Source organism: Methanosarcina acetivorans C2A, assembly GCF_000007345.1.
Lineage (GTDB): Archaea > Halobacteriota > Methanosarcinia > Methanosarcinales > Methanosarcinaceae > Methanosarcina > Methanosarcina acetivorans.
Genome location: NC_003552.1, coordinates 2825904 through 2941246, shown reverse-complemented (window position 1 = coordinate 2941246; position 115343 = coordinate 2825904). Strand labels below are relative to the sequence as shown.

Sequence of the window (115343 nt, the reverse complement as noted above, 5' to 3'; positions counted from 1 at the left end):
CGGTAGACTGCTTCTTTTTCATGCCCTCTCATTTCGGGGTAGAAATGGGTTAGGCAGATACTTCCGATCTCGCCGTTATAGTCCCCAAACATTTCAGCAAGGGTGTCTGGGGTTGTGTGGTTTGTTACTTTTATGCCGGCAGGAAAGGAGCATTCGTGGATCAGGAGATCTGCTTCAACTGCGAGGTCCATGATATCCCTGCAGGGTTCGGTATCCCCGGAGTAAACAATCTCTCCCGCTTCTGCGCTTATACGGTACCCCAGAGTCGGGACGCTGTGGAGAGCAGATGCACAGGTTATTTCGCAGTCAAAACCTTCGGGGGTAAATTCTTTTCCTGGAGAGAGCTCTATAATATCCACGTCCACGGCGTCCTGAAAATACTCATAAGCCCCGATCACCTGTGAGAACCAGTCATCGGTTCCTTTAGGCCCATATACTCGCATATCGGTTTTTCCTCGAAGCCAGTTTGCTTTGATTAGGGGGACAAGGTCAGCTACGTGGTCAAGGTGAAGGTGTGAGAGAAGTACGGTATCGACTTCCGTATGTGAGACTCCGGCATCGGGAAAACGACTCAGTACGCCGCTTCCGCAATCAATAAGAAGAGGTTTTTCCTCAAGTCTTACAAGTACTCCGGACTGTACCCGACCCTTCTGAGGGATCGCAACTCCAGTGCCAAGAAATTTAATCTCCATAAGGTAAAGAATAAGCTTTAAATAATTTAACTTTATTTAAAGCATGTCCGCGTAGCAAATTTTTTGCGGCTCAAAACCATCCAGTTTTTCTCCAAGCGCGAGGGTTGCCCAGCCAGGCCAAAGGCGCCAGACTTAAGATCTGGTATCGAAGGATTTCGTGGGTTCGAATCCCACCCCTCGCATTTTTTGAAAATACTGTTTCTCTACAGATAATATTAAGTCAACGTTTTTTAATGAAAATTCCAATTAGATTTTTCTATACCTACTTTGTAAACTTTGTGCCTTGGATCATATTTATTAGCCGTGAACTATAAAATATGTCAATATTTAGAACCAAATTTTTTTAGTATCTAATAGGAATAATTTTACTAACCTTAACTCCGCCATTTTTAGGGGATAAGTATCTCTTATTCATAAATTATCAGCATCATCTGCCTCTAACGTGAAGATTTTCGTTTGTTTTTCACATTCCCTAATAGGGAACACATCCTATTGGAGAGGGAGGATTGCAGAATGCCTCTTGATTTGGAATATGAGCTTCATTTTCAATCCTTATTCCCTAATTCGTCCGAGTTAAGGTTACTAATATGTTATTTCCTCTATATTCAGAAAAATCAGTATCATTAGACCTTTGTATCAAAAAGAGTTACAAATTCCATGTTAAAAAATATAGTATTTATAAACGCCAAATCACCAGAAAAGGTTAAATTTATCGAAACTTGAACTTTTATATGCTTCAGCATTCAACTGTCAATTTATTGAGACATTTTGGCCCAGAAAATTAAAAAAGATAATACAGTACTGGCTGAAAATAATAACCGATTTATAGATAGTGCTGTATTCTAAATTTATGAAACTTGAAGAGCATCTGGAACTCTTTAAAGAAAAAATAAAAACAAAGGATTTTCTGGTATGTAAAGGCTTGGGAAATGAGATCCCATACTGGATATTTGATTATGAGCCCGAAAAAGAGCTTCTAGTCAGAGACACAATTGAAAAGATGGTCACAAGCTTTGAGACCAAATATTCTCTTAAAATAATTGAAATTAACCTGTACGATCTGTGTCTCAAAATACTGAGTCAGAAGCTGAGCGATGAAAAAATAATCCAGTTTGAAAAGAAAAAGGGTTCAGATGCCTTACTTGAAAAAATTAGATTAATTCTTAACCAGGAAGCCACAAAAAAAGAAATCTCCGAGATACTTCAGGGAGACTATGACATTATTTTCCTGACAGGAGTAGGAAATGCCTGGCCAATAGTCAGAGCTCATTCTGTCCTTAATAACCTTCATTCCGTTACAGGCAAAAAGCCTCTTGTGATGTTTTACCCTGGAAAATTCAGCGGGCTTGACCTGAGCTTATTCGGAGAGTTCAAAAGCAAGAACTACTACAGAGCTTTCCGATTAATGCCAGAGGCAATGTAAATTTAGAAATTTGTTTGGGATTACTCTGCAGGAGATTTTTAGGTTTTCAGATAACAACCAGAATCTTGGATTCAATTTACACGGATTTACAGAGAAACTCAATTCAAACTAATATTTATTCAGAGTGCTACACATGACAGCCACAGAAATAAAAATAGAAGATTTATTCGAAAAAGATATCCGAAGGGATATCAATGGGGTAATAAAGGTTGATCAGGAAGACGAAAGGAGCGTCTATACCGAACTTGATGAGTATGTGGTAACAGGGGAGTCCCGAAAGCATTTTGATACATTTTTCAGAAATTATGCTGCAGCACTTGATGAACCCACAGACAAAATAGGGGTCTGGATCTCAGGGTTCTTCGGTTCAGGAAAATCACATTTCCTCAAAATCCTTTCATATTTACTGGCGAATAGGGAAGTTCAGGAAAAGAAAGCACTCGAATTTTTCAGGGACAAAATAACAGACCCTGCTATTTTTGCCAATATCGAGAAAGCCGTTACTACAGGCACTAAAGATGTTATTCTCTTTAATATTGATTCCAAAGCAAACACTGCAAACAAGGGCGATGAACAGATTGTAAATATCTTCATGAGGGCTTTTAACGATATGCGAGGGTATCTGGGGGATGTTTTCTGGATCGCAGACCTTGAAGAAGACCTTGAAGAAAAAGGGCTTTATGAGGCTTTTAAAACAGAATTTGAGAGCATAAACGGGGAGCCATGGGAAGAAAGAAGAGTCACCTATGGTTTTGAGCAGGACGATATTATAGAAGCCCTTGAAAACTGTGGCCACATGAGCAGGGAAGCTGCTACCAGGTTGTTTGAAAACGATGGAGCAGGCTATACTTTTAGCGTTGAGAAATTTGCAAAAAAGCTCGATAAGTACTGCAAATCGAAGGGAAAAGACCATCAGGTAATTTTCCTGGTGGACGAAGTGGGGCAGTATATAGGAGAAAATAGCGAGCTGATGCTCAACCTCCAGACCATTGTGGAGGAACTCGGGACCAAACTCCGGGGGAAAGCCTGGGTTGCAGTCACTTCACAGGCTGATATTGATACTGTTACTAAAGAACACGTAAAAGGCTACGACTTTTCCAAGATCCAGGGACGTTTTAACACCAGGCTTGGACTTACCAGCGCTAACGTGGACGAGGTTATCAAGAAAAGGATCCTGAGTAAGAAGGAGGAATACCGGGAAGTTCTGGCCTCATACTACGCAGAAAAGCAGACTATACTCAGGAATTTGCTTGCGTTTTCAAACCGGGCTGAAATAAAGGTCTACAAAAACGAAGATGACTTTGTAAACGTATATCCTTTTGTCCCCTACCAGTTCAACCTTGTGCAGAAGGTCTTTGACAGGATCAGAGAAACAGGGTTTACGGGCAAGCACCTGGCAAAAGGGGAAAGGTCGATGCTCAGCGCTTTTAAGGAGTCGACCGAGAACTACTGCGAGAATAATGTAGGGATGCTGATTCCTTTCCACGCATTCTATGAGACTATTGAAGGCTTCCTTGACCCGATTATCGCAAGAACAATTTCCCATGCCCGAAAAAATGATTTTCTTAATGACAACGACTGCGAACTTCTGGAAATCCTGTTTATGATCAGGAGCATTCCGGAAATTGAGCCGAACCTCGACAACCTGATAGTGCTCTCCATTTCTTCGGTTGACGAAGATAAGATCAAACTGAAACAGAGAATCGTTGAGTCCCTGCGAAAACTCGAAGACCAGACCCTGATAAACAAGTCCGAAGACAAGTACTATTTCCTGACAAATGAGGAACAGGAGATCAATAAGGACATCAAAAGGGTAGAAATCGAAGAGCACCAGATGCTAGAAGAAATCCACGGGATGCTTTATGAGCAGAAACAGGGGATCTGCCCGGCTTCCCATAAGGAATACAGGTTTAACAAAGCGATTGATGACAGGGTGAAGACCTTCACAGGCGCAGACCTTACAATCAAGTTCCTGACTCCTCTTTCAGACCAGTATTATAGTAAAAAAGGAAACCAGCAGTCCCTGAGTGGCGATACTTTAAGCAATATCGATTCAACGGACACCCTGCTTTTCATTCTTCCGGAAGACGAATTAATCGACCAGATCAGGTCTTACCTGAAAATAGAGAAGTATCTCAAGCAAAACTCCTCAAACCGGAACAATGTGGAAATCCAGAATATTCTTTCCACAAAACAGCAGAATGCCAACAGCGCAAGAGCAAAAGCCCTGGAACTGGTCCAGAAAGGAGTTTCGGATTCAAGGGTTTTTGTTGATAACAAGGAAGTAATCCCTGAGAAATCCAGCCCGAAAGAGCGCATAAAGGAAGGGCTCGACCTCCTTATACAGAACGTCTACAACAAAGCCGGATATGTTACAAAGGACTATGAAAACGACAGCGAAGTGCTCAGAGTCCTGCGCTCGGATGACCTTGAGAGGTTCGGAGTTGAAGGCAGTGATATAAACAGGCTGGCTTTAAAGGAGATGCTTGACTACATCCGGTTGAAATACGGGAGAAGCGGCAGGGTCCTGTTAAGTGACTTAAAGGAACGCTTCACGAAAAAGCCCTACGGCTGGAAAGAAATGACGATTTCGGGGCTTGTGGCAACTCTTTACCTCAGGGAAGAAATTAAACTCCGCTACCAGTCCGAATATCTGTTCAAAGACCCGGAAGCTACGGCAAAACACCTGACAAGAAGGGATGAAACTGACAAAGTGGTCATAGAAATCAGGGAGAAGACCGGAGAAGAGGACCTGAAAGCTGTCAGGCTGATCCTGAACAACCTTTTTGACAAATTAAATCTGAAAGAAAAAGAGGGAGAGCTTTACGAAGAGATAAAGTGCATATTCCGGGAAGAGCTTTTGAGCCTGCAAGAAATCGAAGGCAGGTATGAGGAAGAGAAAAGCTTCCCAGGCAGAATTCAGATAGAAGCTTACAGAAAATTCCTGAAGAAACTGACAGAGAACTCTGATCCCTCTGCCTTTTTCAGAGCCATTGCCTCCCAAAAAACCGAGTTTGAAGAGCTTCATGCCAATGCAGATCCTGTAAAGAGCTTTTTTGGAGGTTCCCAGGTTGAAATCTTCAGGAGTCTTGCCCACAAGTACAGGGATTACTCCAGAAATATCCAGTTCCTCAGTGATGAAATAAAAGCAGATATTGAGGAAGTATACAGAATTTTGAATTTGGAAGAACCCTACTCTCAGATCCGCCAGCTTCCCATACTGGAGAAGAAGATCGACGCTTCAATTAAAGAGGCCCTTTTTGCCCAGAAGGAAAAGGTCAGAGAAAGCCTTGATACAGTTACAAAAGAGCTTGAGGATGACCTTTCAGACGAAAAGTACTCCGACGACTTCAAGGAATCGGTGCTTCGGCTTTTCAATGTAATCAAAATGACCACGGAAAATGCTGAAGACTGCATTTTTGTCCAGAGCCAGCTCCCTATAATAGACTCTCTCCGTGTAGACGCCTACAGGCTGAGAGATGCTGAGAACCTCAGAATCCGGGAAGAGCAACAGAAACTAGCTAGTGAGAAAATCATTGATACACCAGAAAAGCCGGATGACCAGCCGGATTCGCCTCAAGTTACATCAAGAAATACCGAAGTTATCAGCGATATAACATTTTTCAAGTCCGGAAAAATACTGGAAAATGAGCTCGATATCGAGGAATACGTTACCCAGCTCAAAGGAAAACTAATGAAAATGGTCAGAGAGGAAAACATTAAAATTTAAAAAAGGGTCGGATAAAAAATGGACAAATCAGCAATAATAGAATTCTCAAACAAGGTTCGCAACAAGTTAAATGAAGAAGTAAAAAGCCAGGCAGCCTATTACGGAATCTTTCCCAAAGAAATCCACTCCGTAGAAGAGCACCCGGACTCAGTTGTCATCAACGGCAGCGTCTTTAATTCAAAAATCAAAAACCAGCGCTCTCAGCTTGTAAAGCAGATCAAGGAAAAGGGCTACGAACAGGTTATGGAAGAAGTTACCTATACATGGTTCAACCGCCTTGTTGCCCTCAAGTTTATGGAGATGAACGGCTGCCTTCAAGACCAGATCAAAGTTTTCACTTCAACCGACCCGAATAAACCCGAACCCGACCTCCTCACAAATGCTCTGAAACTTGACTTCCTGAACCTTAACCGAGATTTAGTTCTTGACCTTAAAGCCGAAAACAAAGACGAAGAGCTCTACAAATATCTGATTCTGAAGCTCTGCAATTACCTGAACAAAATAATGCCTTTCCTTTTCGAGAAAATAGAAGACTATACCGAACTCCTTTTCCCTGACAAGCTTCTGCATACAGGTTCAGTCCTGCATGACCTGAATTCAATTATTCCGGACGAGGACTGGCAAGAAGTTGAAATCATAGGCTGGATCTACCAGGACTATATTGCCCCGAAGAAGGACAAAGTCTTTGCCGACCTGAAGAAGAATATCAAAATCAGCAAGGAAAACATCCCTGCTGTTACCCAGCTTTTCACCCCTCACTGGATTGTCCGATATCTTGTGGAAAATTCCCTGGGCCGCCTGTGGATGCTTAACCGCCCGGAATCCAGCATTGTTGACCTGATGGAGTATTACGTAAAACCGGAACAGCAGGAAACCGATTTTCTGAAAATCAATTCTCCAGAAGAGCTCAAGATTTGCGACCCTGCCTGCGGTTCGGGGCATATGCTTGTTTATGCTTTTGATCTTCTGTATGCGATTTACGAAGAAGAAGGCTACACCCCTTCCGAAATTCCGGAAATTATCCTGACCCACAACCTTTTCGGGATCGAGATTGATAAGCGTGCAGGGGAACTTGCAGGTTTTGCACTGACCATGAAGGCAAGAGGTAAAGACCGTCACTTTTTCAAAAAGCAGGTTCAGCCCAATATCTGTATGCTGGAGAATATCACGTTTGAGCAGAGTGAACTCGATGCTTACATAGATGCTGTCGGAAGTGAGCTTTTCACTAACGCCCATAGAGCCACTCTGCTCCAGTTTGCCGAGGCTGATAATTTTGGATCTCTTATACGTCCGGCTGCGATGGAAGTATCGGGTCTCTTAAGCCTGCTGGAATCTAAGAACCTTTCAGGCAACCTTTCCCACCTTTCTACTCATCAGAAAGTCCTGCAAGCTCTGAAACAAGCTGACTACCTCAGCCCTAAATACCATGTAGTCATCGCAAATCCGCCATATATGGGCAATAAAGGGATGAATAACAGACTGAAGACATTCCTTCAAAATAATTATGCTGATGTGAAATCTGACCTATTCTCAGCATTTATAGTTCGTAATACAGAACTTGCTTTTCCCAAAGGTCAACTTGGATTCATGTCTCCTTTTGTGTGGATGTTTATTTCTTCCTACGAAAAACTGAGAGATTTTTTGATCAATGAAAAAACTATAACTTCACTGATTCAGCTTGAATACTCAGGTTTCGATGGAGCGACAGTTCCAATCTGCACTTTTACAAGTGAGAATGCATATCATCCTGAATTCAAGGGTGGATATGTACGGCTATCTGATTTTCGAGGAGCAGAAAACCAAAGCCCAAAAACGCTTGAAGCTATCAAAAATCCGAAATGTGGCTGGTTCTACCGTGCCTCCGCTACAGATTTTAAGAAAATTCCTGGGAATCCAATTGCGTATTGGGTGAGTAACAAGGTTCGCGATCTATTTGGAAATATAACTCTAGGGGACTTTTTTGACACAGAGGGACAGAACAAGACTACTGATAACGATAAATATCTTAAATATCATTGGGAATTAAGGGAGAAAACAATAGGTGTAGATAAAAAGTGGGTTCTCTGTGCAAAAGGAGGATCTTTCCGTAAGTGGCAAGGCAATATTGAATATGTAATTGATTGGTCTCCAGAAGCAAGAGCCTTCTATCGTAAGGATCATAGTGCTCGTATAGTTGAAGAGGAGTTCTGGTATCGAGAAGGAATTACATGGACTGGAATTACATCTTCATTGTCTGGATTTAGATATTTGGAGTATGGATGCACATATGAAACAGCAGGCCCAACTATTTTTGTGAAAAATGCAAATAAATATGTTATTCTGGGTTATTTGAATACACCGATTGTTGCTAAATTTATCAATATAATGAATCCGACATTGAATACAAAGATAAAAGACGTACAAGCTTTGCCGATTATTCAATCGATCCTATTTGATAATCAAGTAGAGAGTGTCTCTTTGAGACTAGTAAATCTCTCCAAATCCGACTGGGACTCCTACGAAACCTCTTGGGATTTCACCACCCTCCCCTTCCTACAATCCGAATTCCGCCAGCCAACCCTCTCAGAAACTTACACTAAACTACGTACCCACTGGAAAGAAATGACTCTTGAAATGCAGCGGCTGGAGGAAGAAAATAACCGTATTTTTATTGAAGCCTACGGCTTGCAGGACGAGATAACTCCAGAAGTTCCTCTTTCTGAAATCACACTGACCTGCAACCCATATTACCGCTACGGCAACAACAAAACCGAAGAAGAACTCGAAACACTGCTGATGACCGATACCGTAAAAGAGCTGGTTTCATACGCTGTAGGCTGTATGTTCGGAAGATATTCGCCCGAAAAAGAAGGACTGATCCTTGCAAATCAGGGAGAAAAGCTTGGTGATTTTAAAGAAAAAGTTCCCAGAGCTACTTTCCTGCCAGATGAAGATAATATCATCCCGATCCTTGATGATGAATATTATACGGATGATATCGTAGGCAGGTTCAAAGAGTTCTTGAAACATACTTTTGGAGCGGAAACGCTCTCTGAAAACCTTAACTTTATTGCAGGGGCAATTTCGAAGAAAAATGAATCTCCTGGAAAAGTCATAAGGGATTATTTCCTGAAGGATTTCTACAAAGATCACGTGAAAATGTATAAGAAAAGGCCAATTTACTGGCTATTTACTTCCTCAGAAAAAGGAAAAGCGTTCAATGCGCTCGTTTACATGCACAGGTACGATAAGACTACCTTAGCAAAGATGAGAATCGATTATTTGCTTGACTTTGAGTCGAAGCTGGATGCTCAGAGGTCGCTTCTGAAAAAGGAAATTACTGAGAATTCCAAGAATAGTGGAAAAGCCGAATCAGAACTTGCTAAACTTAATAAAAAGATCAATGAGCTCGTTAAGTATGATGAACTGCTAAAAAATAAAGCGGATCAGATGATTGAGATTGATCTGGATGATGGGGTTAAGGTGAATTATGAGAAATTTAAAGGGTTGGTGGGGAAAATATAAATTTGACCTCACTTCCCTTTTTTAATTGTTGATAATTTCTTCCATATGTAGAAAGAAGGCGCAAATATGGAAATTGAAGTATATGCTGATGAGATAATTACACCTAAAGATTTTAACAATTGTACCAGGAATTTTATTGGAATTGGATGTTTATTTGTCCCTGTTTCGAAAAAACAGAACATATTATCCAACTTAATTAATTCAAGATGTTTATTTGAATCAAATAGATCTTGGTTTTGGGAACCTGATCAGTGTCCGTCTTCTATTACCAATGGAGGAAAATGCAAAACTCAATGGCATCAACAAAATATGTGTGAAATTCATCATACTGAATTAAGGAATTCCCGTTCAAGTAACTCACAAAGAGAAATATCCAAAAAATGGCTGAATTATCTCATAGAAAATAATATAAGAGACAGGAAAGAAATTTATTTTAACATCTTATTTGTTGACTTGGACACTTTACAAATCGAAAATTTTGGGACACAAAAAGTGCATGAGAATATATACAATAAATTCTTTAGAACAGTTATTCATTATGGAGTAAAATCTTTTTTTGGAAATAAAAATGTAACCATAAAAAAGGTTTTTCATGATAAAGGAAGTATGGAAAACCATGGTTATTTTCCTTATTTAAATTTAATGAAATTAGATTTGGATCTCGGAAAATATGGATTGATAGAGGATAAAGAGATTGCTTTTATTGATTCCGATCATAGAAATTATTTAAGGGAAAGTAATGATTTGTTAGAAGAAAGCCATCTTATACAACTAATCGATTTGTTGATAGGCTCAATAACTCAAAATATTTATTATCTTTCAGATGACAGATTGAAAAAAGAATTGGCGATGATAGTAAGACCATTAGTAAACAGGTTGCTAGAATCTCCAAGTAATCCCAATAGCTCTTATAATTATTATCAGAGGCAGCACATAGGTTTTTTTCCAAAATACTCACTTGAAAATGCAACCTATTTTTTAGATAGTTTAAGTCATGAGCAATTTGAAAACTATAAAAAAGGAAACATATACACAAATCGAAATATGGAAATGCCTTTTTATGATCCAAAGCAAACAAATTTGTCATTGTGGTAAAAGACGCCATAAACGTTGGTAAAAGACGCCATAATCACGCCAAAGACTTCATTATCAAAGACGTCAAACAGCCATAATAACGCCAACTGCATCATAAATAAAGAGGTCATCAAAATTCTATAAAAGCGCCACAAACACGCCAATACCGCAAAAACCGCACTAAATAACAGAATAATAAGGAATCGGGTGCAATGAACCTTCAATCCCTTATCAAATCCGGCGAATCCGAGACCCTCGAATTCAAAGAAAAATTCGACGACAGAACCGTAGAATCAGCTGTAGCTTTTGCTAATGCTAAAGGCGGAATGATCCTTATAGGGGTTTCTGATAAAGGAAATATCACCGGCTTAGATATAGGAAAAGAGACTCTGGCAAAATGGGCAAACCAGGTCTCAGACAAAACCGAGCCACAGCTAATCCCTGAAATAGAGGTGTTAGAATTTGAGGGAAAGAAGGTTGTAACGGTAAAAATCCCAGAATATCCTATAAAACCTGTATCTGTCAGGGGCAGGTGTTTCAAACGGGTAAATAACAGCAACCGGAGTATGAATTCGCAGGAAATTGCTGAGATGCACCTGCAGTCTACCGGAATGAGCTGGGATAGATTTCCAGCGGCTGGAAAATCTCTTGAAGATCTTGACCTTGGAAAAGTCAGCAGATATATCCGAAAGGCAAGGGTTTCCGGAAGAAAAGGGTTTGGAGAAGAGGAAGACCCTGTCCAGGTGCTCGAAAAAATGGAGCTTGTAAAAGATGGGAAACCTACCAGGGCTGCAGGACTCCTGTTTTGCAAGGATGGAAGACGTTTTCTCTCCCAGGCTGTAATCCATTGTGGACGGTTTAAGGACCAGACGCTTGTGATTGATGACCGGCTTATTGAGGGTACGCTCTTTGAACAGGTCGAAGAGGCGATGGATTTTGTCAGGAAGAACACTAACGTGAAGTTTGTTATGACCGGAAAGCCTGAAAGGGAAGAGGTCTGGGACTATCCGCTTGAAGCGGTCAGAGAGGCGGTTATTAATGCGGTCTGTCACAGGGACTACACAATTATGTCTCATATCGAAATCCGGATTTATGACGATGAGCTGATAGTCTGGAGTCCGGGTGGGCTTCCCTTGGGACTCACAATGGAAGACCTTTTCAAGCCTCATGCTTCGAAATTGAGGAACAAGGGGATAGCAGAAGTTTTCTTCGATACGAAAATAATTGAACAGTGGGGTAGCGGGATAGAGAAAATTCAAAATTACTGCAGAGAGGCAGGGCTTCCTGAGCCGGTTTTTGAAGAGTATCAGGGCTTCAGGGTCATCTTCAGGAAAGGAACTTTCAATGAAGAATATCTCAGAGAACTTGGGCTAAATGAGAGGCAGATAAAGGCCGTGTTCTATGTAAAAGAAAATGGAAAGATTACCAACAAAGAATATCAGGAAATATCCAACACAATTAAGAGAACGGCCTCTAGGGACTTGGCAGAATTAGTTTCTTTAAAAATATTTGAACAAATCGGCACTACAGGGAAAGGAACAGAATATATTCTATCTGGAGCCGGAGGTGAAAAAGAAGATGTCATCTAAAGGGGACAAAGGGGACATAAAGGGGACATAAAGGGGACAAACGCGCCAAACTAGCCACAATCAAATATATAAAAAGCCATAATCAAGCCAACTGTACCAGAAACAAAGGTAACATCAAAATTCTGTAAAGGCGCCACAAACACGCCAATACCGCAAAAACCGCATTAATACCACATAAGCCGCACTAAAGCCACAATAATACCGCATTAATACCGCATTAATACCGCAAAAACCGCACTAAAGACGCACCAAAGACGCGCAAGCCGCACTAAATTACAGAAAAATAAGGAATAGGGTGCAATGAACCTTCAATCCCCTATCAATTCCGGCGAATCCGAAACCCTTGAATTCAAAGAAAAATTCGATGACAGAACCGCAAAATCAGCTGTAGCTTTTGCCAACGCAAAAGGAGGTATGATCCTATAAGAGTTAGTAGAGCTGACCGGATGGAGAAGAAATGACTCACTCAATTGCTCAACTGCTCTCCAGGCCCGAAGGCAAAACGCTGGAGTTCAAGCAGGACCTGTCCTCGCCCAGAAATATACTTAAAACGCTGGTAGCTTTTGCCAATACCGCAGGAGGACGCTTGTTTATAGGGGTGGAGGATGGTTCAAGAGAAGTTTTGGGCGTTGAGAACCCGCTGGACGAAGAAGAGCGTGTGTGCAGCCTGATTGCTGACAATATCGAGCCGCGCCTGGTTCCAAATGTGGAGCTGATCTCTTTTGAAGATAAAACATTGCTTGGGGTGGAGGTATATCCAAGCGGCTCCAGGCCCCACTGGCTGAAAAAGGAAGGGCCGGATAATGGAGTTTATGCCCGGCTGGGTTCCACTAACAGAAAGGCGGACAGGGAACTCATTGCAGAGCTTAAGCGCACTGCTGAGGGTAAGTCTTTTGACGAACAGGTCCTTCCTGACAGGACTGTAGATGACCTTGATTTTGATGCTGCAGCGGCTTGCTTTAAAGGGCACAGGAAAATTGTGGAAAAAGACCTGGAGTCCCTGCGCCTAGTAACCAAATACCAGGGGCACCTGGTTCCTACAGTGGGCGGGATGCTGTTGTTCGGCAAGGACCGGGAGCTGATCTTTCCCGATGCATGGATCCAATGCGGGCGGTTTATAGGAAAGGACAAGGCCGACATTTTCGATCATATTGAAATCCATGAATACCTGCCAGTAGCAGTTGAGCGGGTAATGGAGTTTCTCAAAAAGCATGCCATGCGCGGAGCGGACTTTTCCGAACTCAGGCGCAGGGATGTCTGGAGCATTCCCCTGACGGTCCTGCGGGAAGCCGTGGTCAATGCCGTTGTTCACGCGGACTATTCACAAAGGGGAGCTCCTATCAGGATTGCTTTTTTTGATGACCGCATCGAAATAGAGAACCCTGGAATCCTGCTTCCGGGAATGACTGTCGAGGACATGTTGCAGGGTGTATCCAAGATACGCAACCATGTGATAGCCCGTGTTTTCAGGGAATTGAACCTGATTGAGCAGTGGGGCAGCGGGGTCAGCCGTATGTTCAAAGAAGCAGAGGCTCTCGGTCTTCCTGAACCGGAGATAATTGAAGTGGGAATGCGGGTAAGGTTCATTGTCCATCTGAAAGAATCCATTGCGGTTGAAACCCCTGGCTTAGTTACAGGTGAAGGAAAGTCACGGCCCGAGTTACGGCCCGAGTTACGGCCCGAGTTACGGCCCGAGTTACAGCCTGAGTCACGGCCCGAGTTGCGGCCCGAGTTGCGGCTAGAGTCACTGCTTGCGGCTAAAGTGCTGGTTCTTCTTATGAAAAATGATGCCGGAAAAGCCGAACTTGCGTCTGGATTAGGCCATAAGACCATATCAGGAGAGCTTAAAAAGCAAATCAAAAGGCTTCTTGAGTTTGGTTTCATTGAAATGACAGTCCCCGACAAACCCCGCAGCAGCAAACAGAAATACCGCCTGACGGCTAAAGGGAAGGCATTTTTAGATAAAGAGGCTGAGGGAGGCGAAGAATGAAACCAGATAAAAATAATGGAAAAAGGTGCATCGGATGGAAACCAGCGAATTCATCACAAGCCATGTGATGAATTTGAAAGCCACATGCCTCGAAACTGAGGAACAAAGGTATAGCAGAAGTATTCTTTGACATCAGAATAATAGAGCATTGGGGAAGCGGCATTGAAAAAATGAGGCATTACTGTAGAGAAGCAGGGCTTCCTGAGCCGGTTTTTGAAGAGTATCAGGGTTTCAGGGTAATTTTCAGAAAAGGAATTTTCAAAGAAGAATATCTCAGGGGACTCGGGCTAAACTAGAGACAAATCAAGGCTGTGCTCTACGAAAAAGAGAAAGGAAAGATTACAAATAAAGAATATCAGGAAATATCAAACACAACTAAGAGACCAGCTTCTCGAGACATGGCAGAATTAGTTTCTTTAAAAATATTTGAACAAATCGGCACTACAGGGAAAGGAACAGAATATGTTCTATCAGGAGCCAAAGTGAAAAAGGAGATGTAATCTTAAGGGGACAAAGGAGACATAAAGGGGACACAAAGGGGACAAAGACGGCATAATCACGCAAAAGACTTCACAATAAATCCGATGAAGAGGTAATTGAATTCTTAACACAAAAGTTCTAACCCTTCATTTTTTGATTACAGAAGCTTGATGAACTCTTCATCGGTCATCCCGGCTTGCCGGATTATAGATTTCAATGTCCCTGCCGCAATTTCTGGATGGTTCGGGACAATAACAACGAACGTTTTATCTGGAGCCTTCTTTTTCATTTTTATGTGGCTGCCCTTCTGAGATATGACCTGAAAACCCTGGTTGTTGAGAACCTTGATGACCTCAAGAGCTGACGGGGTGGGAAGTTTTGGCATGGGAAGAGACCTCTACCGTTGTGGTAAAAACCTGTCTGGCTGCAGGAATTTTGACATCCTCGTCTTCGAGGTAGAGTTCAATTGCTTCCTTCAGGTTCTCGATGGCTTCTTCAATTGTTTCACCCTGACTTGCGATGTCAAGCTCCGGACACCAGGAGACATACCATTTTCCTTCATTATGGACAACAGCTGAAAACCTGTACGTTTCTTCCATGATTAAGAGATTTCCTCTGTGCTATAAAAAATCTCTCTTTGGAAGATGTCCCAGTTTAAGGTTTCTGGTCGAGTGGTGCTTTTCACCACACGGATCAGTATCTGATATGAAATATAATTAATTAGTAATGTAATTGAATCGTATATTTCAGAAACGGACAAGGAAACCTGCAAGTACAGTCAGGTTGTAAGCGTGCCGCATAAACGTTTTTTGTGCTTTAAACGAACCCAAAGTTCCCGCAAGAATGATTATAAATATAATGATTACAAAAATAATCATTATGCAATTCTACAACCGGCAGAAAGAGCTTGAACTTATGGAACTGCTCGATCAGGGGAAACCATCTTTTCTCGTTATAACCGGGAAGAGAAGGGTAGGGAAAACCGAATTGATCAAGCAGTTCACAGGGAACAGGAAAGCACTTTATCTTTTTGTTGACAGCAACAAGAGCATTGACATCCTGATGGACGAGTTCGACCGACTTTTAAAGGAGAAACTGGACCTGCCGGATTACATAAAAGTCGATGAACCGGAGAATTTCCTCAAGTTCGTCACCTCTTATGACAGGGACCTGATAATAGCGATTGATGAATTCCAGAGGTTCCGGAAAGTGTACCCTTCTTTCATTACTCAGCTGCAGCGGTACTGGGACATGAAGCCGGATAATTGCAGGGTCTTTCTTATCGTATCCGGGTCTTCGATTGGCATGATAAGAAAAATATTCATTGAGGAACAGGCTCCACTCTTCAAACGTGCCGATAATATACTGACTATAAAGCCCTTTACGGTCCCTGAGACATTTGAGATGCTCGATGACATGGGCATAAAAGACCCGGAAGAAAAACTGAATCTGTACTTCCTTTTCGGAGGGACGATCTATTACTATCGCCTGTTTGAAAAGTATCAGTGCACAGGATTTGACGATGCCCTTGAAAAACTGATATTCAGCGAGTTTGCACCGCTTAAAAATGAAGTGAGGGACATTCTGATTGAAGAATTTGGAAAGGAGCACTCCACATATTACGAGATAATTTCAGCAATATCACAAGGAAGATGCTCGATGAGCGAGATCTCGGATCTGACACATGTCTCTTCTAGCTCATTGTCATCATATTTTTACGACCTCATAGACCTGCTGGGAGTAGTGGAACACCGGATACCTGTCATGGACAGGCCTGAAAAAAGCAAGAGAGGACGGTATTTCCTAAAGGATAATTTCTTCAGGTTCTATGGCCGCTTCGTATATCCTGTGTACAGCCAGTATATGGCAGGCAATTATTCTCCCATGCTGGGAAAGGTCCGGAAGGAATGGCAGAGTTATACGGGCAAGATATTCGAAGATATTGTTCGTGAACTGCTGGTTGAAAAGATGATCAGCGATTATCCGGATATTGGGAGCTGGTGGAACCGGAAGGGGGACGAGATTGATATTCTTGGAGTAGACCATCAGGGGAAAAAAGTCCTGGCAATTGAAGTCAAGAATAAAGAACTGGATGAGAGCGAGGCCAGAGAGATTCTGGAGTTAACACTCGATAAAACAAAATTAGTAAGAGGAATATCTGGTCAAAAATTGAAAGTAGGGATAGTAGCCAGAAAGGTCAAAGGCAGAAAACATCTGGAAGGTGATGGATTTCCTGTATGGGAACTGGAAGAGCTTATTCCATAATTAATAGAGTAAGGAGTAGCGGAATAGAGAAGATTCAAAATTACTGCATAATATACCCAACACAATTAAGAGAACGGCTTCCCGGGATTTGGGAAAATTAGTCTCATTAAAAATATTTAAACAAATTGGCACTACCGGAAAAGGAATAGAATATGATCAATCAGGAGTTGTAGATAAAAAAGGAGAGATTTCCTGGGGACAAAAGAGACGTAAAAGGGATATAAAAGGAACATAAAAAGGACAAAGAATAAGCAAAACTGTCCATCTGTTTATAGGCTAATTAAGAAATAAATCATATGGTACTGAATTTCAAACAGTGATATAAAAGACTGATCTCATAATTTTATTCCTTAAAACTAACAGATTATGAGAAAAGGATATATCTGAAAAGGATATTAAGCGTCCTTTCATCCATAAAATTAGCAAAATTTTTTAAAAATCAAAGAGTATTTCAGGGATAAAGTATCTAAATCTGTAGTTCTCAATTGAGCCCTTCCAGACTAACAGCAGGATATGGATTTTCATGGTCAACGTAGAAAAAACCAGCAGTAGTATACTCAAAAAATTTTCTCCTTCAGAACTGAAAGACTATGAGAAAAGAAAAATAGTCTTCTGGTACGACAGAGACAAAACCGCCTGGGACCAGGAGAAGCAGGCTCCCGGAGAGGAGCTTGAAGAAATAATCCATGTCCTGAAAGAAAACAACATCAAATTCCATATCCTTGACAATAACTATTTTGAAACCAAAAAACTCCTTGAAATCAAAGACCCGGAGTCAAACTACCTTATCTACTGCCCGGACAAAGAAAGAGCGCATGAAACCAACTGGCTTTTTGATATTCAGCTTTACTCATCCAGATTCGAAAACAGCCGGATTTCAGACATCAAGAGCGAGTTTGAGATTGACGGGCATGAACTGGACGACTTCTTCACTAAATATGAGAAATTCTTTGGAAACCAGAAAGAAAGAGTCCAGCCTTTAAAGAAGCTCTATCAGAAAGACTGGCGTGAAAAAGAGTTTATTCTGGGCATGCTGGCTGTTTTTTCAAAAACGCAGGCTCCTGAATTCAAACAGATTGTAAGGGACATCATGCTCAAATCTCTGGATGACGCTGAAAATCCTATCTGGGAGAACATTTCAAAGTTTGGACTGGAGGAGAACTTCTGGGAACTTACAGAAGAGGACTTTGGATTTTCGGCAAAAAATCCTACCCTGAAGAAACTTTTCCTTAGCTTCCTGATTACGCACATGAAGAGGTATTCCGGAATTTCCCTTTCAGGTTACGACCAGTATGTGAACCGAAAAGAAAATGAGTGTCAGATCTTCCTCAAGCACTGGATGGACAGCTCACGGGATTCCAAAACATTTGAAAAATATACAAAGGATATACTTGAAGAAAACAACCAGGATCTGGAAAAAAACCTGCAGGGAGCACTTGATAAACGAGATGTACAGAAATATCTTGAAGCAGAAGCTGTTGATACTTTTGACAAAGCTCTAATTGTTCATATACTCAAATTCCTGAACAGTCCTGTAGACTCAACAGGAGAGGACTTTAAAAACTATCTTTCCTGGATCGATACCCGTCGAACAAAGCACTGGTTTTCAGAGTATGAGAATATCTACAACGCACTTGAGTATGCGGTTAAACTCTTCCAGTTTTCCCTAGAATATTACGATAATCCAAAAGCAGCTGATGCACTTGAAAATACACGCAGTTTGTACGATTTATTCAAAGCATATGCTGAGACCTACTACCAGATTGACTATCTCTACAGGAAATTCTACTATTACTATGATAAAGAGCAGGAAAAAGATATCCTTAAGAAGAATCTCAGGCCACAGGTCGAAGACCTTTACACCAACAAGCTGCTCGGAAAATTGTTATTGAAATGGAGCAGCCTTATTGAATCCGATCTTAAAAGGCAGTGGAAAATTGAGCTTGCAGAAAGCCAGAAGGATTTCTACAAACAGCATGTAAATAAGATCTTGCAAAAAGATGACAGAAGCAAAGTTGCAGTCATCGTCTCTGATGCACTGCGCTACGAAGCAGCTGCAGAACTTTTTGAAACCCTCAACAAAGATACCTGGGGAATTCCCGAACTCAGCTACATGGCAGGAGTTTTACCTTCATACACGAAGCTCGGAATGGCAAGTTTACTTCCCCACAATGCTCTGGAATATAGAGGAAGAGAAATTTTTGTGGACGGTATAAGTTCTGAAGGGCTTGAAAAAAGGAACAAAATCCTGCAGAGTAAATATGAAGATTCGCTTGCATTTAATTATGAAGACTTCATGCGGTACAGCCGGGAAGAGGCAAGAGAGTTCATCAAGGGAAAAAGAGTCCTTTACATATATCACAATAAGATAGATTCAACTGGGGATAAACAGTCTTCGGAAAATAACGTTTTCAGTGCTGTAGAAGAAACAATTGTTGAAATTAAGAAACTTGTCAAGTATTTGAGTGATCGCCTGAACACAACAAATATCATTGTTACAGCAGATCACGGTTTTCTGTACCGAAGAGATGATATGGAAAATGCGGATAAAGTGGATACCTCATTATTTGACAAATCTCGTATAATTGACACAACAAAGAGATTTATCCTGAGTGACCAAGAGCTTTCACCTGAGAATTCGCTGGATAACATACACAGCTTTGGTATGCATTATATTCTCGGGCAGGACCACACCCCCCTCTTTGCCTATGTCCCTAAAGCAGACCTCAGGTTCAAACTTCAGGGAGGTGGGCTCAATTTCGTGCACGGAGGAGCCTCTCCTCAGGAGATTGTTATTCCAGTTCTGACATATAACCACAGGCGGAATGAAAAGGCTATTGATAAGAAGGGTATCAAGCACGGTAAGGTCAATGTCTCGGTAATAAACGACCGGAAAAAGATTACAAGCAGCAAATTTAAAGTAAAGATTTTCCAGACCGAAAAAGTAACCGATAAAATGAAACCCCGCACCATCAAAGTTTCTCTATGGGATATTGATGGTGGGCAGGAAAAAATGGTCAGCGATGAAAAAATCATTATTGCCAATAACGAATCCGATGAGCCCGAAGAAAGACAGTATAATATCATGCTCACCCTCGGAAACAATCTTGAAAACAAAACATATTACCTCAGGCTGATTGACGAAGACCCGGCTGAAATAAAAGACATTGCACGGATTCCATTCGAACTTGACCTTCTGATTGGCGATTTTGATGATTTCTAAGTTGAAAAGTAAATTATGCACAAAAATTAGGGATAAAAAAGAGTATAGGGTTATTGTAATAGGGACAGGATAAAAATGACCGAAGAAGCTCTTGAGATAGCAAGCCTCGAAACCGACAGAAAATTAATCCAGTATTTTCCTGGAAGAGTTGTACGAAAAGACCTAACAAAACTGCTGAAAGTCGGGCATAATGTCCCTGTCTACGTACTGGAATACCTGCTCGGCTCTTACTGTGCTGATGAGGACGAAGAAGTAATCCAGGAAGGCATCCAGATAGTCAAAAATATCCTGTCCCAGAACTATGTCCGGCCTGATGAAGCCGAAAAGATCAAGTCGAGGATTCGTGAGACGGGCTACTATACGGTTATTGACAAAATCACGGTTATGCTCAATGAAAGGAGAGACATATATGAAGCTACATTCTCCAATCTCGGGCTCAAAAGCATTGAGGTCGACTCTGATTATGTCATAAAATACGACAAGCTTCTCGGCGGTGGGATCTGGTGCATGATCAAGATGGAGTATTCAACAGAATCAGCTTCTTCGCCATTCATAATATCCAGTTTGAAACCCATCCAGATCCCGAATGTGAACATCCAGGAGATCCTGGTTGAAAGGAAGAACTTCACCAAAGATGAGTGGATTGATGTCCTTATGAGGAGCATCGGGATGGAGCCTACCCAGCTCGAAGCTTCCACAAAATGGCATATGCTCGAAAGGCTCGTCCCTCTTGTAGAAAATAACTATAACCTCTGTGAGCTCGGTCCGAAAAGTACAGGAAAATCTCATGTTTACAAGGAAATATCCCCGAATACCATCCTGATGTCCGGAGGACAGACCACAGTTGCAAATCTTTTCTACAACATGGCCACCCGACAGATAGGACTTGTTGGGTACTGGGATGTCGTGGCATTTGATGAAGTCGCAGGAATCCGTTTCAAAGACAAGGACGGAATACAGATCCTCAAAGATTACATGGCCTCCGGCTCTTTTGCGAGAGGAAAAGAGCAAAAGAACGCGAATGCTTCCATTGTTTTTGTTGGAAATGTCAACCAGAGTATAGAATCCTTATTGAAGACCTCACACCTGTTCTCTCCCTTCCCTGAAGCCATGAACAGTGATACCGCCTTTTTTGACAGGATGCACTATTACATCCCTGGTTGGGAAATCCCTAAATTCAGGCCTGAACACTTCACGGACAGATACGGATTCATAGTTGACTATATTGCAGAATTCTTCAGGGAAATGAGGAAGAGGTCATACGCCGACAACATAAACAGGTTCTTTAAGCTAGGGAACAACCTGAACCAGCGGGATGTAATTGCCGTTAAAAAGACCTTCTCAGGTTTAATGAAACTTCTTTATCCGGATGAAAATATCACCAGAGAACAGGCACAGGAGATTCTTGAGTACGCCCTCACAGGAAGAAGGCGTGTAAAAGAACAGCTCAAGAAAATTGGGGGGATCGAGTTCTTTGATGTCAATTTCTCTTACATTGACAATGAAAACCTGAAAGAAGCTTTCGTGTCCGTTCCAGAAAGCGGCGGGAACAAAATAATCCCTTCAGGCATTACAAAACCCGGAGAAGCCTATGCTGTTGCAGCTACCGACTTCGGCAAGATCGGGATTTACAAGTTTGAAGTTCAGGTAATTGCTGGTTCGGGAAAATACGAAAAATCAGGCACAGGGTCAAATTCTCAGACCAAGGAATCCATAAAAACAGCTTTCAATTACTTCAAAGCCAACGCAAAATCCATAAGCCAGAGCATCTCTGTAAAAGAAAAAGATTACTTTTTGCACGTCCAGGACCTCTACGGAGTTGGCATGTCCGAAGAACTTGCCCTTCCAGCCTTCATAAGCCTTTGCTCAGGAGCATTGGAAAGGTCTCTTCAGGAACAGACCGCAATTCTAGGGAGTATGACAATCGGAGGCTCTGTAGGTGTACTTGAAAACCTTGCTGGTCTTTTGCAGGTCTGCCTTGATGCAGGAGCAAAAAGAGTAATGATCCCGATTTCTTCTGCAGGCAAGATTGCTACAGTGCCGCCGGATCTTTTCAGTAAGTTCCAGATTTCGTTTTATGAGGACCCTATTGATGCTGTTTACAAATCTATGGCTTTGATTTAATTTCTTATCAAATCTTGACAAATTTGGGGTCATAATAAGCTCATCTAGTTGAAGGTTTAAAGTTTTATAAAATAGTTGTAAAATTGATTATTAATTTTAAATATCTGCTTTCAAAACCTTCAAACCAAAATATTTAATTTGTTTTAAAATATACAGCTGGAGGTATAAATTTTGTATGTATGTTAGGGGTACCTCCAATGAAAAAAAGAGAACTGTCGGCTGATACTGATAGGAATGGGACTTTGAGTTTTGTCCATGCGGCTGATTTGCACCTTGACAGTCCATTTGTAGGAATTTCCGGGATTGATCAAGAGCTGGGAGAAAGGCTTGCAAAAGCTACTTTTCAGGCTTATGAAGCTATTATTGAGCTATGTATGGAAGAAGAAGTTGATTTCCTGCTCATTGCTGGGGACGTGTATGATAGTGCCGACAAGAACCTCTATGCCCAGGTCAGGTTTATAGAGGGACTCCGAAAGCTTGAAACCGCCGGAATTCAGATTTTTATCTGCCATGGGAACCATGATCCTCTTGACGGATGGTCGGCAAGCCTGAAGTGGCCCGCAAACGTGCACACCATGAGGGGAGATAAAGCCGAAGTTGTGGAATTCAAAAAAGAAGGAGAAACGGCTGCCTTTGTTGTTGGAATGAGCTACCCGACCCGGCACATCATGAAAAACCTTGTGCAAGACTTCCCGAAAAAAGAAGATCACTGGCCGTTTACCATAGGGCTTCTCCACTGCAGCGTGGGAAGTTATCCTGAGCATGACCCTTACGCACCCTGTACCCTGCAGGATCTCAGGGAGCCTGGCTACGATTACTGGGCTCTTGGACACATCCATACTCCTTCCGTGGTTTGCAAGGAAGCTCCTGTTGTGATATATCCCGGAAACCCGCAGGGAAGGCATCCCGGTGAAACCGGAGCCAGGGGGTGCTGTCTTGTGAACGTTTCTTCCGGAGGGGCTATTTCTACAAAATTCGTCGAGACCGACTCTGTCCGCTGGCATATCAGGGAAATTTCCATAGAAGGCCTGGAAAAAGAAGGGGAACTGGTAGAAAACCTTCAAAGCCAGCTTGACGAGATCAGGGAAAATTCAGGGGGAAGGTCTGCGATTTGCAGGCTGGTTCTCAGCGGAAGAGGACCTTTGCACCTCACTCTCAGGGAAGAGGGTTTTCTTGAAGACCTCCTCCATACGCTCAGGGAAGACGAAATCCGGAGCCGGCAGTTCACCTGGGTAGAACGCATTGAAAATGAAACACTCTTTCCAATAGAAAGAGAATTGCTTTTGAAAAGGGAGGACTTTGTGGGAGACCTGGTTAAAATCGTGGAGGGCTTGAAGACCGATGAAGAGGCCCTAGACGAGTTTCATGCAGTCCTTGCCCCTCTCTTTAAACCCGGTAGTGGGGGAAAACAGATCTGCAAAATTGATGATGAAGAGATGAAGTCCCTGCTCCAGTGCGCTGAAAACATCCTGCTTGACGCCCTGCTCACGGAGGAAGACCATGAAAATTGATGCCATTCATATCGACGGATTTGGCAAGTTTTCCAGGCTGTCGGTGGAAAACCTGCCTTCCGGCCTGGTCATATTAACAGGAGCAAATGAGGCAGGAAAATCAACATTATTCACTTTTATCCGGAGGATGTTTTTTGGCATTCCCAACACAAGGTGCAACCTCTATCCCCCACTTGAAGGAGGGCAGCATGGGGGAAGACTTGTTGTAATCGATTCCGAAGGGGAGCGCTGGGTCATAGAGAGGAACACAAGCCGAAAAGACGATGTAAAAGTCGTGCTTCCCGATGGGAATACCGGGAGCAAAACTGAACTTCTTAAACTCCTGGGCCATGCAGACAGGAACATTTTTGAAAACATCTATGCTTTTGGCCTTGAAGAGCTGCAGAGTTTTGAGACCCTGAACGACCAGAGCATCAACAGCAAACTCTACAGTGCAGGCACAGGGGTCGGAGTTTCCATTCCGGAACTTGTGAAGTCCATCAACAACATGGAAAGCGACCTGTATAAACCCAGGGGCAGTAAACCCCTTATTAATGAGCTACTAAGGAAAATCAGGAAGAACAGTGAAGAAATTGCCGAATTTGAAGAGTCCCAGAAAAAATACGATACCCTTCATTTCGAACTGGAACAGAGAAACCTGGAAATTGATCAGTTAAAAGAGAAGTCCCAGAATATAAGGAAAAAATTAAACCACATCCAGAACCTGCTTTCCGTCTGGGAAGACTGGAGAGCCCTGCAGGAGTCAAAAACTGACCTTGGAACTTTGCCCGGGCTTGAGAGTTTCCCTGAAAAAGGGGAAGAAAAGCTTGAAAGGCTCCTGGAAAAAATTGAGGGAATAAAGGAGAACGTTTCGCGGCTGGAGCAGGAACTGGATATAAATGCCGTTAACGAACGGAGCCTTTCTCTGGACGAAAGCCTGCTCGGACAGAAAGATGCGGTGCTGGAACTGGAAAGCGGGCTTGGGAAGTACAGGTTCGAAGTAAAAACGCTCCCTACCCTGGAAGCAAATCTCAAGCAGGAAGAAGCCGGGCTTTCCGATCTCCTCCTGGAACTTGGACCGGACTGGGATGAAGAGGCTCTGGACCGCTTTGATCGTTCCATCCCTGCAAAGGAAACCGTCATCAAGATGAGAAAGGCAGTAGAAGAAATTGAGGCTAAAATAAAGGAGACTCAAAACGAGCTCAATCAGGTCCTCACCGGCATCGAGCGGGTCCTTCAGGAAAAAGACGTCTTTGAAGAAAGCCTGCTGGTGCACAGGGACCAGGTAATCGAACTTGGAAACGGAATCGAGAAATACCGGGCTGATAAGGACTCCCTCCTTTCCGAAACCCGGGAAGTCCAGGCCAGAAAAGCCGAACTGGAGAAAACCCTTTCAGGGCTTGGAGAGGGCTGGGACGAAAACACCCTTTCCCGTTTCAAGCGTTCAACCCCTTCAAAGGAAACCGTGCTCGGAAAGCGAAGGGAAATGGAAGAAGCTGAAAAAACAATCGAAAGGTACCGCGACAGGCTCGAACTTGCCCTTGGGGAACTCGAAGAAGTCCGTGGGGAAATCGAAGCCCTGGAAGAGAAACTCGTGGCATACTCAAGGCTTCCCGACCCTGAAGAGGTAAAGCAGGGGCTTGAAGCTGTAAGCTACCTCAGGGTGAAGCAGCCTCTCCTCAGGGAAAAGGAAAGCGAACTCAAAAACCTGGAAAAAGACCTGGAAAAGGAAGAGATGCTTTTTGCAGCCTTCAGGTCCCGGGAAACCGAACATGAGGAAGGGCTTCCCCTCTGGCCTGCAGGAATGCTCCTGCTTGCAGGCAGTATAGGCCTAGCTTACGAGTACATAAACGACGCCCTGCTCCCCGGACTTGGCATATTTTTCCTCCTTTTTGCTACTTCTGCCATATACTTCCTGAAAGCTAGGAAAAAGCCCTCAAGTCAGCCGTCAAGTCCTCCTGCCGGCGAGAAGCACCTGAAAGGAACCGAAGCCCGGAAACAGAAAGCTCAGGAATCAAAGGAAAATCTGTCCGGAGAGATTGCCGCCCTGAAAGAAGACATGAAAACCCGGGCAAAAAAGTGTGGGTTTGAAGACATCCCCGAGCCCTCGATACGGGAGCAGAAAGCCGATGAACTGCAGAGGGTTCTGCTTGATTTGAAAGCTGCCGGGGAACTGCGCCAGGGAAAGGACAAGCTCCGGAAGAAGCTGGATAAGTTAGATGCAGCTTACAAGGAACTTGAAGGTAAGCTGAAAACCGGAGAAGATGGACAGGAAGAGGTTCGCCAGGAATGGAAAGAATGGCTTCTTTCTTCAGGACTCGACCCGGAACTTTCTCCCGAGCATGTGCTTGACCTCCTTTCCGCGATCAAAGCCTGCCTGGAAAAGCAAAAAAATGTCAAAGAACTGGAAAAACAGGTAAAGTTCAGGGAAGCTACTGTTAAAAAGTACGAAGAAGAAGCCCTTAGCGTTCTGGAAGCCTGCGAAAGATCTGTTTCGGGAATCAAACTCGACGGTGAAATAGAAAAGCTCAGGGAGGACGTAAGTTTTGCATTTAACCAGGCTGAAAGAATGAGGACTCTTGAACTTGAATCCGAAAGCCTTGAGCACAAAAAAGAAGATCTCGAAGCCCGGCTCCTTGAGGAAAGAACGCAAAGGGATGCTCTTTCCGAAAAGTGGACCAGCTGGCTTGGAACTTACGGGCTTGATCCCTCGCTTTCCGTGGAAAGCGTGCTTGAAATATTTTCGATAATCGGAAGATGTTTTGACAGGCAGCGGGCGATCCGGAACCTTGAGGAACTGATAGCTTCCGGCAAAACTTCGATAGAAGCCTATGAAGCAAAGGTGGCCGGAGTCCTGCAGGAATGCGAACGTCCGTTTTCCGGACTTTCTTTCGATACCCAGGTTGAAAAGCTCCGTTCGGACCTTGAAGAAGCATCCGAGGAGGCAAGGAGCCTGCAGCAGCTGAAAACAAGATCAAAAGAACTCGAGATAGAACTTCAGGCAGCCCGGGAAAAGTCTGAAGCAGCTGAAAAAGAGCTTGCAGACCTTCTTGAGTCCGGTTCCGCAGCAACGGAAGATGAGTTCCGTGAAAATGCACGGCACTGGGCTCAGCGAACTGAGCTCGAAAACAGGGTGAGGGAAGCTGAACAGCAGATAAGGAGGGTTTCCGGTGACGGGAAAAAGTATGAGCTTTTCGTAGAAGAACTGCAAGCCTCCGATCCCCTGGGCCTGGAAGAAGAAAACCGCAAGCTGGAGGAATGCCTGGAAACCCTTGAACAGGAGACCTCCGAGAACCTGGACAGACGCGGAGCGATAGGAAACCAGATAGAACAGCTCGAACACGGAAGTGAAGGTTCCCTGGCAAGGGTAATGCAAGAAAGCCTGCTTGAAGACCTTCACGAAAAGTCAAGGAAATGGGCATCCCTGGTCCTGGCCCGGAAAGTCCTTGCCAAAGCCATTGAAGTCTATGAAAAGGAGAGGCAGCCTGCAGTTATTGTGGAAGCTCAGACTTTTTTCACAAAAATTACCGCAGGCAGGTACACGCGGATTTATTCCCCGCTTAACTCTTCCGAAATCTACGTTGAAGACCGGGAAGGCCGCCAGAAGACCGTCCAGGAACTCAGCCGGGGAACAGCCGAACAGCTTTATCTCTCCCTGCGTTTCGGCTTTATCAGGGAATTCGGGAGGCACTCGGAATCCCTTCCCATCGTATTTGATGACGTGCTGGTGAACTTCGACCCCGAACGCTGCAAAAGCACCTGTGAAGCCATAAAGGACCTTGTCCCGGGCAACCAGCTCTTTTATTTCACCTGCCATCCCGAAACCGTAGAGATGCTTGCAGGAAGGTTCCCGGAAGCTCGGGTTGTAGACCTTGATGCGGTGTAATGAGAAAGTTAAAGGTAAGAGAATTACGCGAAAAAGAGTTGGACAAGAATAATTGAAACAAAAATGCTTTGCATAAATTACGGTGGAAATATTTCACAAAGGAACCGGAATCTTCCCAGGCTCCTGAATACTATATTTTTTATTTGACAAAGAACTTCAAGAAGAATACGATTCAGCATTTTCAAAATAATCAGCATTGGGAAGGAAGAAGAAAAAAGCTCCTTCCTCATTTCACGAATTATGCATTACGCCAGAATTTCAGGATCGTCTGTATCCGGATTGTTTTCTGTAGTTTCTAGCAGCTTTTCAATTATTTTACTTTTCAAATCAGCTGTTCCCTGAACCTGTTCAAGCGGATATGCAAATGTTTTTATTGACTTTGAGTTGTTGTACTCTCCTTTTTTGACATCGAAAACTCTGATTTTCGGAATATCTCCACTCAAAGCATTAATTTTCTCAGATTCTTCAACCCAGAACCACCTTTTTGTTAGCCAGCCTTCAAATCTGAATGATTTAGGATTCGCTGGGATTATTATTCCAGCTACGAGAAGTGGGATATTGCCTATCATTTTAACATCATGGCAACCTCCTTCCCCGTATCTGAGATACAAACTTATGAATTGGACACGATTAAAGGATCTTTCCTCTGCCTCTTCTTCAGATACATAAGCCCTACTAAGATATGCCGGAAACCAAGCTTCTGGATTAAGTACCGATCTACTCTGTTCATATACAGCTGTATTCCCATTGAAAGTCGTGTACCCTTCTTCTCCCATGAGGCGGTCACAATCCCTCAAAAGGGATGCAACCTCCTGAAAAAAAGAAGTAATATTTATAAAAGATTGATCCAGCTTTTCAGAAAATTCCGAGCTGTTCATATTTATTCCTCCAGTTGATAATTGGAACAGATTTTAGGAATTACCAGTCCGAAATTGTAGCTCCTTTCTTTTCCAGAAATTTGATATCGGAATGGGATTTTAGGAAACATTGTATCAAAAGTGTAAGACTTTGCATACCTATCAGATTCGAACCGAGCTTTAACTGTAGATGAATAGGAATATGCAATTGAGTTGAAGTTTAAGGGATTCAATCCATAAAACCTGCAGAGCTTCTTTACCCTCAACACTTCCTGGACATGTTTTATAATCCTGTCTTTTGCGGTTTCTTCAGCACTAAAAAAGTTGTTTCTAGATATGAGTTGTTCAATCTTCCACCAGGGCAACCAGTAGAGGGGAAGTTCAGATGCATCTTCATAACTTGCATTCTCGAGACATCTTGTCTTCTCAAAAAATTCAAAAGAAGAAGCTTCAAGCGCCTTTTCAGGGATAACATCATGTGCGGTTACGTAGATGAGAGCTTTTGACGCGATCTCAAACCCCTCCAGGGAAAGACTCTGGCCACATACTCCCTGATTCTCAATAATCATTAGCTCCCTGGCCAGCTGGTCAGTCACATCTTCTGATGTGTAATCAGCCTCAGAGGACTTATCAGAATTGAATTTTGCTTCGATTAAAACAAGTGTACATTGGTTTCCCGGGTGTCTGAGCATTATCAATACGTCAGGTTCCGTTTGAGATCTTCCTGTACGAAACCTGGGCCAGAAGAGATATTCTTCCGAAATCACAGTTTTAGGAATACAGAGATTATCCTTAGAATTGAAATGCACAGATTCCCTTAAAACATGCTCAAGGAGATCATTGTAGTTTAAAAAAGAGCAACACCCGAAAATATCGGATGTAAGCAAGTCCTCTGAATCTACAGTTGTCAGCTTACTGTGTATTTCGGAAAAAGTCATTCTACCGGCTCCAGCTTCCAATATCTTTCATAGATCTACTCCATCACAGTATAGTCTGAACTCGCATTCCTTGCAGACTTCCAGATCCGCGGTCTTTTCAAACTCATGCTCATAATCATAAGCAATCCTTCGTGCAGTCACCAGCATAGAATCTATTGCTTCTCTATCAAGTGGACTTACTCTGCCTTCAGTACCTCTGTACTCTCCGTTCTCCTGCAGCTCAAAACTCCTGGGTTTTTCCATAGCCAGCATGTCAAATGTAAGCTTTTTCGCCGTGTATCCGGGATACATGTGTTCAAAACCTTTTGCGTAGAGCAGGAGCTGCCTTGAACGGTCTTCTGGATTCACATCATACTTCCCGGTCTTGTAATCGATGATCTCAACCTCTTTTTTGGAGGGGTCAAGCAAATCAATTCTATCAATAATACCCTTGAAAACGAAGCCGTCTATAATGACTGAAAACCACTTCTCAACCATGAGATTATTCGAAATCCGGTCTTTGTTTCGGAGCCAGAATACTTCAAAAAGAGGAAGGGTAGATTCAAGATCTGCATACATCCATTCGGGCTTTTTATGAAGAGTTTCAGCTATCTCATATAGTGCCCGCTTTTCTGCAACCCTTTCTTTAACTGCGGTTTCAAGTACCTTATGTACGAAACTCCCCTTTGTCATGGCGCCTGTGGAGTCTGCGTTCTTCCGGCTTGGCATGCGCAGGATTTCTTGCAATTCATACTGTTTCGGACAGGTTTCATATACCTTCAAAGCGGAAAAGCTGAAACTAAAGGTTTCCGGATTAAACCTTAATCCATTACTTTTGGTCTTCATTTTTGATAGGATCTCTCCTGCTTTCATAGCAGGGTCTATCAGGCTCCATTTTTGCTGAATTTCCTTGAGATAATTTCCGCAGTCTCCATCCCTGAGGGCTCTGTATACCATCAGGTAGTGTACGGCTTCCTCAAGGTCCTTATCGAGGGATTCAATAAGCAGTTGTATACACCGATTTTTCTCCCGCTCAAGTTCGTTGTCCTTTACAAGGCCGGCAGTCTTAACCTCAAGATCCCTGCGATAAGACAGGTTCAGCTCATCAAAGATGAACTCTTTTTCCACACTGCCGGCTGTACCCCCTTCTGCAGCAATATCCAGGTCTCTCCAGTGGTCGTATCCGATTTCCATTAAAAACTCGGATGGTTCCCGCTCTTTGCCGCCATATTCCTGAGAACGCGTAAGTATGAGGTCTTCTTTTGCCCTCGTAAAGGCCACGTAACAGAGCCTGCGTTCTTCTTCGAATCTGATTTCTTTTTTCCGCTCCTTTATTGCCTTCTCAAGCTCTGCTTCACTTAACTTCGCTGAGAAAAGGTCACGGTACTGTTCCATCATTTCCAGCGGAATCAGAAAATCTTGCCCACCCCTTAAAAGAGGGAACTTATCCTTTGCCATATTGGTTACAAAAACAACTCTGAATTCGAGTCCTTTTGCTGCGTGGATGCTCATCAGGCTTACCGCATCTTCTTCCGTGATCCTTGCAGGTGCGGGTTGCCGCCCATCTCGTCAAGAACCTCAAGGTAATCGATGAAGCCAAAAAGCTCCCTGTTATGAAACTGCTCAAAATGCTTTGCCATTTCGTGCAGGTTTCGGAGGTTCAAGAAAGCTTCCCTGGTTTTCATGGTATCCAGCCGGGAAAGATGCCTTACAATTCCGCTAAGCTCGTAAATCTCAAGCAGGAGCTCGGATACGTCCAGCACTTTTTTCTCACTGAGGACCATGATTGTTTTCTTTACATTTTTAACGGTAATGCACCCGTTTTCACTTAACCCTATCTTGTCAAGACGGTGGTAGATGGCTTCCTGAAAAGAAATTTTGTTTTTCTTAACGTACTCTCCTATCCGAACGGAATCACTGTCTTCGAGACTGTTATTGTAATGAAAAAGCCGCCACCATGCCTCGGTTCCTCTGGGAGTGGGGTCATTGAGGTTATTCAGTACATAGAGATAGGAAAGTACGGTCTTGATTTCGGGCTGTTTCAGATAATCCGCATCATCTTTCACAAGCACGGGGATTTCGCGCCGCTGTAGAACCTGCCGGATCTGTCTTCCCTGGGTATGGGTCCGGTAAAGGACTGCAATTTCTTTCAGGGGAATGCCCTTTTTGATATAGGATTCGATCTGTTCGGCAATTTTTCTTGCCTCTTCCCCCTCATCCTTTGTTTCCTGGACGACTACATTTTTGCCCTCGTTGGCATCGCAGTTTTTGAGGAGGAGACACTCGCTTTTTCGATCTTCAGGATAGTTATGTGAAATCAGCCTGTGAGCAACCCTTAAGATCTTATTTGTTGACCTGAAACTCGTATCAAGGGATAAAACGTCTTTTTCTGAAATCCCGAACTGCTTTTTGAATTCCTCAATATTGTTTGAGTAGGCTCCCCGAAAGGCATAGATGCTCTGGTTTGCATCCGCAACCACTGTAATATTTTGCTCTCCTGCAGTCAGGTGCTTGATAAGTTCGAACTGCACGTAATTTGTGTCCTGAAACTCGTCAACAATAATGTGGGTATAGGTATCATTCAACTCTGCCGTGCCATAGGTGTTAAGGAAATCAAGGGCAATCCTGTTAAGGTCCCCGTAATCAAGGCAATTTAGGGTTTTCTTTCTCTCTTCATAGGTTTCCCAGGCGTGGATGAAATCAGTATATTTACGGTATTCATCATAAAGTCCAATAAATTCCTGCCATTTTTTCTTTTCATCTTTCAGGGTTTTTTGCTGCGTTTTGTCCTTTAAATGAAACGTGTTCAGGTTGATCTTACACTCGGTATAGAATTGCTCAAATATACTTTCTTCAGCAAAAATAAGTAGCGATTCCTTTTTTGTTTTAAGATAATCGTTGAATTTATCAATAGAAATGTTCAGGTCTTTTGCCTTTGCGATTGTGCTGGAATATAAAGTAGCATTTCTCGAAGTTATTCCCAGTTCCTTATAAATCAGGATAGCTGTATCGATTTCCTCAAAAATAGTAAATTGCTCCGAGACCCCGCACTTTTCAGAATTATCTCTTATCAATTCGGCACAGAAAGAGTGAAAAGTACTCACCTTTACATTGGTCCCCTGCCCCAGAAGTTCAGAAATTTTCTTTTCCATATTTCTGGCAGCTTCCCTTGAGAAAGTAAGGGCAAGAATTTTTTCCGGCTTAATTCCACGTACTTTGATCATGCAAGCAATTTTACCAGTGATTGTTGTGGTCTTACCTGTACCTGCCCCTGCAAGAATCAACAGGGGGCCTGAAACATGTTTAACTGCATCTCTTTGCCTGGAAGTGAGGGTTGTGAGGAGTTCTTCTAACATGGAAATACCCTAAGACAGTTTACTTTATTTTGCGTGCCAGAAAGCGAAACATCCATAAAAAATAGGCTCTTTTCGAAGAAAAATGCCTGCTTATTCAGGATTTTTAACCGCCAAATTCAGTCAGATCACATAGTTTATTAGAGTTTTTCTTTTTATTTATTTTGACCAGTATTTTATATATATTCATGAAAAATATTGAGACTTATGAGAGTTTCAAATTTTCAGTTTCTAAGGTGTATATGAAATTAAATTCTTAGGATAACAAGAAATAGAAATAGGTCCTTTAGAAGCGAGCCTTGCGGCATTGCCAGAATAATATAAAGATTAATGAAGAACAGTCTAACTCATTTGTACAGAATAATATAAAGATTAATGAAGAACAGTCTAACTCATTTGTAATAGGATTCGCCTTTTTTATTGTAGCTACAAAGGTACTAGGATTTAGAGCCTATCCGAAAAGTATTTTGATTCCGATTCAGGGTAATATGTGGTATTGACAAAACGAAAAACGGTACATGACTATGAGATTTCTGAGGACTTCTGGAGTAAACTCAAACCATTATTACCTCTTCCTAAACCGAAAAAGAAGGTAGGAAGACCTCGAAAAGATGAAAAGATAATACTGAGTGACATTTTTAATCTCCTTCGTACTGGTTGCCAGTGGAAATCTTTGCCCCGGTTTTATGGAGTTTGAAAAAATGTGGCGAGCTGGTCTACGGGAGTACGATAGTAAAAACGGATTAGGGTGGGAATGGCTAACAATTGATGGCGCTATGACAAAAACACCATTAGGGGGAACTGGAACAGGAGCTAATCTAACTGATCATGGCAAAAAAGGTACAAAAAGGAGCATTTAAACAGATGGTAAAGGTATACCACTTTCAGTAACGGTTGATGGAGCGAATTGTCACAGTAAAAAGCTTGTAAAAGAAACTTTAGACACCATTATTTTTGAAAGACCGTCTCAAGATGATGTGATTCAGAATATATGTATGGATAAGGGATACGATTTTCCTGATATCAGAGAATTGGTTAAAGAATATGGGTATACTGCCATATCAAAAATCGTGGAGAGGAAAACATAAGAATACAGATACAAGGTTTTAGGGCAAGAGGATGGTTGTGGAAAGGACACATTCATGGATAAACAGATTCAGAAGACCCCTTATAAGATGGGAAAAGAAAATTGAGAATTACCTTACTATGCTTCATTTCGCATGTGCATGGATAACATTCAGAGCAGCAGGACTTTTCGGATAGTTTTCAAGTCCATGTATCAATCCGATACCAATCTAATTTGACCCCCATTCAATGAATCTTAATATTTTGTCAAGGATCTACCCCTTTGTTTCCACTCCAACATAAATTCCAACAAAATGTAGAAATAAGAAAAATATACATATATAATAGCGTTATCTATGCATATACTGATTTTCTACACATACATTTAAATAGATCAGATATCGATTAGATCAGAAAGTGTAAAAAAGAAAATAGAGTGCGAATGTATGGACAACGCAACGAGGTTGGCGAATGCAGAATGAAACTGATAATCCGTGTCACGAAATGGAACAGGACTTCATGAAGTTTTGGGAGGAAAACTAACCGATGGCTTGCAAATATGGAAGTATGCCGTCGAAATATCATGAGAACATTCTTTTTTCCTACTGCGGATAAAATTCGACACGATACCAGAAACCAGAAGAGCACATCGAAACAGAGTACCCAGAGAAAGTGACGCCTTGTTGGGTAAAAATGGAGGCCAGTGAATGAAACCGATACTTGTAAGTGATGATAACATGGATCGACTGGAATCTCTCGGTGATGAATTGAGCGCAAACGAATCGATTAAACTGCTTCTTGATCTACACGACGACGTTCATCACTGTTTGTATGGTGGCACCCCGGCATCATCCGAACTAAAAAAACTTCTTGATAAGTGGAGTATGTTCGAAAAATCAGAATTCGAAGAGTTGACTGAGAATATCTGTCTCCTGGCTACTGCTGGAAACCACGGCAGTTTGAGGGGAGCTGTGAGAAAAGCAATTAACATGTTCATATCGAGGCATTGCGTAACTAATAAAAAAGAGTATTGATTGAATTTATTTACTATCCTTTTTTCTGGATTCAATCAATTTACAACTTCTTATTTTAATGCTTCACCTTATTCAATAGCTCGACAACATTTTTTCTCGGGCTGTCCAGTTCGCCGTAAGTGAAGGAAAAGCATTAAAAAAGAATCCAGGCTACAGGAATTCATACCTGCAACCTAGAAGAGCTTGTGTGGTTGAGAACTGAGGCTTGTTTTCACATTCAGACATATAACTGCACTAAGTCGCTTAATTCATTTTCATAGTAAAGCAGTCAAAGGTCTAACCAATACTTACTATATACGGAATCATATATAGTTTTCGCAAATATTCTAAATAGTAACAGTCCATACTAAAGAGTACTCTTTAAGGTAGACCTGTATAGGAGCCCCTTCATAATCAAGGTGCAGAACACTATTTAATCGAAAACAACCTGTTTTGAGCCTTTTCCTTGTACTTCTCTTCTCTTTTGCGATCTGGCGAATCCCGTGATCTTAAAATACGTCTTCATTCAGTCCCTGTACACTGATCCTTCCTTAACTTCTCCTGTTTCATAATCAATAAATGACTCATAAACTATCTTCTGATAATCTTTAGTAAACGGAGCCAGAGGCTTAACCACCTTATCATTTTTTACAATTACCTGGAACCTAACAAGGAAGAACTTAAGACTTAATCTGTTCTTTCAAGTCTTTCTCCAGATCTTCAGGAAAGTTGTACTGAAAGAGAGTAGTCTGCAGTATAAAAGAAAAGTTTGAAAAATAAATAACTTACTTTGAAGGAAAATAATTAATTGCAAAAAGACTTATTTATTAGCAAATTATATAGATATCTTACAATCTTATTAGGTGACATTATGCAATGTAACTTTTTAAATAAAACTGGCACAGGAAACACTGAAACATATAGATGTGAAGCTAAACCCTGCAATTTTGAACCAACTGATGAAGATAAATCTAAATATTGTATAGGAGAAAATTTTCCATGTTGTCCTAGATTTAAGATGATCAAATCATTTAACTTGAACGAATAAATAAAATAGTTGAGTTTTGCCTGAAGAATTGTTACTATTTTTTGGTTTATTTCTTAATGGTCAGTCATAACAATTAGTAATTAATTCATGCGTCTTCGGTTAAGTGAGGAATCATGATAAATTGCCTCCATTTTCGTAACAGTTCTCAAAAACTGTATCCCATCGGGAGTTGGAACTGGGTATCGATTTCATGTAAAAAGGACAAAATTTAAGGACTTTTGGTGCAAAATCGATATCCTTCAGGCAAGAAAATTCCTTAACCGATGACCAATGGTAATTAATTGAATGAGATGATTAAAAATAGGGGGATTAGAATGTTTCGTGAATGTGGGACAAGCTGGCACGGTCCAAATAAAAGGTATCAGGTCGAAATCGGAAAAGATGTAAATCGTTTTTTCGATGAAAATAGTAGAGATATAGAAATTGAAATTGATGGAAATACCTATTATTCTCATTTGCCCAATTCCTTTTTTTCTAAATGTAGGCATTTACGAACAGCTTATGATAATGATAAAAAGAAAGGAATGAATTATCTTCATGAATGGATTGACAAGAATGAAGTTAAAGTGGCAAAGTTGGAAATTGTTGAGAAGCCTATAAAATATAAACTAACAAAAATTGAATAATTTTAGTCCTGAATAGACCTTATCAATTTTTGTATACATGAAGGAATAACTGTAATTTCAAATCCATTTACCATGTTTTTGTTCTGCTAATTGTATTAGGTTTACATTATGTTATTACATACTGCATGAATCGGATTGGGCTGGATTCACTAAAACATACCCTTCCACGACCAATCTATTTCATTTTCCGGTTCATTTCACAATGCTTCGATTATTTTTCTACCGATTCCATACATCGATACATATGTATCTGAGCACTTTCTTCCCGTGAAACTCTCAGTTTTTCCACTAATCGGTTCATTCCATGTTAGTAGGAACTCGCGGATATGATAGTATAAACCGCCATGAAAATGTTCACAAGGGCAGATCTCCATAAATAGCCCTTAAAAGACCCTCCGCCATCTGGGGCCTGGCTGAGTTGTGAGTGCACAGAAAGATAACCTTTTTCTTTTCTTGCGATCCTGCATTTGATATCATCTTACTATTATTGTACATGATAATTCCTGCAAGCTGTTTTTAAAAGTTTACCTGCGGAGTATATTAAAATCAAAATTCTACTGTAAGACATAAAAATAGATCTTCTAAGCTGCAGGGAAGTGATACCTGCAGCCTGGAAAGATGGTATATTCGAAGATTCATGTTTTCGCGCTTTAGATCTCTAATTTTACCAAGCCAGTTTGTTCTAAAATTTGCTTAGAGGTCACGGATCTGACCTATATTTACTTACAACCATGGAGTTATATATGTCTTTTGAAGGTATTCTATATATCACTACATGTAACTAAAGAGTTATTTGTGGGATAAATTTGGTAGAAAGCTACCTCATAAGAAGTATGTAAAACAGCATTTAATCAAAAATGACTTCATGCGTCTTCGGTTAAGTGAGGAATCATGATAAATTGCCTCCATTTTCGTAACAGTTCTCAAAAACTGTATCCCATTGGTGATTGGAACTGGATATCGATTTCATGTAAAAAGGACAAAATTTAAGGCGACTTTTGGTGCAAAATCGATATCCTTCAGGCAAGAAAATTCCTTAACCGATGACCAATGAAAATGACTTTTCTTTTTCTGACCTGAATGCAGCTTTCGTTATCTGTTTCTGGATTTTTCCCCATCAAGGAAAAGAAGCTTCAAAAATATGTTATCGCCCAGGAATTAAATGAACCCGGCGGACAAAATCAAATTTCAGCATGTCACTTCAGCATGTCACGTGAAATATTGCAACTGCCTTCCTTTGGAATAAGAAACTCTAATGCATAATTTGAATTTATGGATCAACTTGTTTGAATTATTTATGTAAACCCTATAGTTAAAATAAGATATGACTTTAATTCATTGTAACACTATTATAAGTAAGGAAAAATGATATTCAGGGCTCTGCTGTAACGCCTGATATATCAGTTAATAGTGTCAATGCAACTGAAATACAAGCAACAGTTGGGTGAGTTGAAATGACTATTTCTGAGAAAAAACGTGTTCAGGAAGCTGATCTTTTTGAGGCTAATTCTCAGGGAGCTAACCTTCAAGAGGTTAACCTTCAAGGAGCTAATCTATTTGGATTTAATCTTCAAGAGGCAAACCTTGAAAAAGCTACGCTGATGGGAGCTGTCCTTCAAATGGCTAACCTTTATGGAGCTAACCTTCAGGAGGCTGATCTTCAGGGAGCTAATCTCTTTGGAGCCGATCTTCAAGAAGCTAATCTTTGTGGCGCTAACCTTTGTGGAGCTGACCTTATAGGAGCTAACCTCCAAGGAGCTAATCTTATGGGAGCTAATTTTAAAGAGGCTATCCTTCTAAGAGCTGACCTTCAAGAGACTAACCTCCAGAAAGTTGACCTTCAGGGAGCTAACCTTTGCGAAGCAGACCTTGAAAAGGCTAACCTCAAAGGGGCTGACCTCGAAGGAGCTGACCTTCAAGAAGCTAACCTTTGCGAAGCAGACCTTGAAAAGGCTAATCTCAAAGGAGCTAACATTATAAAAGCCACCCTAAAAGAGACTAAACTTGAAGGAGCTAACCTTTGTGAAGCTAATCTTTATGGAGCCAAGTTTAAAGAAGCAAACCTTAAAGCAACTAACCTGAAAAAAGCTAATCTTGAAGAGGCTAAACTTAAAAAAGCTAATCTTGAAGGAGCTAATCTTGAAGAAGCTATATTTATTAATGCAAATCTAAAAGGAGCCAACCTTCAAGGAGTTGACTTGACAAAGGCGAATCTTATAAAAGCTAATCTTATAAAAGCTGACCTTAAAGAGGCTAACCTTAAAAAGACTAACCTTAAAAAGACTAACCTTAAAGACGCTAATCTTAAAGAAGCTAACCTTGAGGAGACTAAACTTATAGCTGCCCATAATTTATCAATTGACCAGCTTTCTAAAACGAAAACACTTCATAACGCAAAACTGGACGAAGAACTTCTGATACCATTGAAAGAGGAGTATCCGGCTCTTTTTGAAATACCATTAGAATAAACAAAGAGGCAAAGGTTCACTTCATCTCCGACCTTAAGAAGGGTATTCGTGATCCTGACATATCGAAGCTATCTGTCACTGCATCCTTCTTGAATGATTGTTTTTGATTGCTTTGTAATTGTTCTAAAATTACTTCAAGATTAATATATTCAGTACACTATTTTTTACTTTTCTATATACTGATATCTTTTATATGTACAACTGAAATAATACTTGTGTTACTATCACCTTATTCAATAATCTAATCCTGCAGAATTTGTAGAAAAAAATAAAAAGGGAATTGTCTGTTAGATTTATTGAATCAAGAGGACATTTGAGAAATATTATAAAAAACACACATGATATTCTTTGAATAGCAGGCACAAATAATGAAAGTACTTTCAATTACTTTCATACCAAATGAAATTGTGAGTGTGGAGAAATCACCATAATTTGCAGGGAAACGGATGGAAAAATCCCACCCATAAATAGAAAATGTAATTTGTTGATTAAGAAGCTATAACATCATCAAAATTCGATATTACCAGAATCTCCACCATGGTTTCTTTGCTCCAGGTGTAGTAATCTGCTTTTGATTAATCAAAGTTTGCATTTGCATCATGTAATTATTATGCATTTCTTCAAAGTATAATTCCCTTCTCTCCGCTTTTTCAAGCTCTTTTTGTAAGTCTTTAGTTTGATTCTGTGACTCTTCCATCCTTATTTCAAGTTCTCTTTGTAATTCCTTATTATTCCTTTGTTCGTCCACAAGTAGCGTTTCTAATTCCAATATCTTACTCTGTGATTCCTTATTATGCCTTTGTTCATCCACAAGTAGCGTTTCTAATTCCAATATCTTACTCTGTGATTCCTTATTATGCCTTTGTTCATCCACAAGTAGCGTTTCTAATTCCAATATCTTACTCTGTGATTCCTTATTATGCCTTTGTTCATCCACAAGTAGCGTTTCTAATTCTTGTGCCTTATTCTGCAATTCTTTATTATGCCTTTGTTCATTTTCAAGTCCATTTTTCAATTCTTGTATCCTAATTTTTTGTTCTTTTCCATAGATATTCAGTTCTGGATCAGATACAAGTTTTTCTAGAGCATTAATAACTGCTTTGTCAGAACTGTCAAAGCCCAGAATCTCTACTTTTCTCCATAGATCCAAAGGTACTTTTGTTTTTATTTTCTGCCATTCCTCAGTATGCATGTAAAAGAAAAAGACTCTTGTGAGTAATATAGCTTCCCAATTAGAGAGCCATTGATGTGTCCTCTTTACTAAAAAATATTGAAGTAAATTGGTAATAAAAAGGGTAAAGTCATTGATTTTTTACATGTCTCTAAAAAATTTGGAGTACGCCAGATTCTTTTATGAGATTTATCTAAAAAAACATATGCTTTGGCAATCACTGAAAAGTAAATTTTACAATGAGGAAACAGATATACTGTTTTGTAAAGTCTTCATCACCTTAAGTTGGCTACAGTAACAAAGTGAAATGAGATCTATATAATTAATCGATAACATAAATTCTGTGACTCTTTTAGCGTATATCTTTTTGTTTTTGAAGGGTAAATAATATTAACTCCTAAATTTAGATCTAACTATAAAAAATTGAGGATACTTACTTCGAAAATCCATACACGTATAGCTACAGATTTTGATAGGCTAGTTATGAATAATATCGTGGAGTTCCGACAGAAAAATCTAGAATACCTGACCTGAGCGATCCCTGTTCGTATACGGATCACGAATACAGCTGGTTCCATTTCAATTACAGAGTGCTCGAAGAAGCCTTCGATGAGTGCAATCCTCTTCTTGAGCGAGTCAAGTTCTTTTCCATTATTGGAAGTAATCTTGATGAATTTTTCATGGTTAGAGTTTCCGGGGTTTAAAAAAGAATCGTGGAAGGAGTTAAGGGCAAACGGATTGATGAGCTGGCTCAACGGCAACTTCATGTCATACGCGAAGAGCTTCTCAGACAGCTTCCTCTCAACGACAAATGCTGGAATAAAATTCCTGAGCCTGCCCTAAGGAAAAAGGGAATTAAAGTCCTGAACTACTTCGAACTTTCCGGAGAGGAGAGAAAAAGGCTCAGAGACTACTTTGAAAGGAATATTTTCCCTTTACTTACTCCTCTGGGTTTTGATTCGGGACATCCTTTTCCCCACATTTCGAACCTTAGTCTTAACCTGGCAGTACTTATTGATAATCCGAAATACGGGGAGCGCTTTGCCAGGGTCAAAATCCCTACCATGTCATACGGAGCCTATCCCATTTTTGTCCCATATCCACAGGAATTTCATAAATACTTTTCTGATCTATAGCTCTATTGATTATTTCAAAATCGAGATAAGGGAAGGAAATTCAGTATTTTGAGATCAGTTAGGGAGTACGATCAAGATTAGATATAGTTTTACTTTTCAATTACTTCTAATTTATTTTATTCTGTTTTATCTACTTCTATCTTTAACCTCTTTATTATCCTTTAATTTCTGGTCTTGTAGGGAGTTGTTGATGAATCTAAGTAAAATTCATCTCCTTTACTTTTGCAGAATTTGCATAGTTATATATAGGGCATGTATTTCTATATATTATATATATTAGACTGGTATATCTTAGATGCTCATCTCATATATAGCCCCATGTATAGTATATGGAGAATTTTTATATATTTTCTCCTTTAATTTGTAATTATTGTTTGATCTCATCCCAAAACCAATTTTATTTCCACATCAATAAGAGGCCCATAACCGGTTTATTACCAGAAGAGTGGTTGATTATTCCAAATTCGAGATTATGGAAGGAAATTTAGCGTTTTGGGGTCAGCTCTTTAATTAAACTGCTTAAATTACAATTTATGGTAGACTTTCCATTTTTTGCAAATCAGGTATGTTCTATGCTGAAGTCCGATTGCTAAGCTGATTTGGGACTATCCGTATTCTTAGAAACATAATGAACAGGATATTTAGATGGTAGTCAATGGAACTCAATAAAACTTCTGAGAGCAGAGTTGTTGCATTTCTTGATATAGGGACTAATTCGATCCGTCTCCTCCTGGTTCGGATTAACCCCAATGGGTCTTACCTGCCCCTGACCAAGCAGAAGGAAGCTGTCCGGCTTGGCGACAAGGGATTCATAGATAAGATTTTGCAGCTTAAGGCTATGGAGCGCGCAGTTATCGTCTGTAAAAAGTTCATGGAACTTGCCCGGGCCTATAAGGCAGAAGAAGTCATAGCAGTTGCTACCTCGGCTACACGAGATGCGAGTAATAAGGTTCAGTTTCTTGAAATGTTGAAAAAAGAAGCACATCTGGAAGTCTGCACGATTTCAGGAAACGAAGAAGCCCGTTTGATCTATCTGGGAGTCTCAAACGAGTTCAGGCTGGGTCATTCCAAAGCCCTCTTTATTGATATCGGAGGAGGGAGTACCGAAGTATCGATAGGGGATCAGAAGCAGTACTTTTTTCTCCACTCCTTCGACCTCGGAACAATACGATTGACAAACATGTTTCTCCCTGATGAGACCGGGCCGGTTTCGTTAGAACGCTACGAAAAGATTAAGGCATATATTCGGTACAAGGCTGCAGAAGTAGTAAAAGAGCTTTCACGGTACAGGATAGGTTGCACGATTGGGAGTTCTGGGACACTTGAGAATCTCGCCAAGATAGCCTTTGTCTATCTTCACCGGACATCCAGCGGAAACTATGACAAACTCGGTTATGAAGACCTGAAAAAGATAGTAAGGGATATGTGCGCACTGTCCCTGGAAGAAAGACGAAAATTCCCGGGAATCAATGCTCAGAGAGCAGACATCATTATTGCCGGGGCTGCCATTATAGAGACTTTTATGGAGAAGCTTGAAATTTCCGAGATAAAGATAAGCAAATCCGGGCTAAGGGAAGGACTTCTTGTAGACTACCTCTCTAAAAGCGAATTTTCCCATCTGATAAACCAGATGTCAGTCCGAAAGCGCAGCATTATGCAGCTGGGTTTAGCCTGTAATTTCGATGAGGAACACGCCCATATAGTTACCAGGCTTGCCCTTGAACTCCTTGACAGTATCCAGGCCCTGGGTATCTATGAGTTTCGGGAAGAAGAGCGAGAGCTTCTGGAATACGGGGCTACACTGCATGATATAGGGATGTTTCTTTCCTATGATACTCACCAGTCTCACGCCTACCATCTGATCCGGGAAAGCAGCCTCCCTGGATTCCAGCCTGAAGAAATCGAAATTATTGCAAATCTTGCCTATTTTCACAGAAAAAACATGCCTAAAAAGAAACATTCCAATCTTACCGGGCTTAACAACGATACAGTGAAAAGCATCAGAGTTCTGAGTGCTCTGCTCCGCATTGCTGAAAGTCTTGACCGCTCTCATAACGGAATTATTTCCCATGTCCGCTTCTACATTGCCTCAACCAGAAGTCTTGTGCTTGAAATCCATGCACAATGGGAGTGCCAGCTCGAGCTCTGGGAAGTCGAGAAGCAGAAAAAATATTTCAAAAAAATATTCGGGTACAATTTCCAGTCCAAAGTTATTGTAGATCAAGGAGTAGAGACCCTGCCGGTTCTTTATACATTCTGAATTTGAGGAAATTACCTGAGACTGAAAATGCTATGAAAAATCTTTCAATCAATTTAAGTTAAATAATTCATACTTTCCTTCATGAAGATGTGGCCGCTTTATACATGTTATTGATTGCGTTTCCAATTCTCTGTCTAAACTCCTCGCTCTGGACTTTTGCCCAGGCTTCCGGGAAGGTGTCGAGTAGAGTCTGGAGTTCTTCTTCTCTGTACACTCTGTAAGCTTCTACCCCTTTCAAGCCTTTGGGTATTCCCTTTTCTCCAAAATTTTTTCTCCCTTCTGAAAGGCCCCATTCTCCGGTCTGCAGATAATTATCAAGCAGGTCGATTGCAAGCACGGCGTCGTGCAGGTCTCCAAGGTGGTTCTGCAGGGCTTTGAATTCCTCTATCATTGGTTCTACTTCTTTCCCCAGCACCTCTCCAAAGAACTCAAGTGTGTAGCGGAGCCCTTTGGCTGCAATCCTGAGCCTGTGTAACCTCTCCACATAGACATGTGGTCCTTCGACCCATTCGGAATAGGCACTGATGTCTGCAAAACGGGCATAAAGAATAGAAGGAAGCACATCCCTTATTCTATGCGGCAAAGCATCATGTTTTTTGGTTGTAGCTGGCAGAGCCCAAAATTCGTAATCGGCAAGATCTTCTGAGAACTCTTTTTTGAAACTGGAGTACTTCTCGCTTTCCAGGTAGATAAGCATGTTTTTCCGGGATTTTTCTCTCTCTTCGGCAAGTACGGCAAATAAGGGATCAAGGTCATGTTCCTTCTCAGGAGGCAGTTTTTTCAGATACCCTTCAGCTTTTTCTCTAAAAACGTCCAGATCCCTTACATCCCCGAGTGCTCCAAGGGTACTTTTAAGTCCTTTCAGGTGAGGTCCAAGCTTTTTGGAATCCAGGTACGCTTCAAAGACCTTTGCAGCAGCCCTCATTCTGCGGATTGAAACTCTCATATCGTGGAGTTCTTCTATATCCTCTCCCTTTCGTGTTCCTTTCTCATGGGCAAGCATTCTTGCAAACTGCTGGGAAAAAACTTTCTGAGCTACCATAGCCATGGAGTTTTCGGGTCTGACTACGAATTTCAGGCCCTTGTTCTCTTTTTTACTTTCCTCCTTCCCTTTGGCCTCTCCGGATTCTTCTACCTTTTTGTTAATAATTTCAGCTTCATTCGTCTCTTTGCCTGGTGTGAAGAGGAGTTTTGTACCAAAAAGGTATTCCCAGAGTTCGCTTCTTTTTTCTGCTCTTTTTACAGCTTTATCCGCATCTTGCCCGAAAATTTCTACTTCAACTGCCCCTTCTATCTGCCTGATCCTGCCTGGCAGGAACTTCAAATCTCCTTTTTTAAGGAGATCCGCAATCCGGATAAACGATGCGAGAATTAAGGCTTTGTTCTTGATTTCTGGAGGCAGCGCAATATGCGATTCTTCAAAGGCTGAAGACAGATTCTTCACGCTGATTCCGGGGGACTGAAGTTCCATAATTAGAGCAAGCATCCTGAGTTCGTGGAGCTTTAAACCTTTCAGAGGGTGGGTCAGGAGAATTTCCTTTCCCATCTTGAATTTTTCTTCTGGAGAAACAGAAGTTCCGATGTCCTGAAGTAGAGCTGCAAAACTCAGCATTTCTCGTTCTTCCTTCCCTAACCTGTGATAAGGGAAAAGTCCATCAAAAAGTATGAGTGTGTTATCCCTGATCTTTTCTGCCCTGGTTTTATTTACTCCATAGAGCTCAAAAAGAGTTTCAAGAGTCCACCCCTTTTCAAAGCTGATATTTTCCCCGTTTTTGTCAGGAGCACAGTGCCCAGCCTGAAAGTGAAACTCTCCGGACGCATTAATTTCAGAGCTAAAAGGGAAAACGGCAAGTCTTTCTTTTTCAAATCCGGAGCGCAGGGTTTCGATCTCTGATTCCGGGACTTTAAGGAAAAGACTCAATTCCGATGTATTCAAACCCTTATCAAGTGAGAGAAGAATTCTAGCCTGCTTTCCATAAACATTTTCCTGGTCTTCAAGCTGCATGCAAAAAGCTCTTTCCCTGAAGTTCAAAAGGGTTTTTTCAGGAAAATTATTTTTGAAGAAAATAGCTCTTTCGAATTTGGAAAAAGGATTTTCTCCAAGGTTGTAATTTTCCAGCAGGTATTCCGTAATAGCTTGTAAATCTTGAAGGGTTCCTTCAGCTTTCAATTCGATTTCAAGTTCACTGTACAACTTTTCCTTTGTTTCACTTTTGAGGCTCACACGGTCAAGAGATAATTCAGCTACCTGCGTTTCTCCCAGTTTTACCTGGCGTACAAGCCTTTTTTGTTTAAGTTTCATTACAGGGATCAGGTCAAAACCGGAACTAAGTTCAAAAATTCTGTTCCTGATCTTGATATCCGGGCATTCAAGGACAGAGCCCTCTTCCGGTAGGAAACTGACATATTCCTCTCTCTTGTGCACCCCGGCTTCGAATCCTCCAAGGCTCTTGATGGTCAACCACTGACCTTTTTTTCCGGTCTCTTTCCGTAGCCGCAGAAAATAACCCTCGGACATTAAAACCATTTTTGTCGTGTCCAGGAAGATATCTTCGATAACCTGTACCGTACCTTCGGAAAGAGAATAGTCTCCCAGTTGCGATAGCGTTTCAAGATTTTGAATGTCTGCTTCATCCAGTACCAGAAACTTTGATTCGATTTCCATGTTTCTCCCACAATATTACAGCACAGATTATAATAAAAAATATGTCATTTCTTATTATATCCGCACTTCTGTTAAAGAGTTAATCCCAAAACTCCCTGTTCTTGCTAACCAGAATTTTCCATGATTGTTTTCCGGTTGGAAAAGAGAATGGATGGAACTCAAAGGAAAGAGCCTGAAGCACTATTATAGTCTGACAAAAAAATATGACTTCCACAAACCTTTTTTTAAATTTATCGTTTGTTTGTGTAGCTGCAACTAATCACAAGGACTGATTCTGGATCTTGTAGCCAAAAATGTTGGAAACCAGACAAAAACAAAAAAGCATCGGCTGCTTCAGTAAACAGATCGGGACATATAATGTATAGTCCTGAAAAACAGACATGATGTTTGCCTGCGGAAAGTATAGAATATAAAATCCAGACTGTGCGGGAGTTGTACCTGTAGCCCAGAAGCGCTGGTATGATTGAAGAGCTGTGGGGACTCTCACATTCAAATACATGACTACTCTCCGCCCAACTGATATCCCAAGCAGAGCAGTCACGGATCTGACCGACACTCATTAGTATATATGGGACATATATATCTTTCGCAGGTATTCTATATAGTACAATTTAGAGCTAAAAAGTAATTTTTCAGGTGAATCTGATAGAATAGGCATTACTATACATCTGTGTCATTCATCGAGGTACCATACAGATCTGCACTAATATAAACCGAATATTAATGGATCACCTAAAGATTATATAAGAAGAAATTTCTTAAACACTATATATACTAATCATGCTATGTATAAAAATCTCTTTGATGTAAACAAAAGTCACATTACAATAAATATGAAAAATCTCTGTCTGACACGAAAAGATAATCATATCGCTGGAAATATTAAATAGGTTCTCTTAAAAGTATAGGAAAAAATACTTTTCAAGAAAAAAATATATTTTTCTTTGAAACCCCATAAAAAATGGAGTCAAAAACATGAACCCCGATAACTCACCTAAAAAGATTTCTGCCTGTTTAAAAGCAGACTCTTTTCCTGTAGCGGTGATAGCTCTTCTGATCGTAGTTGTCGCAGCATTTGCAGCCATCGGGATGGTTGAAGATCCTTTTTCTTTTTTTTATCCAGTTGAAGAAACAGATCTTACGGAATCTACGGAAGCTGAACTTCTTCCTTATTCCGAACTTACTCTTTCAGGCAGTACTACAGTAAAGCCTGTGTCGGACCTCCTGGCAGAAGCTTTTATGGAAACCCATGAAAACTGCATTGTAAGCGTAACCGGAGGAGGGTCAGGGGCAGGGATTTCATCTGCTGGTACAGGAATTGTAAACATAGGTTCGGCTTCAAGAGCTGTAACCGATGAAGAACTCCTGAAATATCCTGACCTCCAGACCCACAAAATAGGGGAGAGTGCTGTCGTGGTGATCCTGAACGGGATAGAGGGCGATTTCACGGACAAAAATGAGCTTATTAAGGCTTTTAGCGATTCCGATGGTCAAGTTGATCTTGTTCTCGACGAAAAAAATGGGGAAATCCACGTAAACAAGACTGGCACCAGTTTTCAGGTATTCCAGAGATCAGATGAAAGCGGTACTGAAGAAACTTTTGCAAGCTACCTCGGACTTGGAAAAAACCTTGACGGATACGGAGCTGAGGGCAGACTGGGAAATGATGGAGTGCTTGCAGCCGTTGAAAATACTTCCAATTCCATCGCTTTTGTTGATTTTGGTTTTGCGGAAAGGAGTAAGAAGGTCTCCATTGCCGGGATAGAGTCTTACAAAAATACAGAGATAACGGATAAAAGCATAAAAGCCGCTCTTGCGGGCACTGCAAAGCCGTTTCCATCCGAAAACTCTACTCTCACAAGGTCTCTGAACTACCTTACCAAAGGAAAACCCGACTCTCTCGAACAGGCGTTTATCGATTTTGCCAGGTCTCAAGATTCGGTCTACATTTTCAAGGAATGTGGGTACTTTTCAATCAGGGAAATTAACTGAAAGGTGAGCTTTACGCGACATTTTATGAAAAAATATCTTTACAAACTGAGATTTTGTCCCGAGAGAAGAATCTGCTCTGAGAAAAGACAGCCTCTCCACCCGAAAAAATTAGCATTGAGTATTAAGCTTTACACTGGGATTTTTGAGCTGTAATTATGAATGTTAGTGATAAAACCTTAATCATAATTTGCCTTATATTTGCATCCTTGATTGCTATTTCCGGAGGCGCTTCCAGAACCATCCTGCTATCAGGTTACCTGGATCTGGAGGAACAGGATATCAGTGAAAAGCTTGAGCTTGTAGAAAGCAACTTTCAGAGTGAAGTTTCAAGGATATCCTCCCTTAACCATGATTGGGCTTCATGGGATAAAACCTTCGAGTTTATGGAAAACGGAAGTCAAACATATATAAATTCTTACCTTACGGATGAGATATTTTCTGAAGCAGGAATCAACCTCGTGCTCTATGTGAACAATTCAGGGGAAATTGTTTATGAGAAAGTTATAGATCCCGAAACAGGAGAAACACTTCAAATACCCTCTGAACTCCGGAGAGTAGTCCACGAGAACGGAAGCCTGCTTGCCCTGCACCCCGGGGATCAGAAAAGCGGGCTAATTCGGACTGGAAACGGTCCCCTTATTATCAGTTCCAGGCCTATACTTACGAGTACGGATTCCGGACCCGTTGGGGGAACCCTTATCATGGGCAGGTATGTCACAGAATCCTTTTTGAATGAAATTGCCGGAATTCAGGGAATCCAAATAACACTTGAGGATGTGGAGATTTTGGGATCTGAACCTGCTTCTTACTTTGAAGATTTACCATCTAGGAACCCGGACACTGAGATAGACGGACAGCACATAGAAGTAATAGACGAAAAATGGATTGCTGGTTATATCCGTCTAAATGACCTCGAAGAAGAGCCAGGAATTCTCATAAAAGTAAATTCTCCAAGAACCCTTTATGCCCAGGGGAAACACAACCTGGTTTTCTTCATAATAATCTTCAGCCTGGCATGCATTATCGTGGCAATCGCAACAAATTACCTGCTTAAACGTCTCATCATTTCTAACCTAACAGAAATCGAAAGATTCGTTACTGACATCGGAGAAGAGAATAACCTCTCAAAGAGGCTGGAAATCAAGGGAGGAGACGAGTTTATCCGGCTCTCTGGAGGGATAAACAGCATGCTTCAGGACCTGGAGCTTTCCCAAAAGGAAGTCATGCACAGGGAAAGTGAAAAGCATGCTCTTCTGAATTCCCTTATAGAAGTTCTAATTTACCTTGATTCCGAGCTCAAGATTGCCTGGACAAATAACAAGGTAAGCGAATATTTCGGAGAGAAAACTGAAGCGATCACAGGCCGGACACACCACGAGCTCTGGGGCGATAAAAATCCTATTCTGGCCCCATTCGTTAGAAAAGCTCTGAATAACGGAAAAACCCAATCTTTTGAAATCAATGTAAGCGATAAAGACAGCTGGACTGGAGAGATCTGGTCTGTAACTATTGGTTCGGTCAGGGACAGAGATGGAAAGCTTATCGGAACCATAGAGTCAATCCTTGACATTACGGAGGTCAAAAAATCCGAAGAAAAAATGCTTCAGGCAAAAATCCTGGCCGAAAATTCAAATAGAAGCAAGAGTGAGTTCCTGTCAAACATGAGTCATGAACTCCGGACTCCTCTCAATGCAGTAATAGGTTTTGCCGACATATTGAATGAGGAGGGTTTTGGTCCCCTCAATAAAAAGCAAAAGAGGTTCGTAGGCAACATTTCCACCAGCGGAAAACATCTTCTCAAGCTGATAAACGAAATCCTCGACCTATCGAAAATCGAAGCCGGAAAAATGGAATTCAAATGCACGGAGTTCTCTGTTAAGGAAAAATTTGACGAAATCAAAGACATTCTTTTCCCGGTTTTTTCAAAGAAAAAAATAAGGATTGAGTTTGAAATCGGAGACGGGATTACAACCATCTATTCAGATGAGGGGAAGTTTGTACAGGTTCTCTATAACCTGGTAAGCAATGCAATCAAGTTCACAGAAGAAGGCGGCTTTGTAAAAGTAAGTGCCAGAAAAAACGGAGACATGCTCCAGCTCTCCGTAAAAGATACAGGAATTGGAATCACTGAAGAAGATCTTATGAAAATTTTTCATCCTTTTGTACAGGTTGATTCTTTTTCTACCAGACAATACGAAGGGACGGGACTCGGGCTTGCCCTGGTGGACCAGATGGTACAACTCATGGGAGGAGAGATCTGTGTCTTCAGCCAACCCGGAATAGGCAGCGAATTTATCTGCATGATTCCCCTGAAAAATTATGACAGGAAGTAAATTTCTACAATAAATCAGTTAGAAGTAAAAGGTATCTTTTCATTTCTTGTCCGAAAGATTTTCTTCCTAACATTTTTATGGAAAGTTTGAAAATAGTTTTTTGTTTATGCAACCTGCAACAAATCGCAAAGACTAATTCAGGATCTTCCATCACAGAGGAAAGCGGTCAGATAAAAGCAAACAACATAGACCGTCTTTTCAACATATTATGAAACAGACATAGCGCTTGCCATTTACAGAAAGCATCAAAAATGGGTTTTAGGCTGCAGGAGTAGTGACTGCAGCCTGGAGAGACTGTAGGTCCAGAGGTTTATGCTTTCGCACTTCAGACTTATACTCATTAAGCCACTTTACACAGGATTTGTTCGGAGAGGTCACGAGTATGACCTTCACTTAATTAATAGACATGGGCTTATATATATCTATTGAACATATTCTAAATAGTACTACCAGAACTAAAGAGCAAACATAAAGGTAGAGGGTTTACGTTGTTGAATTGTTTCTCCGCAAATCATATTGCAACATATTATTTTTCTCCATGAGAACGGCATATTGGAATCATTTAACTTCTGTTAATCGCCTTTAAGCACTCGCATGCTTCTTTTATCAAGTAGTTTCTGTTATCGCCCCTATGAATCCGTGCCGAACGAAGTAACCCTATACTCATGAAAAAAGGCAAAACGCCGGTAATGCTGGTGAAGTCCTTCTCGTCCCTGCTATACTCCCAGAGAAAATTTCCTATATATGGTTCGGCTCTCCAGCTTCCGCCTTTATGCAATTCGAATTCTTTTTTAAGTTCTGCAGTAAGGATCCCGATATCTCTTACAGGATGCGCCTGGAACCAGGAGCTTTCAAAATCAATTGCGTAGGGCTTACCTTTATAAAAAATATAATTGGAAGGAGTAACGTCCCTGTGAACCATACAACCGTACTCCCTATCGAGCAAAGAGCTATACCACCATTTTCCAAGCAATTTATTGAAAGTCTTCCTGGTATCATGATCCAGTTTTAGATGATCCAGTACCTCGTGGTAATTTTTGAATTCTTTTTCCTTATTGTAAGAGGATTTCGTATTTTCATGAAGCTGTCGAAGCATATGCGCCACGGCAGCAAGCCGTTCATAGAGTTTTTCTTCACGTTTTATGTACCAGCCCAAAGATTTTCCAGGTATATATTCGGTTACAAGAACACAGTTGTATTTTTTATGTACCGCAAGGGGCTTTGCAACATTTATTATGGAAGCCGCATGCTTCAGGTTCCTGTATTCATTCATCATACCTTTGTAGGGGTTATAGTCTTTCAATCGGCCGGTAGGTTCGGAAAAAAATTTTGCCATTACGCTGAAGTTTTCACCCTCGAACTGATACTTGCAGACAGTGTGGGAAGAATTATGTTTGAAGACGTTAACCAGACATTCCTTATTCTGAAGTCGACATCCTGTAACTTTCTTAACAAGCCAGTCCCTGAAAGGATCCCCAGGGCTTAAAGTATTAACATGGCGATATTCCACCTCAAATGACCCCCGTTTCAATAAATATTCCAGTAATTATGTTCTTTATCCAGATTATTTGGTATGAAAGTACTTTCAATTGCTTTCATTATTTGTGCCTGCTATTTGAAGAATACCATGTGTGTTTTTCTGAAACTTTCACTATCATGAAAAAGTTAATTTCACTTTTTGTTTCTTATGACCTGTAAACATTGATACTATATATTAACATATAGTGGATATATATTACTGCTGATGTTTAATTTTGAGGATCTTATTTCCTGCTCTCTAATTTTGATTAGATTTTCATTTGCAAAAAATTAGTTTAGAAAATGAAGAAGATCTAAAACTACAGACTTTGGGGATATTTTTATGTAGATAACTTGATATATACTTACCCTCTATATAGATCTTGCTAAACTCATTAGGATCTCTTCAGGAGGATTATTTATTACCAAAGATAGAAGAAAAATACAGTTTACCGGAAATTCTACCTATATAGTGTCCCTTCCCATAAAATGGGTCCGGGATATAGGGCTTAAGCCGGGAGATACGCTGAATCTTACATCCATGCCTAACAAAACCCTGATGGTCTCCTCAAATGTGGTCCCAAATGAACGCTCTGCCCTTAAGGCATCTATAGATTATCTCCACACCGAAAGTGCAGAAAACAACCTCAGAATTATTATTTCTCATTATCTTGCGGGTTACGATTCTCTTAAACTGACTACCAGTAAAGGTTTTAGTGCTGATGACCGAAAGTTTATCAAAGATTCAGTGCGTCAGAAATTGATAGGTCTCGAACTTGTGGAAGAATCCAGGAATGAACTTGTCTTTTTGTGTTTACTTAATTACACTGACCTTCCCCTTGCCAAGGTAATCAAAAACATGTACGGACTTGCGCTGTCCATGCTTCTGGACTCCATGACAGCTCTTCGCAACCACAATATGGAAATTGCAGAGGACGTGATCCAGAGAGACGATGACGTCGATCGCTTTTATCTGCTTGCTGTCCGCCAGCTCAAGGCGTCACTTGATGATGTAGAACTAGCTGAAAAAATAGGGATTAGAAGTCCGCGAGATTGCCTGGGATACAGGCTTATTATAAAAAGTGTCGAGCGCATAGGAGATCATGCAGTCAAGATAGCTTCAAATGTCTTAAAAATGGATGCGGGAATAAGTGATGATGACCCTATCTTTAAAATGGCCGAACTCTCACGAAAGGTTTTCGCAAGTTCTATAGGCTCAATGGCAGAAGATGACCTGCAGGCTATCAACAAAATTGTTGTGGATGCAAAAAAAGTTTCCCAGTTTGGAGTTTCCCTGGAGTCACGGGGTGATGGAAGTTCCCGTAATATCGCGCTTAGCATGATTCTGGAAAGTCTGCGCAGGGTAGCCGAATATAGTGCCGATATCGCAGAAGTTTCAATCAATATGAATGTAAAGAAGATCTGAACCTGAAAATTTTGGGTTTCAAGACTCTTTTTTATTTCTTTTGTGTTTGATATTAAGTGCCTATCCGAAAAGTCGGTAATGCGATCGAAAAGTTACAGCAGGTCTATAATAGCAGGGCTTCCTCTTCGGTTTTGCATATTGCTAATGGTAAGTTACAGTAGGTCACAACACTTTTCGGATAGGCTCTAAGTAGTTTAATTATTTCTCAAGTATTTTGTTTTGAAGTTTACAAGCTATGGAAATACTTCGGTATGCCCGCAATAACTTATGGAGTAGAACATGTGAAAACTTCAAGGTGTCACATTTCCTTTTCACGTCTAAAGTCGAGATATTAAGGACCAATAAAAAACTAACAAACAAAAAAACTCAAATTTCAAAACTTTGTTAGGTGCTTTTTTGTCTGAACCTTTGCCCGGAACCCCTGCTTTTCAACTACTTTTTCCTGCCTTTTATTTTTTATCAATCACATGTTCATACGTTTCAAGAGTCTTTTCAGCTATTCTTTTCCAGTTATATTTCTCTTTGAGAAGATCATGACCTTTTTTCCCCATCCTATTATTCCCAAGCCCTTCAAGAACATAATTAAGGCCCCAGGCGATGGAAGAGGGCTTTTTGTAAGAAATAACGCCTGTTTTGAAATTCTCCACAAGTGCGACCGCATCGCTTGCCACTACAGGCTTTTTTACATCCCAGGCTTCAAGCACGACTATTCCGAAGGGTTCGTTGCGGCTCGGGACGCATACAAGGTCACAGACATTGAACCAGTCTATGACAGTATTGTCCGGAGCATAACCGAGAAAATTGCAGGAATTGCCAATGCCAAGTTTTTGAGCTCGATGTTCACATTGAGCCCGCATATCCCCTTCTCCTATGAGCATGAAATGGGCATCCCTTTTCCTCAGGACTTTTGCTGCAGCTTCAACCAGCAGATCCGGGCCCTTCTGATAAGACATCCTTCCCGTAAAAAGCACAACTGGAAGAGATGGATGAATACCATAGTGCTTTTTCACTTTTCCGGGGTCAATTTTTCTTTTTATTTTTCCCACATTTATGCCATTAGGAATCTCCCAGATTTTATAGTCGGGAATTTGATAAATACGCTGGATTTCATTCTTCAGTACGGTCGAGGTAGTGATCACCTCAGAGGCTTCATATCCGCCAAGCCATTCTCTATGCGATATTTCCTTTGCCTCCCACCAGTGTTCATGTCTGTTTCCATTGCGTCCCCATTCTGTACTGTGGAAGGTCAGGACAAAGGGAAGCCCTAACTGTGCTTTTAGCCTGCAGAGAACGTTTACGGGATGCCAGTCATGCCCATGTAAGATATCAAACTCACCTGCTCGTTCTCTTACCTCCAGGAAACGGAAGTACATACTATTGCACATCCGATTCATCTGTTCCACTATATCCCCATTTTGATCGCAGGCGATTCTATGATAGTTGACACCATTGATTATTTCATCACTATTTTCATATCCTCGTGTAAATAGGTGAACCCTATGCCCTTTTGCAGCAAGGGCTTCAGAGAGTTCAGATACATGGGGCGAAATTCCTCCTATGCGTATAGAATGCAAGCTTTCCCAGGAAAACATTCCTATCTGGATACTTCTCATAGACTTACTCCTTTTTGTCAAACTTTCCTAAAGTCTTTATTTCATTTTGACAACGTCTTTCATCCAAGGGTCAATCGAGCAGTAGCAGTTATAGTATTTGCTTTTAGTACTTTGGTATGAAAGTAATTGAAAGTACTTTCATTATTTGTGCCTGCTATTCGAAGAATATCATGTGTGTTTTTTGACGAATACATGCTTTATGATTGTTTATTTGAAAGATTACAGGCTTAAAAGTCAATCCCTACGGCTGCACAGGTATCAAGGTCCAGATTGATTCTTTTTTATAATCTACGTTAGAATCTACGGAATATTACAGTCAAACATGTTAAAAAATTATCAATTCTAGCTCCAAATATCTTGCCTTACCTGTGCATTATATTACCTAAAATAAGCTAATAAAAAGCTGTTAATAACTGGCCTTTTCTCATTTCTCCCTCCCCAAAAAATAGAATTTGATAACCTGTTCGATTTTGATTTCCAGACTAATAATAATATTCCTAGCTCTTTATATATATCCATTTGTTTCAGTCAAAGATGAAATATCAACCAGCTAGCGGTACGACACGACCTATGGGTCTATAAGTATTTGCGGTATATAATCAGGTTATGGTTGAGTTGATTAAATTGATGCTCAATACAGTTGAGAGTTTAATACTATCGATTTATCGGTTTGACCGCGTATAGTCTTCGGGGAGTTTAAGTTGGTTCTTAGGAAAGTTTAAGTTGTTTTCAAGAACGAAGGGAGGAGGACTTATAGCATACTTTGAATATGTCAGGACGGTTAAGTCAGGTGATACTTTCAGGGACTGGCTTGTCGAAGTGCTCGGGGCTAGAATACAGGATAAAGACTGCGAAGTTCGTGTCTTTAAACTCAGTCATGCGTCACACAAGATATGCAGATACGAATTCAAAGGGGAAGGATTCAGTGTTATAGTTAAATTTTTCGGAATACCCACGGGGATGATAAAAAAATACAATAGTTACGCTTTGATGAAAAAAGAATATGAATACCTTAAAAAAGCTGGAAAAATAATTGATGTCCCGGAACCGATTGCAATAAATAAAAATTTCAGTTGTGTCCTTGTCTGCAAATACGTATCTGGCAGATCTTTATTCTGGTATTTTAATCACAGGAGAAAACTTGAGGAAAAGTTAGAACTCGTAGCAGATATGCTCAGAAAGTTTCATGATAATACGCAGACGTATTACGATAAAGAAAAAGAGTTTTCAAAATTTAATTATGTATTGAAGCACCTCGAAATTAACCGGCGTGAAAAAGAAAACTATAAACATCTGCTTGGGAAATGGTGGCACAGTTCTCTTCTGGATAGGGAAAAAGGCTGTATGATCCACAACGATGCCACTCCTGTTAACTATGTATCCCATAGAGGAAGACCGTTTCTTCTCGATTTAGAGCTGGCATCCAGGCATGGACATTTCGCATGTGACTTAGGGGTACTTTGCGCCGCACTGAAGCACTACTTTGCGCGGAAAGGGTCAGGTCGGAGGGCAGAGCCATATATTAGTCATTTCCTGTGGCATTACAGCAGAAATGAAGAAGAGTTTCGTAAAATAACTAAAGTGATTCCTTTTTATATGGCTTATGGCCTGCTGAGAATTGCCATACTAAAATGGAACGCAAAATACAGGCATTATCTCCTGAGAGAAGCAAAGAACTGTCTGGAAGCAATAGAGAAAACGTAGTTGTTTTACGGACTCCTGATACCCTTATCATATCTAATGAGAGTACCAGGGTAGCTTCGACAATGCCCACGTGATGGAAAAAGAGCTCGAAGAATTACAAAATTGAAAATTAGAGCCAAGGATATCCCTGGGATTTTGTTCCTGACCTTGAAAGTAGAAGGTCTTTTCGGTTCTCAAACCATGCATGGACATCCTTGGGTTGCTGCTTTAGAGGTTTTGCCCATTGTTTTTGTCTATGTTGGAGGTTTAAAAAAGTACTCCACAGCTACAGAGGACTAGATGTCTGCAGCCGACGAGACTGTGTGTGCGGAAGGAACAGGCTTTTCCTGTTTTACAGCTGGTCGCGGTTCTTGACCGACATGTTATATTTGTGGAATAAGAGATATATATAGATTATCTCCTTAAACTATATAGTGACAACAGAAAAAAAATAGTCCTATCGGTATGTGACCAATATCAGGGTTCTGTCCTGGCATGGGTCAAAAGGCCTGTTTTCAGATTGCATAAGAAACCAAAAACGCAATCAGTGAGTGGAGCAGATGCGGACCTGGTAATGGATGATTATTTGATCGAAATAAAAACAGTCAAAGAACTTTCGATCAGGCAAGAGCATATACATCAATTGATTGGGTACTATATTCTTGGAAGAATATGAGGAATAGGCCCTGAAAGGATAGAAGAAGATAAAATCAAATTCGTGCGGCCACCTTACCTAAAGGGAGTATATGCTCCGGGCTGCCTACACGGTTACTGGGAAAGATTCACAGTGATCTTTAACAAGTATCCTACAAGGTATCCTTGATCCAAGTTATTGAAACTCTGCTATCTCCCCTGTCCGATTTCCAATCATTTTACAAAAAAGCAACAACTAAGATATTTAAATCGAAAACAAAGTTTCATAACTTGCATAATATACATACTTGAAAAAATAAAATTGTTTTTACTTAGTCAATGTTTTGCAGGAATGCAAGCACAGTCTTGTTGAACGCCTGTGGGTTTACATTATGCATTAAATGCGGAGAATCAGGAATTATCGCACTTTCTTTATTTGGGAGGCATTGTTCAAGCTTATCTATTATTAGATGAGGTTTTGCCATTTTTCACATAATCCCTTTATTTCCGCTTATATTTAACAACGTAGTTTATTTTGTGAAAAATTTACCTAATAACAACTTAAAATCTATTTAATTCGTTATTTGTATCTATAATTAATATTGGAGTAATAAATAACTCATTAATTTGGAAATAAACTTCTTTTGAACTTTCAAAACATGATAAATATTTATATTTTTATGTGATTTATTGAAATAAGTTGCAATAAATTCTAATTTTTAAAGTAAATGTAATATTATATCAGTTTTTGAGCTTAATTCGTATTTAAAGGCATTTTGAAGTATTATTTTAGAGGCTTTAAAGGGAATTTTTTGTCAAAATACGTGATTTTGACCCATTTTTTTTATTTTAAAGCATTTATATCAATTTTGGCAGAACCTCAGATGAAAAAATTTAGAACTCAATTCACCCTTCACCAAAAGAGTTGGAGCCTTTATAGTTTGTGCGTCCTTACAGGAGAAAAGGGGAAGATAGTCTGATGCCATTGTCTCTGCTTTCAACTCAAGAGCATTGTCCATTACGTTGCTGCGAACTACTTGAGGAAGTTTATCAAAAACGCCTTCTCCTAAGATCCCACTGACAAACGTCGCACACCCTGTTCCAGATCTCCTCGCTGGAATGCCTGCCGTGCAGGCTCCCAGGCATTGGTGATATAAGCTGCTAAGAGCGTATCTCCTCCCGGAATATTCAGAAGCCATGGAAGTAACGGTGGTTCGCAAAGGATCAACGAACGAACTAATTTCGGATGCTCACATACGAATACTAGAGATGTATAAGCTCCATAAGAATGTCCTATAACATGAGCTGACTTGAACCCGATCTTTTTGATTAATTCTGCAAGATCTTTTGCATGAAGAGTGGCAGAGTAATCCATTCCATCACCAACCCAGACATTTGGATGATGATAACGCCGGCTATAAGCAATAACATGATAATATTTCGAAAAAAACTCAATCTGTGAACCCCGTATGCGGTAATCATCTAAAGTTCCATGCACAAAAATAACAGGATCACCTTCTCCCTGTTCCACGTAATTGAGTTCGATACCGTTGACTACTGCCTTTTTTGTTTGAGCTTTCATACTTCCTCCCATACATTTCCCCATTTTCTTTTATGGCCTATTTTAGATGAACATATTGATAAGTGTGCTGCGTTGAATAGAGATTATCAAGTTAGATCGCCTTTTCCTTTTAATTTGATACGTTTTTCCTCAAACGCAATTGGCAAACGAAATTTGTTTATTAACACTACTTCAAATTAGCAATCAATATCAATGGTTTACTACAAAGTCCACTGTTGATGCAATATCAATTCATGCGTCTTCGGTTAAGTGAGGAATCATGATAAATTGCCTCCATTTTCGTAACAGTTCTCAAAAACTGTATCCCATTGAGAGTTGGAACTGGGTATCGATTTCATGTAAAAAGGACAAAATTTAAGGCGACTTTTGGTGCAAAATCGATATCCTTCAGGCAAGAAAATTCCTTAACCGATGATCAATGAATATCAATTGGCATACTATAAAGGCCAGATGGAACTCTACTCCGCTGGCTGGATAAATATGAAAAGCAGCCAGGAGAAGAGTCCCCACTTGGGATCATCCTCTGCGCCGGAAAGAAAGAGGAGCAAATTGAACTTGAGAGCCCATTCATAAATGCCAGATCCACAAGGAATCCAAAAGGCTCCTGAAGGTCATGGTTAAACTGTTATATTGTGTCATGACCGTTCAAAAGCGGAAGCTTCATTAGAAATCAACCTCCTTCTTTTCTTTAGGATTTTTACGCAATAAACAATGGCGAGATGCATGAACTATAGCAAAATGACAAAGGACGATTTTGACAGAATTCTTTACACACGTCTTAATGAGGAAACTCTTCAGTCAATAGTTAAGATTTCGGGTGTTTCTGAAATAGTATCCAAATATTTCAATAACGATACACTTCTTAACGAGGAAACTCTTCAATCAATAGTTAGCATTCCAGACGTTTATGATGTGGTGTCCAGGCATTTCAATAATGATATACTTGAAGTGTGGGAGTATGAGCAGTATATAAAGGTTAAAGAGATTGTAGAAAGAATAGAGTTATGGAATCCGGAATTCCAGCGAACCATAGTACTGTTAAATTTACTGAACGAATTAACCGAAATTATTTACGATACCCTGGATCTAAAACTGGATAAATATGTTAACCTTCGAGCACTTCCGGTTAGGGAGTTCCACAAAGAATCTGTGGAGAAATATTCTTCAACTTACCCTATCTGGACATGTGATTTTGAAGGGTCCTGTCTTGTTGGTGCGGAGAAGTTTGAAATCGAACCTATCGATTCGATTCGCCACCGCTTTGGGGATGAGTAATTGCTTCTGCTTTTTTTATTCTCCAGATTAAATAAAAAAAATTATAAAGATGGATAGAAATTTACTTTCTAATTGTTAATGCGATTTAATGTGGTAAACCGCATCAAATTAATCAATCTTAAATTTTTTAATGATGCCGAAAATAATCCTAGCTTAATTTGAAAAGGGGAGCATATGAAACATTTCATTACAAAAGACACGCCTGTCACGGATGAGACACTTAATGTCATCGCCCATTTGCCTACGAAGAGTCTTCCTGCGATAGTTGAAGATGAATTCTTCGTTAAACTGAGCGACCGCAATTTTATGCGGATAGCCGTTTTACTTGCTCAAAAAAGCTATGATGAAGGCGGCTGCCCCATCGGAGGCGTCATAATCGATAATAACACGCGCCGGATTGTGGGCAAAGGGCATAATACGCTCGTGCAGGATAACGACCCTTACAACCACGGGGAAACTTCAGCCATACGCGATGCGGGGCGGCAGGATTTCAGCAACACCACTATTTTCACCACGCTCAGCCCCTGTGACGTTTGCGCCACGTTGATATATATGCGCCAGTTCGACCGCGTGGTAGTCGGGGATGTTACGAACGCCTCGGGTAATGAACAGATGCTGCACGAGAAGGGTGTCAAAGTCGATATCCTTGAAGACCCTGTGGGGATAGCATTGTATGCGAAATATCGGGCTGAAAAACCGGAGCTCGACATGGAAGACTGGAAAGGTCTGGCTGCCTGTCGTTAGTAAGGCCCGACCGGACTTTGCTTAATAAACGGTTTCTCCGACCTGGCATTTTGCGTTATGGAATCTTGGTATTCCTTTGCTTTAGTGCATAGTGAATAAAACTTAATCCTGTAATTGGCATCACAACTAGCCAGTAAAGTAAATAAATTGCTATGAGACCGTCACTAAAAGACACTTCGTGTGAATGCCTTAACGAGATTTCCCAGACTGCAAAGAAAAGGGAAAATACGGAGATAATACTCGCTACAGATGAAACTGCAAGATATGCTTTCATCGAGTCTGGATGCCTGTGCAGAGATAAAAAGACCAGTAACGAAAATGGGGACAGTAACGCAAGAAGTGTTATCATGATAGGTGTTACAAGGTACCTATAGTCACTGAGAAGTTCTTCACCGCTAACTTCCCAAAAACTTACGATGACCAGTAAAAATAGTGAAATACAAAACGGGACTGCCAGATACCATCTGGGCAGTACTTTCCTTGCATCTGATAAGAAAATTAAAGAGCCGAAAAAAGAGATAGTGCTCATTAATTCCACAAGGACGGATTCATTGCTACCAGGCAGCAAATAGAACATGTTGGATATAATTGCGACCGCAAGCATGAAAATAACAGACATCAATGCAATCGCAATTTTCGTCCTCATCAAATCACTCCTATGAAATATAAAATAAGGTGAAAAGTGAAATATCCTAATGACTGGGTTTTCGATATAAATACTTAGTTGAATATACAGGGTTTAATTGCTTATTATTATTATAATCCCAATTCTACAAAACAATGTTAGGACTAAAGTATTGGTAAAGCTGTTCATATTTGCCCTCAGGCTTAAAATAAAAATTACCTCCAAGTAATGTATAAATAAGGGTATGGAAAAATAAATATGAGGAGAATATAATGGCAAACCATACCGCCGATATATCACTACGCCAGGCTGCAATAGTCGCAGGGTTTGGGTATCTAATTATATTTTTACTGGGGATAATCGCTAATTTTTTTGTTCTCCAGAATCTGATTGTGCCGGAAGATGCTGCAGCAACTGTAAATAATATTATGGCTAATGAGTGGCAATTTCGCCTGGGTATTCTGGGCTTTATTATCATGGTTATTTTTGATGTGGTAGTGGCCTGGGCACTTTATGTTTTACTTAAACCGGTAAACAGGAGTCTCTCGTTGCTTGCTGCCTGGTTCAGGCTGGTGAACGCAACTATTTTTGGAATCGCCCTGTATAATCTCTTCAGCGTTTTGCAACTTTTAGGTGATGCTAACTATCTGGCAGTATTTGAAATAAGTCAGTTGCAAACTCAGGTGATGTTATTTCTCAGTGCGTTTAACTATACCTGGTTAATTGGATTGATATTTTTTGGCTTTCATTTGTTTGTCCTTGGTTATTTGATTCTCAGGTCGGGTTGCATTCCGGGAATTCTTGGCGTCCTGTTGATGATTGCATCTTTAGGCTACCTGATTGATAGTTTTGCAAATTTTCTTTTACCCGACTATGCCGACTACGAAACAATCTTCATGTTGATTGTTGTCGTACCCGGGGTTATCGGGGAATTGTCGCTTACCCTGTGGCTTTTGTTGAAAGGTGCTAAACTACCGGAAAGGATGACAGAACAAGTATAAGCCACAGTTTAAATCCGGTTTTTCCTTTTTGCTTGTAGTTATGGATAAATAAGAAAATTACTGCTTCCAGTTCTCCATGTCTAATTTCAGGAACAATCTGTCACGCCCCTGTCCATACTCATCCTTTCGGTATTCTACAAACTCAAATCCAAACTTATCACAATAAAGATGCTGAGCCCGTAAATTATTCGGATCGACAGTTAAAGTAACAATAGAAATTTCGTTCTTTTTCAGGTAGAGCAGGGACTGTAATAAGAGATAAGATCCGTATCCTTTTCCCTGACATTCTCCTTCGACTGCTATTTCCACCATATAAGCAAGTCCGGGATTGTCCCATCCTCTTATGAATATAGAAAAACCCTTCAAAGAATTGCGGTCAAAGAGCCCGAAAACGTGTCCGAATCGGATAAAAGGAACCAGGGACCAGTTACTGAGTAAATTCTCGTGGAACGCATCACAATCAATTTTAAAAATTGCCTCTATATTTTCTTCGTTTTTCTGGATTAATCGAACATTAAGTTCCTGCTCGTTTATGTCGTTAATAAACCCAACTCCTTAATCGTATGTTCCTATCCTGATAACTGGTTTCCTGATTTTTGCTTATGTTCAGTCGTGCTTGATTTTCTACCTTTGATTTTCTACACCAATTAAAATTATACCCAGAATCTCATCGAGTTTGAACTGCTTTTATACTTATACAATCATTTCCTCACTTTTTGTTGCTTTGTTTCCTGGTGAATGATAAGTAACTGTCAGCCAGATACGGACTTAATAAATTTTATAATATATTGTCAGCCAGGTACGAACTTAATAAATTTTATAAGATATGTTGCAGTATTTTTACTCGTTGCTCCTCTTTATACCTTTAGAGAAGTATTTTAAAATTATCTTCAAAAAGATAACATAACTTCAGTAGCTTTCGATTATCTCCGATTACTTCCTGGATTAATTGTAGAATTGACTCCATAAATGGAGAATTTATCAATAATATGAAAAATGTTAGACCAGTAGAATAATAATAGAATTTGATTAAGGGAGAATCGCTAACTTCTAAAAATATTTTTTTTAAAAATATTTTATTAAAACTCACTTAGGAATGCCAGAAAGCTGTTTTCTGTAGGCTACAAGTTAAATGGGTCAAGGGGATCTCAATAAGCCAGGTTTATTCAAATCAGCAACAAAAATTTATCCCCTTCTCCACAGGAAAACTCCAAACAGCCCGACAAAACAGTAAATAATTTCAAATCCAGGCATAATTACGTTCTCGTTTCCAGAAAAACTTGTATTTCCGGTCTGGTTACCATTCTGCTCGGGTTTCGCTTGAACTTCAGATCCCGTACTTTCATTGTTTTGTTCAGGAACCTGTGTGTCAGGTTCAGACAGGATTTCAGTTACAGTTTCGATTTCAGTTACAGTTTCCTTTGTTGTAACCTTGCCTGTTATTGCAAAAGGCGAGAATCCAGGGGTTTCGGCTGTGAAATATAGATATGTGTCATCTTCCCCTGATATCTTGGTTAAAAGCGGATTCCATTCTTTATCATGGTACCTTTTCAGGGTGATAGAAACCCGATCGATCTCTTCAGCCTGTATCCAGGCTTTTTCAACCTTGAAACATACTACCGGATTTTTGATGGTATCCGAGGTTCCATATCCACCGTTTCCAATCCAGAGATTAAAGAACTTATATATATCATCTGAAGGTAGCTCTGAAACCAGAGCAGATTCATTTTTCAGCATCTCCACAATGGCTGATGTCTTACCTACTGTCTTTTTTGCATCAAAGCTGATGTATACGACACAGGTTACGTTCTTTGTGAAGTCAAACCTGACAGCCTTGCCGTTTGTAATGAAGACCTGGGAAAGTTCCTTTACTTCAACGTTTTTTGCAGGCTCGGGAGAGCCCCCTGCACTACCACCACTACCGCTACTGCCACTGCTACTGTGACTGCTTCCTCCACTGCCTTCTTCACTACTTCCTCCATTGTATTCGTCATTGCTTTCCCCGGCATCGATGCCATCACTGCTATTGTCACTACTATTGTTTGACATGTCAAATTCTGATTTGGAGGCATATCGCGTATTTCCATACAGACCTATGTTGATCCTGTCTCCATTGGGTTCGGGTTCATCAAAATAATTCGATAAAGAGTATCCGGCATCGATACATGGAGAACTAATATTGTCGTTCACCCAGCTGCTCCCATTCCAACGACCTGCTTTTGACTTCAAGTGGTAGTCGTGTTTATCCCTGTCTGCGTATTGAGGATCTGAATTTATATTCGAAGGTGAGGCTTCAACACCTGTGTAATCGCCGCCCGCGTTGTTATAGAAGGAGTTATTTTGCAGGACAAAAGAGTGGGTGTCCGTAAGAAGGTTACATATTCCATACCCTTCTCCTGCCGGAGACATATAAGTATTTGTTATAATGTTGTTTCTTACTGTAATCACATACCCTGAACCGTCCGGAGCCGAATAGTATGCCCTGTCCTGCACAATACCGGCTCCGTATGCCCCATCAATCACATTATTTTCAATAAGCCCGTTAAACCCCTCGGCTAAGACTCCACCTGTTACTTCGCTGCTTAAGCTAATTCCGGTATTGTAGATCTGGTTATGGTGAATGTGCACATTTGCTGAGGCCGTGGAATAATTTCCGGACCCGAATACCAGAATTCCCGAAAGAGCAGTGTTGTAGATTACGTTATTACAGACCTCAATATCATCCATTGTGTGATCAGGTCCTTCTTTCTGGACCTCGATTCCTGCCCCACCGGAACCTTCGGACCTGATATTATTGTCATGGAAACTGGCTTTGTTTGTATTGTATAATCGCAGACCGCTGTTTGTTCTGCAGGTTATTGTGTTGTTATAGGCTTCCACATCCGAACAGATAATGGCATATAGAACATCGTGGCCCAGTAAGTATGCTTCATTATTGTAGAATTTTACGTTCGAACAGTTTTCAGCCTTTAAGCCATCTCCATGGTTATTTGTCAGATACATATTATACACACTTATGTTCTGACAATCATTCAGGTGGATCAGATTGTAATAGCCTTTTCCACTGATCACATTTGTATTTCCTTCCCTATTTCCGTCAATAATAAAACCGCAAATTGTAATGTTGTGGCTTCCAGAATTATTTTCTTTAATCATCGGCTTGGAGTTTGACCATTTAGCATTACTGACAAGCTTGATTTTTGCATCCGAATCTCCTTCAAAGCTCGTACTGCTGCCTATAAGGAGGGTGTCGTCAACAAAGTAAGTAAACGGCCCTTTGAGATAGACAGTTGTATATCCAGGATTTTCTGCCACGAAGTTAAGAGCCTGATTGATCTGGACATGGTCATCCGTTCCGTCACAGTTGAAATCTCCACTTCCATCTCCCGCAACGTAGACTATTGGTGCTGAACTCGTGTATAAAGCTGCAGGAACGCCTGCAAGTATAAAAAAGCCTGTAAGAAGGAAGCTTGTAAGAAGTAAGCCTGTAAGGAGGATGCCAGCAAGTAAAAATTTTTTGAACATTTGATTCAATATCTGTCACCTGTAAATTCTCTGCAGCTTGTTCATATTCTACGGATTCATATTCTACGGATTCACATTCCATGGATTCGCTTTTTACTTGTTCTTTGGTTCAACTGCGAAAATCCTGAAAAATCTCAGATTTAAATGGGAATTGGACCACAAACATAGACTTCTATAAGAGGGAAAAATTAGATAACAGGGATCAATTATTCCTGTCATCTACTGCATTTATTCCCTTTTCCGTTTATCCCCTTCTCCACAGGAAAACTCCCAAAAGCCCGATAATACAATAAATACTTTCAAACCCAGGCATAGTCTTCTCTGGTTTCTCTTCAATGTCGGATTCCATACTTTCGTTTTGTTCAGGAACCTGAGCTTCGGGTTCGGGCAGGATTTCAATCACATCTTCCTGGGCTGTAAGCTTGCCCGTGATTGCAAAGGGTGAGAATCCCGGGGTTTCGGCTGTGAAATACAGATACTCGTCGTCTTCCCTGAGCAGAGTGCCCGGAAGTTCGTTCCATTTCTTTTCACCGTACCTGTTCAGAACAACTGAAGCCTGATCAATCCCTTTGTCCTGTATCCAGCCTTTTTCAACCCTGAAACAGACGACTGGGTTTTCTATATTCTTTTCAGTTGCGTACCCGCTGTTCCCAACCCAGATATTGAGATAATTGTAGACCTCGCCTTCAGGTGTTTCCGGGGTAAGCGTCGATTTGTTTTTCAGCATCTCAACAATGGTCGTTGTCTTGCCGACCGTCTTCTTTGAATCAAAACTCAAATAAACAATAGCAGTGGCGTTCTTTGGGAAATTAAACTTTGCAGGGTTATCATTTGTAATGAAGACCTGGGAAAGTTCCTTGACCTCAACATTTTTTGCAGGTTCGGGAGAGCCCCCACCTCCGCCACTGCTTCTGCTACTGCTACTGTGACTGCTTCCTCCACTATTGCTCCCTTCGGAACTGCTTTCCTCCATCACGGTTATTGAGGCCGCTTTTGAAGATGTTCCGCCTGCGTTGCTCACTGCAAGGCAAATGTTAAAAGTTCCTGCCGTGCAGTAAGTATGAACCGGGTTCTGCTCGGTTGAAGTATATCCGTCTCCGAAGTCCCAGTTCCAGGAAGCCGGAGTTCCTGTACTGCTGTCACAAAACTGGACCGTTAACGGGACATTTCCGGATGTTACATTTGAGTAGAAATTAGCCGAGGGAGGTTGTGGCAGTACTGTTATGTAATTTATTTTTTGAGTGGAATTAGATCCTTCATCGTTTTCCACAGTCAATCTAACAGAGTAATTTCCGACCTTGGAATATTCATGGACCGGATTCTGCCTTGTTGAGGTATTTCCGTCCCCAAAGTCCCATGCCCAGGATGTTCTAACTCCGGTTGACGTATCCTTGAACGCTACGCTCAAAGGCTGGTGTCCGGTTGTGCAGTTGCTGGTGAAATTAGCAACCGGAGTTGCCGGCTCAACAACCGTAATCGTCTGGAGCATCGAATCGCTGGAAACGTCGTTTGTTACCGTCAAATTGACCGTATAGGTTCCCGGGGTTGTATACGTATGTACGACATTTGCAGTATTACTTGCAGGCGAACCGTCCCCAAAATCAAATAGTTCGGTTGTCTGGTTGATACTGTAATCCGTAAAGGTCACGTTCTTCCCGGCGAATATAATATTTGTAGAAACCGTGAAATTTGCAGTCACATTCGAAAATCTGGGGAGCTGCACCCAGGAGGTATTTCCCAGCTCTCCCATGCGATAAAAAACTCCGCCATTACTACTTGTATAGTTTAGAATTGCATCCAGTCTTGCGGTTGAAGTTTGGTATCGTCCGGTAACACTTTCAGTAATTGTGTGCCCGTATAATACCAGTACGGTTCCATCTTCTATTGCGCGGTCAATTCCATATTGTATAGACTGTAAGCTTGTATCGGTGTGATCATCTATTTCAACACCATACAAAAGTTGATCATCGTCCCAATCGTAGTAAGCCAGAGGTGTTTGATTAACATTATCATTTATAACATCGGGGACTCCAGTTCTAAGTGTCCGGAAATATGGAGCTACTATTGCATCGGTAGTTGGATTTCTATCCGAATAGGGATATGCGAAAGTCGAAACCGGATAACCACATCGGGTGAGTTCTACAATGTTCGGGAAGATTTCCTGATCGAGCCACTCTGCAGGAGTGTAAGTACTTAGAAACGTAACTGAATTTGTGTGATTGTATCCATGTGCAGCTATTTCCCACCCAGCTTCATGCAGTGCATTCATTTCATATAACAGAGTCTCACGTGGGATCTTGCTGTTACTTACTTTATTTATGTTCATAGTGCACTTGGCGTTATACTTCTGAAATATTGGCAAATATTGATAACAGGTCTGAGTATTTCCTGTATCGTCCCATGATAAGGCAATGCCTCCTGGTCTACTGAAGCTCTTTAAGTTGTTGGGACTAAAGGTTGTACTGTCGTTATTTGCGCCGTTATTGCCGTGTTCTGAATTGTTAACTGTGGTATTTCCGCTGTCTTCTGACCAGTTGTTATACAAAAATTGATCAGTATCTGCACATGCAGGACTGGCTAGACTAATTGCAAATATGAGAAATAGTCCGTATTTTACATATGGTTTAAACCTAATAAGTTTCATCGCGATCAGACCCCTCTATTGAGACAAGCTTAACCATTTATTTGCAAACTGGTTAAAAACCCCCTCTTACTGTTTCAATGAGGAAAATTTTTCTTTTTGGAAGTCAAACAAAAATTTTCCTTTTTCTTTTGCTGCAAATTTAGTGTCATGATTAGAGTGTGTAACTGGCATGAATCTCGTAATTGGACATTAAATATTCAAACCTATTCAATATCCAGAATAGAAAGCCTAATTATATGTACATCCCCGGATTATGATAAAGAGTCTCGCCTCCAACAATAGAAATATTATCATATAGTAACGTATACTACATTAAAATATTTATGCTTAAGTAAGCCTTGTTCAGGTTGCCTTCATACCTGACCATAATTATAAGAATTATGAGATTTCTAGAAAAGTTACCCAAATAAACAAATAGACTAAAAAATAAGTAGAAATATATAGAACATAGTGTGACGGTTGGTTTAAATCAAGGAACGGTTTATCTCAAAAGTTTTTTAGAGAGCCTAATTTTTGTTTTCCTGTGTTGTTTGTTTTATATCGCGTAAATTTCGAATATTTATCAGGGCCTGTGAGGAAAGACCGTTGGACACTATTTTGGGAATTTTTGGGAAATTAAGTAATACCAGAAAATTTGACAGCCCTCTCAAAACTCAAAGATAAACCTAAATTTTTTTAAATAAAACAAGAAGAGTATTGGTATTAGTTTCATCCCCAATTATCCTTGTTTTTTAACTGGTGGCATCTGAGGCTATTCACGGACTTACGGTAAGCCCACTTTCAAACGTTTCTTCATGTGAACTTTGGGTTCAAGGGCGGAAACATTGTATCTACCGATATACAGTCTGATCGCATTTGTAACAATATCACCGCTTATATATCTGTTCTACAAAAACCCGGGCCCGGTGCTCTATGTAATACTTTCTCCCTGGCGCTGGCTGATGATCGGTGGACAGTTGATTGCTTCAATAACTGCCCCAGAGCTTTTCCGGACACCCTTCACAGGTTTAAAATAAGTTCCCGGCCCCCGAACTGAATATTCCCCCAAAGCAGCCTCCTGAATGTACGGGGAATTTACCGGTGGGTAAAAGACAACTTCTGCTCTCAGGAACGACAGAATAAAGTGAATAAAGAAGTTGTAAGGGGCAAAATATCTTTTTAGTTCGCTTGAGTGAAGACTCAAAATAACATTATCTTTCCACAAGTAGTCATCTCACATCCACATCGTATACGCTTCCAGGTACTTTTCCGGTTACGTTTCTTCCCGGCAATTAAAAGGTAAACCTGCCTTAACATTCTATCGCTTGCAATACAGGCTTTTCTTAGAAAAACCTGGTTTTTCCAAAAAAATAAGAAATATTTATAAATTTTGCTTCATTTAGTAAGAATCAAAAATATTAATTTCATACTTCAGCTCGAAAAATCAGGTTCTTTGTTTTTCCTGTAAAACGGGGGATTAACCCCTTCATATTTAAGAATCAGAGGAACCTCAGGTTATACTGATCATGATTTATCTCCATCGAAATGTCTGTTAAGATTCAATAAGGTGAACGAAAATGAGTGAAATTGACTGGGACTCCCCCAAAGGTGCCGAAAAGTATGACCGAAACTGCGACCATCAGTTTCAGAAAGGACAGGTACTGGTAGAAATGATGGGAATAAAAAAAGGGGATTTCGTGCTTGATGTCGGCTGCGGGACCGGGAGACAGGCTCTGAACGTCGCTGAAATTATCGGGCCGGCTGGCCAGCTCACGGGTATCGATCCTTCCTCATACCGCATTGAGCTTGCACGAAAGAAATTTGTGGAAGGTTCCCCCGGAAATGTCCGTTTTCTGGTAGGGCAAGCCGAGAACCTCAGAGCCGTGCCGGATAACTCGATAAACCATGCTTATTTCTGCTCCTCATTCCACTGGGTTGATGACAAGAAAACCGCCCTTAATGAAATATACCGGGTACTTCTGCCAGAGGGCAGGGTTGGCATGACGACTCTTGATAGGAACAGCCCTAACAAGATGAGAGCACTTGTAGACCCCGTTCTTGCAAAATATAACATTGAAAAACGTCACGAATGGCACAGGGGCATGAAAAAAGTAACTGCACCGGAACTCCACGATTTGCTTTCAGGCACCGGTTTTACCGGAATCTCAATCGAGCCAAGGGCCGTCCAGCGGAAGTATAATTCTCCAGGAGAGTTTTTGCAGCACCTGGAAGAGAAAGACAGCCCCGAGGGAGTATTGAAAGACATTCCAGAAGAGATCAGAAAAAAGATCAGAAAGGAGATTACTGAAGAATTCAGAAAAGCCCATACTCCGGAAGGCACTGGTTTTGGAAATATTACGCTTTTTGCAATTGCAACAAAACCGAACTAAAGGATGTAGATGAGTGTAAAATCAATGAACAGGGACATTTTCAAGGATTTCAGGTATAGTAAAATCCATTTTTTGCTCCCTCTTTCAGGAAACAAGCGAATTAATATATAAATGCATTGTAATAAATATAAATCAAAACAAAATTTAACTTAAACACTGGAAATAGCACTAAATACCAGAAACCCATAAACCAGGTTTGGGCTAACTAACAAGGAGATTTAGCTTATGATAAAATCTGGTGGTTCTTTTTATTATAAGGGAGAACGCTGTACTATCGGGGCTGTCATCTTGCTCAAGGGCCTGCCTTACATGGTTACGGTTTCTCATGTATTTCGGCGTGGGGAAGGAGACCATTTAACAGTTGACGGAAGAAAACTCACTGTGACGAGCATTTTGAAAGCCTTTGATTTAGCTCTGATAGAGCTTCCTCCCGTCTGCACGTTTGAAATCACCGAGCTTGGCAGTGCAGCTGAACTGGAGCAGGCTGTACTTGTTAATGATATCCATGCTATTAAATGCAGGGTGGTTAGTGCCGGTACCTCACTTCTTTTTCTGGGCTTCCAGTGCTATAACATGCCCGAACCTGGAGACAGCGGTTCTCCTATTCTGCAGGCGGGAAAGGTAATAGGGATCATTTCCTCGATAACGCTGGATACCTGCATGGGAATTGCAATTTCTTCCAGTATTATAAGCAGCCTGGAAGGACAACGAAGTGGAGGATGAAAATTGAAGAATGAAAGTTGAAGGATGAAAGATGAAGGATAAAGATGAAACAGAGATTTAAGAAACAAGTTCTTTTAAAACAAGTCTGATCTGTAAAAGCGATATGTCGGAAAATCAAAAAAGAAGGCTTGATTTAAGCCTCCCTTTTCTCTCCTCTCCTTAATCATATAGTACATAACCAGTGGATGCCAACTTTTTTGAGGGAAATTTTGGCCCTCAAAACCTTGGTTTTTAAGCTGATGTCACTTCTTTTTCTTGCTTTGCGTTTCTGGCTGGTTACTCTGAAATGCAGTTATTGGCTCTGGAATTTACCTCTGAATTCCATAAGAACATCTGCAGTATTATTGTATTCCCTATCTGGAAACTTCTCAAGAGCTCTAATAACTTCGCTACGGGCATCGTGCTTTTTAGCATGTTCGATAAGTTGACTCTTCGTTGAAGGATATTTCAGCTCCCTGAGCGCCTCTATAGCCCTTTGAATGCCTTCGAATTGCTTGAGGACATCAGCAGCGTTGTTGTATTCCCTATCTGGAATACCCTCAATAGCCTGGATCACTTCGCTGCGGGCATTCATACTTTTAGCTTTCTCGATAAGTTGATTCTTTGTTACAGGATATCTTATCTCCCGGAAAGCCTGTACAGCTTCCTGCATCGAACTCTGAACTTCAGCAGCAGAACTTGCTTGCATTTATTTTATCCCCCATGTTTTGGTTCTATTTGCTGTAGAATTCTTTCTAACATCAAGTGTTGCCTTATTTCTGTCCAGAAGAACCTTAAGAACTCCTATGATCTCCAGTATATAAACTCCTCTCCGGTTTAAACTTCTACTGAGGAGTTCATCTCCCGGATTCAGATATCAGTTGCCTTTCCCAATTAAGTTGTCACCCACCATAGGGCATTATATGATTATTATTATAAAAAAGAATTCAACTCAAACATTTATTAGAAGCTAAATATTGGTCATATTATTTCCACATTCTGAGAAAAACAGAGTTTTGAGATCGTATGATTTATCAGGCAATTTATGGGATACCCTGGCTGTATCGTGCCCTGATGTGAATTCACTATCCCATAATCAATATATTTCCAGAGCTCTTGCAGCCATGAGTGGATTGAATTTCCTCCTTAATTATCCTGTACCGAGAAAAAGTTATGGAGAAGTTTTTAAACAGGTTTGTTTTTAACGAATAACCCGCAGAATGCAGCGCACCATTGTCAGTTTCACCATGAGAGCTGATGCTGGAATACTTCACACCTGTTCTGCAATCCAATACCTTCAACATGTAATAGCTGGAAGGCTACATAATTCAGACCTTTCAGACCCGAAGCATAAGTCTGACGTAGGTAGTCATTTTTACGGGACAGCAATTCCAGGTACGATTGCCGCCTCCGCGTCAAAAGCACACCGCTATTACACAGTCTACCGCCTCAATAGCATCAGGGAAAAAACCGGTTATGGCTTGTAGTTGGCAGTCCCCACATCGAGAGCATCATACACGTTTTGCAGGTCGTCTTGAGTGATTCTTGCAGTGCCTTTAAAGGGTCGAAGTATAAGATCCTCATCCAGAACCTTGACTCGATAACTCCACCCCGACGGCAGCTTGAGCTTCTTGTCGAGTGTATTGAGGTCCTCATATGTCAGGTTCTTGTCCACGAAATCAGTGTAGGACTTCATGACCCAGGGCGTACCGTCGGGGTCATCCAGAATAAAGACGGGTTTGCCTTTATCAAAGAATATCTCCGATTTGCGATCAACCTTCGTCGGCATGTAAGGCTCCTTGCCAAAAGCAGCGCCTGCCTGCACGGTACCCATCCACCGTGCCTTCAAGCCGTCGAAGTCGCGCATTGTAGGTGCTACAGGTATGTCCCCCGAATCAAGCACAAAGTAGCGGGGAGGATTTAAGGCTACTCCCGGAACGTTATACTGCTCCTTCACCGCCTCGGTTGAGAAGTTAGCCATAATTGAATCAGGACAGGTGTCTCTGGGATCCTCCTCGTTGTTCAGGCCCATTGTGTTGTAGAAGCCCGACCCGGCGTCGCCGCACATCAGAAATACCTCACAATAGCGCAGACCACGCAGATTGTCAAAGTGCATGATCTCAGCCTCCTCACCGTCTTTTATAACAAGGTCACAGCCGGACTTATTCTCTTCTTTTACAGTCAATCTCATCTATTTTACCCCCTAATTTCTAGCTTTATTTTTTCATTAATCATGTCGGTTTTGCCCATTTCAGCCTACCTTTAGAATCGGCGGCAATTCCCTTTCCGCATTGATCACTTTGGGGTGTGGGATATACATGCGAGAACTGAGAAACCATCTCTCCACTGCCAGCTGGCAACCAGTTTGATCGGGACAGCAATTCAGGTACTATTGCCACCCCCCGCGTCAAAAGCACACCGCTATTATGCAGTCGATCGTCTCACTGGCAGCAGGACTAAACCCCGGTTATGGATGGTAATTACAAGTCTTCTCACCATTTCTTTCCAAACACGCGCTATATGTGTTTTGCAGGCTGTCTTGAGTGACCTGCCAATCAGTACCGTTAGTACCAATACCATTCATTTCAAGATCCTCAGGCAGAACCTCAACTCTATAGCTCCACCCTGGAGGCAACTCGAGCCTCGTGTCAAGTGTCTGGAGATCCTCATACGTCAGGTTCTTGTCTATGATCTGACAGTAGGACTGCATGACATAGGTTGTGTTGTTGTTGGAGTCTTCCAGAATGAAGACGGGTTTGCCTTTATCAAAATGCCATGTTCTATTGCACTGAACAGGCATCGCCATGTAAACGTTTTCAGCCTCACTAAGGTTGGCGCCTTCCGGAACTACAATGTCGGCTCCCCACCGTGTGTCCAAGCCGTCTAAATTACGCACCCTGATTGCTATTAATACATCCATTGCGTCCATCGTCCAGTTACTGGGTCCGTTCATCCACACCATAGATGAATCGTAATGTTCCTCCACATCTGTCTCTGAGAAGTTTGCAAAGAGGTCTGCGGGGAGCGAGTCCCTGGGATTCTCCCTGATATTCAGGCCGATTGTGTTGAAGATGCCAGTCCCGGCATCGGGGCAACTCAAAAGTATTTCAGCATAGCGATAATCACGCAAATCATCGAAATGAACTTGCTCAGTGTTATTTTTATCATCCAGGACATCAGGACATTTGCAGTCCGGACAGCTTTTCTGGAAAAGAGAGGCCGATTTACTCTGTACGGAACTAGAGCTCGGCTCACCTACTGCCTGAGAAGTGGTGGCATTCGTCTCACCCTCTTCTGGGGTAGAGGCGCAGCCCGCAAATAGCGAAACCGCGATTATCAAGCCAACGACGAAGAGTAATCTCCAGATCTTTGGAGTAGTGTTTCCTCTAACCAGCTTCCCAATTGATCTCATTTCATTTCAACCCCCAATTTCTATCGTGTATTTAATATACCAGGTTAAATATCCGATTTATTAAACTAAATTTTAAGCCAAAATCAAGAAAATAGCTACCTTTTATCTATAAAGGTAGCTATTTTGCAGTGGAATTTTTTGTATCACATTTCTTCAGATGTTTCGTTTTTGATACAAAGAATATAGTGAATTCGACATCATTTCATGTTGACCCCGAAGTTGTGTTATTCGGTAAGACCTGGAATGCCATGAGACGACCATCGGTTCGCAATTCATATATAAGTCCGCCATACCCTGGCCATACCTCCATGCCCGGTACCATAGGGCCATAGAAATCGGAGGCTGCCAGTAACTTGCCTGTTGCAGCATCTCGCCACTGAACCTGTTCTTCATAGTTAGCTCCCACCGGTCCGATATCCCATTTAACCGGATTCGTTTCATCCGATGCAATGTTCGTCCCTACAAGGACACGCTTGTCAGGTGGACCTATGAGTATCATCCAGCTTAATGTCTTTTGGTCGGCACTCCAGGCAAGCGACATGTTACCAGTTTTCTGATCGAGATCGATACCAACAACTTTTCCTGCACCTGGATCCATTGCATATATCCGACTATTGGCCATATCAAATGAAGGCATCGAGGGGATGTAGCTTGTCTGTCCAGGCTGCAATGGCATAGGGTCTATCCTTTTCACTATGCTCGCGTTGGCCTGATTGATGGCTACAACGCTCAGTGAGACATTTGTGGGGCCTCCTCCATTGGTCATAAGAATAACCCAGTCACCCATGATACCAGCAGCTGATGCGGCTGTCTGACCTGGCAGAGGATATTCAACAGGTCCCCAGCTTGTGTCCAGAGTAAGATTCTTGCCATTCCACTCGTAACGGTACAGTTTGGTCTGACCTGCCAGGTAGGCATAGTCCTTGCCGTTGTAGTGAGAAGTGGTAATGCGGCCTCCAATCATCTGTTCAAGCTGCACCGTGTCAAGAACTGTCATTGTCTTGGGATCGACTACTACCGCAACCGAAGGAGGTGTCTCATTCAGGTTTGGGCAATCTACGAGGGCAAAAAAACCTTGTATATCGCAACCAGGTGGCCGAGCCAAATTCTTCATGACCAGAGTGCCATCACGCCAGCCGCTCAACCCGTTAAAGTAACTATCCCTCGGGGCGCTTGCTCCGGTTGGTATGGACAGAAATTCCTTGACTGCTCCCGTAGTGCCATCGATTTTATACAGTTTTGTATTTGTTATGACAAGGAGGTCCCCATCAAATGATTCTATCGAACCGGCTCCGCTCCATTCGCCGGTAGTATTTATGTTGATGAGCGTTGTACGCCAGAGCTCTTTGAGTGATCCTGGTTCGACACGGGAGACGTATGCACCCGATGGCATTGGATTAGCACCAGACGCTCCTCCGTATACATACATCTCATTCATTCCACGGGTCGCGATCATGGACCCAGAATAATAGATATCGGGAGATTGATATGCATACACGGTATTAGGACCTGTAAGCGATCCGGTGAATTGCGCACAACCATAACACTTTGAACGATTAGTGTCATGGTGTTCATAGCTAAGGAGTGTTGGATACCACGGAGAATTATTTTCTTTAGCTGCGCACTGTGCTTCCTGGAATGCAACTGTATAATTCCCCGGTAGTGGTCCGCTATCTTCTATCTGATTCGAATAGAGCATCTTATTATCAGTTGCATTGGGTGTGGTAGTACAACCGACAATCGGTATACCCACTATACAGAGACAAAATAATAATACGAGAACCTCGTTGTTCATATATTCACCACTATTCATTTATATATGGAGATAGAGTTTTCTCGTTTTTTCTCTACTGTAGGACTTATGTGATTGAATCGTTTTTTTGAAAAATTATACTAAAAATAATATAGTATATATATTATAAAACATATTCAATAAAAAATAAGTTCAAAAAAATAATATTTAAAGCCTTATGAGTTAGTAGATGCAGAACTCTAAGACCTAAATCTCACTTGCACAGAGGGGAAAATCCCGATTAAGGCTGGTAGTTGCAAGTCCCTTCATCGAGAGCATCATAAGTGTTTTGTAATTCGTCCTGAACAATTCGCGCAATTCCTTTAAAAGGTCGAAGTATAAGATCCTGTTCCAGAACCCTGACCCTGTAACTCCACCCCAATGGCAGCTTGAGCTTCTTGTCTAGCGTCTCGAGGCTCTCATACTTCAGGCTCTTGTCCACGAAGTCAGTGTAAGACTTCATGACCCAGGACGTACCTTCGGTGTCATCCAGAATGAAGACGGGCTTGTTTTTCTCAAAGAACCATGTTGATTTGCGCTCAATCGTCGCCGGGATGTAAGGCTGCCTTCCCGATATGGCGCCCGGTTGCAAGTTAGCATCCACCGTGCCTTCAAGCCGCTAAAGTCGCGCACTTTCGTTCCTGTGGGTATATCCACTGAGTCCAACAAAAAGTAACGGGGAGGGTTTAAGGACACACCCGGAACGTCATACTGTTTCTTCACCGCCTCGGTTGAGAAGTTAACCATAATAGAATCAGGACATGTGTCTTTAGGATTCTTCTCATTGTTCAGGCCGGTCGTGTTGTAAACGCCCGACCCTGCATCGCCACACATAAGAAATATTTCACAATAATGCAAGTTACGTAGATTATCGAAGTGCATAAGCTCGGCTGACTCACCATCCTTCATAATGAGATCGCAGCCCGACTCACCCTCTTCTTTTACAGTTAATCTCATTTACAGTTAATCTCATTTATTTTACCCCCCAATTTCTAGCTTTATTTTTTATGCTAGAATAAAACTAATCAGAAATAGATGGGGAAAGATATTATATAAATATTGCAATACTTATTCATATGAACCCAATACGTCCAAAACGTATTGCAGTAAGAAGGTTACATAATTCAGCTACAAGCATAAGCTTGATATACCAGCAGGTGGAAGGCCTCCGCTTCAGGGAGCGGAAGCAAATCAAATGCTGATCACATTGGTTTTTGTTCGTTTCAGTCTACTTTTACAATCGAAGGACATTTCCATTCCGCATTTACCACCTCGGGGTGTGGGATGTACATACGCAGAATGGTGAACCACGCTCCATTGCCAGTCGGCAGCCAGTTTGACTCCTTATCTGGATCAGGCGATTCGCTCTGGAGATAGAAAGTCGTCCCCCCATCCTCATTCTTCTTGACTCCGGGGCTACGGTTGCCAATAGAGTAGCGATTAATCTGATTAGGGATTAAATTATTATCGGTGCCATAGATTGTTACCGACCAGAAAGCATCCACAGGCGGCTCAAAATTCCCGGGAAATGTTAGCTCGTACCTGTGAGCGCTCGTCAGCGGCTCACCTGAATTGTCCGTGAGGTTGACCAGGTAGACTGCCTCTATAGGGTCGTTGGCAACAATTCCAGCCAGAGATTGATCTGCAGCGCGGAGCAGGAACTCATCCCCAAAGCGGCCTTCATTGGATGGAGGGTAACGCCAGCCGTTGACAAACTTTGCCCAGACTCCACTCATGAACTGCTGTCTGAGCAGCGGTATGCCAACTCCCAGCACGCGCTGTAGCGCCCTCTTCACCACCTCTGGCTGCTGCTCTATATCCAGGCCAGGCCCGATGCCGATTGTTGCGAACTGCTTGAGAAGTACTTCATGGTGGGCTGCAGGCGGGTTCTCAGCCAGCATGGCGTTAAGCGTCTTCCATGGCCCTAATGGGTCCTTGGACCCTGCAAGAGCAACGGCAGGCTTGTAGACGTCACGATTTTCGGGAAGTTTTACCTCGGGTTTGCCCCAGAGACTCAGGGGTGTCAGCCTGTACTGCGCCTGAAGAGCATGCACAGATGGCAGGTCATCGACACCATCCGCCAGAGTGCGGCCAAGGATTAATATCCACGGTGTCGGGGAAGACGGCGTTACGGCGGTTACATCCCCGGGGAGATCACCAAGCCAATCAGGACCAATAAGAGCATAATTGCCTGCCTTTGAGCCAACCCTCTTGCCTACATAGGCAAAGTTGTCTGAGGTAAAGGTGCTTAGTTCAAATGTCCAGTAGCGATCCGCCGGGATCTCAGGCACGGAGAGAATAACTGGCTCTTTGCTGAGATCTACCCAGGCAATTGAGTACAGTGTGTCGTTGTTCGGGCAGCCGCCGTCGCGGTATGTGGCATCTATGAGTTCAGTGGCATGCCAGAAATGGTTAACGGGCGCATAAGGAACACGCTTTGGATCCTGCGGAAGGTTTGTCCACTTATAGCGCGTGAGAGCATTGTAGACATACGGGAAACCGTATATGAACGCCTGCAGGCCCAGCGAGTATGCGTATTCCTCCTGCCAGTCGAAGATTACAGGAGCAGCCTGTAGCTCTGTCTGTGGCGCAGCGGCTGCCTTGACTGCCAAGTCGTTCGTACCCTCAACCACACCCAGACCTGCCCCGATGCGTTTCAGATCCTCGGCCGTGAGGACCTGGGCGCCTGCCTTTTCGATGCCGTCTTTGATCTTGTCGGCATATTGCGGGTCTACGAACAGACCAATAGCCACTGAGCCGGGATTTAGAGCATGACCCAGATGAGTCACCTGTACATTCAGCTCAGTCGGACTGCCTACCGGCTTACTAGCAACGGTGATTATGTCTTCTGCGATACGTTCAGCCAGCGCGGCTATATTCATTCTAGAAGTCGAACCGATATCAATGATGTTGATGTCGACTTTGCCCTTATCATCCTTAGCGAGAACCAGGATATTGCTGGCGTTTACCTTCTGAAGCTGGGGACCAAGACTCTTAATCTTCTCCATAGCAGCGTCTGAAGCTGCCTTGCTGGCGAAGATTCCTGCCACCAGTTGTCGCTTCTCGATTAGCGGCTTCACCGACTTTTCAGCGATTGTAGTCAGGCCTGCTGCAATACGCTCAGCCAGCGCGGCTATATCCCTTCCTGAAGTCGAAAAGATTCCAATGATGTTGATATTGGCTTTGTCCTTATCGTCTCCGGTTAGGATCAGGACGTTACTGGCATTCATCTTCTGGGGATGAAGTTCCTTGATCTTCTCCATAACGGCGTCGGTGACCTCTTTGCTGGCGAAGATGCTCGCTACCAGTTGCAGCTTCTCAGATAGAGACATATCAGCCTTTGTGTCAGCTTTTAAGACTTGAGTTTCTGGATATTCTACCATTCACATACCCCATATATTTCCCTAGTAATAATAATCCCTCACCACAAATATGTAGATGGCATTATTTAAAGCGAATCGAAAATTTAACATACTTGATCGAAATTTTGCAGGAGAAGTTATAAAACTACTTGTTTACCTCCAATTTCCCTAAGTTTGGCATTCAAACCAAATATTTTTCTGCCAGAACTTTAACAAGTCAAAAAAGAGAGAAAAGATAAAAGTAAAAGGTGAAAATAAAAGGTGAAAATAAAAGGTGAAAATAAAAGGTGAAGATAAAAAGTGAAGATGAAGAAGCAAGCAAGAAATAAAGCTCTTTTAAAACAAAGCCTTTTTAAAAGTCCCCGATAATCTGCAGCACGATTTTTCTTACCTTTTCAATCCTGTCAAAATTTATGTATACAATCTGCTGCCAGGTTCCAAGTGTCAATTCTTTTTCAATAAAAGGAACAGTAAGGCTCGGGCCGACGAGGAATGATCTTAAATGAGAGCCGCCGTTGTAATCGCCCCAGGTCTTGTGGTGATGATAGTCCTTATTCAGAGGGATCAGTTCTTCCAGCATTTCTGAAATGTCTTTTGAAAGGTTTGACTCGAATTCCATTGTGCTTATTGCTCCGGTTGACCCAATGCAGAAGACCGTAACTGTCCCGTTTCTTATTTTTGAATTTTTGACTTCCTCTGATACCATTTCAGTGATATCAACAATTCCGCAGTCTTCTTTTCCAGTAACTGTAATTACTCTTGTTTCTACAGGCATAAAACGATATTAGCAGGCCAGATTAATATATCCTTGCAATCCCTGAAAAGTAGTACCTGTAGACTAACTCATAAACCAGCCCATAGATCAGCCTATGGACCGACAACTCTCAAAAAAGCCATGAGATAATCTGGAAATCAACATCATCTAAATTTTCTTACCTTTTCAATTCGATCGAAGTTTATGTATAAGAACACATTAAAAAAGATTGGAGAAAAGCCCAAAAGAATTGTGTTTCCTTCCCATGTCCCCCGAACACAGGAACTAATATCTTCCAGGCAGTTCTTATTCGCATCATTAACGATTGCTCAATCGTTAGTACTCACCCATTTCTTTCCTAAATTCTATGAAATCTCTCTCAACTTCTTCTAGTTCGTGTTCCATTTCATACCCCCATTTTCGGTTATGATAAGACTTAAGCAGTTGAACTGAGATTATTTCTCTATCTCTTCCAGTTCAAATTATAGTAGTATTATAGTTACTTAAAATTAATTCTACAAAAAATTGTATTGTATCAAAACATCCCTTTGGATCAAAAATTTCAAAGCCGGCATCGGACCATGTATGAGCAGACTACTCGAAAGGAAAAAAATATAATTGTGAGCTTATCTCAAAACTTGATTTAAGCTCGGTGTTGCTGCTAAGATCGCAACTCTCAGGCATGATATTTCTTTAATTTCATGTCCTAGAAATACCTATTTTTCATGATTCTATCCAGCTAGAGAGTCTGTCTGCTCCGCTTTTCTTTTTGAATTCGTCCAAAAACGAATTAAAATCAGATGCTAAAGAAAAAATGGAAATGAATTGAATAGTTTTTTCAGAACTACACCAATTCAAAAACGCAGCAAAATAAAGTTAAAAACAAATCTTACATTGCGAACAATCGTCGCAACTTGTTGTTTCCGTATAGTCTCCACCTGTTATTTTGAACGTAGTATCAGAGATCCTGTATTCGTTTGTTTGCTTGCCGTCATCGATGGTTACGGAATCTTCTCCAAAGCGCAGTTTTATCGGCACTTTTTCATAGTCATCCGTCAGGCCCGGCTTCAGTTTCGGGAAGGTGACTCTCTTTTCACCGCTGCCTGTTTTGACTGAGATGATATCGAAAGTAGAAAGGGCGGTTAACCTGCCGTTTCGGTCAAAACCCAGGGAATTTGTATCAGCATCGATACCCAGTGCAGTTGCATCATACGCATTGATCAGACCGATAGGAGTTTCTACGGGAATCGGTTTTGCCGGTTCTACGGATTCTATTCTGCCGTCTTCATACATCTTGAACCCTGTTCGGATGGGAATTTTTCCTGCCGGGGTGTCTATTGTGATTCTTTCGGTAGGCCACAGGATCAGGCTTCTGACTTTTCCGTCCGGATAAAAACGCAGACCAATTATTTTTGTACTGAAACTCCCGAACGGGAAGGTAAAATCATATTTCTGTGCCAGGACACCCTCCTCTTCTTCCGACCAAAAACCGCTTATCTGCCCGTTTAAGGGGAACAGACTATTGAGAGAGCCGCTTTCAAAAAAAGTGACCAGTTCTGCAGGGAATGTGCCTATTGATGTGTTTATTTCAGTTTGCTGCTCCAGAGAAACGTTTTTGATTTTCCCGCTTTTGTAGAAAGACATAGCTTTTAGCTGCTTTCGCCTTATCCCGGGGTCGCCGTACTGCGGGACAAGGTCACCGTATTTTGTGCGGATCAAATTATACTCATTAAGCTTGCACTCATGCAGTTCACCATTATCATAAGTGGTAAAGCTCGTTATCCCTTTGAGTCCGCTTGTTTCAACAGTAAACATCATGTATCTCCCTTACTGAAAACTGAGTCCAGTCCTTTTCTTTAACTCGTATACTGAAAGCAACACTGAATATTAATAAATTTAATTGCATATTAATATTCTACATATTCTACCATAAATTGTACAATAAGTAAATATGAGATTCTTCGAATAACAGGCACAAACAAATGAAAAATCCCGGAAACATTTTCATGCTAAACTCTGCCGTGCCCTATGCTAAAGATCCTTTCCCTGGCTTACATTAAACTCCATGTATATTGAAATTAAATCTGCCGCGATATCTCTCGTTTTTAAGCTTATGTTTTTTTAAACTTTTTTTATGAAGATATATGCGGATCGTTTTGCCGGTGTAACTACTGCATTAACTTGAATTCGCATTCAATTGACACCTTTGAATAACTCTAAGGTCTGCTTTGGATTTCAGGATCAAATGGAACAGGAATTCTGAACCCATTGAAGGTACTCCTTTATGGGAGGAAAGAAGATTTTATTCATTTTGATACCACTTTAGCTTCCAGGTGATGTACCAGAAATTCAAACTATTTAAAGGAGATCCGCGAAACCGAACGCAAGGGATTTCATTAAAAATATTTTTTACAAATTTTTACTTTTTTTTCAGTTGTGAGAGGGTTTGAGTTTTCAGAAATCTATTTCAGGTAGACGTCGCAATAAGTAAAATAGATATATCAATAGATCGATAACTTATTAATTAAATTAAATCAGTCCACAAAATCACACTGAATCTTGTGTCCAGATTTATAAATTTGTGGAAATATACAATGGATCAGTTGATTAAATCGGGACTCAGGGAGGAAAATTGATGACCAGAAAAACAGATGAAGTTGTCTGTCCAAACCCAGAATGTAAATATTATCTCAAGGAGGAAGGAAAAGCCATAATAAAACGTGGCAAATATAGGACCGGCCACCAGAGATACTATTGCAAGCATTGCGAAAAATTTTTCATGGATACGATTGGTACAGCTGTTTACCGCAAACATCTGCCAAGTGATAAAATCGCGCTGATATATCGGCTTTTCCTTGAAAAAAATGGGATACGAAGTATTGAGAGGATAACCGGGCACCACAGGGATACCGTAAGTAATCTGCTAAAAGATACGGTAAAAAATGAAAAAACAGAAGAGTATCTGGTCAATCAGATAGGGCTTACAGATGTTGAATGTGAAAAGTTATGGGTGCTTTTAGAAAAGAAAAAAAATGCTTCCCGAAAGTCACTTCGAAGCGGGTAACAGTACCTCAAAGTGAATCGACGCTCTCTTCACTGATATACCTGAATATTATATGTGAATACTTATGTGAAGCAATTTATCCCGGGCAGATATTCTCAGAAGACCCCATTAAAATGATGTAAAGAATAAGTACAAATCCGGGGATCAATAATTCAAGGATCGAGGTTCAAGGTCAATAGTGTAAAAACAAGTATCTTATACAATAACACAACTTTAGCATCCTTACAGGGCTAAAATCTGTTGGAAATCTATTGGAAATCTATTGGAAATCTATTGGAAATCTGATACTCACTTTTTTTGGATCTCTTCACCAGTCTTAATGAAAAAATCTCATAGTTTAATCCAGCCAAAAATCCTTTTACATACTTTAATTTTAAAATTTTTCCGATTAAGCCACAAAGATTTGTCAAAGTAGCAAGTATTTTATATGCGGGCACACATCAATTATAGAACTTACGCACTTTGAAAAATCAAAAAATACCTGAAAACCGGATACAGAGAGTCTTCTGCAAGGGCTAACGGCTCGGTTCGGCTAAAGTGGAAAAACAGTCTTTCCATGCCGGTCAGGCAGGTTAGGGTGCCATTTCCGCTGCCGCCTGCAGCTGCAAAAGGCCTGGAACAGCCTGCCAATCAGATAAAAAGCCTTTACACAGCGACAATACAATTAAAGAGGCAAATATTGAAGTAAATAACCCCAGAACCGAGAGAATGCTTTTTCTCATCCGGGAGACGGTTTTCAATTCACAGGGAAACATAAACGCCACCGTCAGCTTGTCTGCAAGATTGCCCTCCTGCGTTTAAAACTCTCCTGCCTGAAGTTCTCCAATATACATCTCATAGAGGGTTGTTGAATTGCCCGAAATACGTGCGCTATAATAGTCTGCAGCAATCGAAGCCTGTTGTTCGCGGTTATAGTCACAGAAATGAGGCTTTTCCCCTGGAGTGTATCCATATCCTTCTGTTGCCTGGGCATAAAATGCTTCGATCAGATATTTAGAACCGATATGTTCCATCTGTGAAACGTGGGCTAATTCATGAATAAGCCACTTCATGTCCGAATTGACTGCAGCAGTTTTAATCTTTTTATTGAAATTGATTGTATGAAAAGTGGCAACCCCCATACCCGAACTATTTTTTATCTTTGCCCCGGTCCAGGCAATTAGAGAATGTTCATCGATGCGCACCTGCCGGTAATTGATGCTGTCTCCAAATACGATTCGGGCTTCCTGCTCCTCAAGTGTAGTTAACTTTCTTGTGCCGGGTTTTATTGTCTGCCAGAAGAGGTCCATAAGCTTCGGAAGAAAGCAGATGTCAAGCATTTTTGCGAGAATCCTGCCTGTCCGGAGAGCAAAGGAAAGCAAGCCGTTCAGTATCCATTTAGAAAATCCGATATTTTTGAGTTAATAACCCCCCTTTTTAAATCATATTGACCGGATATTCAAAGAACTTTCTCTTCGTTCCGTGAATTACCTCGATTTTTGAAAGTTCTTTGTCTATCAGTCCCTTTTCTGAGAAAGCCATATGAAACATGCAGTTATACATTGAATAGGAGAAATTAAACTCTGTAAAGGGGAAATCAAACTCTGTAATTTAGTCAGAGGGTTAAACATGATATTTGAGCGGATTAAGTCTGAGGGGCTGGCTCATCTTTCCTACCTCATCGGTTCGGGAGATGAAGCCATTGTTATCGATCCTCGAAGGGACTGTCAGGTTTATTTCGATCTTGCCAGAAGCAAGGGAATGAAAATAAAATACATCTTTGAGACCCATCGGAACGAAGACTATATAATAGGCTCTCTTGAACTGGAAAAACTCACGGATGCAGGGATTTATCACGGTTCTGGAGTAGATTTCAAATACGGAAACATTCTAAAAAAAGATAGGCAAGAATTCATTTTTGGGGCATTGAAACTGACCGCTTTGCATACTCCTGGACATACCGACGAAAGCATGTCCTATGTTCTCACAGATCCTGATGCCGGCAAAGAACCGATAATGGTTTTTACAGGCGATGCTCTGTTTGTTGGAGATGTGGGAAGGACCGATCTTTATGGCCCGGAAGAAGTTCCCAGGCTGGCAGCAAACCTTTACGATAGCATTTTTAACAAAATACTCCCACTTGGAGACGGAGTAATACTCTGCCCTGCACATGGAGCGGGTTCACTTTGCGGAGGCGCGATCTCCAATAGGGAATATAGTACACTGGGGCTGGAAAAAGTCCAGAACCCTGTTTTAAAGAAGACTGAAAAAGAAGAGTTTGTAAAGTTCAAGCTTGAAGAAAAGCTTGAATTTCCGCCATACTTTAAGAAAATGGAGCAGTATAATCTGCAGGGCCCTCCTCTCTTGCAGAGCCTGCCAATTCCGAAGCTGCTTTCTCCGGATGAGTTTAAAGCCGAGATGGAGAAAGGAGCAGTGGTTGTAGATACCCGAATGCCCCACTCGTTTGGCGGGGCGCTTATTAAGGGTTCTTACAGCATCTGGCTGGAAGGCCTGCCCTCTTTTGCCGGCTGGATGCTCCCCTATGATAAACCCATACTTCTTGTATTGGAGGAAAAAGAGCAGCTGGAAACTGCTGTCAGGTACCTGGTCCGACTGGGTTACGACAATATGAGAGGTTTTCTGAACGGCGGAATTGCAGCCTGGTATATGGAAGCCCTGCAAATTGACGGTTTTAATCTCCTGTCCGTCCATGACCTGAAATCCAAACTTGAAAAAGACGAGGAAATTGTAATTCTGGATGTAAGGAGCAACGAGGAGTGGGAAGAAGGACACATAGAAGGAGCCAGACACATATATGTAGGACATGTGGAAGAGAACCTGGACGAAATTCCAAAAGATTGTCCGATAGTTGTCTATTGCGGCAGTGCCCGGCGTTCCAATATAGCGGCTTCGGTTTTGAAAAAGCACGGTTACAGGAAAATATACAATGTCCTTGGAAGCATGGTTGCGTGGAAGAACGCAGGGTATGAAGTCGTAAAATAAGGAAATGCTCTTTTCATTCCTATTTTCGTTTTTGGTTGAGGAGTAATGAGAATCTTTTGTTTTTTCCGGGGCAATTTGAGTAGAAAATCCATCATATTTCACAGCCTTCACGCCATCTGAACCCGTCCGTGTGCGGCAAATGGAAACAGAAACACTAGCTATACCCGGGATTTGAGTCAGGACTCTCTACTTAGAGCATCTGCCCGGAGAAGTTTTCAGATAAAGAGTTTAGAAATCTTTATATCTCCTCTCTATTTTTTTATTAACCATGATATTGCACGTTCCTCACATTCTTCTTCCAGAGGCTAACTGGAAAGAATGGGCAGTGATTGCCTGTGACCAGCATACTCAGGATATGGAGTACTGGACAAGAGTAGAAGAATTTGTTGGAGATACCCCTTCCACTCTCAATTTGATTTATCCTGAAATCTATCTCCCTTTAGATGAAAATAGAGTAAATAAGATTCATGAAGCGATGCGCAATTACAGGACTTTTCTTGTTGATCACGGTCCCTGCTTTATTCTTGTAAAGCGTGCTGTCCCGGGGAGCGAAAGGACAGGGCTTGTTGTCGCAATCGATCTGGAAGGATATGAGTATGACGGATCCGAATCCTTCGTCAGGCCAACTGAAAAAACAATCAAAGAAAGGCTTCCTGCAAGGGTTCTGATAAGAGAAAATGCCGAACTCGAACTTACACACGTCCTTGTTTTATATGATGACCCGGACTTTTCCGTTCTTCCCGGAAGTACAGCTAATCCGGTTTATGAGGAAAATAAAGTTTATGATTTTGACCTGATGGAAGATGGCGGTCATATCAGAGGCTTTAAGATCAGCGACAAAAAGACAATTGAGAGGATTTCCGAGAGAATTCAGGCGCTTGGAACTCTCCTTGTCGGGGACGGAAACCACAGCCTTGCTGCAGCAAAGAGTTTCTGGGAGAAAATTAAGGGAACGGTACCGGATAACTACCCGGCCAGATATGCCCTTGTCGAGCTTGTAAACCTCCATGACCCGGGACTTACCTTTGAGCCTATTCACAGGCTTGTACGAGGGGTCGATCCTGAAGAACTGCTACAAAAGTTCAATGCAAGGATTGTAGAATCTTCAGCCCGGGATTCAATCTGGCCTTCAGATACTAACCACTCAATTGGCTTTATAACAAAAGATAGGCGGGGCTTTCTGATATTTGATAACCCGAAACACGACCTGGAGGTCGAGACTCTTGACGAGGTTATTGACGCTTATCCTGTCGAATATGAACACGACCCAGAGGTAGTTGAGAAACTCGGTAAAGAGCCCGAAAGTGTTGGCTTTTTCCTCCCGGCCTTAAAGAGAAGCGAATTCTTTGCTCTCATAAAAAAGAAGGGAATTCTCCCGAGAAAATCCTTTTCCCTTGGAAAGGAAAACGAGAAAAGGTACTATATTGAAGCCAGAAGGATTACGCAGTAATTCTTCCGGCAGCTTTTTCATCCATTTTTCTCTTTTTTCAGTCACTTGCGAAGTTCAACTGCTCTTAAGAAATGTCCGAACTGCGGAACAAAGTATCCATTGTTACCAGGTTCTGCGGAGAACGCGGAATAATGTAAAAGTGATATCTCTTAATTCGAAGAATAGTTTTGAAATTAGAGAAACATATCTACGAAAATTGACTGATTTTTCAATTTTTTCTTGCTAACTAATTTACCCGGATCTGGCTTACAAAGGCAAACAGTTACAAATTGTTTTCTATTAAAATCCGCGGACATTTGAAAAATTATCAGCATTAAAAACTATCAGAGCGTGATACTGTCAGAGTCCAGTATAGTCAAAGTCCGGTATTGTTAAGCTATATAATCAGGGGTGAATAACTTTTTTTTACTGACATTGAACAGGGATTAATTATTTTTTATGTTAATACCGTAAATTTATTCCAAAAAAGGAATAAAAATGAACAAAAATATTCCAGCTTATTTAAAAGTCATTTAATTCGACTGTTAAATTATAAATACCTCTAATCTAAATATAAATTTAGTGGTTAAACAACCAGAGGGGGAATAAAATATACCAGATTTGATTGGACTTGCAATAGTATTTTTAATCCTGGCGCTGATTGCATATATTTTTGGTGCAAGGGGGATTGCTGGCTTATCCATGAATATCGCAAAGTGGCTTGTTATAATCTTTATTGTACTTGCGATAATTTCGCTATTCTTGTGACGGCATCCCATATCGCTGCAGAGTTAAGATAATTTACGGGAACGGCTTTAAGCTCTTCCCGGCTGTCAACTAAGAGATGGACATAAACGGTTTTGTGTCCACCTTTCTTTTTTATCATCAGAATGGGAGATGAAGAAATTAAATCGTAGCTTTACTTAGTCTAAAAAGCCTGAAAATACTGTATGAATAAATTAACTTTTATGACTGCACAGAAGCGGGCATGCAACTGAAAAAAACATTGAAAACCCTGTAATCGACTTCAAGGTTGAAAAGCCTGGATGCAGGAAAAAGGAATAGGCAGTCCTTCCATAGCCCTGAACAGGTTCGACGATGAAGCCTGGGAACAGCTACCAATTAAATTATTAGGAGACGATGATGAATTTATGTATTTCACATCCGAAACTCCAGTTTTTTCCTTCTTTGCAATGCCCGGCAATGTGAGTAGCTCTGCCTAAAATGTAATCGAACTGGGCGGACCGGAAACACATTCGGTGAACCTTCAGGATGCGGAGGGCGCAGGCACGGCGGCTGAACGGATTTCCGGGCAGGGAAAAAGTACAGGCGGAAATGGCTCTACAATTCTCTCTAAAATGGCCAACCTGCTTGGAAAATGAATTAAGTCCGCATTGGCCTGGAAGAATGATAATGGCCTAAAGAATAGCTGATAGCCTGAAAGAATGGTGACGACTAAGAAATGGCTGATAACCTGAAAGAATGGCTGAAACTTTCTTCCAGCTTTTACATTTTCGGGCATTTTCCTGCCTGAAAATCCTTTTTTGCACTCTTTTTTATATTAGCTGAGAAAGGAAATACTGTCTGGTAAATTTTAGTATAAGGTTAAAAGAATAATTATAATGATAAATTATGATATTTTTACGGTTTTACTGCTCAAATTTACCCTCAAAAAGAAGCCTCTTTCATCCGTATGTAAATTGAAAGAGCTACAAAAAAATGCCTCTTGTATACGAAAGCTCCTTACATAACGAACAAGTTTAGAGATGTCCGAAAAAGGCAAATCTGATTTTCTGGTTTTGAACCAGGGTTTTTGTGGCTTATTTCCATAAACAAGACCATGATATTGCTCCAAAATACATCTTAAAATCCCGGGCTTATACCTTTAGAACCAGCCCTCTGCCAGACCTTTCGAGAAGGACATTATAAATGAGTTTTTCTTCAGGCAGCAGTTTAACCCGATAATGATAATTAAACAATCAACCCAAAACGTTTATATATTTAGTCAAGAAGGTACACCTAATAAAATTTGGAGAAACATTCAATGAAATTTAATGAGTTGAGATTTCTCCGGTTTTAAGAAAAAATATATCAAAATTATAAAAAATATCCTGCTGCCTTTCATAAGCCATTCGCCATCTAACAGATTGCGAATGCCTTGTTGGAAATGCATTGTTCAGAATGCCTTGTTCCGATGATTTGAGAATTTCCTGAACAACCATTGTGCGAAAATATGCAGCAGTCCTCAAAAACCCAACCCTAAAAGATTCGGAATCGGCAGAGAATCTGACAGAACCCTATAGAATCTTGTCAGAATCCTACCATAAATTTGGTTCAGAGTCAAAAACCATCCCGGTTTACTTTAACAAATCGGGACCCTATCACGATCCAGCCTACGGGACAGTACCCGAGAAAAATCCAACCCACAATTCCCCGGGTACTGCCAGAAAGTCCAGCTTCCACCGGGTACTCAGACACTCATTCCCTGCAAAATTCAAAGGGGAACACAAACCTCGATTCGATCATACCCTACCTGGACTTCATCCCCGGATACAATCGAAGACCAAAATCAATCCAACTCAGAAGGTCGTAGAAACCCATGTCGATTGTTAAAGAGAAAACCTATTTAGACCCTGTCTCGAAAATTCAGCGTAGAACAGGCGGACAGGGAATCAAGCAAAAAGACAGACACCACGGCGTGTTTAGGATTTGCAGCTGTTTAAAGGAGTTTAAAACAGCAAACTTTGAAACCCTGATCCCTGAAATGAAACTTTCCATCCAGTCCAAACCTTCGGTCACCAAACCTCCGATCCAACCCAATACGTATCTTCCTATCAATAATCTCCCTGCTGTTCATCTCACTCCGCCAAATCTCAACTCCATATCCTGGAAGAAATCCTGGAAGACATGCAGGGTTGAAGAATCGGGCTTTAATTTCCTGCAGCCTGCAGAAAGAAGCCCTTTTTACTTAGTTCGGTCGACCGAAAGTCCTTCAATCGTAACTGGCAGGGCAACAGCTCTCTGTGCTTTCCCAAAAGCCCCCGAAGTTAGATATTAAGGGACGGGAATTCTCATGTCAGTTAACGAATCAGTCAACCGGATAGTGGCAGGTTCCGGAGTTATCCTGACAGGCACACTTATTGGAATGCTGCTTGACATCATAATTAAAGGAGTGCTCACTTCATATCTCTCACCAGCGGATTTCGGCACCTATTCTCTTGCCCTTACAGTGATCTCCATCACAGGCGCCGTGGCAACGCTTGGACTCCATGAAGGGGTGCCAAGGTACATTGCCTACTTCAGAGGCAGGCAAGAGGAGCACAATATTCCCGAATTGATTATCTCGGCTATATTGATGGGACTTATTGCCGGGATGCTTGCCATGCTGGTCTCACCCCTACTGTTCGAACGGCTGGCCGGAGAAGGGTTTGACATACAGGGCAAAATCTTATCCGTTGTCAGGATAATGATTTTTGCTATCCCGTTCACCATACTCCTGAACCTATCAGTGGCGATCTACAGAGGCTTTGACCGCACAAGTGTCAACATGTACTTCTATAACATCGTAAGGCCGGTATCCCTGCTCGGGTTTGCTTCAGCTGCCGTGTTCCTCGGGGTATCTCTGAAAGGAGTCGTGCTTGCAGACCTGCTTTCAATGGTCTTTACCTTCGGCGTGATGTCAGTTTACTTCATAAAGAGGCCTCCGATCAAGCCGGAATGGAAACTCAAATTCAGCGAGCCCACAAAAAAGCTGATCCGGTACTCATTTCCTCTGTTAATAAGCGCGACCCTGCTCAACCTAATGACCTGGACCGACACCATAATGCTCGGTTATTTCAAATCCGCCGAAGTCGTTGGAGTTTACAGTGCAGTATATCCTCTTGTCGGATTTCTGACCCTGATAATCAGCTCCATGGGCTTCGTTTACATCCCCGTAACCTCAAAGCTCTGGGGAGAAAACCGGACCGAGCCCCTTGGTTCGATTTACGCGATAATGACGAAGTGGTGCTTCCTGCTCACTTTCCCGGTCTTTGCCCTGATGTTCGCATATCCGGATTTTATCCTGACAAAAATCTATGGAGCAGACTATGCAGGCGGGGCCACAGTCCTGCGCATCCTTGCCCTGGGGTTTGTGACAAACTCGTATTTCGGGTTTAACTACCACACCATAATGGCATCCGGAGACTCCGATTTCCTGATGAAGTGTTCGGTTGCAAGTGCCGGGATCAATGCCGTACTTAACTTCATACTCATACCCCAGTACGGGATGATAGGGGCAGCAGCAGCATCTTCCGTATCCTTTTCATCCATAGAGGTCTTAATGACCCTGAGAGCCTGGAGGTCGCAGCACATGCACCCGTTTACTCCGATGTACAGAAGGTTAACCCTTATAGGGACCTTACTGGTTGTGGGTATGCTTGCAGCAAGAGAAATGCTTCCGCTGTCAGGGGCAAGCTGGGAATATGCAGCCTTTATGGTTGTGTACTTCGCTGCCATTCGGTATGCAAAAGTACTCGATGAGACTGAAATGGATATGGTAAACGGCATCAAAAAAACAATTGTGCAGAATATGAGTACGCTTCTCTCGCAGGCCCTCAAAACTCCTGGTCTTAAACTGTAAGTCTTAAACTATAAGTCTTAAAATGTAAAGAAGAGCTTTTCCCGAAGTTTCAAGAGAACCGGCTATCTCTTCTTTTCTTTATTTTGAACTTATTAATTTTTTTGCCACGAAAGCTTAGTTTATGTTATTTGTTAACGTACTACAAATTATCAAGGATTACGAATTGATCCATTGATCCACCCGGAGATAAAAAATGCTTGGAATTAATGATCCCAGATCTGGATTGCATATATCCTGTGTTTTTGTTAGCGCTTTCGGATGCATTGTCTATGGCATACTGAAATGGAACGTCGGGGCTAAAGAAGAGGTCTGAAATAATGGTTATAAGCCCTCATGTCATCAGAATGGTGTCTCTGGTCTATTTGATGGTTATATCTTCCGTGGGATGGGCGGGATACAAAAAACGAAAGACATAGACGACTATATGATTAGCCGGCAAAACGATTTCCATAACAAAGCTGGGAATTGGAGTAACAATCCTTACAAGCGTGATTCTTGCCTATATCCTCCTAATAAGTATCATCGCAAGTACCACAGCGATTTTCTTCGGACTGTGCGCCGGAGGAATTAAAAGTTTCTATGGGCAGAATTTACAGATATTCAGCCCAGAAAACTATTTTTGAGAGTTTTTCAGGCAATGTTTTCAGGCAATTTATTTCAGGCAATGTCTCCTTGCTTTTCTCCGAAACTTTCTAGCTTCTACACAAACTACCCCCGTTCTTTTACTTTGATCTCAGAGAAAAAAACTTCAGGAAACCTTACAGCAGTCCGGATTAAAAAATCAATAGTAAAATAATAAAACAGTTGCTTTCAAAGTCAAATCTGTCGAAAAATCAAAAAAGATATATGTAGTGAGAGAGTATATATCAGTAGTAAAAAATTTACAAAATTATCAGGTAGAAAAATAAGAGAGTAAAGAAGAGTGGGGACTCATGATAGGAAATGTTTTTCATAGAAATAGAAGAAAAAAAGTGAGGCGTGTAACCTGTATGAGGGTAATACGTATCTCAAGAAGACACTCTTTTCCGGAAATGAGCCCGAAAAGACCGTCTTTGGAGAGAAAAAAGGCAGCATTTACTGAAAATAACACTTCTGAAACCGAGACCTGCCAAAATAAAAATTATGATTCTGTAATGCATCAACCTGTAAACTTTTATTTACCTCTATTAATAAGAATAAAGGCGACTGATAGAGAAGGAAACTCAATTGAAGTCACATATTGATCGAAGAAAAGCCAAACCGATGCCGTGAAGCGAAAGAAAGGTAAAATCGGAACTTCATGGGTTTTCATCTATTTTCCTGTTTTTATAGAACTTAGGCTTATCGAGCCAATAACACGCAGTTGCTGTTTTCGAGTAAAGAATTAAATGTTCATTTCGCTCCGTTCAGGAGGACAAATTTATAGATTTCTTTCAACCCATACGATGTCGTTCGTTCTATAATGTTTTTCTTTCCCGCTCGACGCAGGAGAGCAGCTTGCCCAAAGCGACAAAAAAGAGGAGAAAGAAAGGAAAGGCCAGCAGGCAGAAAAGACTAACTACACTGTAAGTAACTAACCTGTAATAGTCAACAGAAAAAAGTTGACTTGCTGCTTCGTTTACTCTATTTCTGCTTTTTTTACAGGGCCGCCAGACATGCTGGCGGAGATATCCGATATCATCGTAAATTAAAATTCAGTTTTCGGGGTTAAGGAAAGTATTTTTCACAAAAACAGGGATGTAGCTTTAGTACTTTTTTACCTGGAAACAGGCCGATTAGAGTCCTGCAAGCTATGGAGAAAACAGGAAATATGACTTTCAGCGGGCTGGAGAACAAGATCTTATCTATCGGTGACCAGGCAGAAATGGATTTGTGGAAAAAAAGATTTAAAACAAATTTACATCACCTGAAACCCCTCTATAGAGCTAAAGCAATAAGAAATGTAATAAGAAATAGGTACTTTAAAGACAGATGATTCCTTTAAAACATGTTATGGAGCAAACAAAATGACACTGGTTATTGCTTTTATCGGAAAGAACGGTGCAGTCATGGCCGGAGACATGAGGGAAATAACTTTCGAAGGGGAAAAGCCCGACAGGGAAAAACTTGAAAAAGAGCTATACAACGGTGCAATAGTTACGGACGAGGAACTGGCAAGAAAGGCAGAGGAGGCAGGGGTCAAAATAACGGTCACGGACTGCAAGAACAAAGTCTCGGAGAGAAACGGCATCCTGGTAGGAGAAGTTTCCTCGGTTGAAAGAGGGATCGTTAAAAAAAGGAGGCTGTACGCATCAGCAGGCAGCTATGCAATTGCCGAACTCAGGGACTCAGAACTTACGCTTACCTCACAGGGGAAGGGCAGCAATTTCATAGCTTTCGGAAATGAGTTTACAAAGCAGGTCGCTAACAAGTGTTTCAAGGATAACTGGACGAAAAAGAGCAAACTTCAGGACGCAGTGAAGGTCCTCATGCTCTGTATGGAGACCGCAGCAAAGAAAACAGCGTCCGTGAGCAAGCAGTTTGTTATCGTCCAAACCTCATCGAATGTTGATGTTTTAAAACTTGTGGAAAAGGACGGAGGAACCTGAAAAAATATCGGGAAAAAAGAAAAAGTATAATCGTATTTCTAATTATTATAGCTTGCGTTGTTCCATAACTTAGAGTTATCCAAAAAATATTATGACCGAATGCAGTTTTTACAATAGGCATGCGCACAGGGATGTACACATGGAATAGATATTGTAGTCTTACAGCGTGTCATTATTGACTTTTAGGATAAGTTCTGAATGCATAGAACATAGCAGTAAAACTAAAATCATAGATCAACTGCATTACGAACTATAGTCAGACTTATGGGAATGATCAGACAGAAATAGATTCCATTTAATATTTGACCGGATTGGAACCATATCTTGAACCAGTTCTTTCTTCTCCTTCTCCTCGTTCTTCTTTTTCTTCGACTTTTATTTTGTGCCAACCAGAACGCTGTATCTTTTTCTCCCTGATCTGTTTCACAGCATAAGCAAGTCCTGCTATTGCTAAAAGTAAACCCGCTACTTTAATGCTTTTAGACATAATAATTCACTCCAATTTATTATTGCACCTCATCATTTATTAATATAATCAAACAGTCAATAGAAAAATCAGTTTAATATTAAAACGATGATTAGATAAAAATCAAAAAAGTGCAGAGGAAATCTCTACTGACTGTTTTTTTGTCTTATTCCTCTGCAAAAAGCTCGACAAATTCGAATTTTGTCACATCAAACAGTCCTTTGTCTCCAAGTTTAAGCTCGGGAATTACCAGAAGCGACATAAACGCAAGGGTCATAAAAGGCGACTCAAGCGAAGTTCCGAGTTTCCTGGCTTCTTCGTTCAGCAGCCGATACCTGGAAGCGACCTCGACCCCATCAAGGGTGCTCATAAGGCCTGCAACCTCAAGCGGAAGATCAAGAAGGTTTTCTGCGGTGCCTACAACGATTCCTCCTTTATTTTCCACTAGCCGGTTGACAGCTTCAACTATATCTTTATCAGTGGCTCCAACTGCAATAATGTTGTGGCTGTCGTGGGCAATGCTGCTTGCAATAGCTCCTTCCTTCAGGCCTATGTTCTTTATGAAACCGATCTGGACAGGGTCATCTGCGTACCTGCTCAGGACAACCATTTTCAGGATATCCTTCTCCGGATCCGAAACCATGTTACCGTTTTCTACTTTTGGAAAAGCCAGCTCCTGGCCTGTAACCAGTTCTCCGTCCCGGGCAACTATCACCCTGATTTTTCGCATTCCTTCCTTTCTGTCCCCGGTTTCCTCTGCCGGCACAGCCAGTTTTGCAGCATCGATTGAAATTTTATTTCGGTTGAACACGTTTTTTGCAGGAACTTTTTTCATAGGGAAAAGAACCTTTCCGTTCTCGTAAACACATTCTCCGTCGATGAAGGTACTCAGCACGTTGAAGGACTTCAGGTCGTCCACGGTGATGAAATCCGCAGGGTCACCTTCACGCAGCAGCCCGACATTGAGCCCGTAATGCTCTACCGGGTTGATCACCGCTGCCCTGATAAGGTTAAAGATATCAAGTCCCTTTTCCTGCCCGCGCCGGATCAGCTTGTCGATATGCCCCTCATAGATCAGGGTATCGGGGTGAGAGTCGTCGGTGCAGAGCATGACCGCTTCGGGATATTCATCTATCAGGCTGTACAGGGTTTCGAAATTTCGGGCTGAACTCCCTTCCCGGATAAGGATTTTCATCCCGAGTTTTATTTTTTCAACTGCTTCTTCGTAAGTAAAAGATTCATGGTCTGTGGAAATCCCTACCCCGATGTATGTCTCGAGGTCGGCTCCCCTTAGGCCAGGCGCGTGTCCATCGATCACTTTGCCACACTTTTTTGCGGACTCCAGTTTTGCCATTACATCGGGGAATCCCAGAACCACACCAGGGAAATTCATCATCTCGGAAAGGTAATACAGGTCCTCTCTTGCCAGCAGGCGGTCAACAGCCTCCGCATCAAGGACTGATCCTGCGGATTCGAATGGAGTTGCCGGCACACAGGAGGGTACCCCAAAAAAGACTTTCAGAGGGGATCTTTTCGAATCCCCAAGCATGAAATCAATACCCTCTTCCCCCATAACGTTTGCAATCTCATGAGGATCGCTGACCACGGCAACCGTCCCTTTTGCAACAGCCATCCGGGCAAAAACCGAGGGCACGGTCATGGAACTCTCTATATGCACATGGGCGTCAACAAGCCCGGGCAGGATGTACCGCTCATGATCGTGTTCCTTTTCTTCAACACGCAGGATCTTTCCGTTTTCAACGGTAATCTCGCCTTTGAACTGCCGCCTGGAAACGGCATCGACAATAATCCCCAGGTACTTTTTCATGCGGATTTATTTTACTCTCAGATGTATAAATATTTCCAAAAAGCCAGAATATAGAATATTACTCAGAAATAAAGGTGTTATCTCTTGTTTTGCTTCAATATCAAATACTTTGCTGTATGTAAAATTTAGACATATTTATAAGATATCTTCGAGTTTTTTACATAGAGGCGCGAGGTGGAAAATTTATGCCTGAACAGGATGTTCCCCGAGTAAGGCTTTTTGGAGCTCATGAGCTAAAAATTAGCGATATTTTTGACGAGAAAAAAGACATTTATTATGTTCCAATTTTTCAGGGAAAAGATGATGTGAATAAACTCCATCAGTCAGCTTATACGGGTAAAAACACAAAATGTGCTATCCTGGACAGTGGGGTTCTCACTGATCACCCATATTTAAAAGACCGGATGGATGCAATCGAAGATTTTACAGGTCACGGGTTTCAGGACAGAGAAGGACATGGCACTGCAGTTGCTTTGAATCTTGCAATGACTGCTCCTGATGCATCAATTTTGATTGGTAAGGTCTATGAAAATGATGATGTGCCTTTATCCGAATATATAAATAGAATTGCACGGGGCGTAAACTGGGCAATAGACAGCGGGGCAAGAATAATTAATCTCTCGGTTGGTATGGAAAAAAGAAAAGAAGACATCAGCAACTACCCTGGATGTTCGGAAGCCGTAAAAAATGTATGCAAAGCTATCACTCAGGCGATTGAAAATGGAATCTCAGTCCTTGTTGCAGCCGGAGCAAATTTTCCGGCAGATTGTCATGAATCAATAATAGTAGTCGGACTGCCCGGAAATCCAGTATACCCAAAAGATGTTCATCCTACTGTTTATTCTCCTTTTAGCCCGATTCTTGTTCCAACTTTTTTGTTTGAAGGTTATGCTCATCTTAAAATGGGTATGTATGAGCAGGCTCTGGCTTTATTTAAGCAGGCGGCTGACCTGCATCCTGAGGATCACCAGCTCTGGAAATATCAAGCTCTCTGCCGGTACGGCTTAAAAAAATATAACGATGCCATACTGTCCTTTGATAAAGCCCTGGCAATCAAACAATCTGATGTAAAGACGTGGTACTTGAAGGGAATTACCCTATTGGCCCTTACTCAAAATGATAAAGCGATCGAGTGTTTTGATGAAGTCCTGAAGCTTGTGAATAATGCTGGTTTGACAGGAATGAAACTAACCGAATTTTCAAATTCAATATCTGATGACTGGTATAACATGGGTGTCTACTACGAGCAGGCCAGTAGATATGACGAAGCTGCAAACTGCTATGATAAAGCCATCAGGATTGACCCTCTCAACGCCAAAGCCTGGAACAACAGAGGCGTAATTTTGGCAATAGAGGAAAAATATGAAGATTCGATAAAATATTTTGAGGTAGCAACAGAACTCAAACCCTCAATGGTTGATGCCTGGTTCAATAAAGGGCTGGCACTTTCCAGGATTGGCAAATATGAGGAATCAATAGAATTTTTCGATAAAGCAATAGCAATCGATCCTGCCAGCAACAAAGCATTAAAAGAAAGAATCCGGGTGTCAGGAAAACTGAAGAGCAAAGAAGAGTAGAGTAAAGCAGAGTAGATAAGAGCAAAGAAGAGGTGTGATAGTGTCTGAAAATGTTGGGATTCAAATCGACAAAATAATATCTAAAGTGAAAAAAGCAATCCGTGAAGTAGAACAGCAATCTTATAGATCCGAGCTGGGAGTTAAAGTTGAAAAGCTGGATTTGAAGCTAAAAACTTTCAATAGTAAAGAAGGCGGCCTGGAGCTGAAAGTACCGGTTGTGGATCTGGATCTTGGGCTTGGAGGAAGCATCTCAAAAGAAGAAACCCATACGATAGAACTTACCCTGATTCCTGTTGATGATACCCGGCTTTTCGGTGTGGAAGATATCGAAGATAATTTAGTAGAATTAATTATGGGAATAGAACAGGGGATAAAAAACGCACTTGTAGATGCTCCCAGGTTTAAACTTCAGAAAGCTTCCGTTGAACTCAATTTTGTAGTTAACGCTGGCGGTGAAATCTCAATAGTTGCTAAAGGAGAGAAGGAAATTGAGACGACAAACAATTTGAAGCTATATCTAACCAGCGCTGAATCTGTTCAGTTTGATTCACCTACAAATTATGGAACAAATTTGAGATAACAAAAGTAAAGATGAAAAATCAAACAATATTATTTTCCAAGAAGTAAATCAGGAACCTGAGGCATTGCAAGCCATTGGGCAAGTGTGACATAAGTTCTGCCAATCTTTTGTGCTTGTTCTATGCCTTTTTGAGTTCCTCTTATTGCCTTGATATAGTCAGAATCAGAGCTTAACTCATCCAAACAAATGAAAGAAAAATTAAAAGAAAATATTACCCAATTGTAGAATTAAAATTGGTTTTGATATAGCTTGCTGATTTGAATTCTGGATCAGATCCACCCCGGGCGTCCATGGAAGCAGTTTTTTTGGGGAAATACTGTCAATAAGGTATTCTCCTTTATCAGGAGTTAGGAAATGTCTTTTTATTGTTTTCATCATAAAAGATCAGGTTCAAAATGGAAAAAAGTAAATGAAGGGGCCCTCAAACCCTTTCATTCCCTGTTCTCCTTCAGTTTTTTTTCAACAGGCAGAACCCAACGCTTTTTCCGCTGTAATGTCCGATGGGGCCGCTGTTGACGATGGTCCTGTCAGACCCGTGCAACCTCATTATGTAACCGCAAGGGTCCATCTCTTCGGTCTTCAGTGACCATATACCTTCTTCTCCGGTGGTGGAGACGACCGGGGACGGATAAGCCCGGGTTACCGAGGGAGGCAGGCTCCAGCCCGAACTTGCCGTACAGGGGGTAGTGCCTGGTTGGACACACAACTCGCCGCCATCCGCCGGGCCCAAAGGTTCGGCCCTGAGGTAGAAGCTGCGGATATAGTTGTTTTTCATACTGTAGCTGCCGTGGATGATATCCCCCTGTCTGAACGCTCCGCATCCCTCTGCAGGGTTTGTAACTCCGTCCCTGGTGTACCCGGTAATGTTCAGGTCAGGTGTCGGCCATGTGTTATCGATCATAACCCTTATGATCTGGTCAGTCCCATCCGCATTCAGCGCCGGATATGTTGTCAGTGTCACGGGGTCGAAGGCTTCCATACAAATCTCCCACAACCCGTCCATGGGGGCACTCGTAATCCACTTTGCCAGTACAAAGCCTTCCACAAAACGCCTTTCGTTTCCTTCCAGGTCCTCAAGATATGTGTAGTACCCATCGGAATCAAGCTTCTGTGTGTGGTTATAGGGGCCGGTGAAACTGGAACCCACCTGGTCTACGAGTTTGACGTTGAAGGAATTGGTCAGCTGTTGCCAGGGTTCGCCCGGAAGGCTGCGGCGTACGAACACCCTGTACTTGAGGGGTATTGCGCTCATCCCGCTTCCCGTGAAGGTATTTGGCGGGAATGCAATATGCCCGCAGATGGTCACCACCCCACCGAACGGGCTTTCGTTTGCGGTGAAAGCAGCCATTAACCCGGTACCGGTAGCAAGCCCTGTTGAGCTGTCAATGTCATCGATCCCCATATTGCCGACAACCGAGATGTAAGGCGTGTGGTCCCCTTCCTCGACGGTCGGGCCTGGGGGTATATGTATAAGCGTATCCCTGCGGTTGCCCCATCTGGGGATATAGTTCGGGTCCCATGCAGGTGGTGCCACTTCCCAGGAAAGGATCGCCCGGATCTTAACGATTTTTGCTCCCTCACTGCAGGGTTTGCGGCGGCCTGTGAGGTTCACGGGCAAAAATACGGAGTACTGCAGTCCCCCCGAAGGGGTATTTTTGATGTCGTGAACGTTCACCACTGAGGTTCCCACATATGTCCAGCCGGCTCCGTCTCCCCAGTCTGCCCAGAAAGCCACATACTCCTCACTTCCGGCAGTGCACAGGCCTCCGGAATAGCCGCCTGACTTCTTGAGTTCGATTACACCGGCCAGCTCGTCCAGGTTCGTGTTCAGGCCGATGCATTTCAGCTCCTCGTATGTCGTGTCCCCTGAGGATATCGGAACGAGTCCCTCAATGATGCCAGGTACTACAGAAAGCTCAAACCCTGCATCTATCAGGGTATCGTGCAGGGATACGGCACTGGCAGCAATGATATTTTTGCCGGATTTTTCCGCAACCTTTTGCCCGAGAGAAAGCGTATCCTTGCCGAGCAGGTTCTTGATCTGTGAAAATCCGAACCTGTGTCCGGGTACTTCTTTGTCTTTGTATAGCTGGAGAAGTTTTGGCAGACTCAACTTTTCGGGTTCCTTGAGGGTAATTTCTTTCTCAAGGTCCACCAGCTCAAGGATATTCTCCGGAATGCTGACCGCTTCCAGTTCAAGAATATCTTTTGTGAGAACAAACTTGAGAGCATCTATCTGGATATATGCATCGAGTGAGTTTCCCCATACCGGTACAAAATCCGGGGTGTCAGCAGGAGGAGCGGTGCTCCAGGACAGGATTGCCCGTACTTTCGGAAGGTTTTCTTTTATGCACCACTTCTTCTTCGCATCAAGAGGGATGCTTACAGCATATTCCAGGGGTTTGTCGCCGGATATATTGTAAGCCTTGAAGCTGACCTCCCCTAAGTCTTCCCATGTGTCCGTATCGTCCCAGTCCACATAGAAGCGGATATATTCGGGGGTTCCGCCGGAGCAGAGATTTCCGCCATAACCGGAAGATTTTTTGATATGTATTACGGCCTCCACCCGTTCGAACCTGGGGTTAAAACCTACACATTTCAGTTCTTCGTAGGTGGTCTTATTTGCCATCACCTTTACAGCTTTAAATGAACTTTCTTTCAGGTTCCCGAAATAATTGGGGTTTATCGCGGTCAGGTACTTAAAGTAAGTCCTCTCCGTCTCAGCGACCTCATATTTGCCTGAAACGGCGGATACCAGCTCAGTAAATCTCTTTGGACCCACTCCCTTAACATTCATAACTTCTTTGAGATTACTGAAACTTCCGATCTTATTTTTTTTTGCAAGTATTTTCTCAGCAACTTTTATCCCGATATCGGGTTCATCAGGAAATTCTACGGTCTTTGCAATCTCCTCTGCGGTCTCAACGGTATTCAAAAACTCAAGGATCTTTTTTTCGTCCGCAGGATCCACATCTTCAAGTGCGATTAAGGGCTTTTCTATTGATACTGTTCTTTTAGCTGTCAAAGAATCACTTCCGACACTACTAACTATTCATATATACTGCTTTTTTTGCAGCCCTGCCTACTAAATCAATATCCACAGCCATCAATGCTTGCTAAACGTTTTTTGGTGGAACCTCCAAGAAAACAAGGTTATCACTGAGAAAATCATTTCATACCGTTTTGCTTTCTTTTCCCACTTTCCGGACTCCACACCGCCAGTATTTTTATATATAGTATTCCAAATTATTAAAGTTTTTCAGCAGGTATATTTGAAAGATTCGGGCAAAAAAAGATTAAAAAAGATTAAGTACTACGCGATATGCTTAAGAAATTTTAATGTGAACAGCGGTAAAAATGACTCCGAGTCCGAAGGGATTAAGCTTCTGTTTCCTTCAATTCCTTTCAAATTTTTCTTCTCAGTACCCGTTCGGATATCCGGCCAATCTCCGGCGGTGGTGAGAAGAAGGGTTTTTTTATCGAAAAACGGGGCAGGTGAAAGATATAAGACAATTGGGTTAAAAATCAGACAATTATTTTCCAAGAAATAAGTCTGGAACCTGAGGCATTGAAAGCCATTGGGCAAATTTGTTATAGGTTCTGTCAAGCTTTTGTGTATATTCTATGCCTTTTTGAGTCCCTTTAATAATCTTGCTAAAATTAGAATTAGGATCATCCAATTCTTTAAGGAAACGGCCTAACTTATTTAGAGGTTTATTCAGTTTTTCTTTTTCACTATTTGAACTCACCTCATCCAAATTGTCCTGAACATTATCCATTTATTCTTTAAGTTTTGGATCTAAGTCTTCAATTTCCCTTCTTAAATCATCAAATTCGGCCTGTATTTTAGGGTTTAGAGAATTTTTAACCAGAGGATTGAAATCAGTCAAAAATGAGTTTAATTTAGTGTATACTGCAGTTAACCCAAAGAAAATATGGATTTGCTTAAATAAAAACGAGATCATTGGATGGGAAAATGGAAATAAATGGAACTTTTCACTTTAAGATTTGAGTAATAGGGAATAGAAAACAAATCTCATCAAAAAGTTCCAATCTACAAGAGACGATTTTATTTCATTACTAACAGTAATTGTCGGACAGCCTGTGAAGGGCGGGGTATTCGTGCCCCTCCGCGCTCCCATTGTAATAAATAAAAGGTACACTGTTAAGTCTTCGGGGATGGCTATAATTACATGTTCGCCTGTAACTGGAAAACTTCGTCTTCCCCGAAAACATAACAGTACCAAAAGAGGAAAAGATAAAATGAAACCAACACGAGTTCCTAAAAATCCTTGTTTTTCTTCTGGACCCTGTGCCAAACATCCAGGGTATTCTGTTGAAGAGCTGAAGGATACACCTTTTGGCCGGTCACACCGGAGCAAACCTGGCAAGGAAAAATTAGCTGAAGCAATTAAAAGAACAAGAGATATGCTTGGACTTCCTGATGATTATTTCGTAGGTATTGTACCGGCTTCCGATACAGGCGCTTTTGAAATGTGCTTGTGGTCTATGCTGGGGTGCCGCGGGGTCGATGTTCTGGTTTGGGAATCTTTCAGTAAAGGATGGGCAACCGACATCACTAAACAGTTAAAATTAAAAGATACCCGAGTTTTTGAGGCAGAATACGGGAAATTACCAGATTTAAAGAAGGTCGATTTCAAGAATGATGTCGTCTTTGTCTGGAATGGGACTACCAGCGGAGTCAAAGTACCCAACGCCGACTGGATTCCCGATGACCGGGAAGGGGTCACGCTTTGCGATGCCACCTCTGCTATATTTGCTATGGATATACCCTACCATAAACTGGATGTCATTACCTTCTCCTGGCAGAAGGTTTTAGGTGGGGAAGGTGCACACGGGATGCTGATTCTATCTCCGCGGGCTGTTCAGCGCTTAGAAAGCTATACTCCTGCCTGGCCATTGCCCAAGATTTTCCGACTGACCAAAGGTGGCAAACTGAATAAGGATATTTTTGCAGGCTCTACTATTAACACCCCCTCCATGCTGGCTAATGAAGATTGGCTGGCAACACTAAAATGGGCAGAGTCTGTCGGAGGGCTCAAACAACTTATCCGGAGGACAAATGAAAATCTGGCGGTCTTCGAGGCATTTGTTGCTAAAAACAACTGGATACATTTCCTAGCGGAAACAAAAGAGATAAGGTCCAGTACCAGTGTCTGCTTTAAAGTTGATTTATCCGACGAAAAGCTTAAAGAACTGATTAAAACGCTTGAGAAAGAAAAAGTTGCTTATGACATCGGTTCTTACCGGGATGCCCCTTCAGGCTTGCGCATCTGGTGCGGTGCTACCGTCGAGAAAGAGGATTTAGAATGCCTCTGTGAATGGATCGAATGGGCTTACAATTTGGTTAAATAATAAAATCCTTTCTGTTATCAAATCCTTTGTGTTATCAGCAAAGAAGAATTCGTGAGAGATCGATAATCTTTTTTGCTGATAGCAAAAGGATGTTTTATTCCTGAATAATTTCATTCATTAGTGTTTGTCTGAGGCTCGGTTTTCTCACAAACAAGTACTGAACGTCTCAATGGATTCTTTGTCTCACGCGGACAGATTTTAAAAATCCCTTCAAAAGAGCTTGTGTCCCATAACCAGGAATAATTACCCTCTGAAGGAATTGTTATGTCGGCTTCGGATTTTATCTGATGAAAAATGCCTTTTTTATCCATTATTTCGCAGACAACTGAATCAACTTTGAAATTAATGGCTGTATCAGCCAGGTTTGTGATCGTAATTCTTACTTTTTCTCCCTGGTTACATGAAAAGTTATCAATTATCCAGTCTTCTTTTCCGCGCGGAAATTTTAGAGCCAAACTTTTTGAGAAGTAATTGATGATACAGATTCCTGAAGCTCCGGCTGCAAGCAGAAAAAGAATATAGATTATCAAAGAAGTTATGGAAGTGCCCGAAATTACTGATGTAGTGGTAAAAGTGTTTGAATTTCCGGAAGTGCTTGAGAGGGTACTCGAATTTGCTGAAGTAGCTGATAGGGTACTCGAATTTACTAAATTAGTTGACTGAGTGCTCAAATTTACCAGGGTACTTGATGAAGTGCTTTGATCTGCGAAAATAACGACGGCACCAATTATCATTGCTATTATAATGAAGCCGATATATATATTTTTGATATGACTCTGCAACTTCTCTTCCTGGAATTTATCCGAAATAATATCATTTAACTCGATATCCAGTAATACCACAGTTTCGAGAATTCTTGCTCTAATTGAGGCTGCCTCAATTATTCTTCGATAGTATGTGTCCAGAAGGTAGAGACCAACGACAAATATGATAATAATTACAGACAAAAAGAGTACAGTAAAATTATTGAAATTGAAATAGATCTGAATAGAATTCGCGGCTAACAACGTAGCGATGAAGACAAAACCATACCTTCGCAATCCATCCAGATATCCATCAAATCTGGAAATAACTGACCTGGCTTCTTTCCATTCTTCAAAAGCACGTGCATAAGCTGACTGATCCTCCGCCATTACACACCTCCAATGCACAAATTATAGTTTTATACACCCCTGAGATAGTGTAATGCTCGCTTCTTCTGTGAAACTTACTGGCAGATTTCAGGATAGTTTTTCATCCAATTAAGGATAATTTCCAGTAAAGCTTTTATCAGAAGCCGCTTTGATAAGCTGCATTACCCTATCATTTTTTACCGATCTTCCTTTTTTACACACTGAATTTATCAGAGAAATTTTCAATTCTCTTGCTTTTTCTTCACACTTTAACTCCAAAAGCTTTTTCATTTTATTCGAGTCCCTCTACAAGGATACAATTATCTCGAAATAATTTTTAAAAACGAGTCTGTTACTATTAAAAATCAAGCAAAAGCCACAACGAATAATCCAAATTTGATACGTTGAAATTATGAAATAAATGTGAAACAACTAAGGTAAGGATGAGAAATCAAACAAAATCATTTTCCAAGAAATGGTCTGGAACCTGGGGCATTGCAAGCCATTGGGCAAATTTATTATAGGTTCTGCCAAGCTTTTGGGCGCATTCTATGTCTTTGGTTAAAACATACCTGTCACAAACACTGCAATTTTCGTCGCAACTTTAACAGCTAAAGGTGCAATATTCTCTACTGCTTTTGCTGTTTCTTTGAGATCCTCAGTTATAGACAAAAGATGTGATTTGTTTGGCTTTTCTCGTGAAATTTCTTTGGCAACTCTTTCAGCATCTTCAATTACCCTATCAGTATCATCAGATTTTGCATTTGCAGCAGGTTCGAGAGCTTCTTTGAGTTCTTCAATAAGAGAAGAAAGTTCCTTTTTCTTCCCATCCTCAACAGCAGGTGCACTCATTACCATTTGTTCGACGTGATCCAGTCGTGCTTTTACATTCACTGGTCCGACTATATCATGTATGTGAATGTTATCATTAGAAATACTAATCTCTCCATAATTTATGGTAGTTCTGCTGTGTATTTCATTGAATTTCTTAACTCTTTCCTCTCTTCTCTTGTAACCATCTAATAACAGTGAAATTGCTATATGTTCGTAGCTCTCATGGCATTGGATGGTTTCTTCTCTTTTCATTTCAGCTTTTAACAACTTTTCATATGAGTATCTTTCAGGACAATTTTCTGAACAGTTACAAGGAATTAGTTTACTGATACTTATCTTTTTTATAGAAGCGTTTATTTGATTAAGTTCATTACAAATTGCGCCGAGTGCCCCTCTTTTATTGTCACCTTTTATTATGATTTCGATTTGTTTTTCATCAGGTTTAATCTTTACAAGAGCACGCGAATTTTGGAGTTTCAACACTGCTCCTTCTCTCCAGCAGAGAGGCATACCATTTTCTTTTTTCTCAATGGATTCATGCATGCGTACGGGTAATTATGCCTGAAGGCAGAAATGAGTCGTAAGAATAGTAGAAGTACAAATTTTCTTCATCGTCCCAATCATAATCTGGTTCATTTTTGGGTAATAGTTCGGGAATGAGATATCTTTTCTTGTCAGGAAGTTCATATGCAAGTTCGAATTTATTCATTAACTCCATTAGTTGCGAGTGAACTGCTGATGGATATGTTTCTTTGTCCCAGATCCGGTCTAATTCATTTTGTAATAACACGCCTTCATTATGGAGAACAGATTTTGCAGACAATATTTTGTAAAATGCTCCAGTCGCCCACTCCGGTTTCAAAATTACTATATTTTTTAGCCCTATTCTATCTTTAAAGTGGAGAATTATCCCAAGATCATGCAAATATCCATCTAATATATCGATATTTTCGGCATCCAAACCTCTAGATCTACATATTTCGCAGAATTCATCGTACAAAATTAGATTATCTCCAATCCCTTCCAGTTCATTTCTTACTTCATACCATGAGTCCACCCATTTCACTCTCATTAGAGGAAGGTTCCAGACAGTTTCACAGATAATTTCTTTTAAATTGCTGATCCCTTTTCCATCTTTGCTGTCAATCTTTACGTAACCGGCAATTTGAAGGAACTTGCTTTTCAAATCTTTCAAGTTCAGGTCATCATCACTTTCGTTCATCTTGCTCATTACAAGGATTATAGGACTGTCCTCTCCAAAAGCCTCGAGAGTGTGCAACCAGTAATAAATATTGGTGTAGTCTTTTGTGATCCTAGCATTCCATACAAGGAGATAGACCGAGCGATTTGTCAGAAAAAACTGGTGAGTTGAATGATAGATTTCTTGTCCTCCAAAATCCCAGATATTTAACTTGATTTTACGGTTTTCTGAATAAGGAGCAGGAATTTCCCATTTTGATATATTTATTCCTTCGGTGATCTGAACATCTTCCAAAAATTCATCGTTAATTAATCTGTAAGCGAGACATGTTTTTCCAACTTTCCCATCACCAACCACTATTAGCTTAGCTTCATTGTTTTCAGTAGTTTTTGATTGTTTTAGGTAAGTGAAAATTGCTTTCACTCCCTGTGAAACGATTTCTGGAGGAAGTGAAATTAAAGGGTTCTCAAATAAGTCAAGTGTTGTAAGGTTTTTAAGTTCTGCAATTTCAGGTGGCAATTGTGCCAGCTGGTTCCTGGATAAGTCGAGTGTTGTAAGGTTTTTAAGTTCTGCAATTTCAGGTGGCAATTGTGCCAGCTGGTTCCTAGATAAGTCAAGTTTTTTAAGATTTTTAAGTTCTGTAATTTTGGATGGTAGTTGTATCAGCTGGTTTCTATATACGTTAAGTGTTGTAAGGTTTTTGAGTTCTGTAATTTCGAGTGGTAGTCGTATCATTAAGTTAGAAGATAAGTAAAGTTCTGTAAGGTTTTTAAGTTTTGTAATTTCAAGTGGCAGTTGTGTCAGCTGGTTCGAAGATGAATACAATGTTTTAAGGTTGTTAAGTTCTCCAATTTCGGGTGGCAATTGTGTCAACTTGTTCAAAGATAAGTCAAGTGTTGTAAGGTTTTTAAGTTCTGTAATTTCGGGTAACAATTGTATCAGTTGGTTTCGATATACATTCAATATGGTAAGGTTTTTAAGTTCCCCAATTTCTGGTGGTAGTTGTGTCAGCTGGTTTACTGATAAGTCAAATGATGTAAGGCTTTTAAGTTCTCCAATTTCCGATGGCAGTTGTGTCAGCTGGTTTCCTGATAAGTTAAGTGTTGTAAGGTTTTTAAGTTCTGTAATTTCGGATGGCAGTTGTGTCAGCTGGTTCTCTGATAAGTCAAGTGTCGTAAGGTTCTTTTCGTAAGCTTCTCTAATAAGCTGCATCACCCTTTCATTTGTCATTTGTCCACCTCATTTGCATACTTGACTTAGCTTATAGAAATTTTTACTTTTTTCTTTCCTTTGCACTTTAACGCTAAAACCTTTTTCTTTTTATTCAAGCCTCTCTATATGGATACAATTATCTCTATGTGATTTTGAAAAAAGAATCTATTATTTTCTGAAAACCAAGCTAAAACCTGAAACTCCTGATTAAAAATTAATACCACCTCTACAATTATTCTCTACATGTCCCCCAAAGCCCGCTGGCAGTTCTGGATAGACCGCGGAGGCACATTTACTGATATCGTAGCCCGCAGCCCTGATGGAAAACTGATAACACACAAACTTCTTTCCGAAGACCCTGCTCATTATAAAGATGCAGCCATGCAAGGGATACGCCAGATCCTCGGGCTTCCAAAAGATGCACCTCTGCCTGCAGAACTGATCGAAGCCGTAAAGATGGGCACAACCGTTGGCACAAATGCCCTCCTTGAACGGAAAGGGGAACGGACTGTTCTTGCTATAACGCAGGGGTTTGGAGATGCTTTAAGGATAGGGTACCAGAACCGCCCGGATATTTTTGCTCAGAAAATCGAACTCCCTGACCAGCTTTATGAAAGGGTCGTCGAGGTTTCCGGAAGGTTCGGAGCAGATGGAAAAGAGCTTGTGTCTCTGGACCTCGAAAGTGCAAAAAAAGAGCTTGAAGCAGCTTACAAATCCGGGATTCGCTCAGTTGCAATTGTCCTTATGCATGCCTACAGGTATCCCGAACATGAACTCAAACTCGGCAGGCTTGCACGGGAAATAGGTTTTACGCAGGTCTCCCTTTCCCATCAGGCGAGCCCGTTAATAAAACTCGTGAGCCGGGGGGAAACGACTGTTGTGGACGCCTATCTTTCTCCGATCCTCCGCAGGTACGTTGATATGGTCCAGGAAACTCTGGAAGAAAGAGGGGCAGAAATAGAAGGAAAAGAAGGCGAAAAGGAAGGAATCCCGGAAGAAGAAAGTCCTGAAGAAGAAAACAGGGGAAAAAATAGTCCAAGACTCATGTTTATGCAGTCCAGCGGTGGGCTTATAGATGCAGACGCTTTTCAGGGCAAGGACTGCATCCTCTCCGGGCCGGCAGGCGGAATTGTAGGTGCGGTTGCTACTTCTCTCCTGGCAGGGGCAAAAAAGGTCATCACTTTCGATATGGGGGGGACTTCCACGGATGTGGCTCAGTACAGCGGGGAATATGAGCGCAGCCTTGAAACCGAGATTGCAGGTGTTCGTCTGCGTTCTCCTATGATGCGCATCCATACCGTGGCTGCAGGCGGGGGTTCCATCCTTCACTACGAAGGAGGCAGGTTCAGGGTAGGCCCGGATTCGGCTGGATCGGACCCTGGACCGGCTTCGTACCGAAAAGGGGGACCTCTTACGGTTACCGACTGCAACGTCATGCTCGGGAAATTGCAGCCTGAATTTTTCCCGAGCCTTTTTGGACCCGATGGAGACCAGCCCCTTGACTCCGAACTTGTGCGCAGGAAATTTGCAGAGATTGCAAAAGAGGTCTCTGACAAGGAAGTATCTGACAAGGAAGTCTCCAAAAATAAAGTTTCTGGAAAGGATCTCCCCGAAAAAGAAGTCGCTGAAAAGGATGGCTCTAAAAAAGAAATTTCAAGAGGAGGCAGTGTTCGGACCCCTGAGCAGGTAGCAGAAGGTTTTCTTTCGGTTGCAGTCGAGAATATGGCAAACGCTATAAAGAGAATCTCGGTCCAGCGGGGGTACAACATAAAAGAATATACTCTCTGCTGCTTTGGAGGAGCCGGCGCCCAGCACGCCTGCAGGGTTGCAGACAGCCTAGGGGTAAAAAGGATCTTCATCCACCCTTATGCAGGCGTACTTTCGGCATACGGGATGGGGCTTGCAGACCAGAGGCTGATAAAAGAGAGTTACGTAGGAGCCGAACTTTCCGACGGGCTGATAGATAAATTAAAGACGGTATTTGCCAGGCTTGAAAAAGAAGGCCTCCTTATGATGTTTGAACAGGAAGTGCGGAAGGAGTGCATTACTGCCCTCTTTAAGGCCCATATGCGTTATGCGGGATCGGATACTCAGTTAGTTGTGGATTTTGCGGATAAGGACGCACTCAGGAGAGGGTTTGAAGAAGCCCACAAAAAACGTTTCGGCTTTGTGATAGAGGGAAAATCCATTGTCGTTGAAGCCGTTTCCGTGGAGACCATAGGGATTACTGAAAGGGTCTCTGATCCTGTACTGGAAACCGAAGCAAACCCTGCCTTTTCTCCGATCTCGGCAGTTCAAATGTACAGCTATGGGGAATTTCATGAGACTCCCGTTTTCCGAAGAGAAGAACTCAAACCGGGGGCCTGCATAAGCGGGCCTGCGATTTTAATTGAGAAAAATACGACCATTATTATCGAACCCGGCTGGGAAGGAGAGATTACGGAACGAGACCATCTCCTCCTGCACCGGAAAATTCCTCTCCCGACCCATACCGCCATAGGGACGGAAGTTGACCCTGTAATGCTCGAGATTTTCAATAACAGGTTCATGTCCGTTGCCGAGCAGATGGGCTACACTCTGCAGAACACAGCCTACTCGGTAAACATAAAAGAGAGACTGGACTTCTCCTGTGCGATTTTCGACAGGCACGGCAACCTTATAGCAAATGCCCCTCACATCCCCGTGCACCTGGGTTCCATGGGGGAGTGCGTAAAAGCCCTTATCCTGACACAATTTCAGGAAATGCAGGCAGGAGACGTCTACCTGATAAACTCCCCGTACAACGGGGGTACCCATCTCCCGGACATTACGGTTGTTACTCCAATGTTTGGCAATTCCGGAAAGATTCTGTTTTATCTGGCTTCCCGGGGCCACCATGCCGATGTGGGAGGAATAAGCCCGGGCTCCGTACCTCCGGGCAGCAGGACCATTGAGGAAGAAGGAGTGCTGAGCGAGGGCATGAAAATAGTCAAACAGGGTCTTTTCTGCGAAGAAAAGCTGAAAGCCTGGTTGAACTCGGGAAAATACCCTGCAAGAAACCCGGAACAGAATATGGCTGACCTCCGGGCACAGGTAGCCGCAAATGAAAAAGGGCTCCAGGAACTGCGCAGGATGGTTGAAGAATTCTCCCTTGAAACCGTTGAAGCTTACATGAACCATGTGCAGGATAACGCCGAGGAAGCCGTAAGAAGAGTTATTGACAGGCTTTCCGATGGAGGATTCACCTATACTCTCGATGATGGGAGTGAAATTAAAGTGAAGGTCACAATTGACCGCAAGAACCGGGGTGCAAAAATTGACTTTACCGGGACCTCCCCCCAGCTTTCAAACAACTTCAATGCCCCTGCCTCGGTCTGCCTGGCTGCCGTTCTCTACGCTTTCCGGACCCTTGTAAAAAGTGACATCCCCCTTAATGCGGGTTGTCTAAGGCCACTTGAAATTATCATCCCCGAAGGTTCCATGCTCAGGCCGGAATATCCTGCAGCAGTTGTTGCAGGCAATGTTGAGACCTCGCAGTACATTGTTGATGCCCTGTTCGGAGCCCTTGGCACGCTGGCGGCTTCCCAGGGAACCATGAACAATTTCACTTTCGGAAATTCGGACTTCCAGTACTATGAAACCATCTGTGGAGGAGCAGGGGCAGGTCCCGGTTTTTCAGGGACTGATGCTGTCCATACTCACATGACCAATTCGAGAATCACCGACCCTGAAATCCTTGAAACAAGGTTCCCGGTTTTGTTAGAGGAATTTTCCATCCGGCAGGGAAGCGGAGGAGAAGGTAAATTCAGAGGCGGAAATGGGGTTGTCCGAAAACTCAGGTTCCTTAAGGATATGCATGCCGCCATTCTTTCAAGCCACAGGAAACTCCCTCCCTTCGGGTTAAATGGGGGCAGTCCCGGGGAGTGCGGGAAGAACACGCTTATTTGCAGGGATGGAACAATTATCGAGATTGGAGGACAGGCTGAATTAAAGTTAGAAAGCAGAGATGTATTCGTTATCGAGACGCCGGGAGGTGGGGGGTATGGTGACAAAAAAGCCGGGGAAGCCAGAAAAATAGTGATCAACAGTAAAAAGTGTTGGGTCAAAAAAGAAAAATAATCGAATCAAACAGATAAGAAAAAGGATATGAAGGTAAAAAAGAAATCAAAAAAGAAATCAAAAAAGAAATCAAAAAAGAAATCAAAAAAGAAATCAAAAAAGAAATCAAAAAAGAAATCAAAAAAGAAAAAGGATTAAAAAACAGGGGTTGTTCGGAAAGCAGGTTTTCACTTTATGAGTCTGTAAGTAAAGACAAAATCTCCTCCGGCTTTTCCGTCGTCATCGCCGTCCAGAGCAATTCCCCTTTCATCCATTATAAACCCGGACCCGGTTTCGCTTCCAAGCAAGGTAATTGTTATTTCAGCCCCGGTTTCGTCCATAGGATAATCCACATACGGGCGGAACATCATGATTCTTGACCCCGAATCCAGTAATCCCTCAACAGGCTCTTCTGATGCGGAACTTTTGACTATTACAGTCTCTTTCGTAATACTTGCACTATTCATGGGCATATCGAATTCGATCCAGATCGGGGAATCATGCCTGAAAGCAAATGTCTGCCTGTCAGGATAAATTGACTTTACCTTAGGAGGAACCTGGCCCTGTTTGAAGTTAAAGGGTAGAGATTTGAAAGCCTCTGGAAGGGATCTGTTACACAGACATTTTTTAGCAGCATATACAATTGCCGCCCCTGCAACTACCCCCAGCAGAAATTTGCTCCAACCGTTTATTTTATGCAAAATCGTTCCCCTCCCCCCTTCTCACTGGACTTTGATTTTATGTCCATTCTTTTTAGCAGAGTATTTTTTAAGAGCGTAAATAGCCACAGCTCCAATCAGTACGCCCATAACTATTTTACCGAGTTTCATCTTTGAAGACCCCCTACCCGTTTCATCCAATTTTACTTCTTTCACTTCTGTTTTCGGTACCGCTTCTTTTTTAGAGGTATCTGCCTTGAGTTTTTCAAGCAGATATGCCCCGAGAACTAATTTTCCATATTTACTTAGCCCTTTACTCTTTTGAGATCCCCCGGGCTTAAGTTTCTTCATGATGTATGCGCTAAGCAATAGCTCACCATATCTTTTCATATTTATCAATCCTGAACCCCCTTTATTTATATTCCTTACCGGAGAGCCTCTTATTTTAATATCTTCCGGAAAAGAGAGGAATTGAACTTAAAATCCCTTTATTTATCCTATATCGCACCTAATATATAACGCCAACTATGAGACATATTAAAAATTTTATAATAATTCTGGATGTATAGTGATTTATTTTTTCCCGGAGTAATGGAAAAATCAGAAATAAGTAAAAAAACTAAAAAAAAATGAAGAAAGAAATAAAAAAAATGAAAAAAATTTTAAAAAAAATCAGAGAAAGCTCTGTTACTTAAAGTTCTATTACTTAAGTATATTGAACTTG

The 115343-nt window shown here is 41.6% G+C and carries 87 protein-coding genes, 1 tRNA gene and 4 pseudogenes (2 of these 92 cut by a window edge); 52 read left to right on the top strand and 40 right to left on the bottom strand.

The annotated features are described in order from the left end of the window. Positions 1 to 692, bottom strand: the 5' portion of a protein-coding gene (locus MA_RS12320) for an MBL fold metallo-hydrolase (RefSeq protein ID WP_011022348.1). Its footprint begins 64 nt before the window's first position; the window shows 692 of its 756 coding nt (coding positions 1–692); the start codon lies at positions 690 to 692; its stop codon lies beyond the left edge, outside the window. Positions 693 to 789: 97 nt separating this feature from the next. Here MA_RS12320 and MA_RS12315 point away from each other — a divergent pair. From MA_RS12315 to MA_RS28630, 10 genes and pseudogenes are all read left to right on the top strand, one after another. Next, positions 790 to 874: transfer RNA gene (locus MA_RS12315), tRNA-Leu, on the top strand. A gap of 668 nt (positions 875 to 1542) precedes the next feature. Continuing rightward, on the top strand, positions 1543 to 2115 hold the full coding sequence (locus tag MA_RS12310) for a DUF1788 domain-containing protein (protein ID WP_048065384.1): 573 nt from the start codon (positions 1543 to 1545) through the stop codon (positions 2113 to 2115). A 133-nt stretch (positions 2116 to 2248) separates the two neighbouring features. Further along, positions 2249 to 5845 carry a BREX system P-loop protein BrxC gene (gene brxC / locus MA_RS12305; protein ID WP_048065383.1) on the top strand — a complete coding sequence of 1199 codons (3597 nt, stop codon included), beginning with the start codon at positions 2249 to 2251 and terminating at the stop codon, positions 5843 to 5845. 18 nt (positions 5846 to 5863) lie between these two features. Then, on the top strand, positions 5864 to 9349 hold the full coding sequence (gene pglX / locus MA_RS12300; protein ID WP_011022345.1) for a BREX-1 system adenine-specific DNA-methyltransferase PglX: 3486 nt from the start codon (positions 5864 to 5866) through the stop codon (positions 9347 to 9349). Positions 9350 to 9415: 66 nt separating this feature from the next. Next, positions 9416 to 10444, top strand: coding sequence for a hypothetical protein (locus MA_RS12295; protein ID WP_011022344.1), 1029 nt, complete (start codon positions 9416 to 9418; stop codon positions 10442 to 10444). A gap of 191 nt (positions 10445 to 10635) precedes the next feature. Further along, positions 10636 to 12012 (top strand): AlbA family DNA-binding domain-containing protein, encoded by a 1377-nt coding sequence (locus tag MA_RS12290; RefSeq protein WP_011022343.1) that lies wholly within the window; start codon positions 10636 to 10638, stop codon positions 12010 to 12012. Positions 12013 to 12312: 300 nt separating this feature from the next. Beyond that, positions 12313 to 12438, top strand: coding sequence for an AlbA family DNA-binding domain-containing protein (locus MA_RS12285; RefSeq protein ID WP_048065382.1), 126 nt, complete (start codon positions 12313 to 12315; stop codon positions 12436 to 12438). Positions 12439 to 12469: 31 nt separating this feature from the next. Next, on the top strand, positions 12470 to 14002 hold the full coding sequence (locus MA_RS12280; protein WP_011022342.1) for an AlbA family DNA-binding domain-containing protein: 1533 nt from the start codon (positions 12470 to 12472) through the stop codon (positions 14000 to 14002). 92 nt (positions 14003 to 14094) lie between these two features. Then, positions 14095 to 14298: pseudogene (locus tag MA_RS28635) on the top strand (ATP-binding protein); the annotation flags it as partial. A 15-nt stretch (positions 14299 to 14313) separates the two neighbouring features. Beyond that, positions 14314 to 14502, top strand: a complete 189-nt coding sequence (locus MA_RS28630; protein ID WP_052279163.1) for a hypothetical protein — start codon at positions 14314 to 14316, stop codon at positions 14500 to 14502. 137 nt (positions 14503 to 14639) lie between these two features. Here MA_RS28630 and MA_RS25535 read toward each other — a convergent pair whose 3' ends face one another. Both MA_RS25535 and MA_RS12270 read right to left on the bottom strand, forming a co-directional pair. Then, the gene (locus tag MA_RS25535; protein ID WP_083755925.1) at positions 14640 to 14867 is read right to left on the bottom strand and encodes a type II toxin-antitoxin system HicA family toxin; all 228 of its coding nucleotides are present in this window, start codon (positions 14865 to 14867) and stop codon (positions 14640 to 14642) included. Continuing rightward, a complete protein-coding gene (locus tag MA_RS12270; RefSeq protein ID WP_011022341.1) occupies positions 14836 to 15081 on the bottom strand; it encodes a type II toxin-antitoxin system HicB family antitoxin in 246 nt (81 codons plus the stop codon). Before MA_RS12270 ends, MA_RS25535 begins: the two co-directional genes overlap by 32 nt. 280 nt (positions 15082 to 15361) lie before the next feature. Between MA_RS12270 and MA_RS12265 the strand changes: the two genes are divergently transcribed. The 6 genes from MA_RS12265 to MA_RS12245 all read left to right on the top strand — a co-directional run bounded on the left by MA_RS12265 (position 15362) and on the right by MA_RS12245 (position 27470). Next, a complete protein-coding gene (locus MA_RS12265; protein ID WP_226990577.1) occupies positions 15362 to 16747 on the top strand; it encodes an ATP-binding protein in 1386 nt (461 codons plus the stop codon). Between the two features lie 88 nt (positions 16748 to 16835). Beyond that, positions 16836 to 16982, top strand: a complete 147-nt coding sequence (locus MA_RS27015; protein WP_157860210.1) for a hypothetical protein — start codon at positions 16836 to 16838, stop codon at positions 16980 to 16982. A gap of 288 nt (positions 16983 to 17270) precedes the next feature. Continuing rightward, complete coding sequence (pglZ, locus tag MA_RS12260) at positions 17271 to 19970, top strand: BREX-1 system phosphatase PglZ type A (protein WP_011022339.1); 2700 nt, start codon at positions 17271 to 17273, stop codon at positions 19968 to 19970. A gap of 75 nt (positions 19971 to 20045) precedes the next feature. Further along, a complete protein-coding gene (gene brxL / locus MA_RS12255) occupies positions 20046 to 22094 on the top strand; it encodes a protease Lon-related BREX system protein BrxL (RefSeq protein WP_011022338.1) in 2049 nt (682 codons plus the stop codon). 197 nt (positions 22095 to 22291) lie between these two features. Beyond that, positions 22292 to 23605, top strand: coding sequence for a metallophosphoesterase family protein (locus tag MA_RS12250; protein ID WP_048065381.1), 1314 nt, complete (start codon positions 22292 to 22294; stop codon positions 23603 to 23605). Further along, a complete protein-coding gene (locus tag MA_RS12245) occupies positions 23595 to 27470 on the top strand; it encodes an AAA family ATPase (RefSeq protein WP_048065380.1) in 3876 nt (1291 codons plus the stop codon). Before MA_RS12250 ends, MA_RS12245 begins: the two co-directional genes overlap by 11 nt. 245 nt (positions 27471 to 27715) lie before the next feature. Here MA_RS12245 and MA_RS12240 read toward each other — a convergent pair whose 3' ends face one another. The 4 genes from MA_RS12240 to MA_RS12225 form a co-directional block, all read right to left on the bottom strand. After that, entirely contained in the window at positions 27716 to 28348 is a 633-nt protein-coding gene (locus MA_RS12240; protein WP_011022335.1) for a hypothetical protein, read from the bottom strand. 2 nt (positions 28349 to 28350) lie between these two features. Further along, the gene (locus MA_RS12235; RefSeq protein ID WP_157860209.1) at positions 28351 to 29094 is read right to left on the bottom strand and encodes a hypothetical protein; all 744 of its coding nucleotides are present in this window, start codon (positions 29092 to 29094) and stop codon (positions 28351 to 28353) included. Between the two features lie 198 nt (positions 29095 to 29292). Beyond that, positions 29293 to 30756, bottom strand: a complete 1464-nt coding sequence (locus MA_RS29425) for a RecB family exonuclease (protein ID WP_011022333.1) — start codon at positions 30754 to 30756, stop codon at positions 29293 to 29295. A 5-nt stretch (positions 30757 to 30761) separates the two neighbouring features. Continuing rightward, the gene (locus MA_RS12225; protein WP_011022332.1) at positions 30762 to 32600 is read right to left on the bottom strand and encodes an ATP-dependent helicase; all 1839 of its coding nucleotides are present in this window, start codon (positions 32598 to 32600) and stop codon (positions 30762 to 30764) included. A 493-nt stretch (positions 32601 to 33093) separates the two neighbouring features. Between MA_RS12225 and MA_RS12215 the strand changes: the two are divergent. The 6 genes and pseudogenes from MA_RS12215 to MA_RS29810 all read left to right on the top strand — a co-directional run. Further along, positions 33094 to 33860 (top strand): annotated as a pseudogene (locus MA_RS12215) (IS5 family transposase). Positions 33861 to 34369: 509 nt separating this feature from the next. Further along, positions 34370 to 34696 (top strand): hypothetical protein, encoded by a 327-nt coding sequence (locus MA_RS12210; RefSeq protein WP_048065377.1) that lies wholly within the window; start codon positions 34370 to 34372, stop codon positions 34694 to 34696. A gap of 1308 nt (positions 34697 to 36004) precedes the next feature. Then, a complete protein-coding gene (locus tag MA_RS12205) occupies positions 36005 to 36349 on the top strand; it encodes a hypothetical protein (RefSeq protein ID WP_011022330.1) in 345 nt (114 codons plus the stop codon). A 1080-nt stretch (positions 36350 to 37429) separates the two neighbouring features. Beyond that, positions 37430 to 37612, top strand: coding sequence for a hypothetical protein (locus MA_RS27010; RefSeq protein WP_157860208.1), 183 nt, complete (start codon positions 37430 to 37432; stop codon positions 37610 to 37612). 191 nt (positions 37613 to 37803) lie between these two features. Continuing rightward, a complete protein-coding gene (locus MA_RS12200) occupies positions 37804 to 38817 on the top strand; it encodes a pentapeptide repeat-containing protein (protein WP_011022329.1) in 1014 nt (337 codons plus the stop codon). Between the two features lie 206 nt (positions 38818 to 39023). Continuing rightward, positions 39024 to 39151, top strand: a pseudogene (locus MA_RS29810) (IS630 family transposase); the annotation flags it as partial. Between the two features lie 186 nt (positions 39152 to 39337). On the opposite strand, the gene MA_RS12195 reads toward MA_RS29810, so the two are convergent. Next, the gene (locus MA_RS12195; protein WP_011022328.1) at positions 39338 to 40009 is read right to left on the bottom strand and encodes a hypothetical protein; all 672 of its coding nucleotides are present in this window, start codon (positions 40007 to 40009) and stop codon (positions 39338 to 39340) included. A gap of 569 nt (positions 40010 to 40578) precedes the next feature. Between MA_RS12195 and MA_RS28625 the strand changes: the two genes are divergently transcribed. The 3 genes from MA_RS28625 (at position 40579) to MA_RS12185 (ending at position 43384) form a co-directional block, all read left to right on the top strand. Next, a complete protein-coding gene (locus MA_RS28625; RefSeq protein WP_248698039.1) occupies positions 40579 to 40692 on the top strand; it encodes a hypothetical protein in 114 nt (37 codons plus the stop codon). 9 nt (positions 40693 to 40701) lie between these two features. Next, positions 40702 to 41124, top strand: coding sequence for a hypothetical protein (locus tag MA_RS28620; protein ID WP_048065375.1), 423 nt, complete (start codon positions 40702 to 40704; stop codon positions 41122 to 41124). Between the two features lie 655 nt (positions 41125 to 41779). Further along, entirely contained in the window at positions 41780 to 43384 is a 1605-nt protein-coding gene (locus MA_RS12185) for a Ppx/GppA phosphatase family protein (protein WP_011022327.1), read from the top strand. A gap of 79 nt (positions 43385 to 43463) precedes the next feature. Here the strand turns inward: MA_RS12185 and MA_RS12180 are convergent, their stop codons facing one another. Then, a complete protein-coding gene (locus tag MA_RS12180; RefSeq protein ID WP_011022326.1) occupies positions 43464 to 46049 on the bottom strand; it encodes a CHAD domain-containing protein in 2586 nt (861 codons plus the stop codon). 975 nt (positions 46050 to 47024) lie between these two features. On the opposite strand from MA_RS12180, the gene MA_RS12175 reads away from it, so the two are divergent. Together MA_RS12175 and MA_RS12170 are read left to right on the top strand one after the other, a co-directional pair. Next, positions 47025 to 48041, top strand: a complete 1017-nt coding sequence (locus MA_RS12175; protein WP_011022325.1) for a substrate-binding domain-containing protein — start codon at positions 47025 to 47027, stop codon at positions 48039 to 48041. Between the two features lie 155 nt (positions 48042 to 48196). Continuing rightward, complete coding sequence (locus MA_RS12170; RefSeq protein WP_011022324.1) at positions 48197 to 50374, top strand: CHASE4 domain-containing protein; 2178 nt, start codon at positions 48197 to 48199, stop codon at positions 50372 to 50374. Positions 50375 to 50936: 562 nt separating this feature from the next. Here MA_RS12170 and MA_RS12165 read toward each other — a convergent pair. Next, positions 50937 to 51884 carry a phosphotransferase gene (locus tag MA_RS12165; RefSeq protein WP_048066343.1) on the bottom strand — a complete coding sequence of 316 codons (948 nt, stop codon included), beginning with the start codon at positions 51882 to 51884 and terminating at the stop codon, positions 50937 to 50939. 429 nt (positions 51885 to 52313) lie between these two features. On the opposite strand from MA_RS12165, the gene MA_RS12160 reads away from it, so the two are divergent. Further along, positions 52314 to 53318: a phosphate signaling complex PhoU family protein gene (locus MA_RS12160; RefSeq protein WP_083755922.1), complete on the top strand. Its 1005-nt coding sequence runs from the start codon at positions 52314 to 52316 to the stop codon at positions 53316 to 53318. A gap of 449 nt (positions 53319 to 53767) precedes the next feature. On the opposite strand, the gene MA_RS12155 is transcribed toward MA_RS12160, so the two are convergent. Next, positions 53768 to 54931: a glycosyltransferase family 4 protein gene (locus tag MA_RS12155; RefSeq protein WP_048065374.1), complete on the bottom strand. Its 1164-nt coding sequence runs from the start codon at positions 54929 to 54931 to the stop codon at positions 53768 to 53770. A 723-nt stretch (positions 54932 to 55654) separates the two neighbouring features. On the opposite strand from MA_RS12155, the gene MA_RS12150 reads away from it, so the two are divergent. Next, positions 55655 to 56635 (top strand): phosphotransferase, encoded by a 981-nt coding sequence (locus MA_RS12150; RefSeq protein ID WP_011022320.1) that lies wholly within the window; start codon positions 55655 to 55657, stop codon positions 56633 to 56635. A gap of 102 nt (positions 56636 to 56737) precedes the next feature. After that, positions 56738 to 56914 carry a hypothetical protein gene (locus MA_RS27000; RefSeq protein WP_157860207.1) on the top strand — a complete coding sequence of 59 codons (177 nt, stop codon included), beginning with the start codon at positions 56738 to 56740 and terminating at the stop codon, positions 56912 to 56914. A 1399-nt stretch (positions 56915 to 58313) separates the two neighbouring features. Here MA_RS27000 and MA_RS12145 read toward each other — a convergent pair. After that, complete coding sequence (locus MA_RS12145) at positions 58314 to 58829, bottom strand: alpha/beta fold hydrolase (RefSeq protein WP_157860206.1); 516 nt, start codon at positions 58827 to 58829, stop codon at positions 58314 to 58316. 438 nt (positions 58830 to 59267) lie between these two features. Here MA_RS12145 and MA_RS29805 point away from each other — a divergent pair. The 3 genes and pseudogenes from MA_RS29805 to MA_RS12135 all read left to right on the top strand — a co-directional run. Further along, positions 59268 to 59386: pseudogene (locus tag MA_RS29805) on the top strand (cytoplasmic protein); the annotation flags it as partial. Between the two features lie 181 nt (positions 59387 to 59567). Then, positions 59568 to 60104, top strand: coding sequence for a hypothetical protein (locus MA_RS12140; RefSeq protein WP_226990576.1), 537 nt, complete (start codon positions 59568 to 59570; stop codon positions 60102 to 60104). Positions 60105 to 60341: 237 nt separating this feature from the next. Then, a complete protein-coding gene (locus tag MA_RS12135) occupies positions 60342 to 60848 on the top strand; it encodes a nucleoside deaminase (RefSeq protein ID WP_226990575.1) in 507 nt (168 codons plus the stop codon). Between the two features lie 55 nt (positions 60849 to 60903). Here MA_RS12135 and MA_RS12130 read toward each other — a convergent pair whose 3' ends face one another. Continuing rightward, a complete protein-coding gene (locus tag MA_RS12130) occupies positions 60904 to 61494 on the bottom strand; it encodes a hypothetical protein (RefSeq protein WP_048065371.1) in 591 nt (196 codons plus the stop codon). A gap of 251 nt (positions 61495 to 61745) precedes the next feature. Between MA_RS12130 and MA_RS12125 the strand changes: the two genes are divergently transcribed. Continuing rightward, entirely contained in the window at positions 61746 to 62474 is a 729-nt protein-coding gene (locus tag MA_RS12125) for a DUF4386 domain-containing protein (protein ID WP_011022315.1), read from the top strand. A gap of 57 nt (positions 62475 to 62531) precedes the next feature. Here MA_RS12125 and MA_RS26995 read toward each other — a convergent pair whose 3' ends face one another. The 3 genes from MA_RS26995 to MA_RS12110 all read right to left on the bottom strand — a co-directional run bounded on the left by MA_RS26995 (position 62532) and on the right by MA_RS12110 (position 68544). Beyond that, on the bottom strand, positions 62532 to 62882 hold the full coding sequence (locus MA_RS26995) for a GNAT family N-acetyltransferase (RefSeq protein WP_226990865.1): 351 nt from the start codon (positions 62880 to 62882) through the stop codon (positions 62532 to 62534). Positions 62883 to 63659: 777 nt separating this feature from the next. Further along, the gene (locus MA_RS12115; protein WP_083755920.1) at positions 63660 to 65999 is read right to left on the bottom strand and encodes a PGF-pre-PGF domain-containing protein; all 2340 of its coding nucleotides are present in this window, start codon (positions 65997 to 65999) and stop codon (positions 63660 to 63662) included. 244 nt (positions 66000 to 66243) lie between these two features. Beyond that, positions 66244 to 68544 (bottom strand): PGF-pre-PGF domain-containing protein, encoded by a 2301-nt coding sequence (locus MA_RS12110; RefSeq protein ID WP_226990840.1) that lies wholly within the window; start codon positions 68542 to 68544, stop codon positions 66244 to 66246. 1655 nt (positions 68545 to 70199) lie between these two features. Between MA_RS12110 and MA_RS12100 the strand changes: the two genes are divergently transcribed. Together MA_RS12100 and MA_RS12095 are read left to right on the top strand one after the other, a co-directional pair. Further along, entirely contained in the window at positions 70200 to 71012 is an 813-nt protein-coding gene (locus tag MA_RS12100) for a class I SAM-dependent methyltransferase (RefSeq protein ID WP_011022309.1), read from the top strand. Positions 71013 to 71237: 225 nt separating this feature from the next. Further along, on the top strand, positions 71238 to 71735 hold the full coding sequence (locus MA_RS12095; protein ID WP_011022308.1) for a trypsin-like peptidase domain-containing protein: 498 nt from the start codon (positions 71238 to 71240) through the stop codon (positions 71733 to 71735). A gap of 292 nt (positions 71736 to 72027) precedes the next feature. On the opposite strand, the gene MA_RS12090 is transcribed toward MA_RS12095, so the two are convergent. After that, the gene (locus tag MA_RS12090; RefSeq protein WP_011022307.1) at positions 72028 to 72423 is read right to left on the bottom strand and encodes a DUF2795 domain-containing protein; all 396 of its coding nucleotides are present in this window, start codon (positions 72421 to 72423) and stop codon (positions 72028 to 72030) included. A gap of 511 nt (positions 72424 to 72934) precedes the next feature. Here MA_RS12090 and MA_RS26990 point away from each other — a divergent pair. After that, positions 72935 to 73201 carry a hypothetical protein gene (locus MA_RS26990; protein WP_011022306.1) on the top strand — a complete coding sequence of 89 codons (267 nt, stop codon included), beginning with the start codon at positions 72935 to 72937 and terminating at the stop codon, positions 73199 to 73201. Here the strand turns inward: MA_RS26990 and MA_RS12085 are convergent. From MA_RS12085 to MA_RS12055, 7 genes are all read right to left on the bottom strand, one after another. Then, positions 73189 to 73905 carry a hypothetical protein gene (locus MA_RS12085; protein ID WP_011022305.1) on the bottom strand — a complete coding sequence of 239 codons (717 nt, stop codon included), beginning with the start codon at positions 73903 to 73905 and terminating at the stop codon, positions 73189 to 73191. The two genes, MA_RS26990 and MA_RS12085, sit on opposite strands and share 13 nt — an antisense overlap. A gap of 276 nt (positions 73906 to 74181) precedes the next feature. Beyond that, a complete protein-coding gene (locus MA_RS24595) occupies positions 74182 to 75126 on the bottom strand; it encodes a hypothetical protein (protein WP_011022304.1) in 945 nt (314 codons plus the stop codon). A gap of 202 nt (positions 75127 to 75328) precedes the next feature. Next, positions 75329 to 76582: a hypothetical protein gene (locus MA_RS12075; RefSeq protein WP_157860205.1), complete on the bottom strand. Its 1254-nt coding sequence runs from the start codon at positions 76580 to 76582 to the stop codon at positions 75329 to 75331. Positions 76583 to 77159: 577 nt separating this feature from the next. Continuing rightward, positions 77160 to 77510, bottom strand: coding sequence for a hypothetical protein (locus tag MA_RS12070; RefSeq protein WP_157860204.1), 351 nt, complete (start codon positions 77508 to 77510; stop codon positions 77160 to 77162). A gap of 631 nt (positions 77511 to 78141) precedes the next feature. Then, a complete protein-coding gene (locus MA_RS12065; protein ID WP_011022302.1) occupies positions 78142 to 80301 on the bottom strand; it encodes a DUF1254 domain-containing protein in 2160 nt (719 codons plus the stop codon). 331 nt (positions 80302 to 80632) lie between these two features. After that, positions 80633 to 81055 (bottom strand): secondary thiamine-phosphate synthase enzyme YjbQ, encoded by a 423-nt coding sequence (locus tag MA_RS12060; protein ID WP_011022301.1) that lies wholly within the window; start codon positions 81053 to 81055, stop codon positions 80633 to 80635. A gap of 855 nt (positions 81056 to 81910) precedes the next feature. Further along, complete coding sequence (locus MA_RS12055) at positions 81911 to 82849, bottom strand: hypothetical protein (RefSeq protein WP_048065367.1); 939 nt, start codon at positions 82847 to 82849, stop codon at positions 81911 to 81913. An 820-nt stretch (positions 82850 to 83669) separates the two neighbouring features. Here MA_RS12055 and MA_RS12050 point away from each other — a divergent pair. After that, positions 83670 to 84098 (top strand): IS1/IS1595 family N-terminal zinc-binding domain-containing protein, encoded by a 429-nt coding sequence (locus MA_RS12050; protein WP_048065366.1) that lies wholly within the window; start codon positions 83670 to 83672, stop codon positions 84096 to 84098. 453 nt (positions 84099 to 84551) lie between these two features. Here the strand turns inward: MA_RS12050 and MA_RS28615 are convergent, their stop codons facing one another. Both MA_RS28615 and MA_RS12045 read right to left on the bottom strand, forming a co-directional pair. Beyond that, the gene (locus MA_RS28615; RefSeq protein WP_226990839.1) at positions 84552 to 84728 is read right to left on the bottom strand and encodes a hypothetical protein; all 177 of its coding nucleotides are present in this window, start codon (positions 84726 to 84728) and stop codon (positions 84552 to 84554) included. A 167-nt stretch (positions 84729 to 84895) separates the two neighbouring features. Continuing rightward, positions 84896 to 85459, bottom strand: coding sequence for a hypothetical protein (locus tag MA_RS12045; RefSeq protein ID WP_011022298.1), 564 nt, complete (start codon positions 85457 to 85459; stop codon positions 84896 to 84898). A 247-nt stretch (positions 85460 to 85706) separates the two neighbouring features. Between MA_RS12045 and MA_RS12040 the strand changes: the two genes are divergently transcribed. The 5 genes from MA_RS12040 (at position 85707) to MA_RS29420 (ending at position 89891) form a co-directional block, all read left to right on the top strand. Further along, positions 85707 to 87080, top strand: coding sequence for a rhodanese-like domain-containing protein (locus MA_RS12040; protein WP_011022297.1), 1374 nt, complete (start codon positions 85707 to 85709; stop codon positions 87078 to 87080). Positions 87081 to 87348: 268 nt separating this feature from the next. Then, a complete protein-coding gene (locus MA_RS12035; protein ID WP_011022296.1) occupies positions 87349 to 88530 on the top strand; it encodes a DUF1015 domain-containing protein in 1182 nt (393 codons plus the stop codon). Positions 88531 to 89130: 600 nt separating this feature from the next. Next, entirely contained in the window at positions 89131 to 89277 is a 147-nt protein-coding gene (locus tag MA_RS25510; protein ID WP_226990838.1) for a DUF1328 domain-containing protein, read from the top strand. 278 nt (positions 89278 to 89555) lie between these two features. Beyond that, the gene (locus MA_RS25505) at positions 89556 to 89732 is read left to right on the top strand and encodes a PGF-pre-PGF domain-containing protein (protein ID WP_083755919.1); all 177 of its coding nucleotides are present in this window, start codon (positions 89556 to 89558) and stop codon (positions 89730 to 89732) included. Positions 89733 to 89768: 36 nt separating this feature from the next. Further along, complete coding sequence (locus MA_RS29420) at positions 89769 to 89891, top strand: hypothetical protein (protein WP_281085486.1); 123 nt, start codon at positions 89769 to 89771, stop codon at positions 89889 to 89891. Positions 89892 to 90849: 958 nt separating this feature from the next. On the opposite strand, the gene MA_RS26980 is transcribed toward MA_RS29420, so the two are convergent. Then, on the bottom strand, positions 90850 to 90987 hold the full coding sequence (locus MA_RS26980) for a hypothetical protein (RefSeq protein WP_157860202.1): 138 nt from the start codon (positions 90985 to 90987) through the stop codon (positions 90850 to 90852). A gap of 121 nt (positions 90988 to 91108) precedes the next feature. Here MA_RS26980 and MA_RS12025 point away from each other — a divergent pair, with 121 nt between their 5' ends. From MA_RS12025 to MA_RS12010, 5 genes are all read left to right on the top strand, one after another. After that, a complete protein-coding gene (locus tag MA_RS12025) occupies positions 91109 to 91567 on the top strand; it encodes a hypothetical protein (RefSeq protein WP_011022293.1) in 459 nt (152 codons plus the stop codon). 15 nt (positions 91568 to 91582) lie between these two features. After that, a complete protein-coding gene (locus MA_RS12020; protein WP_011022292.1) occupies positions 91583 to 93130 on the top strand; it encodes an oligosaccharide flippase family protein in 1548 nt (515 codons plus the stop codon). Positions 93131 to 94062: 932 nt separating this feature from the next. Beyond that, positions 94063 to 94353 carry a hypothetical protein gene (locus tag MA_RS26975; RefSeq protein WP_011022291.1) on the top strand — a complete coding sequence of 97 codons (291 nt, stop codon included), beginning with the start codon at positions 94063 to 94065 and terminating at the stop codon, positions 94351 to 94353. 548 nt (positions 94354 to 94901) lie between these two features. Further along, the gene (locus MA_RS12015; protein ID WP_048065364.1) at positions 94902 to 95084 is read left to right on the top strand and encodes a hypothetical protein; all 183 of its coding nucleotides are present in this window, start codon (positions 94902 to 94904) and stop codon (positions 95082 to 95084) included. Between the two features lie 31 nt (positions 95085 to 95115). Beyond that, positions 95116 to 95697 carry a DUF2121 domain-containing protein gene (locus MA_RS12010; RefSeq protein WP_011022290.1) on the top strand — a complete coding sequence of 194 codons (582 nt, stop codon included), beginning with the start codon at positions 95116 to 95118 and terminating at the stop codon, positions 95695 to 95697. 89 nt (positions 95698 to 95786) lie between these two features. Here MA_RS12010 and MA_RS29800 read toward each other — a convergent pair whose 3' ends face one another. The 3 genes from MA_RS29800 to ade form a co-directional block, all read right to left on the bottom strand. After that, positions 95787 to 95870, bottom strand: coding sequence for a hypothetical protein (locus tag MA_RS29800; RefSeq protein ID WP_157860495.1), 84 nt, complete (start codon positions 95868 to 95870; stop codon positions 95787 to 95789). A 122-nt stretch (positions 95871 to 95992) separates the two neighbouring features. Further along, on the bottom strand, positions 95993 to 96184 hold the full coding sequence (locus MA_RS12005; RefSeq protein ID WP_048065363.1) for a hypothetical protein: 192 nt from the start codon (positions 96182 to 96184) through the stop codon (positions 95993 to 95995). Positions 96185 to 96329: 145 nt separating this feature from the next. After that, the gene (gene ade, locus MA_RS12000) at positions 96330 to 97991 is read right to left on the bottom strand and encodes an adenine deaminase (protein WP_011022289.1); all 1662 of its coding nucleotides are present in this window, start codon (positions 97989 to 97991) and stop codon (positions 96330 to 96332) included. A gap of 185 nt (positions 97992 to 98176) precedes the next feature. Between ade and MA_RS11995 the strand changes: the two genes are divergently transcribed. Continuing rightward, entirely contained in the window at positions 98177 to 99568 is a 1392-nt protein-coding gene (locus tag MA_RS11995) for a tetratricopeptide repeat protein (protein ID WP_011022288.1), read from the top strand. Between the two features lie 40 nt (positions 99569 to 99608). Next, entirely contained in the window at positions 99609 to 100148 is a 540-nt protein-coding gene (locus MA_RS11990) for a trypco2 family protein (protein ID WP_048065362.1), read from the top strand. A 29-nt stretch (positions 100149 to 100177) separates the two neighbouring features. Here the strand turns inward: MA_RS11990 and MA_RS26965 are convergent, their stop codons facing one another. From MA_RS26965 to MA_RS11975, 3 genes are all read right to left on the bottom strand, one after another. Next, positions 100178 to 100330 carry a hypothetical protein gene (locus MA_RS26965; protein ID WP_157860201.1) on the bottom strand — a complete coding sequence of 51 codons (153 nt, stop codon included), beginning with the start codon at positions 100328 to 100330 and terminating at the stop codon, positions 100178 to 100180. Between the two features lie 266 nt (positions 100331 to 100596). Then, complete coding sequence (locus MA_RS11985) at positions 100597 to 103173, bottom strand: helix-hairpin-helix domain-containing protein (RefSeq protein WP_011022286.1); 2577 nt, start codon at positions 103171 to 103173, stop codon at positions 100597 to 100599. Between the two features lie 508 nt (positions 103174 to 103681). Then, complete coding sequence (locus MA_RS11975; RefSeq protein ID WP_011022284.1) at positions 103682 to 103927, bottom strand: hypothetical protein; 246 nt, start codon at positions 103925 to 103927, stop codon at positions 103682 to 103684. A gap of 484 nt (positions 103928 to 104411) precedes the next feature. Here MA_RS11975 and MA_RS11965 point away from each other — a divergent pair, with 484 nt between their 5' ends. Further along, positions 104412 to 105524, top strand: a complete 1113-nt coding sequence (locus tag MA_RS11965; RefSeq protein ID WP_011022283.1) for a phosphoserine transaminase — start codon at positions 104412 to 104414, stop codon at positions 105522 to 105524. A gap of 110 nt (positions 105525 to 105634) precedes the next feature. Here the strand turns inward: MA_RS11965 and MA_RS11960 are convergent, their stop codons facing one another. The 4 genes from MA_RS11960 to MA_RS11950 form a co-directional block, all read right to left on the bottom strand. Next, positions 105635 to 106657, bottom strand: coding sequence for a hypothetical protein (locus MA_RS11960; RefSeq protein WP_048065359.1), 1023 nt, complete (start codon positions 106655 to 106657; stop codon positions 105635 to 105637). Between the two features lie 108 nt (positions 106658 to 106765). Further along, positions 106766 to 106927 carry a hypothetical protein gene (locus MA_RS26960; RefSeq protein WP_157860200.1) on the bottom strand — a complete coding sequence of 54 codons (162 nt, stop codon included), beginning with the start codon at positions 106925 to 106927 and terminating at the stop codon, positions 106766 to 106768. A 270-nt stretch (positions 106928 to 107197) separates the two neighbouring features. Then, the gene (locus MA_RS28610) at positions 107198 to 108013 is read right to left on the bottom strand and encodes a hypothetical protein (protein WP_011022281.1); all 816 of its coding nucleotides are present in this window, start codon (positions 108011 to 108013) and stop codon (positions 107198 to 107200) included. Beyond that, complete coding sequence (locus MA_RS11950) at positions 108006 to 109901, bottom strand: COR domain-containing protein (protein ID WP_011022280.1); 1896 nt, start codon at positions 109899 to 109901, stop codon at positions 108006 to 108008. The genes MA_RS28610 and MA_RS11950 overlap by 8 nt, the downstream gene beginning before the upstream one ends. A 225-nt stretch (positions 109902 to 110126) precedes the next feature. Between MA_RS11950 and MA_RS11945 the strand changes: the two genes are divergently transcribed. Continuing rightward, positions 110127 to 113981, top strand: a complete 3855-nt coding sequence (locus tag MA_RS11945; protein WP_011022279.1) for a hydantoinase B/oxoprolinase family protein — start codon at positions 110127 to 110129, stop codon at positions 113979 to 113981. 167 nt (positions 113982 to 114148) lie between these two features. Here the strand turns inward: MA_RS11945 and MA_RS11940 are convergent, their stop codons facing one another. From MA_RS11940 to MA_RS11930, 3 genes are all read right to left on the bottom strand, one after another. Next, the gene (locus MA_RS11940; protein ID WP_011022278.1) at positions 114149 to 114661 is read right to left on the bottom strand and encodes an Ig-like domain-containing protein; all 513 of its coding nucleotides are present in this window, start codon (positions 114659 to 114661) and stop codon (positions 114149 to 114151) included. 21 nt (positions 114662 to 114682) lie between these two features. Continuing rightward, positions 114683 to 115009, bottom strand: coding sequence for a hypothetical protein (locus tag MA_RS11935; RefSeq protein WP_226990864.1), 327 nt, complete (start codon positions 115007 to 115009; stop codon positions 114683 to 114685). A gap of 312 nt (positions 115010 to 115321) precedes the next feature. Beyond that, positions 115322 to 115343 carry the 3' end of an Ig-like domain-containing protein gene (locus MA_RS11930; protein WP_011022276.1) on the bottom strand. Its footprint extends 497 nt past the window's final position, so 22 of the gene's 519 nt are visible here — the last part of the coding sequence; its start codon lies beyond the right edge, outside the window — the gene reads right to left on this strand; its stop codon occupies positions 115322 to 115324.

Bases quoted from the DNA above. Each gene is read 5' to 3' on its own strand.
- MA_RS12310 (WP_048065384.1), top strand. From the start codon at position 1,543: ATGAAACTTGAAGAGCATCTGGAACTCTTTAAAGAAAAAATAAAAACA.
- brxC (WP_048065383.1), top strand. From the start codon at position 2,249: ATGACAGCCACAGAAATAAAAATAGAAGATTTATTCGAAAAAGATATC.
- pglX (WP_011022345.1), top strand. From the start codon at position 5,864: ATGGACAAATCAGCAATAATAGAATTCTCAAACAAGGTTCGCAACAAG.
- MA_RS12295 (WP_011022344.1), top strand. From the start codon at position 9,416: ATGGAAATTGAAGTATATGCTGATGAGATAATTACACCTAAAGATTTT.
- MA_RS12290 (WP_011022343.1), top strand. From the start codon at position 10,636: ATGAACCTTCAATCCCTTATCAAATCCGGCGAATCCGAGACCCTCGAA.
- MA_RS12285 (WP_048065382.1), top strand. From the start codon at position 12,313: ATGAACCTTCAATCCCCTATCAATTCCGGCGAATCCGAAACCCTTGAA.
- MA_RS12280 (WP_011022342.1), top strand. From the start codon at position 12,470: ATGACTCACTCAATTGCTCAACTGCTCTCCAGGCCCGAAGGCAAAACG.
- MA_RS25535 (WP_083755925.1), bottom strand. From the start codon at position 14,867: ATGCCAAAACTTCCCACCCCGTCAGCTCTTGAGGTCATCAAGGTTCTC.
- MA_RS12270 (WP_011022341.1), bottom strand. From the start codon at position 15,081: ATGGAAGAAACGTACAGGTTTTCAGCTGTTGTCCATAATGAAGGAAAA.
- MA_RS12265 (WP_226990577.1), top strand. From the start codon at position 15,362: ATGCAATTCTACAACCGGCAGAAAGAGCTTGAACTTATGGAACTGCTC.
- pglZ (WP_011022339.1), top strand. From the start codon at position 17,271: ATGGTCAACGTAGAAAAAACCAGCAGTAGTATACTCAAAAAATTTTCT.
- brxL (WP_011022338.1), top strand. From the start codon at position 20,046: ATGACCGAAGAAGCTCTTGAGATAGCAAGCCTCGAAACCGACAGAAAA.
- MA_RS12250 (WP_048065381.1), top strand. From the start codon at position 22,292: ATGAAAAAAAGAGAACTGTCGGCTGATACTGATAGGAATGGGACTTTG.
- MA_RS12245 (WP_048065380.1), top strand. From the start codon at position 23,595: ATGAAAATTGATGCCATTCATATCGACGGATTTGGCAAGTTTTCCAGG.
- MA_RS12240 (WP_011022335.1), bottom strand. From the start codon at position 28,348: ATGAACAGCTCGGAATTTTCTGAAAAGCTGGATCAATCTTTTATAAAT.
- MA_RS29425 (WP_011022333.1), bottom strand. From the start codon at position 30,756: ATGAGCATCCACGCAGCAAAAGGACTCGAATTCAGAGTTGTTTTTGTA.
- MA_RS12225 (WP_011022332.1), bottom strand. From the start codon at position 32,600: ATGTTAGAAGAACTCCTCACAACCCTCACTTCCAGGCAAAGAGATGCA.
- MA_RS12210 (WP_048065377.1), top strand. From the start codon at position 34,370: ATGAAACCGATACTTGTAAGTGATGATAACATGGATCGACTGGAATCT.
- MA_RS27010 (WP_157860208.1), top strand. From the start codon at position 37,430: ATGCAGCTTTCGTTATCTGTTTCTGGATTTTTCCCCATCAAGGAAAAG.
- MA_RS12200 (WP_011022329.1), top strand. From the start codon at position 37,804: ATGACTATTTCTGAGAAAAAACGTGTTCAGGAAGCTGATCTTTTTGAG.
- MA_RS12195 (WP_011022328.1), bottom strand. From the start codon at position 40,009: ATGCATACTGAGGAATGGCAGAAAATAAAAACAAAAGTACCTTTGGAT.
- MA_RS12185 (WP_011022327.1), top strand. From the start codon at position 41,780: ATGGAACTCAATAAAACTTCTGAGAGCAGAGTTGTTGCATTTCTTGAT.
- MA_RS12180 (WP_011022326.1), bottom strand. From the start codon at position 46,049: ATGGAAATCGAATCAAAGTTTCTGGTACTGGATGAAGCAGACATTCAA.
- MA_RS12175 (WP_011022325.1), top strand. From the start codon at position 47,025: ATGAACCCCGATAACTCACCTAAAAAGATTTCTGCCTGTTTAAAAGCA.
- MA_RS12170 (WP_011022324.1), top strand. From the start codon at position 48,197: ATGAATGTTAGTGATAAAACCTTAATCATAATTTGCCTTATATTTGCA.
- MA_RS12155 (WP_048065374.1), bottom strand. From the start codon at position 54,931: ATGAGAAGTATCCAGATAGGAATGTTTTCCTGGGAAAGCTTGCATTCT.
- MA_RS12145 (WP_157860206.1), bottom strand. From the start codon at position 58,829: ATGAAAGCTCAAACAAAAAAGGCAGTAGTCAACGGTATCGAACTCAAT.
- MA_RS12140 (WP_226990576.1), top strand. From the start codon at position 59,568: ATGACAAAGGACGATTTTGACAGAATTCTTTACACACGTCTTAATGAG.
- MA_RS12130 (WP_048065371.1), bottom strand. From the start codon at position 61,494: ATGAGGACGAAAATTGCGATTGCATTGATGTCTGTTATTTTCATGCTT.
- MA_RS12125 (WP_011022315.1), top strand. From the start codon at position 61,746: ATGGCAAACCATACCGCCGATATATCACTACGCCAGGCTGCAATAGTC.
- MA_RS12115 (WP_083755920.1), bottom strand. From the start codon at position 65,999: ATGTTCAAAAAATTTTTACTTGCTGGCATCCTCCTTACAGGCTTACTT.
- MA_RS12100 (WP_011022309.1), top strand. From the start codon at position 70,200: ATGAGTGAAATTGACTGGGACTCCCCCAAAGGTGCCGAAAAGTATGAC.
- MA_RS12095 (WP_011022308.1), top strand. From the start codon at position 71,238: ATGATAAAATCTGGTGGTTCTTTTTATTATAAGGGAGAACGCTGTACT.
- MA_RS12090 (WP_011022307.1), bottom strand. From the start codon at position 72,423: ATGCAAGCAAGTTCTGCTGCTGAAGTTCAGAGTTCGATGCAGGAAGCT.
- MA_RS26990 (WP_011022306.1), top strand. From the start codon at position 72,935: ATGCAGCGCACCATTGTCAGTTTCACCATGAGAGCTGATGCTGGAATA.
- MA_RS12085 (WP_011022305.1), bottom strand. From the start codon at position 73,905: ATGAGATTGACTGTAAAAGAAGAGAATAAGTCCGGCTGTGACCTTGTT.
- MA_RS24595 (WP_011022304.1), bottom strand. From the start codon at position 75,126: ATGAGATCAATTGGGAAGCTGGTTAGAGGAAACACTACTCCAAAGATC.
- MA_RS12075 (WP_157860205.1), bottom strand. From the start codon at position 76,582: ATGATCGCGACCCGTGGAATGAATGAGATGTATGTATACGGAGGAGCG.
- MA_RS12065 (WP_011022302.1), bottom strand. From the start codon at position 80,301: ATGGTAGAATATCCAGAAACTCAAGTCTTAAAAGCTGACACAAAGGCT.
- MA_RS12060 (WP_011022301.1), bottom strand. From the start codon at position 81,055: ATGCCTGTAGAAACAAGAGTAATTACAGTTACTGGAAAAGAAGACTGC.
- MA_RS12055 (WP_048065367.1), bottom strand. From the start codon at position 82,849: ATGTTTACTGTTGAAACAAGCGGACTCAAAGGGATAACGAGCTTTACC.
- MA_RS12050 (WP_048065366.1), top strand. From the start codon at position 83,670: ATGACCAGAAAAACAGATGAAGTTGTCTGTCCAAACCCAGAATGTAAA.
- MA_RS12040 (WP_011022297.1), top strand. From the start codon at position 85,707: ATGATATTTGAGCGGATTAAGTCTGAGGGGCTGGCTCATCTTTCCTAC.
- MA_RS12035 (WP_011022296.1), top strand. From the start codon at position 87,349: ATGATATTGCACGTTCCTCACATTCTTCTTCCAGAGGCTAACTGGAAA.
- MA_RS25505 (WP_083755919.1), top strand. From the start codon at position 89,556: ATGCAGGAAAAAGGAATAGGCAGTCCTTCCATAGCCCTGAACAGGTTC.
- MA_RS12025 (WP_011022293.1), top strand. From the start codon at position 91,109: ATGTCGATTGTTAAAGAGAAAACCTATTTAGACCCTGTCTCGAAAATT.
- MA_RS12020 (WP_011022292.1), top strand. From the start codon at position 91,583: ATGTCAGTTAACGAATCAGTCAACCGGATAGTGGCAGGTTCCGGAGTT.
- MA_RS26975 (WP_011022291.1), top strand. From the start codon at position 94,063: ATGATAGGAAATGTTTTTCATAGAAATAGAAGAAAAAAAGTGAGGCGT.
- MA_RS12015 (WP_048065364.1), top strand. From the start codon at position 94,902: ATGGAGAAAACAGGAAATATGACTTTCAGCGGGCTGGAGAACAAGATC.
- MA_RS12010 (WP_011022290.1), top strand. From the start codon at position 95,116: ATGACACTGGTTATTGCTTTTATCGGAAAGAACGGTGCAGTCATGGCC.
- MA_RS29800 (WP_157860495.1), bottom strand. From the start codon at position 95,870: ATGACACGCTGTAAGACTACAATATCTATTCCATGTGTACATCCCTGT.
- MA_RS12005 (WP_048065363.1), bottom strand. From the start codon at position 96,184: ATGTCTAAAAGCATTAAAGTAGCGGGTTTACTTTTAGCAATAGCAGGA.
- ade (WP_011022289.1), bottom strand. From the start codon at position 97,991: ATGAAAAAGTACCTGGGGATTATTGTCGATGCCGTTTCCAGGCGGCAG.
- MA_RS11995 (WP_011022288.1), top strand. From the start codon at position 98,177: ATGCCTGAACAGGATGTTCCCCGAGTAAGGCTTTTTGGAGCTCATGAG.
- MA_RS11975 (WP_011022284.1), bottom strand. From the start codon at position 103,927: ATGGATAATGTTCAGGACAATTTGGATGAGGTGAGTTCAAATAGTGAA.
- MA_RS11965 (WP_011022283.1), top strand. From the start codon at position 104,412: ATGAAACCAACACGAGTTCCTAAAAATCCTTGTTTTTCTTCTGGACCC.
- MA_RS11960 (WP_048065359.1), bottom strand. From the start codon at position 106,657: ATGGCGGAGGATCAGTCAGCTTATGCACGTGCTTTTGAAGAATGGAAA.
- MA_RS26960 (WP_157860200.1), bottom strand. From the start codon at position 106,927: ATGAAAAAGCTTTTGGAGTTAAAGTGTGAAGAAAAAGCAAGAGAATTG.
- MA_RS28610 (WP_011022281.1), bottom strand. From the start codon at position 108,013: ATGCATGAATCCATTGAGAAAAAAGAAAATGGTATGCCTCTCTGCTGG.
- MA_RS11950 (WP_011022280.1), bottom strand. From the start codon at position 109,901: ATGACAAATGAAAGGGTGATGCAGCTTATTAGAGAAGCTTACGAAAAG.
- MA_RS11945 (WP_011022279.1), top strand. From the start codon at position 110,127: ATGTCCCCCAAAGCCCGCTGGCAGTTCTGGATAGACCGCGGAGGCACA.
- MA_RS11935 (WP_226990864.1), bottom strand. From the start codon at position 115,009: ATGAAAAGATATGGTGAGCTATTGCTTAGCGCATACATCATGAAGAAA.